This is a genomic window from Methylobacterium sp. 1A (genome assembly GCF_058072805.1).
This window is the reverse complement of record NZ_JBYQVE010000002.1, coordinates 878,273-991,030: the sequence shown is the minus strand read 5'-3', so window position 1 is coordinate 991,030 and position 112,758 is coordinate 878,273. Positions and strand designations below refer to the sequence as shown.

The 112,758-nt window shown below is 68.9% G+C and carries 102 protein-coding genes, 1 tRNA gene, 1 other RNA gene, 1 pseudogene and 1 riboswitch (2 of these 106 only partly in view); of the genes and pseudogenes, 53 read left to right on the top strand and 52 right to left on the bottom strand.

The genetic code is table 11. From position 1 onward, the window contains the following. From ACX9MN_RS24945 to crcB, 3 genes are all read left to right on the top strand, one after another. Positions 1-511: the 3' portion of an ABC transporter ATP-binding protein gene (locus ACX9MN_RS24945; protein WP_056524459.1), read on the top strand. The gene continues 470 nt to the left of window position 1, outside the view; 511 of the gene's 981 nt are visible here — the last part of the coding sequence; its start codon lies beyond the left edge, outside the window; its stop codon occupies positions 509-511. After that, a complete protein-coding gene (locus ACX9MN_RS24940; protein ID WP_489725727.1) occupies positions 508-1,488 on the top strand; it encodes an ABC transporter ATP-binding protein in 981 nt (326 codons plus the stop codon). The genes ACX9MN_RS24945 and ACX9MN_RS24940 overlap by 4 nt, the downstream gene beginning before the upstream one ends. Before the next feature lie 76 nt (positions 1,489-1,564). Continuing rightward, a riboswitch (Fluoride riboswitch) is annotated at positions 1,565-1,626 on the top strand. A 79-nt stretch (positions 1,627-1,705) separates the two neighbouring features. After that, entirely contained in the window at positions 1,706-2,137 is a 432-nt protein-coding gene (gene crcB, locus ACX9MN_RS24935) for a fluoride efflux transporter CrcB (protein WP_489725726.1), read from the top strand. Between the two features lie 37 nt (positions 2,138-2,174). Here the strand turns inward: crcB and ACX9MN_RS24930 are convergent, their stop codons facing one another. Beyond that, on the bottom strand, positions 2,175-2,618 hold the full coding sequence (locus tag ACX9MN_RS24930) for an MEKHLA domain-containing protein (RefSeq protein ID WP_020091337.1): 444 nt from the start codon (positions 2,616-2,618) through the stop codon (positions 2,175-2,177). Positions 2,619-2,624: 6 nt separating this feature from the next. Continuing rightward, a complete protein-coding gene (locus ACX9MN_RS24925; RefSeq protein WP_427508575.1) occupies positions 2,625-3,785 on the bottom strand; it encodes an SMP-30/gluconolactonase/LRE family protein in 1,161 nt (386 codons plus the stop codon). Positions 3,786-4,092: 307 nt separating this feature from the next. On the opposite strand from ACX9MN_RS24925, the gene ACX9MN_RS24920 reads away from it, so the two are divergent. Further along, positions 4,093-4,821 (top strand): ParA family protein, encoded by a 729-nt coding sequence (locus ACX9MN_RS24920; RefSeq protein WP_056524449.1) that lies wholly within the window; start codon positions 4,093-4,095, stop codon positions 4,819-4,821. A 16-nt stretch (positions 4,822-4,837) separates the two neighbouring features. Here ACX9MN_RS24920 and ACX9MN_RS24915 read toward each other — a convergent pair whose 3' ends face one another. Then, complete coding sequence (locus tag ACX9MN_RS24915) at positions 4,838-6,223, bottom strand: M20/M25/M40 family metallo-hydrolase (protein ID WP_042672005.1); 1,386 nt, start codon at positions 6,221-6,223, stop codon at positions 4,838-4,840. 273 nt (positions 6,224-6,496) lie between these two features. On the opposite strand from ACX9MN_RS24915, the gene ACX9MN_RS24910 reads away from it, so the two are divergent. The 5 genes from ACX9MN_RS24910 (at position 6,497) to ACX9MN_RS24890 (ending at position 11,161) form a co-directional block, all read left to right on the top strand. Further along, entirely contained in the window at positions 6,497-7,021 is a 525-nt protein-coding gene (locus ACX9MN_RS24910) for a (2Fe-2S)-binding protein (RefSeq protein WP_026604649.1), read from the top strand. Then, on the top strand, positions 7,018-8,025 hold the full coding sequence (locus ACX9MN_RS24905; RefSeq protein WP_489725725.1) for an FAD binding domain-containing protein: 1,008 nt from the start codon (positions 7,018-7,020) through the stop codon (positions 8,023-8,025). The genes ACX9MN_RS24910 and ACX9MN_RS24905 overlap by 4 nt, the downstream gene beginning before the upstream one ends. Positions 8,026-8,033: 8 nt before the next feature. Next, on the top strand, positions 8,034-10,286 hold the full coding sequence (locus ACX9MN_RS24900) for a xanthine dehydrogenase family protein molybdopterin-binding subunit (RefSeq protein WP_489725724.1): 2,253 nt from the start codon (positions 8,034-8,036) through the stop codon (positions 10,284-10,286). Positions 10,287-10,492: 206 nt separating this feature from the next. Further along, positions 10,493-10,930: an EamA family transporter gene (locus ACX9MN_RS24895; RefSeq protein ID WP_091675525.1), complete on the top strand. Its 438-nt coding sequence runs from the start codon at positions 10,493-10,495 to the stop codon at positions 10,928-10,930. A 75-nt stretch (positions 10,931-11,005) separates the two neighbouring features. After that, on the top strand, positions 11,006-11,161 hold the full coding sequence (locus ACX9MN_RS24890) for a hypothetical protein (RefSeq protein ID WP_020091329.1): 156 nt from the start codon (positions 11,006-11,008) through the stop codon (positions 11,159-11,161). Between the two features lie 25 nt (positions 11,162-11,186). Here the strand turns inward: ACX9MN_RS24890 and ACX9MN_RS24885 are convergent, their stop codons facing one another. The 3 genes from ACX9MN_RS24885 to ACX9MN_RS24875 form a co-directional block, all read right to left on the bottom strand. Further along, a complete protein-coding gene (locus ACX9MN_RS24885) occupies positions 11,187-11,867 on the bottom strand; it encodes a glutathione S-transferase family protein (RefSeq protein WP_447700540.1) in 681 nt (226 codons plus the stop codon). 73 nt (positions 11,868-11,940) lie between these two features. Continuing rightward, positions 11,941-13,425, bottom strand: a complete 1,485-nt coding sequence (locus ACX9MN_RS24880; protein WP_091927864.1) for a M48 family metalloprotease — start codon at positions 13,423-13,425, stop codon at positions 11,941-11,943. Between the two features lie 5 nt (positions 13,426-13,430). Then, positions 13,431-14,315, bottom strand: a complete 885-nt coding sequence (locus ACX9MN_RS24875; RefSeq protein WP_489725723.1) for a thermonuclease family protein — start codon at positions 14,313-14,315, stop codon at positions 13,431-13,433. A gap of 574 nt (positions 14,316-14,889) precedes the next feature. Between ACX9MN_RS24875 and ACX9MN_RS24870 the strand changes: the two genes are divergently transcribed. From ACX9MN_RS24870 to ACX9MN_RS24855, 4 genes are all read left to right on the top strand, one after another. Beyond that, complete coding sequence (locus ACX9MN_RS24870) at positions 14,890-15,297, top strand: helix-turn-helix domain-containing protein (protein WP_012321411.1); 408 nt, start codon at positions 14,890-14,892, stop codon at positions 15,295-15,297. Positions 15,298-15,474: 177 nt separating this feature from the next. Continuing rightward, positions 15,475-16,653 (top strand): methionine adenosyltransferase, encoded by a 1,179-nt coding sequence (metK, locus tag ACX9MN_RS24865; RefSeq protein ID WP_020091324.1) that lies wholly within the window; start codon positions 15,475-15,477, stop codon positions 16,651-16,653. A 315-nt stretch (positions 16,654-16,968) separates the two neighbouring features. Beyond that, positions 16,969-17,706, top strand: a complete 738-nt coding sequence (gene trmB / locus ACX9MN_RS24860) for a tRNA (guanine(46)-N(7))-methyltransferase TrmB (RefSeq protein WP_091675531.1) — start codon at positions 16,969-16,971, stop codon at positions 17,704-17,706. 172 nt (positions 17,707-17,878) lie between these two features. Further along, positions 17,879-19,594, top strand: coding sequence for a sensor histidine kinase (locus ACX9MN_RS24855; RefSeq protein WP_489725722.1), 1,716 nt, complete (start codon positions 17,879-17,881; stop codon positions 19,592-19,594). Positions 19,595-19,619: 25 nt separating this feature from the next. Here ACX9MN_RS24855 and ACX9MN_RS24850 read toward each other — a convergent pair whose 3' ends face one another. Then, positions 19,620-20,474 carry a hypothetical protein gene (locus tag ACX9MN_RS24850; RefSeq protein WP_489725721.1) on the bottom strand — a complete coding sequence of 285 codons (855 nt, stop codon included), beginning with the start codon at positions 20,472-20,474 and terminating at the stop codon, positions 19,620-19,622. Between the two features lie 299 nt (positions 20,475-20,773). Here ACX9MN_RS24850 and ACX9MN_RS24845 point away from each other — a divergent pair, with 299 nt between their 5' ends. The 4 genes from ACX9MN_RS24845 (at position 20,774) to ACX9MN_RS24830 (ending at position 24,462) form a co-directional block, all read left to right on the top strand. After that, complete coding sequence (locus ACX9MN_RS24845) at positions 20,774-21,373, top strand: superoxide dismutase (RefSeq protein ID WP_020091320.1); 600 nt, start codon at positions 20,774-20,776, stop codon at positions 21,371-21,373. A 200-nt stretch (positions 21,374-21,573) separates the two neighbouring features. Then, on the top strand, positions 21,574-23,100 hold the full coding sequence (gene murJ, locus ACX9MN_RS24840) for a murein biosynthesis integral membrane protein MurJ (protein WP_489725720.1): 1,527 nt from the start codon (positions 21,574-21,576) through the stop codon (positions 23,098-23,100). Positions 23,101-23,171: 71 nt separating this feature from the next. Continuing rightward, positions 23,172-23,849, top strand: a complete 678-nt coding sequence (locus ACX9MN_RS24835) for a haloacid dehalogenase type II (RefSeq protein ID WP_020091318.1) — start codon at positions 23,172-23,174, stop codon at positions 23,847-23,849. 259 nt (positions 23,850-24,108) lie between these two features. Continuing rightward, positions 24,109-24,462 carry a hypothetical protein gene (locus tag ACX9MN_RS24830; protein WP_489725719.1) on the top strand — a complete coding sequence of 118 codons (354 nt, stop codon included), beginning with the start codon at positions 24,109-24,111 and terminating at the stop codon, positions 24,460-24,462. 54 nt (positions 24,463-24,516) lie between these two features. Here ACX9MN_RS24830 and ACX9MN_RS24825 read toward each other — a convergent pair whose 3' ends face one another. The 3 genes from ACX9MN_RS24825 to tlpA all read right to left on the bottom strand — a co-directional run bounded on the left by ACX9MN_RS24825 (position 24,517) and on the right by tlpA (position 28,350). Continuing rightward, a complete protein-coding gene (locus tag ACX9MN_RS24825; RefSeq protein ID WP_489726356.1) occupies positions 24,517-26,274 on the bottom strand; it encodes a carbamoyltransferase family protein in 1,758 nt (585 codons plus the stop codon). Positions 26,275-26,451: 177 nt separating this feature from the next. Then, entirely contained in the window at positions 26,452-27,654 is a 1,203-nt protein-coding gene (nhaA, locus tag ACX9MN_RS24820) for a Na+/H+ antiporter NhaA (RefSeq protein WP_489725718.1), read from the bottom strand. A gap of 54 nt (positions 27,655-27,708) precedes the next feature. Then, a complete protein-coding gene (gene tlpA, locus ACX9MN_RS24815; protein ID WP_489725717.1) occupies positions 27,709-28,350 on the bottom strand; it encodes a thiol:disulfide interchange protein TlpA in 642 nt (213 codons plus the stop codon). 42 nt (positions 28,351-28,392) lie between these two features. Between tlpA and argH the strand changes: the two genes are divergently transcribed. The 3 genes from argH to ACX9MN_RS24800 all read left to right on the top strand — a co-directional run bounded on the left by argH (position 28,393) and on the right by ACX9MN_RS24800 (position 31,144). Further along, positions 28,393-29,772, top strand: coding sequence for an argininosuccinate lyase (argH, locus tag ACX9MN_RS24810; RefSeq protein ID WP_489725716.1), 1,380 nt, complete (start codon positions 28,393-28,395; stop codon positions 29,770-29,772). Between the two features lie 253 nt (positions 29,773-30,025). After that, a complete protein-coding gene (locus tag ACX9MN_RS24805; RefSeq protein WP_020091312.1) occupies positions 30,026-30,307 on the top strand; it encodes a hypothetical protein in 282 nt (93 codons plus the stop codon). A 108-nt stretch (positions 30,308-30,415) separates the two neighbouring features. Next, the gene (locus ACX9MN_RS24800) at positions 30,416-31,144 is read left to right on the top strand and encodes a hypothetical protein (protein WP_056524404.1); all 729 of its coding nucleotides are present in this window, start codon (positions 30,416-30,418) and stop codon (positions 31,142-31,144) included. Positions 31,145-31,152: 8 nt separating this feature from the next. On the opposite strand, the gene ACX9MN_RS24795 is transcribed toward ACX9MN_RS24800, so the two are convergent. Together ACX9MN_RS24795 and ACX9MN_RS24790 are read right to left on the bottom strand one after the other, a co-directional pair. Continuing rightward, on the bottom strand, positions 31,153-31,434 hold the full coding sequence (locus tag ACX9MN_RS24795; protein ID WP_042673333.1) for a hypothetical protein: 282 nt from the start codon (positions 31,432-31,434) through the stop codon (positions 31,153-31,155). A gap of 407 nt (positions 31,435-31,841) precedes the next feature. After that, complete coding sequence (locus tag ACX9MN_RS24790) at positions 31,842-32,519, bottom strand: HAD family hydrolase (RefSeq protein ID WP_042673332.1); 678 nt, start codon at positions 32,517-32,519, stop codon at positions 31,842-31,844. Between the two features lie 187 nt (positions 32,520-32,706). Here ACX9MN_RS24790 and ACX9MN_RS24785 point away from each other — a divergent pair, with 187 nt between their 5' ends. Next, a complete protein-coding gene (locus ACX9MN_RS24785) occupies positions 32,707-33,027 on the top strand; it encodes a hypothetical protein (protein WP_020091308.1) in 321 nt (106 codons plus the stop codon). A 29-nt stretch (positions 33,028-33,056) separates the two neighbouring features. On the opposite strand, the gene ACX9MN_RS24780 is transcribed toward ACX9MN_RS24785, so the two are convergent. From ACX9MN_RS24780 to ACX9MN_RS24770, 3 genes are all read right to left on the bottom strand, one after another. Then, positions 33,057-33,551 (bottom strand): PAS domain-containing protein, encoded by a 495-nt coding sequence (locus ACX9MN_RS24780; RefSeq protein ID WP_020091307.1) that lies wholly within the window; start codon positions 33,549-33,551, stop codon positions 33,057-33,059. 320 nt (positions 33,552-33,871) lie between these two features. Next, a complete protein-coding gene (locus ACX9MN_RS24775) occupies positions 33,872-34,039 on the bottom strand; it encodes a hypothetical protein (RefSeq protein ID WP_165923204.1) in 168 nt (55 codons plus the stop codon). Between the two features lie 9 nt (positions 34,040-34,048). Beyond that, entirely contained in the window at positions 34,049-35,575 is a 1,527-nt protein-coding gene (locus ACX9MN_RS24770; RefSeq protein WP_489725715.1) for an FAD-dependent monooxygenase, read from the bottom strand. 55 nt (positions 35,576-35,630) lie between these two features. On the opposite strand from ACX9MN_RS24770, the gene ACX9MN_RS24765 reads away from it, so the two are divergent. Further along, positions 35,631-36,284 (top strand): TetR/AcrR family transcriptional regulator, encoded by a 654-nt coding sequence (locus ACX9MN_RS24765; protein ID WP_042672642.1) that lies wholly within the window; start codon positions 35,631-35,633, stop codon positions 36,282-36,284. Positions 36,285-36,310: 26 nt separating this feature from the next. On the opposite strand, the gene mepA is transcribed toward ACX9MN_RS24765, so the two are convergent. Continuing rightward, positions 36,311-37,231 (bottom strand): penicillin-insensitive murein endopeptidase, encoded by a 921-nt coding sequence (gene mepA / locus ACX9MN_RS24760; RefSeq protein ID WP_489725714.1) that lies wholly within the window; start codon positions 37,229-37,231, stop codon positions 36,311-36,313. 120 nt (positions 37,232-37,351) lie between these two features. Between mepA and ACX9MN_RS24755 the strand changes: the two genes are divergently transcribed. Further along, positions 37,352-37,762, top strand: a complete 411-nt coding sequence (locus ACX9MN_RS24755) for a PRC-barrel domain-containing protein (RefSeq protein ID WP_489725713.1) — start codon at positions 37,352-37,354, stop codon at positions 37,760-37,762. A gap of 25 nt (positions 37,763-37,787) precedes the next feature. Here ACX9MN_RS24755 and ACX9MN_RS24750 read toward each other — a convergent pair whose 3' ends face one another. The 4 genes from ACX9MN_RS24750 to fumC form a co-directional block, all read right to left on the bottom strand. After that, the gene (locus tag ACX9MN_RS24750) at positions 37,788-38,414 is read right to left on the bottom strand and encodes a ParB-like protein (RefSeq protein WP_020091301.1); all 627 of its coding nucleotides are present in this window, start codon (positions 38,412-38,414) and stop codon (positions 37,788-37,790) included. An 82-nt stretch (positions 38,415-38,496) separates the two neighbouring features. Then, positions 38,497-38,721 carry a ribbon-helix-helix domain-containing protein gene (locus tag ACX9MN_RS24745; protein ID WP_482958959.1) on the bottom strand — a complete coding sequence of 75 codons (225 nt, stop codon included), beginning with the start codon at positions 38,719-38,721 and terminating at the stop codon, positions 38,497-38,499. A gap of 137 nt (positions 38,722-38,858) precedes the next feature. Beyond that, positions 38,859-39,056 (bottom strand): DUF4169 family protein, encoded by a 198-nt coding sequence (locus ACX9MN_RS24740; RefSeq protein ID WP_020091299.1) that lies wholly within the window; start codon positions 39,054-39,056, stop codon positions 38,859-38,861. Between the two features lie 62 nt (positions 39,057-39,118). Then, on the bottom strand, positions 39,119-40,528 hold the full coding sequence (gene fumC, locus ACX9MN_RS24735) for a class II fumarate hydratase (protein WP_020091298.1): 1,410 nt from the start codon (positions 40,526-40,528) through the stop codon (positions 39,119-39,121). A gap of 122 nt (positions 40,529-40,650) precedes the next feature. Between fumC and ACX9MN_RS24730 the strand changes: the two genes are divergently transcribed. After that, positions 40,651-42,045 (top strand): cytochrome P450, encoded by a 1,395-nt coding sequence (locus ACX9MN_RS24730; protein WP_489725712.1) that lies wholly within the window; start codon positions 40,651-40,653, stop codon positions 42,043-42,045. On the opposite strand, the gene ACX9MN_RS24725 is transcribed toward ACX9MN_RS24730, so the two are convergent. From ACX9MN_RS24725 to ssrA, 4 genes are all read right to left on the bottom strand, one after another. Next, the gene (locus tag ACX9MN_RS24725) at positions 42,042-42,176 is read right to left on the bottom strand and encodes a hypothetical protein (RefSeq protein ID WP_280142566.1); all 135 of its coding nucleotides are present in this window, start codon (positions 42,174-42,176) and stop codon (positions 42,042-42,044) included. The two genes, ACX9MN_RS24730 and ACX9MN_RS24725, sit on opposite strands and share 4 nt — an antisense overlap. Before the next feature lie 4 nt (positions 42,177-42,180). After that, positions 42,181-42,441 carry a hypothetical protein gene (locus tag ACX9MN_RS24720; RefSeq protein ID WP_020091295.1) on the bottom strand — a complete coding sequence of 87 codons (261 nt, stop codon included), beginning with the start codon at positions 42,439-42,441 and terminating at the stop codon, positions 42,181-42,183. A 40-nt stretch (positions 42,442-42,481) separates the two neighbouring features. Then, positions 42,482-43,108 (bottom strand): SspB family protein, encoded by a 627-nt coding sequence (locus ACX9MN_RS24715; protein ID WP_020091294.1) that lies wholly within the window; start codon positions 43,106-43,108, stop codon positions 42,482-42,484. A 64-nt stretch (positions 43,109-43,172) separates the two neighbouring features. Next, positions 43,173-43,554, bottom strand: a transfer-messenger RNA (tmRNA) gene (ssrA, locus tag ACX9MN_RS24710). On the opposite strand from ssrA, the gene ACX9MN_RS24705 reads away from it, so the two are divergent. The 7 genes from ACX9MN_RS24705 (at position 43,546) to ACX9MN_RS24675 (ending at position 50,565) form a co-directional block, all read left to right on the top strand. Beyond that, on the top strand, positions 43,546-44,403 hold the full coding sequence (locus ACX9MN_RS24705; protein WP_170855058.1) for a CPBP family intramembrane glutamic endopeptidase: 858 nt from the start codon (positions 43,546-43,548) through the stop codon (positions 44,401-44,403). The genes ssrA and ACX9MN_RS24705 overlap by 9 nt on opposite strands. A gap of 157 nt (positions 44,404-44,560) precedes the next feature. Continuing rightward, on the top strand, positions 44,561-45,355 hold the full coding sequence (locus tag ACX9MN_RS24700; protein WP_489725711.1) for a thymidylate synthase: 795 nt from the start codon (positions 44,561-44,563) through the stop codon (positions 45,353-45,355). Then, positions 45,352-45,840 (top strand): dihydrofolate reductase, encoded by a 489-nt coding sequence (locus ACX9MN_RS24695; RefSeq protein WP_489725710.1) that lies wholly within the window; start codon positions 45,352-45,354, stop codon positions 45,838-45,840. The genes ACX9MN_RS24700 and ACX9MN_RS24695 overlap by 4 nt, the downstream gene beginning before the upstream one ends. 282 nt (positions 45,841-46,122) lie before the next feature. Beyond that, positions 46,123-47,316, top strand: coding sequence for an FtsH protease activity modulator HflK (gene hflK, locus ACX9MN_RS24690; protein ID WP_042672660.1), 1,194 nt, complete (start codon positions 46,123-46,125; stop codon positions 47,314-47,316). Continuing rightward, a complete protein-coding gene (gene hflC, locus ACX9MN_RS24685) occupies positions 47,313-48,290 on the top strand; it encodes a protease modulator HflC (RefSeq protein WP_489725709.1) in 978 nt (325 codons plus the stop codon). The genes hflK and hflC overlap by 4 nt, the downstream gene beginning before the upstream one ends. 113 nt (positions 48,291-48,403) lie before the next feature. Continuing rightward, positions 48,404-49,951 (top strand): DegQ family serine endoprotease, encoded by a 1,548-nt coding sequence (locus tag ACX9MN_RS24680; protein WP_489726355.1) that lies wholly within the window; start codon positions 48,404-48,406, stop codon positions 49,949-49,951. A gap of 140 nt (positions 49,952-50,091) precedes the next feature. Next, on the top strand, positions 50,092-50,565 hold the full coding sequence (locus ACX9MN_RS24675; RefSeq protein ID WP_489725708.1) for a CCDC90 family protein: 474 nt from the start codon (positions 50,092-50,094) through the stop codon (positions 50,563-50,565). A gap of 3 nt (positions 50,566-50,568) precedes the next feature. Here ACX9MN_RS24675 and serB read toward each other — a convergent pair whose 3' ends face one another. After that, positions 50,569-51,462 (bottom strand): phosphoserine phosphatase SerB, encoded by an 894-nt coding sequence (serB, locus tag ACX9MN_RS24670; RefSeq protein WP_482958964.1) that lies wholly within the window; start codon positions 51,460-51,462, stop codon positions 50,569-50,571. 14 nt (positions 51,463-51,476) lie between these two features. On the opposite strand from serB, the gene miaA reads away from it, so the two are divergent. Continuing rightward, complete coding sequence (gene miaA / locus ACX9MN_RS24665; RefSeq protein WP_489725707.1) at positions 51,477-52,403, top strand: tRNA (adenosine(37)-N6)-dimethylallyltransferase MiaA; 927 nt, start codon at positions 51,477-51,479, stop codon at positions 52,401-52,403. 127 nt (positions 52,404-52,530) lie between these two features. Here miaA and ACX9MN_RS24660 read toward each other — a convergent pair whose 3' ends face one another. Beyond that, positions 52,531-53,400, bottom strand: coding sequence for an NAD(P)-dependent oxidoreductase (locus ACX9MN_RS24660; RefSeq protein ID WP_020091284.1), 870 nt, complete (start codon positions 53,398-53,400; stop codon positions 52,531-52,533). Positions 53,401-53,689: 289 nt separating this feature from the next. On the opposite strand from ACX9MN_RS24660, the gene ACX9MN_RS24655 reads away from it, so the two are divergent. The 5 genes from ACX9MN_RS24655 (at position 53,690) to ACX9MN_RS24635 (ending at position 60,467) form a co-directional block, all read left to right on the top strand. Beyond that, a complete protein-coding gene (locus ACX9MN_RS24655) occupies positions 53,690-55,750 on the top strand; it encodes a carbon starvation CstA family protein (protein WP_489725706.1) in 2,061 nt (686 codons plus the stop codon). An 8-nt stretch (positions 55,751-55,758) separates the two neighbouring features. Next, positions 55,759-55,980: a YbdD/YjiX family protein gene (locus ACX9MN_RS24650; RefSeq protein ID WP_020091282.1), complete on the top strand. Its 222-nt coding sequence runs from the start codon at positions 55,759-55,761 to the stop codon at positions 55,978-55,980. Positions 55,981-56,144: 164 nt separating this feature from the next. Further along, on the top strand, positions 56,145-56,345 hold the full coding sequence (locus tag ACX9MN_RS24645; RefSeq protein WP_091675589.1) for a DUF3606 domain-containing protein: 201 nt from the start codon (positions 56,145-56,147) through the stop codon (positions 56,343-56,345). Between the two features lie 106 nt (positions 56,346-56,451). Beyond that, positions 56,452-56,886, top strand: a complete 435-nt coding sequence (locus ACX9MN_RS24640; protein ID WP_020091280.1) for a tellurite resistance TerB family protein — start codon at positions 56,452-56,454, stop codon at positions 56,884-56,886. Between the two features lie 284 nt (positions 56,887-57,170). After that, a complete protein-coding gene (locus ACX9MN_RS24635) occupies positions 57,171-60,467 on the top strand; it encodes an efflux RND transporter permease subunit (RefSeq protein ID WP_489725705.1) in 3,297 nt (1,098 codons plus the stop codon). A 97-nt stretch (positions 60,468-60,564) separates the two neighbouring features. Here ACX9MN_RS24635 and cynS read toward each other — a convergent pair whose 3' ends face one another. After that, positions 60,565-61,053: a cyanase gene (gene cynS, locus ACX9MN_RS24630; RefSeq protein ID WP_029358676.1), complete on the bottom strand. Its 489-nt coding sequence runs from the start codon at positions 61,051-61,053 to the stop codon at positions 60,565-60,567. Between the two features lie 306 nt (positions 61,054-61,359). Between cynS and ACX9MN_RS24625 the strand changes: the two genes are divergently transcribed. The 5 genes from ACX9MN_RS24625 to ACX9MN_RS24605 all read left to right on the top strand — a co-directional run bounded on the left by ACX9MN_RS24625 (position 61,360) and on the right by ACX9MN_RS24605 (position 67,332). Then, entirely contained in the window at positions 61,360-63,252 is a 1,893-nt protein-coding gene (locus tag ACX9MN_RS24625) for a sigma-54 interaction domain-containing protein (RefSeq protein WP_489725704.1), read from the top strand. An 86-nt stretch (positions 63,253-63,338) separates the two neighbouring features. Next, positions 63,339-64,619 carry an EAL domain-containing protein gene (locus ACX9MN_RS24620; protein ID WP_489725703.1) on the top strand — a complete coding sequence of 427 codons (1,281 nt, stop codon included), beginning with the start codon at positions 63,339-63,341 and terminating at the stop codon, positions 64,617-64,619. A 177-nt stretch (positions 64,620-64,796) separates the two neighbouring features. Further along, complete coding sequence (tsaE, locus tag ACX9MN_RS24615) at positions 64,797-66,359, top strand: tRNA (adenosine(37)-N6)-threonylcarbamoyltransferase complex ATPase subunit type 1 TsaE (RefSeq protein WP_489725702.1); 1,563 nt, start codon at positions 64,797-64,799, stop codon at positions 66,357-66,359. 19 nt (positions 66,360-66,378) lie between these two features. Continuing rightward, positions 66,379-67,131 carry a nucleotidyltransferase family protein gene (locus tag ACX9MN_RS24610; RefSeq protein ID WP_489725701.1) on the top strand — a complete coding sequence of 251 codons (753 nt, stop codon included), beginning with the start codon at positions 66,379-66,381 and terminating at the stop codon, positions 67,129-67,131. 124 nt (positions 67,132-67,255) lie between these two features. Beyond that, positions 67,256-67,332, top strand: a tRNA-Arg gene (locus tag ACX9MN_RS24605). Positions 67,333-67,882: 550 nt separating this feature from the next. Here the strand turns inward: ACX9MN_RS24605 and ACX9MN_RS24600 are convergent. Together ACX9MN_RS24600 and ACX9MN_RS24595 are read right to left on the bottom strand one after the other, a co-directional pair. Beyond that, positions 67,883-68,875, bottom strand: a pseudogene (locus ACX9MN_RS24600) (recombinase family protein); the annotation flags it as partial. 45 nt (positions 68,876-68,920) lie between these two features. After that, positions 68,921-69,184: a hypothetical protein gene (locus ACX9MN_RS24595; protein WP_489725700.1), complete on the bottom strand. Its 264-nt coding sequence runs from the start codon at positions 69,182-69,184 to the stop codon at positions 68,921-68,923. A 514-nt stretch (positions 69,185-69,698) separates the two neighbouring features. Between ACX9MN_RS24595 and ACX9MN_RS24590 the strand changes: the two genes are divergently transcribed. Together ACX9MN_RS24590 and ACX9MN_RS24585 are read left to right on the top strand one after the other, a co-directional pair. Next, positions 69,699-70,022 carry a hypothetical protein gene (locus ACX9MN_RS24590; RefSeq protein ID WP_489725699.1) on the top strand — a complete coding sequence of 108 codons (324 nt, stop codon included), beginning with the start codon at positions 69,699-69,701 and terminating at the stop codon, positions 70,020-70,022. Positions 70,023-70,036: 14 nt separating this feature from the next. Then, complete coding sequence (locus ACX9MN_RS24585; RefSeq protein WP_489725698.1) at positions 70,037-70,246, top strand: hypothetical protein; 210 nt, start codon at positions 70,037-70,039, stop codon at positions 70,244-70,246. A gap of 243 nt (positions 70,247-70,489) precedes the next feature. On the opposite strand, the gene ACX9MN_RS24580 is transcribed toward ACX9MN_RS24585, so the two are convergent. From ACX9MN_RS24580 to ACX9MN_RS24490, 19 genes are all read right to left on the bottom strand, one after another. Beyond that, a complete protein-coding gene (locus ACX9MN_RS24580; protein WP_489725697.1) occupies positions 70,490-70,786 on the bottom strand; it encodes a type II toxin-antitoxin system RelE/ParE family toxin in 297 nt (98 codons plus the stop codon). After that, the gene (locus ACX9MN_RS24575) at positions 70,776-71,021 is read right to left on the bottom strand and encodes a type II toxin-antitoxin system ParD family antitoxin (RefSeq protein ID WP_447703381.1); all 246 of its coding nucleotides are present in this window, start codon (positions 71,019-71,021) and stop codon (positions 70,776-70,778) included. Before ACX9MN_RS24575 ends, ACX9MN_RS24580 begins: the two co-directional genes overlap by 11 nt. A 535-nt stretch (positions 71,022-71,556) precedes the next feature. Continuing rightward, the gene (locus ACX9MN_RS24570) at positions 71,557-75,069 is read right to left on the bottom strand and encodes a DEAD/DEAH box helicase (protein ID WP_489725696.1); all 3,513 of its coding nucleotides are present in this window, start codon (positions 75,067-75,069) and stop codon (positions 71,557-71,559) included. Continuing rightward, positions 75,053-75,832, bottom strand: a complete 780-nt coding sequence (locus tag ACX9MN_RS24565) for a Hachiman antiphage defense system protein HamA (protein WP_489725695.1) — start codon at positions 75,830-75,832, stop codon at positions 75,053-75,055. The genes ACX9MN_RS24570 and ACX9MN_RS24565 overlap by 17 nt, the downstream gene beginning before the upstream one ends. Positions 75,833-75,844: 12 nt before the next feature. Next, complete coding sequence (locus ACX9MN_RS24560; protein WP_489725694.1) at positions 75,845-76,687, bottom strand: restriction endonuclease; 843 nt, start codon at positions 76,685-76,687, stop codon at positions 75,845-75,847. 187 nt (positions 76,688-76,874) lie between these two features. Beyond that, positions 76,875-78,236, bottom strand: a complete 1,362-nt coding sequence (locus tag ACX9MN_RS24555) for a type IV secretory system conjugative DNA transfer family protein (RefSeq protein ID WP_489725693.1) — start codon at positions 78,234-78,236, stop codon at positions 76,875-76,877. Further along, a complete protein-coding gene (locus tag ACX9MN_RS24550) occupies positions 78,233-78,463 on the bottom strand; it encodes a hypothetical protein (protein WP_489725692.1) in 231 nt (76 codons plus the stop codon). Before ACX9MN_RS24550 ends, ACX9MN_RS24555 begins: the two co-directional genes overlap by 4 nt. Then, a complete protein-coding gene (locus tag ACX9MN_RS24545) occupies positions 78,460-78,993 on the bottom strand; it encodes a hypothetical protein (RefSeq protein ID WP_489725691.1) in 534 nt (177 codons plus the stop codon). Before ACX9MN_RS24545 ends, ACX9MN_RS24550 begins: the two co-directional genes overlap by 4 nt. A gap of 20 nt (positions 78,994-79,013) precedes the next feature. Then, on the bottom strand, positions 79,014-80,288 hold the full coding sequence (locus tag ACX9MN_RS24540; protein ID WP_489725690.1) for a relaxase/mobilization nuclease domain-containing protein: 1,275 nt from the start codon (positions 80,286-80,288) through the stop codon (positions 79,014-79,016). Continuing rightward, positions 80,285-80,629, bottom strand: a complete 345-nt coding sequence (locus tag ACX9MN_RS24535; RefSeq protein WP_489725689.1) for a hypothetical protein — start codon at positions 80,627-80,629, stop codon at positions 80,285-80,287. The genes ACX9MN_RS24540 and ACX9MN_RS24535 overlap by 4 nt, the downstream gene beginning before the upstream one ends. A 74-nt stretch (positions 80,630-80,703) precedes the next feature. Next, a complete protein-coding gene (istB, locus tag ACX9MN_RS24530; RefSeq protein WP_489725688.1) occupies positions 80,704-81,567 on the bottom strand; it encodes an IS21-like element helper ATPase IstB in 864 nt (287 codons plus the stop codon). Next, positions 81,564-82,826, bottom strand: coding sequence for an IS21 family transposase (gene istA, locus ACX9MN_RS24525; protein ID WP_489725687.1), 1,263 nt, complete (start codon positions 82,824-82,826; stop codon positions 81,564-81,566). The genes istB and istA overlap by 4 nt, the downstream gene beginning before the upstream one ends. An 867-nt stretch (positions 82,827-83,693) precedes the next feature. Next, positions 83,694-84,638: a glycoside hydrolase family 16 protein gene (locus ACX9MN_RS24520; protein ID WP_489725686.1), complete on the bottom strand. Its 945-nt coding sequence runs from the start codon at positions 84,636-84,638 to the stop codon at positions 83,694-83,696. Between the two features lie 132 nt (positions 84,639-84,770). Continuing rightward, on the bottom strand, positions 84,771-87,401 hold the full coding sequence (locus ACX9MN_RS24515; protein ID WP_489725685.1) for an FAD-dependent oxidoreductase: 2,631 nt from the start codon (positions 87,399-87,401) through the stop codon (positions 84,771-84,773). Positions 87,402-87,953: 552 nt separating this feature from the next. Continuing rightward, positions 87,954-89,066, bottom strand: a complete 1,113-nt coding sequence (locus ACX9MN_RS24510; RefSeq protein ID WP_489725684.1) for a glycosyltransferase — start codon at positions 89,064-89,066, stop codon at positions 87,954-87,956. A 71-nt stretch (positions 89,067-89,137) separates the two neighbouring features. After that, positions 89,138-90,802, bottom strand: coding sequence for a Wzz/FepE/Etk N-terminal domain-containing protein (locus ACX9MN_RS24505; RefSeq protein WP_091927908.1), 1,665 nt, complete (start codon positions 90,800-90,802; stop codon positions 89,138-89,140). Position 90,803: 1 nt separating this feature from the next. Continuing rightward, positions 90,804-92,834 carry a glycosyltransferase gene (locus tag ACX9MN_RS24500; RefSeq protein WP_489725683.1) on the bottom strand — a complete coding sequence of 677 codons (2,031 nt, stop codon included), beginning with the start codon at positions 92,832-92,834 and terminating at the stop codon, positions 90,804-90,806. 269 nt (positions 92,835-93,103) lie between these two features. Continuing rightward, entirely contained in the window at positions 93,104-94,423 is a 1,320-nt protein-coding gene (locus ACX9MN_RS24495; protein WP_331298031.1) for a rhodanese-like domain-containing protein, read from the bottom strand. Then, the gene (locus ACX9MN_RS24490) at positions 94,420-95,265 is read right to left on the bottom strand and encodes a hydrolase (protein ID WP_244535039.1); all 846 of its coding nucleotides are present in this window, start codon (positions 95,263-95,265) and stop codon (positions 94,420-94,422) included. Before ACX9MN_RS24490 ends, ACX9MN_RS24495 begins: the two co-directional genes overlap by 4 nt. A 625-nt stretch (positions 95,266-95,890) precedes the next feature. Here ACX9MN_RS24490 and ACX9MN_RS24485 point away from each other — a divergent pair. The 6 genes from ACX9MN_RS24485 (at position 95,891) to ACX9MN_RS24460 (ending at position 104,978) form a co-directional block, all read left to right on the top strand. Then, a complete protein-coding gene (locus tag ACX9MN_RS24485) occupies positions 95,891-96,913 on the top strand; it encodes a glycosyltransferase family 2 protein (protein ID WP_489725682.1) in 1,023 nt (340 codons plus the stop codon). A gap of 182 nt (positions 96,914-97,095) precedes the next feature. Then, positions 97,096-98,157, top strand: a complete 1,062-nt coding sequence (locus ACX9MN_RS24480) for a glycosyltransferase family 4 protein (protein WP_489725681.1) — start codon at positions 97,096-97,098, stop codon at positions 98,155-98,157. Between the two features lie 244 nt (positions 98,158-98,401). After that, positions 98,402-99,817, top strand: a complete 1,416-nt coding sequence (locus tag ACX9MN_RS24475) for a lipopolysaccharide biosynthesis protein (protein WP_489725680.1) — start codon at positions 98,402-98,404, stop codon at positions 99,815-99,817. 279 nt (positions 99,818-100,096) lie between these two features. Next, positions 100,097-101,455: a polysaccharide biosynthesis/export family protein gene (locus tag ACX9MN_RS24470; RefSeq protein WP_489725679.1), complete on the top strand. Its 1,359-nt coding sequence runs from the start codon at positions 100,097-100,099 to the stop codon at positions 101,453-101,455. Between the two features lie 150 nt (positions 101,456-101,605). Beyond that, a complete protein-coding gene (locus tag ACX9MN_RS24465; protein ID WP_489725678.1) occupies positions 101,606-103,069 on the top strand; it encodes an O-antigen ligase family protein in 1,464 nt (487 codons plus the stop codon). A 565-nt stretch (positions 103,070-103,634) separates the two neighbouring features. Further along, positions 103,635-104,978 carry an NAD(P)-binding protein gene (locus tag ACX9MN_RS24460; protein WP_489726354.1) on the top strand — a complete coding sequence of 448 codons (1,344 nt, stop codon included), beginning with the start codon at positions 103,635-103,637 and terminating at the stop codon, positions 104,976-104,978. 12 nt (positions 104,979-104,990) lie between these two features. Here the strand turns inward: ACX9MN_RS24460 and ACX9MN_RS24455 are convergent. Beyond that, positions 104,991-105,934 (bottom strand): IS630 family transposase gene (locus ACX9MN_RS24455; protein WP_489725677.1). Its coding sequence is split into 2 segments (ribosomal slippage): positions 104,991-105,598 and positions 105,598-105,934, totalling 945 coding nucleotides; the frame shifts between segments, so codons are not numbered across the junction. 214 nt (positions 105,935-106,148) lie between these two features. Beyond that, on the bottom strand, positions 106,149-107,294 hold the full coding sequence (locus ACX9MN_RS24450) for a glycosyltransferase (RefSeq protein WP_020091237.1): 1,146 nt from the start codon (positions 107,292-107,294) through the stop codon (positions 106,149-106,151). A 1,191-nt stretch (positions 107,295-108,485) separates the two neighbouring features. Here ACX9MN_RS24450 and ACX9MN_RS24445 point away from each other — a divergent pair. The 3 genes from ACX9MN_RS24445 (at position 108,486) to ACX9MN_RS24435 (ending at position 111,272) form a co-directional block, all read left to right on the top strand. Then, complete coding sequence (locus tag ACX9MN_RS24445; RefSeq protein ID WP_489725676.1) at positions 108,486-109,244, top strand: sugar transferase; 759 nt, start codon at positions 108,486-108,488, stop codon at positions 109,242-109,244. Positions 109,245-109,400: 156 nt separating this feature from the next. Next, complete coding sequence (locus ACX9MN_RS24440) at positions 109,401-109,625, top strand: hypothetical protein (RefSeq protein WP_091979601.1); 225 nt, start codon at positions 109,401-109,403, stop codon at positions 109,623-109,625. 1,134 nt (positions 109,626-110,759) lie between these two features. Beyond that, the gene (locus ACX9MN_RS24435) at positions 110,760-111,272 is read left to right on the top strand and encodes a hypothetical protein (protein WP_026604632.1); all 513 of its coding nucleotides are present in this window, start codon (positions 110,760-110,762) and stop codon (positions 111,270-111,272) included. Positions 111,273-111,520: 248 nt separating this feature from the next. On the opposite strand, the gene ACX9MN_RS24430 is transcribed toward ACX9MN_RS24435, so the two are convergent. Together ACX9MN_RS24430 and ACX9MN_RS24425 are read right to left on the bottom strand one after the other, a co-directional pair. Continuing rightward, positions 111,521-111,979, bottom strand: a complete 459-nt coding sequence (locus ACX9MN_RS24430; RefSeq protein WP_489725675.1) for a hypothetical protein — start codon at positions 111,977-111,979, stop codon at positions 111,521-111,523. A gap of 738 nt (positions 111,980-112,717) precedes the next feature. Then, positions 112,718-112,758, bottom strand: the 3' end of a protein-coding gene (locus tag ACX9MN_RS24425; protein ID WP_489725674.1) for a dienelactone hydrolase family protein. The gene runs 967 nt beyond the window's last position; only the last 41 of its 1,008 coding nucleotides appear in the window; its start codon lies beyond the right edge, outside the window — the gene reads right to left on this strand; it ends in the stop codon at positions 112,718-112,720.

Below are 112,758 nucleotides of genomic sequence, written 5' to 3'. Positions count from 1 at the left end.
CGGCGGCATGCGCCAGCGGGTGGTGATCGCGCTCGCGCTCGCGGCCGAGCCGGAGCTGATCATCGCCGACGAGCCGACCACGGCGCTCGACGTCTCGGTCCAGGCCCAGATCATCACGCTGCTGAAGCGCCTGTGCCGCGAGCACGGCACCGCGGTGATGCTGGTCACCCACGATATGGGCGTCATCGCCGAGGCCGCCGACCGGGTGGCGGTGATGTATGCCGGGCGGGTGGCCGAGATCGGCCCGGTCGCCTCGGTGATCGCCAAGCCGCACCACCCCTACGCGGTCGGCCTGATGGGGGCGATCCCGACCCTGTCGCAGGAGGCCGACCGGCTGAGCCAGATCCCGGGCTCGATGCCGCGGCTCACCGCCATCCCGAAGGGCTGCGCCTTCAACCCGCGCTGCCCGAAGGTCTTCGCCCGCTGCCGGGTCGAGCGGCCCGAGCCGATCCCGGTCGACGCGAGCCGGGTGGCCTGTCACCTGTACGATGCAGCGGAGCGCGCAGCGTGAGCGCCTACGTCGAAGTCACCGACCTGCGCCGCCGGTTCGACGTCTCGAAGCCCTGGCTCAACCGGGTGATCGAGCGCGAGCCGCGCAAGTTCCTCACGGCGGTCGACCGGGTCGGCTTCGCGATCGAGAAGGGCGAGACCTTCGCGATCGTCGGCGAGTCCGGCTCCGGCAAGTCGACGGTGGCCCGCATGGTGGTCGGCCTGCTGCCGCCCTCCGCCGGCGAGGTGACGATCACCGGCGTCTCGATGACCGACCCGCGCCAGGCCGCCGCCCGACGGCGCCTGCGGGCGCGCATCCAGATGATCTTCCAAGACCCCTACGCGTCCATGAACCCGCGCTGGCGGGTCGGAAAGATCATCGCCGAGCCGATCCGGGCCTTCAACCTGATCCACGGCGAGGGAGCGATCCGCGCCCGGGTCAGCGAGCTGCTCGGCCTCGTCGGGCTCCACCCGGACGACGCGCGGAAATACCCGCACGAATTCTCCGGCGGCCAGCGCCAGCGCGTGGCGATCGCCCGGGCGCTGGCGAGCCAGGCCGAGTTCCTCGTGGGCGACGAGCCGACCTCGGCGCTCGACGTCTCGGTGCAGGCGCAGATCCTCAACCTGATGCGCGACCTGCAGGACAGGCTGGGGCTCACCTACCTGTTCATCTCCCACAACCTCGCCGTGGTCCGCCACATGGCGACCCGGGTGGGGGTGATGTATCTCGGCCGCCTCGTCGAGGTCGCCTCCGCCAGGGACCTGTTCGCCGCGCCGCGCCATCCCTACACGCGGATGCTCCTCGACGCGGTGCCCGACCTCGCCCATGTCGGCCGCGCCCGGGTGCCAGTCTCCGGCGAGATCCCGAACCCGATCGACCCGCCGCCGGGCTGCACCTTCCACCCGCGCTGCCCGCTGGCGAACGACCGCTGCCGCACCGAGGTACCGGCGCTCCGCGACGGTGTCGCCTGCCACGCCGTGCAGGAAGGGCGGGCCTGAGAGGCGGTCTCGAGGGACGGTCTCGAGGGGCGGGCCCGGACGGCCGTTGCGCTCGGCCCGGGCAGGCGCTATGCCCCGTCCCGATGGGGATGGAGTTCCCCGAAACTGCCCGTCAGGGCTGATGACTCCTACCGCGAAACCGGCGGTGGGAGTGCGTCTTGCAAGCACCCGCCGCCACGGCGGGTTTCCCATGCCCGCCCGACGAACTGGAGCGCGCATGTCCTTCACCACCTGCATTCTGGTCATGATCGGCGGTGCCCTTGGCACCCTGGCCCGCTACATCGTCTCGGTGCTGGCGCTGCCCATCAGCCGCGATCTGCCCTGGGGCACGATCCTCATCAACGTGACGGGCTCGTTCATCATCGGCCTGTTCGGCACGCTGACCCTGGCGCATGGCCGCTTCCCGGTCTCCGAGAACGTCCGCCTGTTCGTGATGATCGGGCTGTGCGGCGGCTACACGACCTTCTCGTCGTTCAGCCTCCAAACCCTCGACCTCATGCGGAACGGCGCGGTGGTCCGGGCCATGGTCAACGTGTTCGCCTCGGTGGTGCTCTGCGTCCTCGCGGTCGCGCTGGGCCACGTCGTGGCGGCCCACTGGAACGGCGGCGCCGTGCAGATCGCCCAGGTCAGCATCGAGGAGGACGGCTGACCGGGCGGCGGCCGCGCGCATCGGCGCGGCCCGGCCCTCACGCGTCGCGCCACTGGGCGAAGGTCGCGGCCTGCCCCACCGTCGCGCCGTCGCGGTCGAGCTGCCAGACCACCGCCTCGTCGATCCAGAAGCGCCGGCCGTCCTTGGCGATCCGCAGGCCGCGATAGCCGCGGCTGAAGCCGTCCCGGGTGACCGCGTCGAGGAGCCGCTGCCGCTCGGCCCGCTCGGGAGCCTCGGCCGAGAGCCGCGAGGGCAGGCCGACGAGCTCGTCCCACGCGTAGCCGAAGCAGGCCTGCGCGGTCCGGTTGGCGTAGACGAAGCGCGGATCCGCGCCCCCGTCATGGGCGAGCACCGCGAACGGGGCCGCCGCGTAGAGCCAGTCCGCGTCCGCATCCGCCGGCACCAGAGGCTCGCCGAGGCGCCGCGCGTAGCTGCCGGTGAGCAGGGCGAAGAAGTCCGGGTCGTGCGAGAGGTCCGTCATGATCCGCTACAGGACTGGGTCGGCGTCGATGCGCATGCGCAGGATCGCGTAGGGCGGCTGCTGCAGGTCCCGCCCGCGGTTGAATTCCGGCCGCCGGTTGACCTGGGCCGCCGAGATATAGAGCCACCGGTCCGGGGTGATCCAGAACGTGTCGGCCCAGACCAGCCGGTCGTCGGCGGCCAGCACCTCGACGGTGCCGTCCGGCAGGCGCCGGCCGACCGCGTTGTGCTCCTGCAGGCTGAGATAGACCCGGTCCTGGGAATCGGTGGTCAGTCCCCCGGTCATGCCCTTCTCGCCGAGATCCTCGACGGCGGCGGCCACGGCCGCGTCCGCGACGCCCGGATCGCGCAGGGCCGCGGTCTCGACCGCGTAGAGCCGCCGGCTCATCAGCGGCGCGTAGTAGAGGCGGCGGCCGTCCGGGCTGATCGCGATGCCGTTGGCGCCGCCCTTCGGGCTCTTCTCGGGCGCGTCGCCCTTCCGCTCCATCACGGGGCGGCGCTCCACGAACTTGACCAGGCCCTCCTCGGACCGCGTGCTGACGTGGTCCGCGAGGCGCCGCACCACCCGCCCGCTGTCGAGGTCGACCGCCAGGATCGCGCCCGCGCCGGACTGGCCCTGGTCGGTGACGTAGGCCAGAGCCCGCCCGTCGCGCACGTCGACCCGCAGGTCGTTCAGGGAGGAATCCGGGCCGATGCCCGCGTCGAGGGGGATCGTCCGGCGGACGCTGTTCCGGCCGATATCGATCGCCAGGATCTTCGCGCCGCCCGGCACCGGCCGCCCCTTGCCCGCGGGCAGGCCGGCATCGAGGATCCAGAGGGTGTCGTCGCGGTCGAAGACGCCGTTGGGGACGTGGAACAGCGACGCCTGCGGCGCCCCCGGATCCGGGCGGTTGGTCGCCGCGTCCGGGTAGGGCTTCACCGACCCGTCGGGCAGCACCTCGCCGAGGGTGATCGGCTCCGCGCCGGTGAAGCGCGGCATCATCACGAAGATCCGGCCGCCCCGGGCGATGGCGAGCCCCGTGGGGGTCGAGGGCGCGTCCGCCGCGATGGCGAGCTCCAGCGTCCCCACGGGCCGGCTCGTCGGGGGCGACGGCGTCGCGGCGCGCGCCGCGGGGGCGGCAAGGGCCAGGAGACCGGTTCCGAGCAGGCGGCGGCGGTCGAGGCGCATGGGGATCCTGTCGCGGAGCTTGTCGGGGCGAGGGTCTTGGCGCGCCGCTCAACCTGTGGGGATGCCGGCCCAACGCGCGGGCCCGGCGCGCGATCCCGCGATGCGGTATCGCGGCGGCCTCGCGGCGGAATTCCGGGACCGGTCCGCGGGCCCGGTGATCGAAAGCGCCCCGGGGCGGTCCACAGGTGCCGGGGCGCGACGCTGGCTCCGGCCCACGCCGTCACGCTAAGCACGGTCGTGCCGGGCGTTCGATTCGGCGCCGCCCGGGCCGCGGCCCGGCTGGCAGATGTGGAGAGGTGGGACACGCATGGATCCCGAAGGATCCGAACCGGCGCCGGAGACCGCGCCCCGGCCCGCCGCCGGGCCGCTGCGGGTCCTCGCCCTGGCGGTGCAGAAGGGCGGGACGGGCAAGACCACCCTGGCGGCCTCCCTGGCGGTCGCCGCCGCGGAAGCGGGCGAGCAGGTGACCGCCCTCGATCTCGACCCGCAGAGCTCGCTGGCCGGCTGGGGGGCCCTGCGCAAGGCCGACGGCAGGAGCGACCGCGCGCGCGACGCCGTCGCGGTCGACCGGGTCCAGCCCTGGGAGATGGGCCAGCTCTCGGAGATCCTCGGCATCCTCGCCGAGCAGGGCACGACCCTCGCCGTCCTCGACACCGCCGGCAGCGCGTCCGGCCTCGCCCCGGCCCTGAAGGACGCCGATTTCGTCCTGATGCCGGTCCGCCCCTCCCGGCTCGACATCGTGGCCGCCCGGCCGACGCTCCAGGCGCTGGTCGGACTCGGCCTGCGGGAGCGGCTGGCCCTGGTGCTGAACCAGTGCCCGCCGCCGCCCTCGCCGCGCACCAGCGCCTACGCGGCGCAGCTGCGCGCCCTGGGCGTCCTGGCCGAGCCCGGGATCATCCACCGGGTCGACCACCAGGACGCTCTGGCGACCGGGCTCGGCGTCACGGAATTCGCCCCCGGCAGCCAGGCCGCCGAGGAGGTCCGGGCGCTCTGGGCCTGGGTCGACGGGAAGATGCGGGCGGCGCCCGCCCGCTGAGATCGGCCTTCCGGGATCAGCCCTGGCCGAGGGCCGCGAGGATCCGCGCCCAGGAGCGCGTGCCCTTGTGGAAGCTCGTCAGGTCGTACTTCTCGTTCGGCGAGTGGATTCGGTCGTCGTCGAGGCCGAAGCCGATCAGCAGGGTGTCGCGCCCCAGGATCCGCTTGAAGTCGCCGACGATCGGGATCGAGCCGCCCGCGCCCACGGTCACCGCCGGCACGCCCCACTCGTCCTGCAGCGCCGCCTTGGCGGCGCCGAGCTGCGGCATGTCGAAGGGCAGGCTGATCGCCCGCGAGCCCTTGTAGGTGATGACCTCGACCTGGCAGTCGGCCGGCACCCGCGCGCGCACGAAGGCCTCGAAGCTCTCGGCGAGCCGCTTCGGGTCCTGGTCGTCCACGAGGCGGAACGAGACCTTGGCGGAGGCGGTGGAGGCGATCACCGTCTTGGTGCCCTCGCCCGTATAGCCGCCGATGATGCCGTTGGCGTCGCAGGAGGGGCGGGACTGCACCAGCTCGATCGGCATCCGCCCGCGCTCGCCCGCGGGCTCCTTGAGGCCGATCGGCCCGAGCAGCGTCTCCGGCGTCAGGCCGAGGCCGCGCCACTGCTCCAGCACCTCCGGCGGGCGCTCGTGCACGCCCTCGTAGAAGCCCGGGATCGTCACGCGCCCGTCCGCGTCGTGCAGGTCGGCGATGATCTTCGACAGAACGTGGATCGGGTTGCGCGCCGCGCCGCCGAAGAAGCCGGAATGCAGGTCGCGGTCGGCGCAGGTGACCTTCACCTCGAAATAGGCGAGCCCGCGCAGCGACGACGTGATGGCCGGGGTCTTCCGGTCCCACATGCCGGTGTCGCAGACCAGCACCACGTCGCAGCCGAGTCTCTCGCGGTTGGCCGCGACCCATTCGGGCAGCCCCTGCGAGCCGCTCTCCTCGGCGCCCTCGATCAGGATCGTGACACCGCAAGGCAACTCGCCGTGCATGGCGATATAGGCCCGGCATGCCTCCACGAAGGTCATCACCTGACCCTTGTCGTCGGAGGCGCCGCGCCCGACGATCGTCTTGCCGCCCTGGCCGTCGTCAGCGATGTGCGGCTCGAAGGGCGGCGTCTTCCACAGGTCGAGGGGATCGACCGGCTGCACGTCGTAATGGCCGTAGAACAGGACGTGCGGCGCGCCCGGCTTCGGCCGGTGGGCCAGGACCACCGGGTGGAGCGAGGTCTCCTCCACCGAGGTCTCGAAGCCCAGCGCGGTCAGGTCCTGGGCGAGCCAGGCGGCGGCCTCGCGGCAATGCCCGGCATAGGCGGGATCGGTGGAGATCGACGGGATCCGCAGGAAGGCGAACAGCCGCTCCAGGGCGTTCTCCAGGTCCGTGTCGATGTCGTTGAGGATCGCGTCGAGCGCGGCCATCGGTGGCTCCGGGGTGCGGCGTGGACTCTGCGGGAAGGAGGGTTAGCCGAGGCGGGGTGGGGCCGGCAATGTCGGACGGTGCGGCGGCCGATATGCGCGCCGCAGGCGCGCCACCCTCGCTCACGGGTTGAGACGGCGCGCTCCGGAACAGGCGCAGATTGGAATGGTTATCGACCGGAAGCCCAGGCCGCGGCCCGCGCGTCGCTGCCGGTCGCTGCCCCGGACCGATCCGCTCCCGCCCGGCCCCGGCCGGCCCAGACCGTGGACGACATCATGCGCCTCGAGACCCAGCCGCCGGTGTCGGCGGACACGCCGATCGGCATCACGCTGACGATCAACGGGCAGCGGCGCGAACTGCAGGTCGCGCCGTGGACCACGCTCCTCGACCTCCTGCGCGAGCGGCTCGACCTCACCGGCACCAAGAAGGGCTGCGACCACGGCCAGTGCGGGGCCTGCACGGTGCTGGTGAACGGCACCCGGGTGAATTCCTGCCTGACCCTGGCGGTGATGAAGGACGGGGCCGAGATCACCACGGTCGAGGGGCTGGCCGCCCTCGGCGACCGGGCGGGCAGCAACGCCCTCCACCCGATCCAGGAGGCATTCATCGAGCACGACGCCTTCCAGTGCGGCTACTGCACGCCGGGCCAGCTCTGCTCGTCGGTCGGCCTGATGAACGAGGGCCACGCCCACACCCGGGACGAGATCCGCGAGGCGATGAGCGGCAATATCTGCCGCTGCGGCGCCTACACCAACATCGTCGACGCCATCGAGGACGTCATGCAGGGAGGCGCCCGATGAACCGCTTCGACTACGTCCGCGCCGGCACGGTGGCGGAGGCGGTGCAGGCCTTCGGGGCCGGGGCCCGCTTCATCGCCGGCGGCACCAACCTGATCGACCTGATGAAGTACGAGGTCGAGAAGCCGGGCCGGCTGATCGACATCACCCGCCTGCCCCTCGACCGGATCGAGGACAGCGGGGACGGCCTGCGGATCGGGGCGCTCGTGACCAACGCCAAGGCGGCCTACGACGATCGGGTCGCGGCCCGGTACCCGCTCCTGCGCAACGCCATCCTGGCCGGCGCCTCGGCGCAGCTGCGCAACGCCGCCTCCACGGGCGGCAACCTGCTCCAGCGGACCCGCTGCTACTATTTCTACGACGTGGCCACGCCCTGCAACAAGCGCGCGCCCGGCTCCGGCTGCCCGGCGATCGGCGGGATGAACCGCATCCACGCGATCTTCGGGACGAGCGCGCACTGCATCGCCACCCACCCCTCCGACATGTGCATCGCGCTGGCCGCCCTGGAGGCGACCGTGCGGGTGAGCGGGCCGCAGGGCGACCGGTCGATCCCGTTCTCCGAGTTCCACCGCCTGCCGGGGGACTCGCCCGAGCGGGACACGAACCTCGCCCCGGGCGAGATCATCGTGTCGGTCGACCTGCCGGAGAGCCGCTTCCCGCAGCACTACACCTACCTGAAGCTGCGCGACCGCCTGTCCTACGCCTTCGCGCTGGTCTCGGTGGCGGCGGCCCTGGAGCTCGACGGGGACACGGTGAAGACCGCGCGGCTGGCGCTCGGCGGCGTCGCCCACAAGCCCTGGCGCAACCGCGCGGCCGAGGCCCTGCTGGAGGGCCGGCCCGCGACCCGCGAGAGCTTCCAGGCGGCGGCCGACCTGATCGTCGCGGAGGCCAAGCCCCAGTCGGAGAACGGCTTCAAGATCGATCTCGCCCGGCGCGCCATCGTGCGCGGCCTCGAGCAGGCCGCCGCCGGCACGCCCCAGTCGCTCAGCGACAAGCGCATCCAGTAGGTTCTGCCATGACCCAGACCTTCAGCTCCACCGGCCGCGACACCTTCGTCGGCAGCCCGCGCAGCCGCATCGACGGGCCCGCCAAGGTCACCGGGCTCGCCAAGTACGCGGGCGAGTTCGCCGCGCCCGACCTCGCCTACGGCGTGGTCGTGTCGAGCTCGATCGCCAAGGGCCGGATCACCGCCATCGACGCCGCCGAGGCCGAGGCGGTACCGGGCGTCCTCAAGGTCCTCACCCACGAGAACCGGCCGCGCACCGCGTGGCGGGACAAGAACTTCCAGGACCAGGTGGCGCCCCCCGGCTCGCCGTTCCGCGCCCTCTACGACGACCTGATCGTGTTCAGCGGCCAGCCGGTCGCCCTGGTGGTGGCGGAGGATTTCGAGACCGCGCGCTACGCCGCGTCCCTCGTCCGCGTGAGCTACGCGATGGAGGAGCCCGGGACCGACCTGGAAGCCCTGCGCGGCACCGCCTACGACCCGCCCTACAAGCGCACGGGCATCAAGCCGCCGCCGGAGCCCTGGGGCGACGCCGACAAGGCCTTCGGCAGCGCGCCGGTCCGCGTCCAGGGTGCCTACAGCCTCGCCGACGAGCACCACAACCCGATGGAGCCGCACGCCTCCACGGTGGTGGTCGAGCAGGACGGCACCTACACGGTCTACGACAAGATCCAGGGCGTCTCGAACAGCCACCAGTATCTCACCAACGTCTTCGGCCTGAAGCCCGATCAGGTCCGGGTGCTCAACCCCTATCTCGGCGGCGGCTTCGGCTCGGGCCTGCGCCCGCAGTACCAGCTGTTCCTGGCGATGCTGGCCGCCCAGGAGCTGAAGCGCTCCGTGCGCGTGACCCTGACCCGCGACCAGCTGTGGAGCTTCACCTACCGGTCGGAGGCGCTGCAGACGATCGCGCTCGGCGCCGAGCCAGACGGGAGGCTGACGGCCCTGCGCCACGACGCCGTCCAGGGCACCTCGCAGTACGAGGATTACCAGGAGGTCGTCGTCAACTGGTCGGGCGTCCTTTACCGGTGCGACAACGTCGCCCTCGGCTACCGCTTGGTGAAGCTCGACACGCCGACGCCCGGCGACATGCGCGCGCCCGGCGCGGTGACCGGCGTCTTCGCCATCGAGACCGCGATGGACGAACTCGCCTACGCGACCGGGCTCGACCCGATCGAGCTGCGGCTGAAGAACTACGCCGAGTCCGACGCCACCGCCGAGGGCAAGCCCTTCGGCTCGAAGGAGCTGAAGAGCTGCTTCCGGCAGGGGGCCGAGCGGTTCGGCTGGGCGAAGCGCAGCCCTGAGCCCCGCTCCATGCGCGAGGGCCGGGAGCTGGTCGGCTGGGGCGTGGCCACCGGCATCTGGGAATCGATGATGATGCAGTCGAGCGCCATCGCGACCCTGACGCCGGACGGCCGCCTGACGGTCGGCAACTCCACCGGCGACATCGGCACCGGCACCTACACGATCCTGACGCAGATCGCGGCCGACACGCTGGGCCTGCCGATGGACGCGGTCACCACCAAGCTCGGCGACACCCGCCTGCCGGAGGCCCCGGTCGCCGGCGGCTCGTGGACGGCCGCCTCCTCGGGTACCGCCGTGATGAAGGCCTGCCGCAACGTCGGCGCGCAGGTGTTCAAGCTCGCCCGCGCCATGGAGAACTCGCCGCTGGCCAACGTCGACTTCGATCGCGCCGTGTTCGCGGACGGCCGCATCGCGGTCGCGGGCGATCCGGGTCGCAGCGTGTCGCTCGTCGAGGTGCTCCAGGCGGCGGGCGTCGACAAGGTCGAGGCCGTCGAGGAGGCCGGGCCCGACAAGGACTTCAACCAGAAATACGAGGCCTACACCCACTCGGCGATCTTCGCCGAGGTGAAGGTCGACGAGGAGCTGGGTCAGGTCCGGGTCACCCGCATCGTCTCGGCGATCGCGGCCGGCAAGGTGCTGAACCCGAAGACGGCGCGCAGCCAGATCCTCGGCGGCGTGGTGATGGGGACCGGCTCGGCGCTCGAGGAGGAGTCGATGCTCGACCACCGCATCGGCCGGTTCATGAACCACAATCTCGGCGAGTACCACGTGCCGGTCCACGCCGACATCTACGACATCGACGTGATCTTCGTGGAGGAGGAGGACAAGGCGAACCCGCTGGGCGTGAAGGGGCTCGGCGAGATCGGCATCGTCGGCACCGCGGCCGCCATCGCCAACGCGGTCTTCCACGCCACCGGCAGGCGGGTGCGCGACCTGCCGATCACCGTCGACAAGCTCCTGTGAACAGCGGATGTTTCACGGGAAACATTGACGGTTCGGCAAGGAGTCGCGCGCGTGTCACGCTGGGCCGCGTCGTCAGCGCGAGCGCAGCGAAGCGACCCAGGGCGGCGCGACATCGTCGAGCGTGGCGCTGCCTGGGTTGCTTCGCTGCGCTCGCAAGGACGAGGATGCGTCCGGGCCCTGCGAATAGGGACGGCGTGGAAATTTCCGTGAGCCCCCTGCTGGAATCCTGGCGCTTCTGGGCGCTCGCCGCGGCCGGCTTCGCGGCGCTGACCGCGATCCTCGCCAAGGTCGGGGTCGCGGGCGTGCCGTCGGACGTCGCGACCTTCGTGCGCACCGCGGTGATCCTGGTCTTCGCCGGCGCGATCGTGGTCGCCTCCGGGCAGGCCGGCGGCCTCGCGCAGATCTCCGGTCGGAGCCTCGTCTTCCTCGTCCTGTCGGGGCTCGCCACCGGGGCGTCGTGGCTCTGCTACTTCCGCGCGCTGTCGCTGGGCGACGCTGCCCGGGTCGCGCCGATCGACAAGCTCAGCGTCGTGCTGGTGGCGATCCTTGGCGCCACCCTGCTCGGCGAGACCCTCAGCCTCGCCGCCTGGGCCGGCGTCGCGCTGATCGCGGCGGGCGCGGCCCTCGTCGCCTCCGGACTGTGAGATCGTGCGCGCTGGCGCACCGATCCCTTAACGCGATGCGCGCATCCTGCGGTTGCCTCGCGAAAGGGGACCGTCATGGAATGGGTTTATCGCGGCTTCGAGACCTCGATGCTCGGTCTCGCTCTCTGTCTCGGACTCGGCGCCTGCCTCACGCTCGGCACCGCGCGCGTGCCGGCCGGAACGCTCTCCGTCACCCTGCCGATGCTCACGGTGACCGCCCCCGCGCCCTGAGGCGCGGGACCGGTCCGGCGGGGCGTCAGGCGGCGCCCTTCACGGCGCGGAACATGAAGCCCCGCGCCTCGGCGTCCATCTCTGCCTTGAAGGCGTGGCGGCCCTTCAGCGCCTCGGCGGCCTGGGCGGCCGGCCGCGCATTGAGCGCGTCGAGGTGGCGCTTGACGTTGGGCAGGTCCCCGAAGGCGCCCTCGCCGAGGACGAAGGGCACCATCCGGGCCCAGCCCCAGACCGCCATGTCGACGATCGTGTAGGTGTCGCCCAGCACGTAGGGGCGGTCGGCGAGGCGCTGGTCCAGGATGCCCCAGTGCCGGCGCGCCTCGAAGGCGTAGCGCTCGGTGGCGTAGGCGCCCCCGTCCTGCGCGAAGTGGCGGAAATGCACGCACTGGCCGGAGAACGGCCCGATACCGGTCGCCACGAACATCAGCCAGGACAGCATCTCGCCGCGGACCGGCTCGCCCTCCGGCAGGAACCGGCCGGTCTTGCCCGCCAGGTACATCAGGATCGCGTTCGAATCGAACACGGTGACGTCGCCGTCGACGATCGCCGGCACCTTCCCGTTCGGATTGACGGCCGTGTAGGCCGGATCGAACTGCTCGCCCCTGCGGGTGTCGACCGGCACCGGCTCGTAGGGCAGCCCCATCTCCTCGAGGCAGAGGGCGACCTTCATGGGGTTGGGGCTGAGATTGTAGAAGAATCGAATCACGGCGCTCTCCCTGAACGACCCGGGCAGGATGTCCGGGCCCCGCGCCCGCACAAGGCGCGGCCGCGCAGGGCGGCTATTCCGCGACGATCTTGTAGCCGCGTCCCGGCACCAGCGCGGCGCCCCGCTCCAGCCCGTTGAGGACGAGGAACCGGTCGAGCGCCCGGTCGGGCACCGCCATGCGGCGGGCGAGGTCCTCGGCGCTGGTCGAGGTCGCCTGGACCACCTGCAGCCGCAGGGGGCGCAGGACCGCCTCGTCGGGCGACACGGCGACGAGGGTCGCGGTCCAGCGGCGGAAGGCCGGGTCGGGATCGGTGGCGCCCTTGGCGGCCATGATCATCCGGTAGGTCGAGTCGCCGATCCGGATGGCCGCGAGGCGGAAGGTCCACTCCTTCCCCCGCGACAGCGCGAAGGCCGCAGGGTGGCCCGCGACGTCCCGGGTCTCGAAGCCGGCCGGGTCGAGGGCGTCGTTCCAGCTCGCCTTGAGCACCGCCTCGAGGGGCTGGCCGTCCTTGGCCTCGATCTGGTCGAACAGCAGGCGCCGGGCGCCGTCCGGGGTGGTCCCGAGCACTGCCGAGCGGGTGTTCTCCAGGGTGAAGCCCTCCGGCACCTCGAAGGCGATGCCGAGGCCGGGATGGATGAAGCGGTGCCCGCGCACCGCGCCGTCGCGCGGGTTGTCGCCGTAGGCGAGCCCGTCCACCGCCGCGAGGTAGGCGGCGCGGTCGTCGGTGCCGATGCCCGGCGCGCCGATGCGGCGGGCCGCGCGGGTCACCTGGGTGATGCGCTCGGCCGTGCCCGGATGGGTCGCCAGCATGTCGGGCGCGGCGGCGCTGCCGGCCTTCAGCCCCGTGGAGCGGTTGAGCGCGGCGAGGAAGCGCCCGGCCGCGAACGGGTCGTAGCCGGCCTTGGCCAGGGTGCGCACGCCGGTGGCGTCCGCCTCCAGCTCCTGCTCGCGGGAGAACCGGGCGAGGGCGAAGCGCGACTGGCTCTGCAACTGCGCGCCGGTATCGGGGTCGTTCAGCACGTCGGCCACGACGCGGCTGACGAGCGCCGAGCGCAGCTCGAGCTCGCTGCGGGCCGTGGCGTGGTTGAGGGTCACGTGGGCCATCTCGTGCGCCAGCACGGCGGCCACCTCGGAGGTGTCGCTCGCCAGGGCGACGAGGCCGCGGGTGACGTAGAGCCGCCCGTTCGGCAGCGCGAAGGCGTTGACCACCGGCGAGTCGAGGAGCGTCACCGTGTAGGCCTGGTCGGGCCGGTCGCTGGCCTTCACGAGGCGGTCGGTCACCTCGGTCAGCATCCGCGTGACGTTGGGGGCCCGGGCCTCGCCCCCGAAGGAGGCCACGAGCTTGAGGTGGTCGGCATCGGCGGCGCGCTCGCGGCCGGTGGTGCGCGGCGCCTCCGCGGGAACCCGCACCACGGCCGGCCGCACGGTCGCCTCGGTCTGGTCGGCCACGCAGGCGCCGAGCAGCAGGGCGAGGCCGCCCAACGCCGCCGCGCCGAGGGTGCGCCGCCCCGCCGCGCGGGTCCGCCCCGCGCCGATGTGCCCCGTGATCCCGCCCATCGCGATCAGCGCCGCAATCCTCGTTCCCCCTCCGGATCGGCCTCCGGCCGGTCCGTCTCCTCGAGCGTCTCGAGCCCGTCGAGGGCGACCTCCAGGGTCGGGCCGCGCCGGACCTCCAGGAGGCCGCGCACACGCACGCGCCGGCCCTCGAGCGAGGCCGCACTCAAACCACGGGCGCGCACCATTCGCCAAGTGCGTTTCGATACTGTCACCGTGAGGCCGTCCGTGCCGCGGGCCGCGAAATCGAGATAGGTGCGCGCGCCGCGCTCGCCGACATGGCGGATTCGGCCCTCCGCGACGACGAAATGTCCGGCCTTCGCCCGGAGCGCCGGACCGTCCTGCGCCGCCGGGAGCGCGACGCCCCAGAGACCGAGCCCGCGCGCGCGGGCGGCCGCCTCCACGAGGCGCAGGCCGGGCCGGCAGAGCGAATCGGCCTCGTTCGCGTCCGCGTATGCCAGCCCGGCCCCGATGAGGCCGCCCGCCAGATCCGCGCCCGCCAGATGCGCGCTCTCCGCGATGTCGCCCTCCGCGACCAGGAGGTCGGCCCGCGCGCGGTCCCACCGGTCGGGCTGCCCGCGGGGAACCACCGTGACCCGGGCGCCCCGCCGGGCCTCGAGCCAGGCCCGCGCGGCGGACGCGGCCTCCGGCGTGTCCGGCCAGCGCAGCGAGTCTAGCACCGCGCGGAGGCCCGAGACCATACGGATCTCCCCGCGGGGCCCGATTTCCGCCACCACCTCGTCGCGCGCCGGCCCGGTCGCGCACGCCGACGGCCCGGCGCGCGACGCGACGCGTGCCGGACAGGGCACCGCCGCGGCGAGCGCCGCCGCCATCAAGGTCGCCATCGAGGTCGCCAGCGGGCGTCCCCGCACGACCGCCGCGCCCCCGCGCATCGGTTCCCCCCGCGATCGCGGGCTCCGGCACCGCGCCGCCCCACCGGTCGCGGTTGGCCTCGGCCGGCGAGAATGCTATGGAGCGCCGGTCGTCTCCGTAGCTCAGCTGGACAGAGCACAGGTTTCCTAGAAGGTTCAATTGGGCGTCGCGCCGGGAAACCGCGCGACGGATCCGCTCAAAGTCGGGGAAAGCTTCCGGCATCGACGCGCCGCCGTCCGATGCTCTGCCGATCCCGAGCCAAGCCCGCGCGGCGCCCCGGCGTTCTGCGGGAAGGTGTAGAGACTAGACGGGCGGCACCTACCGGTTGGATGCAGTCCAGCCCACGGTGAAGGGATAGTCCAGGCCACGAACGCGGACCTTCGGGGCGCGGCGGCGAAAGCCGAAGTGGTATGAAACCTGGGGTCGCAGGTTCGAGCCCTGCCGGGGACACCAAGTTGTCTATTCTTGCAGATCTCCCGGCCGCAGAGCCGTGAGCAAATCGTCCACCACGTCGAACGCCTGCCGGTGACAAGTACCGAGGGGCGCGCTAAGCTTTGCCGCCAGGATTCATGGCAGGGGGTGGACGAGCACTTCATGGCGGGCCAGAAGACCGATCAGCGCGACGTCTATGTCGGGCAACGCATCGCCGAGCAGCGCCGCAAGGCATCGCTCACACAGCGCCGCGTCGCGCAGAGCTTCGGTATGTCTGCAGCTCAGCTCCAGAAGTACGAGAAGGGAACCAACCGGATCAGCGCCGTCCATCTCGACATCTTCTCGCGCATGACCGGCGTGCCGATGGATTACTTCTTCAAAGGGATGCCCCGGAACGATGACTTCATCGCGCCGGGCTTCAGCGAGCGCGAGCAGTCGACTCTGTCGGAAGCCGGGCTGAAGGGGCTGGCGGAAGTCGTCGGCCGCCACATCACCGAGAACTTCTCCGAGGAGGCGCGCCGCGACGTGGCCGACGCCATCCGGGCCCTCGAGAGCAAGCTCGGCGGCTGAGGGCAGGGGCGGGCCCCGGGGCGTCGCGCGATCGTTTTTCCGGTCGCTTCGTCCGGTATAGCGGATCCGTTCGTTCCTCCATCTTGACCGGCCCCCGGCCGGGTGCGAGAACCCCGGCCCCATGAAGGGTCAAACGCCGCGATCGCGACGGCGTACCTCTGCAGCCGAGGCCGTCCGATGCCGCGTTCCAACTACCTGTTCACCAGCGAGTCCGTGTCCGAGGGACACCCCGACAAGGTCTGCGACAGGATCTCGGACACCGTGGTCGACGCCTACCTCGCGGCGATGCCGGAGGCGCGGCTCGGCGTCGAGACACTCGCCACGACCAACCGCATCGTCATCGCCGGCGAGGTGCGCGGACCCGATTCGGTGACCTTCAAGGACCTCGAGGCTCTGACCCGCGAGGCCGTGAAGGACATCGGCTACGAGCAGTCCGGCTTCCACTGGAAGAACAACGACGTCGCGATCCACCTGCACGCCCAGTCGGCCGACATCGCCCAGGGCGTGGACGCGGCCGGCAACAAGGACGAGGGCGCGGGCGACCAGGGCATCATGTTCGGCTACGCCGCCGACGAGACGCCCGAGCTGATGCCGGCGCCGATCTTCTACGCCCACAAGATCCTCAAGGACCTCGCCGACGCCCGCAAGGCGAAGCAGGGCGACGCCGCCAAGCTCGGCCCCGACGCCAAGAGCCAGGTCACGGTCCGCTACGAGAACGGCCGCCCGGTCGAGGTGACCCAGATCGTGCTGTCGACCCAGCACCTCGACGAGTCCCTCGATTCCGCGGACGTCCGCGCCATCGTCGAGCCCTACATCCTGAAGGCGCTGCCGCAGGGCTGGGTCAACGAGGGCACGGTCTGGCACGTGAACCCGACCGGCAAGTTCGTGATCGGCGGCCCGGACGGCGACGCCGGCCTCACCGGCCGCAAGATCATCGTCGACACCTACGGCGGCGCGGCCCCGCACGGCGGCGGCGCGTTCTCCGGCAAGGACCCGACGAAGGTCGACCGCTCGGCGGCCTACGCAGCGCGCTACCTCGCCAAGAACGTGGTGGCCGCGGGCCTCGCCAGCCGCGCCACGATCCAGCTCGCCTACGCCATCGGCGTGTCGAAGCCGCTCTCGATCTACGTGGACCTGCACGGCACCGGCACGGTCGACGAGGCCAAGCTCGAGGCCGTGCTGATGGACGCCATGGACCTGTCGCCCCGCGGCATCCGCACGGCGCTCAGCCTGAACAAGCCGATCTACGCGCGCACCTCGGCCTACGGCCATTTCGGCCGCGCCCCCGAGGCCGACGGCGGCTTCTCGTGGGAGCGCACCGACCTCGCCGGCAAGCTGAAGTCGGCGCTGGCCTGAGGGCGGCTTCCGCTCGGCCCCGGGCCGACGCGCGGGCCGGAGATCGGCGGCGCGCCGGGGTGACGTGAATGCGGTGCGGGCGGTGCTTTGAGCGCCGCCCGGTCCCGGATGCTCCGCGGCCCCGCGGCCCGCGTTCCCGATCGGGCGCTGGCGGCGCGGTGCGTTCGGCGCTGCGGCGACCGCGCGGGTGCCGCGCCACCCGATCGTGCCGCGTCGCGGCGTGCCGGGCGCGGTGTCCCGGACGGCATCCCACCGACGCGCCCCGTCTCCGGTCGTGACCCGGGACGCGTCCCATCTCCGAGGTAGACTGAGCCGGTGGACACCGACGCCCCTGGACGCTCCGACCACCCGGTCGAGGAGCCGGAGCGCGCCTTCTTCGGGCGCCGCAAGGGCAAGCGCCTGCGCGGGCAGCAGGAGCGCCGGCTCGCCGAGCTGCTGCCGAGCCTGCGGGTCGACCTGCCGCCGGGCGACGCGATCCTCGATCCGCGCGCGCTGTTCCCCGCCATGCCGGCGCCGCCGGAGGCGCTGTGGCTGGAGATCGGCTTCGGCGGCGGCGAGCACCTCGCCGCCCAGGCGGCCGCGCATCCGGCCGTCGGCATCATCGGCGCCGAGCCCTTCGTCAACGGCGTGGTCAAGCTGCTGGCGGCGATCGAGGCGCGTGCGCTGCGCAACGTCCGCATCCGCGACGAGGACGTGACCGCCCTGCTGGCGCGCCTGCCGGATGCCTGCCTCGACCGGGTCTACCTGCTCTATCCCGATCCCTGGCCCAAGCGGCGGCAGCGCAAGCGCCGGTTCGTCTCCGACGCGTCGCTCGCCGAGATCGGCCGGGTCCTGAAGGACGGCGGCCTGTTCCGCTTCGCCAGCGACATCGACGACTATGCCGGCTGGACGCTCGTCCGGGCCGCGCGGTGCCCGGTCCTCGCCTGGACGGCGCGGGACGCGCGGGACTGGACGCGGCCGTTCCCGGGCTGGCCCGGCACGCGCTACGAGGCCAAGGCGCTGGCAGCGGGCCGCCGGCCCACCTATCTGGAATTCGCCCGCCACCCCCGCTGAGAGCCCCCGCGGTCGGGTCGCGCGGGTGCCCGGTCGCCGCAGGCGGAGCGGAACGCCTTGCCACAGTCACGCTCGGGCGCCATCCTCAGGGTCCGCCGCGGTCCGTGATCGTGGCGGGAGGGGGCTCATCTCCGGCGGGAGCGCGCCACGGCGCGTTCGAGGATTCTTCCGAGTGAATGAGAGGGTGGGTCAGGACCCGGCGGCGGAGGACCCGTTGCGCGCCGGCTTCGACGAGGCCGCGATCGGCCTCGCCGTGCTGTCGGTGGACGAGGCGGGGATCGTCGCCGCCAACCGGGCCTTGCACGATCTCGCCGGCTGGCCGCCCGGCACCCTGCCCGGGCGCGCGGCCGCCGAACTCCTGGGCGAGGGGCCGGAGGGGCTCCGGGACGGTCTCCAGGTCTGGCGCCGGGCGGATGGCACGCCCCTCGACGTGCGGGTCCGGCGCGCGGGCCGGACCCTGGCGGTCGAGACGGTCGACGTGGACGCGGCGGCCCATTCCGAGGCGAACCGCGAGGCCCTCGCGGCCGCCGGACTCGGGGAATGGCGCTGGGACCGCGCGACCGGCCTCCTCACCCTGTCGCGCCGCGCCGCCCGCATCCTCGGGCGCCCGCCGGGCCGTTCCGTCTCGTGGGAGGAGCTGAAGACCGGCCTGTCGCCGGCGGAGCTCGCGCGCCTGAGCGCGCTGATCGCCGAGGCCGACGGGACCGACGAGCCCTACCAGTTCGACACGGCCACGACGGTGGCCGGGCGGACCGTGATCCTGCGGGTGCGGGGGCAGGCCGTGCCGGGCCCCGACGGCGCGCCGATCGGCATGGTCGGCGTCCTCCAGGACATCACCACGCGGGTCGAGGCCCGGGACGAGATCCTGTCCCGCGACCAGCGCCTGCGGGTCGCCACCACGGTCGCCCGGCTCGGCATCTTCGAGTGGCACATGCTCGAGGACCAGGCGATCTGGGAGAACGAGCACATGTACGAGATCTTCGGGCACGCGCCCGAGGACGGGACGATCGGCAAGACCGAGTTTCTCAACGACATCCTCCACCCGGACGACCGCCCCGCGGTCCGGCGGGCGATCTCCAAGGCGCTGCGGGAGGACGGGGACCTGCACATCAGCGGCCGGATCCGCCGGAAGTCCGACGGCGTGTGGCGCACCATCGACATGGCCGGCCGGTTCGAGCGCGACGCCCCCGGCCGCCTGCCGCGCCGCCTGATCGGCGTCGTCGCGGACGTGACCGACCGTCGGGTCGCGGAGGAGCGCCAGAGCCTGCTGATCCGCGAGCTGCACCACCGGGTGAAGAACACACTGGCGACCGTCCAGGCCATCGTGGGCTCCACCGCGCGGACGGCGTCCAGCATCGAGAGCTTCTACGAGGCCTTCGTCGGGCGGATCAAATCCCTGGCGCACACGCACTCGGTGCTCACCGAGGACACGTGGCAGACGGCGTCGATCGCCAATCTGCTGCGCAACGAGCTGAAGCCCTACGCGGAGGTGGCCCCGGACGGCGCCGCCGAGGGGCGCATCAGCCTCGACGGGCCGGCGATCGACCTGCCCTCCGAGATCGCGGTGCCGATCGGCATGGCGATCCACGAGCTCACCACCAACGCGGCGAAGTACGGGGCCCTGTCGAACCGCACCGGCCGGGTGGCGGTGGAATGGTCCCTGGAGCCCGGCGGCCCGGCCGGGATCCTGCGGTTCTCGTGGCGCGAGACCGGCGGGCCGCCGGTCGCGCCGCCGAGCCGCCAGGGCTTCGGCTCGCGCCTGCTGCAGCGCGTCCTGATCACCCAGGTCCAGGCCGAGGTGACCACCGACTACGCCCCCGGGGGCTTCTCCCTGACCATGCGGGCTCCGATCCCGCCGCGCAACGACAGCCTCAACCCGCTGGTGTGACGCCGCTGCCGCCCTCGGGGCGGGTTCAGGCCGCGCCGCGGGTCCCGGACTCGCCCCCGCCGTCCACGAAGGCCTTCAGCTCGTCGAGGGACGCGAAGGTGAAGCGACCCTGCGGCGTCTCCGCCTCGATCGAGCCGTCCTCGAACATCACGTAGGTGTTGCCGCCGGAGGCGTAGCGCCCCACCACGGTGCGCGGGGCGGCCGGTGGGGCCGGCTCCGGCTCGGGGGGCGTGTCGAGGCTCGGGCGCAGGGCCGGCGCCTCGTCCGCGGCTGCCTTCTCGGGCTCTTCCCGCAGCGGCGGCTCGGGGGCGGCGAACAGGTCGTCCTCGGGCGCGATCGCGCGCTCGGTCGGCGCGTCCGGCTCGGGGCGGCGGTCCACCTCCGGGACGAGGACGGGCGGGACCGCGTGCGCCGGCTCGGCCGGAACCGGCTTCGGCGCTTCGACCGCGCCGGGTTCCGAGAAGGGGGCACGGGCCTCGTCGGCCCGGAGCTCCAGGCTCGGCTCGATCCGGGGCCGCTCGGGATCGAAGGACGGCTCGACCACCGACGGCACGATGAAGGCGGGCGCCGCCGGCAGGACCGGCGGCAGCCGAGTCCGGCCCTCGTCGACGGGGGCCGGTGCCGATGCCAGTGCCGGCGCCGCGGCGGGGGCCGGCCGCGCGCCGGCCGCCGGGACGCGCCCGAGCGCGCGCTCCACCCGCCGGAAACCGAGCGCCACGACGCCGAGGCCGAGCAGCACCGCGCCCGACGAGGCCGCGACCGATCCCGCGATCACCATCGCGAGCCCGCTCTCCAGACGCACGTACGGGAAGCCCTGGATCACGGCGGCGCAGCCCCCGATGATCATGGCGGCGGCGAGCGCGAACAGCGCAGCGATCATGGTACTCTCTGACACGGGCCGGCTGACGGCCGGCGCTCAAGGCGTGCCGCACAGTAAGGCCTAGCCGTCATATTGCAAAACTCGGGACCGAGATGCGGGGGAAACCGGAATAGTCCGGATCTGCGCCGGCTATCTCCGGGCCGGCCGAGCCGCCGCGTGCCGGCGATCTGCGGAACTTCCCGCGCCGCCGTGGCGGAACGGCGTTGCCGTCCCGCGGCCACCGACTTACCTAGCGGGCTCTCGACTCGGGAGCCCCCGCCGGGGACGAGGCCGCCCCCTGCTTAGCGGAGATAGACGCGATGACCTTCACCCTGCCGGAACTGCCCTACGCCTACGACGCGCTGGGGCCGTACATGTCGAAGGAGACCCTCGAGTTCCACCACGACAAGCACCACAAGGCCTACGTCGACACGGGCAACAAGCTGCTTGAGGGCACGGATCTCCAGGGCAAGAGCGTCGAGGAGATCGTCAAGGCCGCCTACAACACGAATCAGCCGCTCTTCAACAACGCCGGCCAGCACTACAACCACATCCACTTCTGGCAGTGGATGAAGCCGAACGGTGGCGGCGCGATCCCGGGCGCGCTGGCCAAGAAGATCGACGAGGATCTCGGCGGCGCCGAGAAGTTCAAGGCGGACTTCATCCAGGCGGGCGTCGGCCAGTTCGGCTCGGGCTGGGCGTGGCTCGCCGTCAAGGACGGCAAGCTCGCGATCATGAAGACCCCGAACGGCGAGAACCCGCTGGTCCACGGCGCCAAGCCGATCCTCGGCGTCGACGTGTGGGAGCACTCCTACTACATCGACTACCGCAACCGCCGTCCCGACTACCTGAAGGCGTTCATCGAGAACCTGGTGAACTGGGAGCACGTGGAGAAGATGTACGCCGAGGCGACCCGCTGAGGCGTATCGCCGGTGCCGCGGATCCTGTGTCCGCGGCACCCTTGAGGTGGCGCACGAAACCGGCTCTTGATGCGCGCGACGCCGGCTGACCCGGTGCAGATGGGGCCGGCCATTTCCTCTCGATCGACACGCGCGACGCTTCGACCGTGCTCCCGCCCGCCCCCGTTGCGGGGGGAGGTGGTGGGCGAGCGCCCCAACCCATGATCCGCTCGATCTTGTCGGTCGGCGGCTGGACCCTGGTCTCCCGCGTCACCGGCTTCGCCCGCGACGTGGTCATGGCCGCCGTGATGGGCGCCGGGCCGCTGGCGGACGCCTTCGTGGTCGCCTTCCGGCTCCCGAACCATTTCCGCGCGATCTTCGGCGAGGGCGCGTTCAACACCGCCTTCGTGCCGGCCTATGCCGGGCTCGCGGAATCCGGCGTGCCCGGGGAAGCCCATCGCTTCGCCGACCGCGTCTTCACCCTGATGCTGATCGTGCAGCTCGTGCTGCTCAATCTCGCCCTGCCGGCCATGCCCTGGGTGGTCCACGCCCTGGCGCCGGGCTTCGCGGAGGACGGCGAGCGCTTCCAGCTCGCCGTGGCGCTGACCCGCATCACCTTCCCGTACCTGCTGTTCATGACGCTGGTGACGCTGCTGTCGGGCATCCTGAACGCCCACCGGCACTTCGCCGTGGCGGCGGGCGCCCCGGTCCTGCTCAACCTCGCCATGCTGGCGGCCCTGGGGTTGAGCTTCCTGTTCCCGAACGCGGCCTACGCCGCCGCCTGGGGCGTCGCGGTCTCGGGCGTGCTCCAGTTCGGGCTGCTGTGGTGGGGCTGCCGCCGCGTCCGCGTGATGCCGGACCTCGCGGTGCCGCGCCTCGATCCCGCGCTCAAGCGCTTCTTCGTCGTGCTCGGGCCCGCGGTGATCGGCTCGGCCGGCTTCCAGATCGCGGCCTTCGCCGACACGATCATCGCGAGCTGGCTGCCCACCGGGGCGGTCTCGGCGCTCTACTACGCCGACCGGCTCTACCAGCTGCCCTTCGGGGTCATCGCCATCGCGGCCGGCACCGTGCTGCTGCCCGAGATGAGCCGCCGGATCGCGGCCGGCGACGTCGCCGGCGCCCACGCGGCCCAGAACCGGGCCGCGGGCTTCTCCCTGGCCCTCTCGGCGCCGTTCACCGTGGCGTTCCTGACCATCCCGGGCCTGATCATGGCGGCCCTGTTCCAGCGCGGCGCCTTCAGCGCCGAGGACGCGGCGCGGGCGGCCTCGGTGCTGGCGGCCTACGGCCTCGCGCTGCCGGCCGTCGTGCTGGTGCGCAGCGCCGTGGCGAGCTTCTACGCCCGCCAGGACACGAAGACGCCGCTCTGGGCCTCCCTGACCGCGATCGGCGTCAACGTCGCCCTGAAGCTGTGGCTCACCGGCCCCTACGGCGTCACCGGCCTCGCGCTCGCCACCGCGGTCGCCCAGTGGGTGAACCTGCTGCTGCTGCTCGTCCTGGCCAAGCGTCGGGACTGGACGGCGCCGGGGCGCACGCTCGGCCTCACCGTCGCGGGGGTGGCGCTGGCCTGCCTGGGGCTCGCGGCGGTCGCCGTCTACGGGCAGGGGTTCGTCCAGGCGCTGGTGCCGGCCCTGCCGCACGGGCGCGACCTCGTCGTCCTGGCGGTGCTGGGGCTCGTCGGGGCCCTGGTCTACGGCGGCCTGCTGGCGGGCCTGCTGCACCTGTTCGGCCTGCGCCTGCGCCGGGCCTGAGTGACCCGGCCGGGCTCGCCGCCGCGCGGGTCCGGCCCCAGATCGGGCGAGAGCACCCAGTGAGGACCGCCATGACCGACGCACCGAATCCCCTCGCGGGCGTGAAGGCCGCGGTGTTCGACGCCTACGGAACGCTGTTCGACGTGAACGCCGCGGTCCAGCGCTACGCCGAGGCGGTGGGTCCGGACGCCGCCCACCTCTCCGAGGTCTGGCGCAACAAGCAGCTCGAGTACAGCTGGACCCTGTCGCTGATGGGCCAGTACGCCGCCTTCTGGGACCTCACCGTGCGGGCCCTCGACTACGCCCTGGCGGTCCACCCGAACGTCGATCCCGGCCTGCGCGAGCGGCTCCTCGACGCCTACCGGGACCTCGAGGCCTACCCGGAGGTCCCGGGCGTGCTGGCGGCCCTGCGCAAGCGCGGCATCCGCACCGCCGTCCTCACCAACGGCAACGCCGCCATGGTCGACCGGGCGGTCGCCTCCGCGGGGCTGGCCGACCACCTCGACGCGGTCCTCTCGGTGGACGACGCGCAGGTGTTCAAGACCCATCCCGACGCCTACCGGATCGCCCTGACCCGGCTGGCGGTGGGGCAGGGCGACGTGCTGTTCTGCTCGTCGAACCGCTGGGACGTGGCGGGGGCGGGGGCCTTCGGGTTCCGGACCGCCTGGGTCAACCGCAGGGGCCTGCCCGACGAGTACGCGGATCTGGCGCCCACGACGGTGGTGGGATCTCTCGACGGGCTGCTCTGAAGGGGGATCTGCGGCAGCCGCGTCCGGCGCGGGAAGTGCCCATTCCGTCCTTGCGAGCGCAGCGAAGCAATCCAGGGACACGGCTGCATCCGGGCAAAGCGCGCTGCCCTGGGTTGCTTCGCTGCGCGCGCGAGGACGGCAGCGCCTCGCCTCGGGCCGGAGCGACTGCGGGCCGCCTTATCCGGCACACAATTCAATTGGCCCACTTCGCGGATTCTTAATCCTCCCGGTGTTGGATCATCCTCAACACGAACGGGAGATGTTTCGCGTGTCCTTGAACGGTTCCTTCACGACGATCCGCGCTGGGGCCGCAGCCCTCGCGGTCACCCTGGTGCTCGGGGCGGTCGCCCCGGCCACCGCCCGCGACCAGACCGGCGCCATCGTCGGCGGCCTCGCGGCCGGCGTCGTCGGCGGCATGGTCGGCAGCGCCCTCGTCAACGGCGCGAACCCGCCGCCGCCGCCGCCGGAGTACCGCCCGCGCCGGGTCGTGGTCGAGGAGCCCGAGACCATCGTGGTGCGCGAGCGCCGCGGCCCGATCTGCCACTACGAGCGCCGCAAGGAGTGGCTCGGCGACGGCGAGTTCACCTACCGCCGCGTCGAGGTCTGCGAGTAAACCGCGTCCGCGGTTATCGGATCGGCGCCGCGTCCCCCGGGGGCGCGGCGCGTCTCATTTCACGACCAGCCAGTCCTCGACCACGAGGGCGTCGAGGCCGGTGGTGTAGAACATCAGGATCGCGTCCTCCGCGCCGTGGAGGATCGGCTTTCCCATCACGTTAAAGCTCGTGTTGAGCAGGATCGGCACGCCGGTGATCGCCGCGAAGGCGCCGATCAGGGCCGCGTAGGCCGGGTTGCGCGCCGCCGTGACGCTCTGGAGCCGGCCGGTGCCGTCTTCGTGCACCACCGCTGGTACCCGGGCGCGGACCGCCTCGCGCCAGACCAGGGTCCGCTCCATGTAGGGGCTGTCGGCGTAATCCTCGAACCAGTCCGGCCCGGCCTCCGCCAGGATCGACGGCGCGAACGGCCGGAACGCCTCCCGGTACTTCACCTTGGCGTTGAGCGCGTCCTTGGCGCCTTCCGGCCGCGGATCGGCCAGGATCGACCGGTTGCCGAGCGCCCGGGGCCCGAACTCCGCCCGGCCCTGCACCCAGCCGACGAGGCCGCCCTCGGCCAGGATCCGCGCCGCCGCGCGGGTCGCCTCCGCGTGGCCGACGCGCCGGGCCCGGGGCTCCTGCTCGGCGAGCCGCTCCATCGCGCCGGTCGGGACCCGCGATCCCAGATAGGGCGAGAGCGGGCGCTGCGCCGGCGGCGGCCCGGCCCAGTCCGGATGGTCCTCCGCGTAGGCGAGCCACGCCGCGCCGACCGCGTTGCCGTCGTCCGCCGGGGCCGAGGGGACGTGCAGCCGGGTGAAGCCGGACCGGCCGAGCACCCGGCCGTTGTAGGAGGAGTTCAGCCCGCAGCCGCCGGCGATCACGAGGTTCTCGGACGGCGCCAGCGCGTGGGCCTCCGCCACCAGCGCGTCCATGAGCGTCCCGAACAGGTCCTGGCCGCAGCGGGCGAGGTCGGGCCAGCCGTTCTCCAGGGCGTCGGCGGGGCGGCGGGCGCGGATCTCCGCGGCGACCGCCCGGATCGTCTCCGCGTCGGCGTAGCGCAGGCGGTGACCCTCGACCGTGCAGAGCCGGCCGAGCAGGGCGGCGAGGTCCGGGTCGGGCCGGCCGTAGGGGGCGAGCCCCATGATCTTCCACTCCTCGCCCTTCACCTGATCGAAGCCGGCGAGGTCGGTGATCAGCCCGTACAGGAAGCCCAGCGAGCCGCGCCCGCGGTGGCGGCGCAGCTCCGTGATCCGGCCGCCCTCCAGGCGGTAGATCGCCGCCGCACCGGTCTCGCCCATGCCGTCGACCACCAGGGCGGTGGCCGTCTCGAAGGGGCTGCCCCAGAGGCCGTAGGCGGCGTGGCACAGGTGGTGCGGGTAGCGCCGCTGCCCGGCGATCGTCGCCCGGGGCGCCGCGCCGCTGATCCGCGCCTCCTGGTTCAGGGCCAGCAGGGTGCCGTGGCCGGCCCGCTCCTGGGCGCCGTGGAGGTCGGCGATGAACACCCGCTCGGCCTGCTCGGGCACGAAGGAGCGGTTGAGCGCCGTGGTGTGGGTGGCGAGCGCCATCAGGTCGAAGGCCCCGGCACCGGCCTGGCCGCGCAGGAAGTCGGTGAATTGCGGGCCCCAGGTCGAGGCGACGACGAGTTCCGAGCCCGGCGGGACGTGCGCCTTCAGCAGCGCGGCCATCTGCGACGGGGCGTCCGGCTCGCAGTTCGGCGCGCGCTTGTACTGCAGGGCGCGCTCCGCCGCCTCGGCGAAGAGCAGGGTGCCGTCGGGCCCGACCAGGGCGAGGGCCGGGTCGTGGAAGGTGGTGGCGAGGCCGAGATAGAAGCGCATGCCCACGGGGGGTAGCGCATTTTCGCGCCGGACGGAGCCCGGCACGTGGAAGAGGTGCCGTCCTTGCGCCGCCGTCATTGCGAGCGGAGCGAAGCAATCTAGACGGCGCCACGCTTCCCGATGTTCCGCTGCACTGGGTTGCTTCGCTGCGCTCGCAATGACGAAGCGCGCCGCCCCCTAGTGTGGGGCGACGCGGCGCTTCGCGACGAGGAGGATCGCCGCGCCGGCGAGTCCCGACAGGGCCGAGCCCGCGAGCACGCCGAGCTTCACGGCGGTCTCGTGCTGCGGGTCCGGGAAGGCGAGGCCGCCGATGAACAGGCTCATGGTGAAGCCGATGCCGCACAGGACCGCGACCCCGTAGACCTGCCCCCAGCCGGCCCCGGCCGGGCGCTTGGCCCATCCCAGCGCCACGGCCAGCCGCAGGCTCGCGAACACGCCGGCCTGCTTGCCGAGGAACAGGCCCGCCGCGATGCCGAGCGTCACCGGCTGGAGCAGGGCCTCGGGGGTGAGGCCGGAGAGGTCGACGCCGGCATTGGCGAAGCCGAAGACCGGGACCACCCCGTAGGTGATCCAGGGGGCGAGGGCGTGCTCCAGCCGGTGCAGGGGCGAGTGCGCGTCCTCCGGCCGGCCCGGGCTGACCCGGATCGGGATCGTGAGCGCGAGCAGCACGCCCGCGATCGTCGCGTGGATCCCGGAGCGCAGCACGAGGACCCACAGCACCACGCCGAGGAGCCCGTAGGCCGGGAGCCACCCGATCCCCGCCCGGTTGAGGCCGTAGAGGGCGGCCAGCACCGCGGCGGCGAGCGCCAGCATGGTGAGGTCGAGGCCGGAGCTGTAGAACAGCGCGATCACCACCACGGCGCCGAGGTCGTCGACGATGGCGACCGCGCTGAGGAAGATCTTGAGGGAGACCGGCACCCGCGACCCGAGGAGCGCGAGGACGCCCAGCGCGAAGGCGATGTCGGTGGCGGCCGGGATCGCCCAGCCCCGCAGGGTGCCGGCCCCGAGATTGGTGAGCGCGTAGAATGCGGCCGGGACCGCCATGCCGCCGAGCGCGGCGAATCCCGGCAGGACCCGGTCGGGCCAGGTCCGCAGCCGCCCGTCGAGGGCCTCGCGCTTGATCTCCAGGCCGACCAGCAGGAAGAACCCGGCCATCAGGCCGTCGTTGATCCAGTGCTGCACGCTCATCGGGCCGAGTTCGGCGTGGAGGGCGTGCGCGTAGGTGTCCGCGAGCGGCCCGTTGGCGACGACCAGCGCCAGGGCCGCCGCCGCCATCAGGATCAGCCCGCCCGCCGCCTCGCCGGCGAGCAGCGTGCGGATGATCGAGAGGGGGCGGGGCCTCCGCCTCGGAGGGGCGCGGTCAGGTGCGGGCGAGGTCATCGCGACACGCCTTGCCGCGCATCGGAGACGCGCGCAACCGCCCGGCCGCGACCGTTACGACGTCCGCCCCAGGGCCGCGCGGATCAGCGCCAGCCCGTCCGCGCTCGACCACGCGGCCGGCCCCTTCATCACCCCGATCGTGCAGCCCTGCGCGTCGACCAGCATCGTGGTCGGCAGGCCGGGCGACTGCGTGTCGCGCTGGAGGATCGGCAGCACGCGGCCGCCGGGATCGGCGTAGAAGGCGAGGTCGTGGATGCCCGCCTGCTTCAGCCATTCCGACGGCTTCTCGAGGTTGCGCGTGTCGACGTTGATCGCGACGACCTGGAAATCGGGGCCGCCGAGCTGCGCCTGGAGCCGGTCGAGGGCCGGCATCTCGGCCTTGCAGGGCGCGCACCACGTCGCCCAGAGATTGACGAGGAGCAGCCGGCCCCTGAGGTCGGCGAGGCCGGTCTCGGCGCCGTCCGGCCCCTTGAACCGGATGTCCGGCGCGGGCCGGGCCTGCTGCGGGGCCTGCATGGCGGCGACCTCGCCCTTCGCGGCCGCATCGACCCGGGCGAGCGCCGGCTTGGCGGCGGCGCAGGGCTGAAGGGCGCCGCCCGTGTTGCCGGGCAGGAGACCGCTCCCGTATAGGGCGAGGCCGAGGACGGCGAGCGCGGCGACGCCCGCGCCGGCCAGGATGGGCGTGCGGCCGGGCATCAGGCTCGGGCCTCGGGACGGTCAGGGCGCGGAAGGATCGACATGAGCAACCGGATGTGGGGCGGCCGCTTCGCGAGCGGCCCGGCGGAGATCATGGAGGAGATCAACGCCTCCATCGGATTCGACAAGCGCCTCGCGCCCCAGGATATCCGCGGCTCGCTGGCGCATGTGGCGATGCTGGGCCAAGCCGGCATCCTGCCGGCGGAGGATGTGGCCGCGATCGAGGCCGGGCTCAAGTCCGTGCGCGACGAGATCGAGGGCGGCACCTTCGCGTTCAAGCGCGAGCTCGAGGACATCCACATGTCCGTGGAGAGCCGGCTCACCGAGATCGTCGGCCCGGCCGCCGGGCGCCTGCACACGGCGCGCTCGCGCAACGACCAGGTCGCCACCGACATGAAGCTCTGGGTGCGCGACACCCTCGATTCCCTCGACCAGCAGGCCGCCGACCTGCAGCGCGCCCTCAGCCAGGCGGCGCTGAAGCACGCCGGCACCGTGATGCCGGGCTTCACCCATCTCCAGTCGGCCCAGCCGGTGACCTTCGGCCACCACTGCCTCGCCTACGTCGAGATGCTGGCCCGCGACCGGGGCCGGTTCCGCGACGCCCGGGCGCGGCTCAACGAGTGCCCGCTCGGCGCCGCGGCGCTCGCCGGCACCTCCTTCCCGATCGACCGGCACGCCACGGCGGCGGCCCTCGGCTTCGACCGGCCGACCGCCAACTCCCTCGACTCGGTCGCCGACCGCGACTTCGCCCTGGAGGCGCTGGCGGCGGCCTCGATCTGCGCCGTGCACCTGTCGCGCTTCGCCGAGGAGCTGGTGGTCTGGACCTCGGCCCAGTTCAACTTCGTGCGGCTGTCGGACGGGTTCACGACCGGCTCGTCGATCATGCCGCAGAAGCGCAACCCCGACGCCGCCGAGCTGGTACGGGCCAAGAGCGGCCGGATCATCGGCGCGCTCACCGGCCTGCTCATCGTCATGAAGGGCCTGCCGCTCGCCTACTCGAAGGACATGCAGGAGGACAAGGAGGGCACCTTCGACGCCCTCCAGGCGCTGTCCCTGTGCCTCGCCGCCATGACCGGCATGGTGAAGGACCTGGAGCCCAACGCCGAAGTGCTCGGCCGCGCCGCCGGCTCCGGCTACGCCACCGCCACCGACCTCGCCGACTGGCTGGTGCGCGAGCTCGGGCTGCCGTTCCGTCAGGCGCACCACGTCACCGGCCGCCTCGTCGGCGCGGCCTCCGCCAAGGGCGTCGGCCTCGAAGAGCTGTCGCTACCCGAGATGCAGGAGGCGGAGCCGCGGATCACCGAGGCGGTCTACGCGGTGCTAGGCGTCCAGAATTCGGTGGCGAGCCGCACCAGCTACGGCGGCACCGCGCCCGACAACGTCCGGCGCCAGGCGCAGGCCTGGATCGAGCGGCTGGGCTGAGCCGTCGCGGCCGACGGCGACCGGCGCCGGCTGGCGCTTCGCGCCGCTAGCTCCTGAGGGTTGCCGGGGGGCTGCGGCCCGCCGCTCCGACCGTGGGGTGGCCTCCCGGTCGCCTCAGATCGGGGAATGGGCCCCCGCTCATCCACAGGACCGTTCAAAATTGTGCATTGCAACCCTCGGCCCACCCGCGCGTTCACCGTCTGGCTAAGTCCGCTCAGCTACAAGCTTCGCCGTCTGGATCGGAGTTCGCAGGATGCCTGTCGAGAGTTGGCTGAACACGGAGGAGGTGCCGGATTTCGCGGCGCACGCCACGGCGATGATCGACGCCGCCCTGACCGGTTCGGGCCTGACGCGCGAGTCCTACTGGGCCGCCGTGCGCAAGGGCTACAACACCCCCTACAACGATCCGCCCCGCCAGCGCGCCGCGCCGGCCCGGCCGAACGCCATCGCGGTGCCCGCCGGCCCGGCGGTCGAGCCGCTGCCGGTCCCGGCCGGCGTCATCGCGGCCCGGGCGACGGAAGCCCGCGCCGTCTGATTGTCGACGGATCCCGCCCCGCCATCTTGCCGACGTTTTACGCAAGCTTCACTAATCCCGAACCCCGGTCCGGCTCCTGACGGAGCCGCCCGTCGTCAGGAAGTGAAGATGGTCCGCGTCCCCCGCTCGCTCCCGGTCGGAGCTCTCGCCCTGCTCGCCTCCGGGCTGGTTACCGGCCTCGTCGGAGGTGTTCTCGGCGGGACCTGCCTGGTCGCGACGGCGGCCCACGCCCAGGACGCGGCGGCGGCCCCGGACGCCGGCGGTGGCGACGCGGCCCCGTCGCGGCGCGGGCGGCGGCACGGCCGCGAGCGGAGCAAGCGCGCCGAGAAGAAGACCGCGACCCCGCCGGGGATGCAGCAGGCCACCCCGGTGGCGATCTTCGGCGACTGGAACGTGTTCGTGAACGGCGACGGCCGCAACAAGCTCTGCTACGCGATCGCGCAGCCGCAGACGCGCTCGCCCAAGACCCTGAAGCGCGACACCGCCTACCTGTTCGTGAGCGTGCGCAAGGGCGAGAACATCCAGAACGAGGTGGCGGTGATGCTGGGCTTCCCGTCGAAGCCCGCGGCCTCCCAGGTCAAGCCCGGCTCCGCGGCCGCGCCGACCGACCCGAGCCTCAACCTCGGCGCCAGCCGCTACGGCCTCGTGGTCAAGGACGGCAATGCCTGGCTGCAGAACCCCGCCGAGGAGGCGCGGGTCGTCTCCGAGATGAGCGCCCGCAACCCGAAGATCATCATCAAGGCCACGTCGATGCGCGGGAACCCGACGAGCGACGAGTACGCGCTCGGCGGATTCGCGGAGGCCATGAAGCGCACCCGGGACGAGTGCAGCAAGTAGCGGGCGGGTCAGGCCCGCCGCAGCGCGGGCCGGTGCGACCGGTCGGGGGACCGGGCGCTCATGCGCGCGCGGGCCGCGCGGGCGGCCTGCTCGGCCGTGCGGAACACGGCGCCGTCGAGCCCGTCGAAATCGCGCGCGGACGAGAAGAACCGGACGCCGCGCCCCTCGGGGACGGCGATCCCGGCGGTGACCTCACCGATCTCGATCACCCGGGCGGGTTCGCTGGGGCCGAGGGCCGGGTCCGCGAGGTCGGGGCGGTCTTCGGGTTTGTACTCTGCGAGGCTGTGCATCGGATCGGGAACTCCCTGGGCCGGCCGGTCGCCGTGCCGGATCGCGTTGGATGCTGCGGAGGATCGACGGGGCTCAGCGTCGACAGCGCTGGCGGGCGGCGGGGCAGCAGGGGGCGATCGGGAGCGGGTATCGAAGGGACGATGTGCGAGTGACCATCGGACGTCCTCCAGACTGAAGGACCGCGCGGCACGGGGCCGGCGCAGTGCTTTAGCGTTTGATCACGCGGCGCAAGCTACGCTTCTCAAAGGACCGCGGCCTGTCCTGTCGCGCACCCGAGGTGCGCGGCCGGGCCGGCACCCCTGAAGATGGGCGCGGCACGGCGCACCGTCAACGGAACGGACTTCCGATTTCGAGGGCCGGCCTGGCAGGAAGCCGGTCCCGGGCACGCGTCCGGGAGGCGGATCGTTCAGGCCGCGGCGATCACCGCGGCGAGGTCGGAGAAGTCCGAGAAGATCCGGGCCGCGCCGGCCTCCGCGAGCCCGGCGCCCGCCGGGTCGTGACCCCAGTGGCCGCCGCCGGTGAAGCCCGCGACCCGCATGCCGGCGCTCCGGGCCGCCGTGACCCCGGGAACGCTGTCCTCGATCACGAGGCAGGCCGCCGGAGCGACGCCCATCCGCTCGGCGGCGAACAGGAACAGGTCGGGGAAGGGCTTGCCCCGCGCCACCTGCGCCGAGGAGAAGACGCGGTCGCCGAACAGGGGGAGCAGCCCGGTCAGCGTCAGGGAGTGGCGCAGCCGCACCGGGTCGCTGCTCGACGCGACGCAGACCGGCAGGCCCACGGCGGCGACCGCCTCGGCGACGCCGCGCATCGCCCGCAGCTCCGCGTCGAACAGCGCCAGGGTCTCGGCCTTCACCGCCTCGACGAAGCCGGCCGGGGCGGTGACGCCGTAGTCGCTCGCGATATGTGCCATGATCGAGGGCATCGCGGTGCCGGTGAAGCGCGCCCGCACGGTGGCGAAGTCGATGTCCACGCCGATCCGGTTGAGCCCGGCCGTCAGGCAGGCGAGGCTCAGGGGCTCGCTGTCTACGAGGACGCCGTCGCAATCGAAGATCACGAGGCCGAGATTCGTCGCGCGCGCGTCCAAGGTCGACCGTTCCCGCACGGCCCGCCGCCGCCGGGCGACCCTGTGGCACGGGCCCGAGGGCCCCGCAACCGCGCGGATCGACGCTCGCCCCGGGCGCTTGCACCTTGCGGCGCGGCCCCATACTCCCGGGGCGGGCGCGCCGATCCGGCACCCACGGCCCGTAAGGCAAGGCTCAGAAGGCCCCGCGATGTTCCGCTTCCTGGCCCGCGTCCTGGGCTTCCTGCTGATGGCCGGCGGCTTCGTCGCGCTGGTCTACGACGGCGCCCGCTCCATCGCCAACAACGGGCTGCGGGTGACGCCGCTCTCCGACGTGATCGCCACCCTGTTCAAGGACAAGGCCAGCGCCCTGCAGGGCAGCGTGGAGGGGGCGGCGCCCTGGCTCTGGCACATCCTGGGCCTGCCGCTCACCCTGGCGCCGGCCTCCCTGATCGGCCTCGGCCTCGGCGCGGTCCTGCTCTGGCTCGGCCAGCCGGGCCGCGAGCCGATCGGGTTCCTGACGAAGCCCTGATCCGACGAAGCCCTGATCCTCCGGGCGGCCTAGCGGGCCGCGAGCTTGGCCTCGGCCTCGGCGAGGGCGGCCTTCAGACGCTCGATCTCGGCGGTCAGCGCGTAGTGCTCGCTGACGTCGAGCTGCGAGGCGAAGAAGTAGACCACCCGTCCCGCCTCGTCCCGCACAGGGCCGACGTAGAGGGCGTTCTGGAAGGTCGAGCCGTCCCTGCGGTAGTTGAGGAGGTCGACCCGGATGTCCTCCTCCCGCCGGACGGCCGCGCGGAGGCGGTCGACGGCCGCCGCCTCGGTGTCGGGCCCCTGCAGGAAGCGGCAATTGCGGCCGACCACCTCCATCCGGGTGTAGCCGGTCAGCTTCAGGAAGGCGTCGTTCACGAAGACGATCGGGTTATCGTGCTGGGCCGGATCGGTGATGATCATCGGCATCCGGGTCGCCCGCACGGCGGCCGCGAAGGGATCGCCCCGGTGCGCCTCCGCCTTGAGGTCGTCCGGCACGTGGCTCGTGGCGGTCCCGCCCGTCTCCATCCGGATCAGCCCCTCACAGCGTCGCGCAGGGCAGCCGTCCGACCCGCGTCGTTGGGGCACCAAGCCGGAATTTGCCCGCGCGGTCCAGTCTCTCGCGGCGCGGTTCGCGGAGGGCGGGCGCCGAACGTCGTCCGGCGGTCCCCGCCTTCCCGTATCGGGCGGCGCCCGAGACCGGGAGGCGGCCGCTGGCGCACCGCTTCGCGGGGGCCTGCCACCAGCAGGCCCCGGCCAAGAAGCTGGCCAAGAACCGGGCCGAGAACCCGGTCGAGAACCCGGCCGGCTGTTGCGGCCCGGCGGGAACCGGCGGCGGCACCCGAGCCTCACGGGCTCCGGCTGTCGGGCCGCGTCTGCGGGCCCGGCGCCGGGGCGCCGGCGGCGCCGCCCCGCAGGGGCGGCGTGCTGTTCGGGCTGCGCAGCACGATCAGGACGCTGCCGAGGACCGAGAGGGCGAGGGCGGTCGCGAGGAGGATGAAGAGCCAGCGGGGCATCCGGGGCGGTTAGCACATCGTAGCCGGCGCGCCGAGCGGCCCGGCTGGTGACGGGCCGAACCAGCGGCCCACCGCCTCCCGCAGGCCGTCGAGGGCGGTTGCCGCGCCCGTCCAGGCGACGCAGCCGTCGGGGCGGACCAGCGTCGAGGGCCCGTCCGGGACCGCCACGCAGGTCACCCGGCCCGTCGCCGCGGCGACCATCCGGGAGGCCGCGCCGTCGGCGCTGCCGTCGACGAGGAGGCCCCGGCCGTCCTGCATCGCGCCGTAGAGCGTCGCGCCGCCGGCGCCGAGCGGCCCGTCGCCGGCCATCCGGCCGACCGCGTCCTCGGGCGAGCCGAGATCGTACCGGGCGCTCAGGCCGCGCATCAGGCCGCCGAGGATCCGGCTGACCTCGTCGCTCTCCAGGAGCCGCGCTATCAGGTCGCGCAGCGCGCCCGATTGCGGATCGGGCCGCAGGATCGCCGCCTGGGCGCGGGTGTTGGCCGTGACGGCCTCGGCCACCGGGCGCCGCTCGGCCGTGTAGGTATCGAGCAGGGTCTCGGGCATCTCCCCGCGCAGCACGGCGGCGAGCTTCCAGCCGAGATTGGCGGCGTCGCCCAGGCCGAGGCTCAGGCCCTGGCCGCCGAAGGGCGCGTGGACATGCGCCGCGTCGCCGGCGAGCAGCACGCGGCCCCGGCGGTAGGTGTCGACGAGGCGCGTGTTGTCGCCCCACCGGTTCGCGACCGCGATCCGGGCGACGCGGACATCCGTGCCGCTGACCCGGCGCAGCGCGGTCTCGATCTCGTCGCGCGTGACGGGCGCCTGCCGGTCGGCCGGCGGGCCGCTGAAATCCAGCATGAACAGGCGGCGCGGGAACGGCCCGTAGCCGTAGACGCCCCCCGGCCCGCGGTGCCAGCCGACCGGCAGCGTTCCGGCGGGATCGTCGAGATCGGCGATCGCCTGGTACATGGTGAGCGTCGGCGGCGTGCCGGGGAAGGCGAAGCCGGCCATCTTGCGAACCGCGCTGCGGCCGCCGTCGCAGCCGACGAGATAGGCGCAGCGGACGCGCGCGTCGCCCGTCGGCGCGGTCCAGGCCACCTCGACCCCGTCGGCCGACTCCGTGAAGCCCGTGAGCGTGCAGCCGCGGCGCAGGTCGATCCCGAGCGCCGCGGCGCGGTCGAGCAGCATGGCTTCGAGGCTCTGCTGATCGACCGCGCGCATGCGCCGGTCCGGCTCCGCCTGCGGGCCGCGGCGGATGAACAGGAAGCCGAAATGGCCGCTGAACTGCGCCCCGCGCGGGCCGCCGCCGACCTGACCCGGCAGGCGGTCCATCGCCGCGAGGCTCCGCGCCTCGGCGGCCTCGATCGCCGCGCCCATCCCCCGCCGCTGCAGCGCCTCGACGCCCAGGGGGCCGAGCCCCAGCGCCTTGATGGTGGTGCTCGGCTCGGTGAGGCGCTCCAGCACCCGGACGCGCGCGCCCCCGAGGGTCAGCTCGATGGCGGTGAGGAGCCCGACCGGACCGGCTCCAACCACGACGACGTCGACAGGCTCATCCATGGACTTAATCCATTTCTATACTCAGTCCATGTATGGATGTGGTATGGAGCGGCGCATGTCAACGCCTCCCGACCGCCGGTCCCGCAAGCGCCTCGCCACCCGGCAGGCCATCTCCGACGCCGCCACGCGGCTGTTCCTGGAGCGCGGCTTCGACGCCGTGACGGTGGATGAGATCGCGGCGGCGGCGGATGTCGGCCGGATGACCGTGTTCAACCATTTCCCCCGCAAGGAGGACATGTTCTACGACCGCGACGAGGAGGGGCGCGCACTCCTGCGCGAGACCCTGCGGCAGCGCGATCCCCGGGTCGCGCCGGTCGAGACGCTCCGCCAGCTGGCGCACCGGCTGGTGACGGGCCGGAACCCGGTCGTGGAATTCTCGGCGCGCAGCGGCGCCTTCGTCGCGACGGCGGCCGGGAGCGAGACGCTCAAGGCCCGGGCCCGGGCGATCCGGGACGAACTCGCGGGCGTGGTGCGGGTCGCGCTCGCCGAATCCGTCGGGCGCGGGCCTGAGGATCCCGACGCCGACCTGGCGGCCGGCCTGCTGCTGGCGACCTGGAGCGTGGCCTTCCTCCGGGCGCACCGGACCTTCCGGGCGACGCGGCGGACGGAGGCGGCGAATGCCGCCTTCCTGGCGGTCATCGACCGGGGGACGGCCGGCCTCGCGGCGGCGCTGGCCGGCACGCCCTACGCGGAGGCGGCCGCGCCCTGAGCGGCGACCATCCCCGGGGGCCCGGCCTACGGCGCCTTCAGCACCGCCCGGCAGGCGGCGGGCAGCGCCGCCATAGTCATGGCGGGCTTGGCCTTCGGCGGCGTCTTCGGGGGCTTCGGGTGGAGCACCGCGTCCGAGAACCAGTAGCTGAGGTCGTCGCAGCCGTCGCCCGGCGGCGGCGCGCCCTGGGGCTGGCAATCCTCCTGGCCGGCCGGGCAGGAAAGCCGGATATGGTAGTGGTAATTGTGCCCGTACATCGGGCGGACCTTGGACATCCAGCGGCTGCCCGCGGCGTCGCGGCAGAGGGCCTTCTTGATCGCCGCGTTGACGAAGATGCGCTCCACCTCCGGCTGCTCGGCGGTGATCTTGATCAGCTGCAGGTGCGTGGGCGTCCAGACCTGGGGATCGATGTCGAGGCGGTCGCGGCGGACCATGTCGGTGGCCGAGGTCTCCTCGCGCTCCGCCCGGCTCATGCGGTGGTCGGGCATCGGCGTCAGCCAGACGTCGGCGTCGATGCCGATCTGGTGCGAGGCGTGGCCGGTGATCATCGGGCCGCCGCGGGGCTGGGCCATGTCGCCCACGAGGAGGCCGGGCCAGCCGACCCGGGCGGCCTTCTGCGACAGCCGCTCGATGAAGTCGACGAGGTAGGGCGTGCCCCACATCCGGTTGCGGGACGGGCGCATGACCTGCCAGTTCGGCCCGTCGAGCGGCAGCGCCTCGCCGCCGGCGAAGCAGCCCTTGGCGTAGAAGCCGTAGATGTGGGCCGGACCGGAGGACGCCTTGGTGACCCGCCCGAACAGCGCCTTGGCGGGCGTCGAGGGCGCGTCCGGATGCTCCAGGGGCGGCAGCGGCTTCGGATTGACGCTGCCGCGATCCTGGCCCTGCGCGGCGGCGGGCAGGAGCAGGGCGGCGAGCGCGAGGCTCTGGGCGAAACGCGGCATCGGCATGCGGGGGCTGTTCGTCCGGCTGGAGAGGGCGGGCGCGGGCGCCCGCCGGAACGTGGCCCAGGGGCGGGGCGTTTTTCGGGCAGACGGCGCGCGTCGCGCGGAAACGGTCGGGAGGCGGCGATGACGGGAACGGGAACGGACACCGGTCAGCCCGGCACGGCGAACCCGGCCGGCCGGGAGCCCCGCCGCCTGATCGCCAGCGATCGGGTCATCGGGACGGATGTCCGCCGGCCCGACGGGACACGGGTCGGACGGATCGAGCGGCTGATGCTCGACAAGGTCTCGGGTCGGGTCGCCTACGCGGTGATGAGCTTCGGCGGGTTCCTGGGCCTCGGCGAGGACTTCTACACGCTGCCCTGGTCGGTGCTGCGGTTCGAGCCGCAGCAGGACGCCTACGTGGTCGACATCACCGAGGCGCAGCTGCGCGCCGCCCCGGCCCGCACCCCCGAGGGCACCGATCCGGCCGCGGACGGCGCCTGGGAGGAGCAGATCCACCGCTACTACGACGCGGCGCCCTACTGGGGCATCTAGGCGTCGCCGCGACCGTCTGCGGGTCTCAGCGGACGTGGCGCGTGACCGGCCCGCACCAGCCGGGCAGGTAGTCGGCGTCCTTGGACTTGGCCAGCGACATCGCCCGCTCCAGGGCCGAGGAGAAGTCGTTCTCGATCCGCTTCTCCTTGATGTTCCGCCGCAGGAAGTCGGCCCAGAGAAACTCGCTGAACGGCGTCGTGTCCTTCGCGAAGCCGCCGGCCCGGCGCAGCTCGCCGGCGAGGCTGCGATAGGGGTCGTCCACCAGGGCGTCGACGGATTTCGGGATGTCGTCGAAGTGCTGGCGCACGCCGTCGGCGTCGTAGGGATGGGTCCAGGATTTGTGGTCGCAGACCGTCCAGAACGCGTCCTTGTCGAGGTAGTGCAGGTCGGCCACCACGGTGACGAGCACGTTCTCGACGCCCTCCTCGTGCAGGGCGCGGGAGAGGTGGTGGTGATCGATGATGTAGTGGCGCTTCTTCGGCCCGAGCAGCGTCGGGATCATGTGGGCGCCGAGGAATTCCTTCTTCTTCTCGCCGTCGTACTCCCGCCAGCGCCGCCGCTTCTCCGCAACTTCCCGGTAGCCCACGGTCATCTGCGTCGGGCGCAGCTCCGCGATCGGGATGGTCTTGAGCAGCGGCTCTCTACTGGCCATGGGGTCTCCTTCGTGCGTGGATTTGTCACGCGATCGTCAGACACCTATTCAGGATCGGGTGAGCGGCCAGGGCGCGCGGCGCTCACGTTTCCGGGATCGCGCGGACGGCCTCCAGCACGAACACGCGGATCGCCGAGGACAGGTTCTGGCCGTCGCGGCCGGCGTCGATGTGCCCGATGAGGGCCTGGACCGACTGGCCCCGCGCCTCCGCGATCGCCCGCAGGGCCGCCCAAAACGGGTCCTCCAGGGACACGCTGGTCCGGTGGCCGGCGATCATCACGGAGCGCTTGGTGATGCCCGGGCTCATGGCGAGGCGGCTGCGCGTCCCGTCCTCGCGAGCGGAGCGAAGCGATCCAGGGCAGCGCGACCCTGGTCGGCGTGGCGCGACTGGATCGCTTCGCTCCGCTCACAAGGACGGTGGGGCTGCTGCATCCGGATTTGCTCTCAATCCGCCGGATCGGGCTCGCCCCGCTCCAGGCGGTGGCCCTCGTGCCGCTCGGTCTCCAGGGCCTTGCGGCGCTGCTGGAGGGTCCTGGCCTTCTTCGGCCGCCCGAAGGCGATCCGGTTGGCCTCGGCCTTCGTGTCGGCCTCGGCGCGGGCCTTCGCCTTGCGGACCTGACGCAGGTTGATGATCTCGGCCATGGATCGCCTCCCGGCAATGGCGGCCGGCGCAGGACACCCGCGCCGGCCAAATACCCAAGAAACTAATCGGCGCTGGGGGCCAGCATGGTCTCCGGCCGGACCACGCGCTCGAACTCCGCCTCGGTCACGTAGCCGAGGCGCAGGGCCTCCTCCTTGAGGGTCGTGCCGTTCTTGTGCGCGGTCTTGGCGATCTCGGCGGCCTTGTCGTAGCCGATCGAGGGGGCGAGCGCGGTGACCAGCATGAGCGACCGGCTCATCAGGTCGGCGATCTTGTCCTCGTTGGCCTTGATGCCGACGACGCAATTGTCGGTGAAGCTCACCGCCGCGTCGGCGAGCAGGCGGATCGACTGCAGCACCGCGTTGGCGATCACCGGCTTGAACACGTTGAGCTCGAAATTGCCCTGGGAGCCAGCGAAGCTCACCGTGGTGCCGTTGCCGATCACCTGGGCGCAGACCATCGTCAGGGCCTCGCACTGGGTCGGGTTGACCTTGCCGGGCATGATCGACGAGCCGGGCTCGTTCTCGGGGAGCGACAGCTCGCCGAGGCCGGAGCGCGGGCCCGAGCCGAGGAAGCGGATGTCCTGGGCGATCTTGAACAGGCCGGCGGCGAGCGCCGAGAGGGCGCCCTGCGTGAACACCAGGGCGTCGTGGGTGGCGAGCGCCTCGAACTTGTTCTCGGCCGACGTGAAGGGCAGGCCGGTCAGCTCGGCGACCTTGGCGGCGAAGCGCTCGGCGAATTCCGGATGGGCGTTGAGGCCGGTGCCGACCGCCGTGCCGCCCTGGGCGAGCGCCAGCACCCCCGGCAGGGTCGCGGCGACCCGCGAGCCGCCGAGGGCGACCTGCGCGACGTAGCCGGAGAATTCCTGGCCGAGGGAGACCGGCGTCGCGTCCTGCAGGTGGGTGCGCCCGATCTTGACGATCGCGTCGAAGGCCTTGGCCTTGGCGTCGAGGGCGGCGTGGAGGTGGGAGAGCGCCGGCAGCAGGCGGCCCTGGATCTCGCGGGCCACCGCGATGTGCATGGCTGTGGGGAAGGTGTCGTTGGAGGACTGGCCGCGGTTGCAATGGTCGTTCGGGTGGACCGGCGACTTGCCGCCGCGCTGGCCGCCCAGGCGCTCGTTGGCGAGGCTAGCGATCACCTCGTTGGCGTTCATGTTCGACTGGGTGCCCGAGCCGGTCTGGTAGATGACGAGCGGGAACTCGTCGTCGTAGCGGCCCTCCACGACCTCGGCGGCCGAGGCCGCGATGGCGTCGGCGAGCTTCGGGTCGAGGGCGCCGAGATCCTTGTTCACCAGGGCGGCGGCCTGCTTCACCACCCCGAGGGCGTGGACGAGCGGCGCCGGCATCCGGTCGGTGCCGATCTTGAAGTTCTGGATCGAGCGCTGCGTCTGCGCGCCCCAGTAGCGATGCGCCGGGACCTCGATCGGACCGAAGGTGTCGGACTCGGTGCGGGTGGCGGTCTCGGTGGGCGACATCGTGGCCTCTACGTCTGGTGCAGTGCGGTGCCTACTTAAATGAGGCGCGGGTGAATCGCGATGCCGGTTTTCCCCGGCGCGCCGACAAGGGCGGGGCTCTGTTCCCGCCGGACAAGGAGCCGATGAGCGCCACGATCGATCTCTCCGAACCGATGGCCGGCACTCGGTTCCGCCCCGTCGTGCCGCCGCCGCTGAAGGAGCCGCTCGGCTTGTTCGAGTTCCTGCGGGCGGCGCGCAAGAACCCGATCACCACCTGGATGGACGCGCATTTCAAGCTGCCGGTCGTGGCGGCCGAGGGCGCGATGGGCCGGATCACCCTGGTGAGTGACCCGGCGCTGATCCGCTACCTGCTCATCGAGAACCCCGACGGCTACCGCAAGGACGACCTCCAGCGCCGCGTGCTGGCCCCGGGGCTCGGCAACGGCCTGCTCAGCGCCGAGGGCGACGAGTGGCGGCTCCAGCGCCGGACGCTGGCGCCGATCTTCAACGCCCGCACGGTCCAGGGCTTCTCCGACGCGATGAACGCCGCCGGGGCGCGGCTCGGCCGCCGCCTCGTCCGCCGCGACGGCAAGCGGGTCGACGTCGCCCTGGAGATGACCCGCGTCACCCTCGACGTGCTGGAGCGGACGATCTTCACGCAAGGGCTGCCGAGCGATCCCGACGCGCTGGGCCGCGCGATCACGCGCTTCCTCGAGGCCGTCGGGCCGATCGACCCCCTCGACGTGTTCGGCGTGCCCGATTTCGTGCCGCGGATCGGCCGGTTGCGGGCGCGCCCGGCGGGGCGCTTCTTCGCCGAGGTGGTCGACGAACTGATCGCCCGGCGCAAGGCGCTGATGGGGCGGGGCGAGGCGCCGCGGGACCTGCTGACGCTCCTGCTCGCCGCGCAGGATCCCGAGACCGGCAACGGGCTCTCGGACCTCGCCGTGAAGGCCAACATCGTCACCTTCATCGCCGCCGGCCACGAGACCACGGCCAATTCCCTGACCTGGGCGCTCTACTGCCTGTCGCAGGATCCCGCCGCGCAGGCGCGGGTCGAGGCCGAGGTCGACGCGGCCGGGCCGGGGGATTTCGCCGTCGAGCGCCTGCCCTTCACCCGGGCGGTGATCGAGGAGGCGATGCGGCTGTTCCCGCCGGTCCCGTTTCTCAGCCGGCAGGCGGTCCGCGACGACCGGCTCGGCCGGATCAAGGTGCCGCGGGGCTCGCTGGTGATGGTGGCGCCCTGGGTGCTCCACCGCCACCAACTGCTCTGGGACGACCCGGAGGCCTTCGTGCCGGAGCGGTTCCTGCCCGAGAACCGGGACGCGATCCCGCGCTTCGCCTACCTGCCGTTCGGGGCGGGGCCGCGGGTCTGCATCGGCCAGAGCTTCTCGATCCAGGAGGCGGTGATCGTGCTGGCCCACGTGGTCCGGGCGGTGCGCTTCCGGCTGCCGGCGGATCACCCGCCGGTCACGCCGCTCCACCGGGTGACGCTCCGGCCGGAGCACGGCTTGCGCATGGAGGCGGCGGCGCGGGACTAGTCGCCCCGCCGCGCCTCGAGCCTGCGCGTGTTGCGGTCGTAGATCCGGCTCGCGATCCAGACACCGACGAAGATCGTCGCCGACATGGCGAGGGCCAGCGCGAGGATCTGGTTGGCATAAGCTTGGGTCATGCGATCAATCCTCCGGACGCAGGAATCTGATCATGAGCTGACCCATGAGATGTAGGACGATCGCCGCGATCAGCAAAGTCCAGCCGCCATCGGCGACCAGATCGAGATGCCGCTGCGCGAGGGGATTGATGACCGCGATGCCGATCGTCGCGATGGCCGACGAGTTCAGCAGGGTCGCGGCTAGCTTGAGACCCTCGTTGAAGCGCTTGGCGCGATGCTTCCGCTCACTCGCCGACAGCATCGGCTGCGCGACCGTGTCGTCCACCGCTTGAACCCCCCGGCCGTCGAGTCGGCCAGAGGCGATCTCAGCTCTTCTTGCGGAAGGCGTCCAGGCTCACGACCTCGGCGCTGCCCTCCTCGCCCTCCTTCTTGGCGGCGGGGCGGGGGGCCTTGTCGTCGGTCTTGCCGGCGTCCTTCTCGCCCGGGGCGGCGGGCGCGGGCAGCCCCTTCGGCGCGCCCGCGCCGATCGTCGCGAGACCGGCGCTCTTGGGCCGCACCTCGCCGGGTTCCGATCCGGCGCCGCGGGGACCGGGCTTGGCCGGGGCGGCGTTGGCCTCCTCGGGGGTCTCTCCGGCCTCGCTGAGGTCGAACTTCAGGCCGAACTGCACGGAGGGGTCGAAGAAGCCCGACAGGGCGTCGAACGGCACCAGCAGGCGCTCCGGCACGCCCGAGAAGGACAGGCCGACCTCGAAGGCGTGCTCGGTGACGTTGAGGTCCCAGAACTGGTGCTGCAGGACGATCGTCATGTCCTGCGGATACTTCTCGCGCAGGGCCTGCGACATCCGCACGCCGGGGGCCTCCGTCCGGAACGAGACGTAGAAATGGTGCTCGCCCATCAGCCCCTCGCGGGCCGCGTCGGTCAGCACCTTGCGCACCACGCCGCGCAGGGCGTCCTGTACCAGGAGGTCGTAGCGGATCAGGTCGTCTGCCATCTGCGGTCGCGCTCTCGCCCGGTCTGCCCGGCGCCCCGCCGCGGATGGCCGGACCGAGGACTGAAGTGGAGGCTTCTGTTGCCAGGCGCCTCCGAACCCCGCCTATGCGGAGCTACCCGCTAGGACTTCAGGTCGATATTGGGGACCGCTTACGCGGCCACCGCCACCGGAGCAAAGTTGTCGTTGGCAACTATTGCAAAGGCCCGATAACGGCGGAACCATGCCGAGCGAAAGCTCAACCTTTACGCCCTCGTCGATCCTATTTCGCCCCCGCCGAAGCCCCGGTTCCGATCACGCCCCTTGCGGCAGCATGTCCTGGGCTCGGGTGGAGGCGCCGGGTACCGCCCCCGGGTCCGATAGGTTTATTGCGAAGAACGTTTATCGCCATAGCCGGCCTCGCGACCGGCTCCCGAGATATAGAGGGGATCGGTCCGGTTTTGAAGCCCGATCGTGTCGCGCCGCCGCCTCATTTGGAGCCTCCGGGGGAGGCTGTTGCCGGAAGTGCGCAGTCGCGCGCCGCCGTCCCCGACGCGCGGGGCCCGCTCGAGCGCGCCTGGGGCGCGACGTGGCGGCTCGGCGCCCTGGTCGCCCTCGTGGTCGTCTATCTCGGCGCGGCGAGCCTCCTGTCCCTCGCCACGGTGCGCGTCGGCTTCGACCTCTGGAGCGGGATCGACCCGTTCCTGCCCCCCGAGCGGCGCCCGTTCCTGGGCGCGGTGGAACTCGCCCACCGGGCCTTCGCGATCGACGCCCTGCGCCAGGTCTACCTCGCCGCCCTGGTGCTCGGCGGCGCGTGGTGGCACGACCGGGCCGGTTGGCGCCGCCGCCTCGCCCTCGACCGCGAGCGGCCGAACGGCATGCGGCCGGTCGCGCTGCTGGGCCTCCTGCTGGTCTGGCCGGTGCTGCACATCGCCTGGGTCACCGGCACGGCGGAGCTGTTCGGCGCGAGCTTCGGCCAGCACGTGCGGCTGTCGCCGTTCATGAGCCAGGCGGCGGTCGCGGCCTGGCTCGCCTATCTGGCGATCCTGGCGCCGGTGGCCGAGGAGCTGCTGCTGCGCGGCGAGGCCTTCGCCCGCGCCCGGGCGGCCGTCGGACCCGCGGGGGCGATCCTGGTCACCGCGCTCATCTTCGCCGCCGCTCACATCTCGTCCTGGGGGCTCGCCCGGCCGGTCTCGCTGCTGCCCCTCGCCCTGGCGCTGGGCTGGCTGCGCTGGCGCACTGGCCGGCTCTGGCCCGGCATCGCCCTGCACGGCTGGTCGAACCTCGCCCTGGTGACCTACCTGCTCTGGCCGGTCTGAGGGCCGGTCTGAGGGCCGGTCTGGGGCCTGTCCGAGGCCGGCTTGGCCGACAGGGCGCCGCGCGCAGGCCTGCGCCGGAGCGGCTCCCGCGCGACGGCGGTGGACATATGGCGGCGGCGCGCTTGCCGGCCGGCGCGCCGGCGCGCAGGAATGGGCGATGGACGCTTATCACGACCTGCTCCGGCGCATCCTCGACGCGGGCGTCGCCAAGGACGACCGCACCGGCACCGGCACGCTCTCGGTGTTCGGCCACCAGATGCGCTTCGACCTGTCGGCGGGCTTCCCGCTCGTCACCACGAAGCGGCTGCACCTGCGCTCGATCATCCACGAGCTGCTCTGGTTCCTGGCGGGCGACACCAACGTGGCGGCGCTGAAGGCGAACGGCGTGACGATCTGGGACGAGTGGGCGGACGAGCGCGGCGATCTCGGCCCGGTCTACGGCAAGCAGTGGCGCTCCTGGGAGAGGCCCGGCGGCGGCACGGTCGACCAGATCGCCTGGGTGCTCGACGAGATCCGGCGCAACCCCGATTCCCGCCGCCTGATCGTGTCGGCCTGGAACCCGGCCGACCTCGACCGGATGGCCCTCGCCCCCTGCCACTGCCTGTTCCAGTTCTACGTCAGCGAGGGGCGGCTCTCCTGCCAGCTCTACCAACGCTCGGCGGACGCCTTCCTGGGCGTGCCGTTCAACATCGCGAGCTACGCCCTCCTGACCCACATGATCGCCCAGGTGGCCGGCCTCGGGGTCGGCGACTTCGTCCACACCTTCGGCGACGCGCACCTCTACAGGAACCACCTGGAGCAGACCCGCACCCTCCTGGCCCGGGAGCCGCGCCCGCTGCCGCACCTGCGGCTCAACCCGGAGGTGCGCGACCTCTTCGCCTTCCGGTTCGAGGACATCGCCATCGAGAACTACGACCCGCATCCCGCCATCGCGGCCCCGGTGGCGGTATGAGCCCGATCGTTTCCCTGGTCGCCGCCGTCGCCCGCAACGGCGTGATCGGCCGCGACAACGGGCTCGCCTGGCATCTCTCCAGCGATCTCAAGCGCTTCAAGGCCCTGACCATGGGCAAGCCGATGCTGATGGGCCGGCGCACCTGGGATTCGATCGGCCGGCCCCTGCCGGGGCGCCGCACCCTGGTGCTGACCCGGGACACGGGCTTCCGCGCCGAGGGGGTCGAGACCGTCTACGACTGGGACTCCGCGCTGGCCGCCGCCGGGGCGGAGCTGATGGTGGTCGGCGGCGCCGAGATCTACGCGCTCGCGCTCCCGCACGCCGACCGGCTCCACCTCACCGAGGTCGAGGCCGAGCCCGCCGGCGACGTGCGATTCCCCGCCTTCAACCGCGCCCGCTTCCGGGAGACGTTCCGCGAGGCGCACCCGGCGGGCCCGCGGGACGAGCACGCCTTCGCCTTCGTCGACTGGGAGCGCGCACGCTGAGGCGCGCCGCCGCATTTGCGTTCCGCGCCGCGCATGCCCACCTGCCAGCCTTGACAGCACGGGGCGTGCGCCCGCAGGTGCCTGTCGGGTGCGCGCGCTCACGCCGGGCCTGCACATCCTGCGGGAAGATGCGCTTGCGGGCCCTCGAGGCCTCCAGCCGGGAGCGGTCGCGGTGCGATCGGTCCGGATGGTCGGGACTAGGCGGGCGAGCGTGGCCGTTCAGGCAGGGGGCGCCGGTCGGGACGTGGGCCGGGCGCGGACAGGCAGGAGACGACGGCTAGGATGCCTTGGAGCAATCAGAGCGGCGGCGGGGGGCCCTGGGGCCGGCCCGGCGGTAACGGCGGTGGTCCCTGGGGTGGCGGCAGCGGCGGCGGCGGTGGCAAGACGCCGCCGAACCTCGAGGACCTGCTCCGGCGCGGGCAGGACCGCCTGCGCGGTCTGATCCCGGGCGGCGGTGGCGGTTCGGGCGGCGGTTACGGCGGCGGCGGCTCGACCGGCGTCGGCGGCGGCCGCAGCGCGGCGGTGATCGCCGTCCTGGCCGTCGCCATCTGGCTCGCGACCGGCTTCTACACCGTCTACCCCCGTCAGGTCGGCATCGAGACCATCTTCGGCCGCTACGTCGGCACCAAGGGCGAGGGCCTGCGCTACAACTTCCCCTATCCGATCGGCGGGGTGGTGAAGCCGGATGTCGGCTCCCAGAACTCGATCCAGATCGGCTTCCGCGCCGGCCCGAACGGGCAGGGCCGCAACCGCGACGTGCCGGACGAGAGCCTGATGCTCACCGGCGACGAGAACATCGTCGATCTCGACTTCGAGGTGCAGTGGCGGGTCAACCCGCTGAAGGCCTCCGACTTCGTGTTCAACCTCCAGAATCCGGAGGGCACCATCAAGGCGATCTCCGAGAGCGCGATGCGCGAGGTGATCGGCCGCCGCAACATCCAGGCGATCCTCACCAACGAGCAGTCGAGCATCGCCCAGGAGGTGAAGGAGATGGTCCAGAAGGCGCTCGACGAGTACGGCGCCGGCGTGCGCATCGAGGTGGTGCAGCTCGTCTCGGTCAACCCGCCGCCGGAAGTGCGCCCCGCCTTCATCGACGTGAACGCGGCCCAGCAGGACGCCGACACGGCGCAGAACGAGGCCAAGACCTACGCCAGCCGCGAGGTGCCGCAGGCCCGCGGTAAGGCGTCCCAGATCGTCCAGCAGGCCGAGGCCTACCGGACGAAGGCGACCGCCGACGCCACCGGCCAGGCCGCGCGCTTCAGCGAGGTCTACGCCTCCTACAAGGCCGCCCCGGCGATCAGCCGAGAGCGGATCTTCCTGGAGACGATGGAGAAGGTCCTGGGCTCCGTGAACAAGGTGATCATCGACCAGAACGGGACGCAGTCCGGCGGTGCCACCGCGGCCGGCGTGCTGCCGGTGCTGCCGCTCTCCGAGTTCGGCGCCCGCGCCCAGACCCAGACGGGAGCTGCCCGATGAAACAGGCTCTCCGCACCGGCCTGATCGTGGTCGCGGCCATCGTCGCGATCGGCCTCTACGCCTCGATCTTCACCGTCGGCCAGATGCAGCAGGCGCTCGTCCTGCAGTTCGGCCGCGTCCGGGCCGTCCTCAACGCCACCGGCGAGGACAAGCCCGGCCTGTACTTCAAGATCCCGTTCATGGAGAACGTGGTCGTCTTCGACAAGCGCGTGCTCGACCTCGACCTGCCGGTCCAGACGGTGCTCACCGCCGACCGGCAGAACCTGGAGGTGGACGCCTTCGCCCGCTACCGGATCGTCGATCCGCTGCGCTTCTACCAGGCGGTGGGCAATATCGGGCTGGCCAACCAGCGGCTCGCGAGCTTCACCAATTCCGGCCTGCGCAACGTGCTCGCCCGCTCGACCCGCGACGCGATCGTGAAGACCGATCGCGGGCAGCTGATGCACCAGATCCAGGAGGACGTGAACCGGCAGGCCAAGGCGCTCGGCATCGAGATCGTCGACCTGCGCATGACCCGCGTCGACCTGCCCGCGCAGAACTCGGCCGCCGTCTACCGGCGGATGAAGACCGAGCGCGAGCGCGAGGCCGCCGACATCCGCGCCAACGGTGACCAGATCGCCGCCACGATCCGCGCCAAGGCCGACCGCGAGGTCACGGTCATCCTGGCCGAGGCGACGCAGAAATCCGAGCAGCTGCGTGGACAGGGTGACGCGGACAAGAACCGTATCCTCGCGGAAGCGTTCGGGAAGGACGCGGATTTCTTCAGCTTCTACCGCTCGATGCAGGCCTACGAGAGCGGGCTGAAGGGATCCGATACCCGCCTGGTGATCAGCCCGAACACGGACTTCTTCCGCTTCTTCAGCGATCCGCAGGGCCGGGCACCCGCCCCGGCCGCCCGCGGGCCGCGCGGGCCGGCCGATCCGAGCGCCACCACGGGCTCGACGACCGGCTCCACGGCGGGGACGGCGCGCTGAGGGGGCCCGTTGGCGCCCCGGCGCCCGGGGATTACCGTGCAGGACAACCCGCGGGCGATCGGCCATCGGTCGGGGCCCGCGGGACCGGAAACGCGTTCATGAAGAGGTCGACCATGCACCCCGTCGCGAGCGCCCCCGAGGCGCCGTTCGACCGCGCCCCGGCGCGGCCCCGCTCCCGCGCCCGCGCGGTGATGGCCTCGATCCTGATCGGCGCCTCGGTCACCGTCTCCGTGGCCGCGGCCGCCCTGCCGGTGCCGGCCTTCGCCAAGGGGCCGGCCTCCCTCGCCGATCTCGCCGAGCAGGTCACCGACGCGGTGGTGAACATCTCCGCGTCCACCACCGTCGAGGCCCGCGCCGGCCGTGCCGGGCCGCAGGTGCCCCCGGGCACCCCGTTCGAGGACCTGTTCGAGGAGTTCTTCAACCGGCGCGGCGGCCGCGGCGGCGGCGGTGACGGCGACGGGCCGCGTCAGCAGCGCAAGTCGAACTCCCTCGGCTCCGGCTTCATCATCGATTCCGCCGGCCTCGTGGTGACGAACAACCACGTCATCGGCGACGCCAACGACATCCAGGTCATCCTGCACGACGGCACGAAGCTGAAGGCCGAGATCGTCGGCAAGGATTCGAAGATCGACCTCGCCGTCCTGCGGGTGAAGCCCCCGGCCGACCGCACGCTGAAGGCCGTGCCGTTCGGCGATTCCGACAAGATGCGGCCCGGCGACTGGGTCATCGCCATCGGCAACCCGTTCGGGCTCGGCGGCTCGGTCTCGGCCGGCATCGTCTCGGCGCGGGGCCGGAACATCGAGTCCGGACCCTACGACAACTACATCCAGACCGACGCGGCCATCAACAAGGGCAATTCCGGCGGCCCGCTGTTCAACATGGACGGCGAGGTGATCGGCATCAACACGGCGATCCTGTCGCCGACCGGCGGCTCGGTGGGCATCGGCTTCGCGGTCCCGTCGGGCACGGCCAAGCCCGTGATCGACCAGCTCCGCGACTTCGGCGAGGTCCGCCGCGGCTGGCTCGGCGTGCGCATCCAGAACGTCGACGACACCACCGCCGAGGCGCTCAACCTCAAGGGCGGCGCGCGGGGCGCCCTGGTGGCCGGCGTCGACGAGAAGGGACCGGCCAAGACCGCCGGGATCGAGGTCGGCGACGTGATCCTGAAGTTCAACGGCGCGCCGGTGAAAGCGTCGGGCGACCTCCCGCGCATCGTCGCCTCGACCCCGGTCGGCCAGAAGGTCGACGTGGTCGTCATGCGCAAAGGCGAGGAGGTGACGAAGCCCGTCACCCTCGGCCGCCTGGAGGACGGCGACAAGCCGCAGCTCGCCAACCTGCGCCAGCCGGAGCCTGAGAGCGCGACCCGGCAGGCGCTGGGCCTCAACCTCTCCGGCATGACCGACGAGCTGCGCAAGAAGTACTCCATCAAGGACACCGTGAAGGGCGTGGTCGTCACCCGGGTCGACCCGAACTCGACCGCCGCCGACAAGCGGATCCAGCCCGGCGAGGTGATCGTCGAGGTCGGCCAGGAGTCGGTCAGCACCCCCGCGGAGGTGACCAAGCGGATCGACGCCCTCAAGAAGGACGGGCGCAAGTCGGTGCTGCTGCTGGTGGCGGGCGCCACCGGCGACGTGCGCTTCGTGGCCGTCGGCCTCGACTGAGCGGTCTCATGGCGTCGCCGAGGGCCGTCGCTCCGCGGGGAGCGGCGGCCCTCGCGCGTTCAGGGGGCCCACATTGACGCTGCGCCGCGGCACGGCACACTGGGGCCGCGAGTCGGTGCGGCTCGGACGGGTTCGGACCCATGACGGCCGTTGCGTTCGACACCCTGAAGTTCGCCCGCGCCCTGCGGGAGAAGGCGAAGCTGTCGCCCGAGCAGGCGGAGGGCCTGGCCGACGCGCTGGTGGACGTCTTCGACGGGAATCTTGCAACCAAAGCCGACATTCGCGACGTGCAGGCCGAACTGCAGATCGTCCGCGGCGATATCGAAGCCCTCAAGATACAGACCCGCGGCGACATCGAGGCACTGCGACTCACGACCCAGGCGGATTCTGACAGTCTTCGTCAGTCGACCAAGTCGGATATCGAAGCCCTCCGCCTCTCCACAAAAGCCGACATCGACGGTCTCCGCCTCGAGACCAAGGCCGACATCGAGGCCGTGAAGGGCGCGATCGCCTCCGCGAAGGTCGAGACGGTGCGCTGGCTCGTCGGCGCGATCGGCTTTCAGACGCTCGCCGTGCTCGGCGCGGTCATCACCCTGACCCGCACCCTCCACTGAGCCTCACCCCACGAACTCCGCCGCCGCGTAGCCCTGCAGGTACAGGAGCGCGGTGAGGTCGCCGTGCTCGACCCGGACCCGCGCCGCGGCCGCGACCGCGGGCTTGGCCCGGAACGCCACCCCGAGGCCGGCCTCGCCCAGCATGTCGAGGTCGTTGGCGCCGTCGCCGACCGCGAGGGTCTCGGCGGCGCCGAGGCCCAGCTGCCCGCGCAGCGCGATCAGCGTCGCGCGCTTCTCGGCCTTCCCGACGATCGGGTCCTCCACCAGGCCGGTGAGCCGCCCGTCCGCCACGCCCAGCACGTTGGACCGGTGCTCGTCGAAGCCGATCATCGCGGCGATCGGGCCGGTGAACAGGGTGAAGCCCCCGGAGACCAGGCAGGTATGGGCGCCGTGCGCCCGCATCGTCCGCACCAGCGTGCCGCCGCCCGGGGTCAGGGTCAGGTGCTCGGCGATCAGCCCGTCGACCGCGCCGACCGGGATGTCCTTCAGGAGCGCGACGCGCTCGCGCAGGGCCGGCTCGAAGGCGATCTCGCCCCGCATCGCCCGCTCGGTGATCGCCGCCACGTGGTCCTTGAGGCCGAGCGTCCCGGCGAGCTCGTCGATGCATTCCTGCTCGATCATGGTGGAATCCATGTCGGCCAGGAACAGGCGCTTGCGCCTGTGGGTGTCGGCGGGCAGCACCGCGAGGTCGATCGGCTCGCCGGCCAGCGCCGTGCGCAGCCTGTCGGTGAGGGACGCCGCGGCCGCGGGCTCGCCCGGCACCAGCAGCTCGGCCGCCACCTCGCCGTGCAGGATCCGGGGCTGGTGCTCCGTCCGCAGCACGGCGCGCGTCTCGGCCAGCACCGCGTCGGTGATGGACGGCCGATCCGGGTTTGCTATCAGGACCGCGACCAGCATCGTGGAGTTTCGCCTTGCCGCCAGACCGGGGGGAAGCCGGGGGGCGCCCGGCCGCGGTCCTCATCGCAGGGCCCACCGCGTCGGGCAAGTCGGCGCTGGCCGCCCGGTTGGCGGAGCGTCACGGCGGCGTGGTGATCAACACCGATTCCATGCAGGTCTACGCGGACCTGCGCCGCCTGACCGCCCGGCCCGACCCGGACGAGGAGGCGCGCGTGCCTCACCGGCTCTACGGCCACGTCGACGGCGCCGTGAACTACTCCGCGGGGCACTTCTCGCGGGACGCGGCGGCGCTGCTGGCGACGCTCGGCGGGCGCCTGCCGGTCTTCGTCGGCGGCACCGGCCTGTACTTCCGGGCGCTGGAGCAGGGCTTCTCGGAGCTGCCGCCGGTGCCCGAGGCGGTGCGCGCGCGGGTGCGGGAGGAGGCCGAGGGCCGCCCGACCGAGGCGCTGCACGCCGAGCTCGGCCGGCACGATCCCGAGGGGGCCGCCCGCCTGCGGCCGAGCGACCGGATGCGGGTGATGCGCGCCCTGGAGATTTTTCTCGCGACGGGCCGGCCGATCGCCAGCTTCTACGGCGACCCGGTGCCCGGGCCGCTCGCCGGCCGGAACCTCCAGAGAATCTTCCTGGCACCCGACCGGGCGGTGCTGCGCGCCCGGATCGACGCCCGCTTCCGGACCATGATCGCCGAGGGGGCGCTGGACGAGGTCGCCCGCCTGCGCGCGCGCGATCTCGACCCGATGCTGCCGGTGATGCGCGCCCACGGGGTGCCGGGCCTGATCGCCCACCTCGACGGGGCGATGAGCCTCGAAGCGGCGATCGTCCGGGGGCAGGCGGACACGCGCGCCTACGCCAAGCGCCAGGTCACGTGGTTCCGCCACCAGATGGGGGAGGCGTGGCGCTGGGTGGATCCGGAATCCGCGGGGGTCGAGGAACTGTTCTGAGGCGAGCGTCCGACCCGCCGGGGGAGACCGACGCGCGCCGCCGCGATCCAGGCGGCCCCCTCTCGCGCGTGAGAGGGAGCCTGTCGCGTCTTGCCCGGTCCTCGGCTCCGGGCGAAGGCCGGAGGCGTCAGCGCTCCAGCCGCGCCACGAGGCTCGACGTGTCCCAGCGGTTGCCGCCCATGGCCTGCACCTCGGCGTAGAACTGGTCGACGAGGGCCGAGACCGGGAGCTTGGCGCCGTTGCGGCGGGCCTCGTCGAGCAGGATGCCGAGATCCTTGCGCATCCAGTCGACCGCGAAGCCGAAGTCGAACTTGCCCGCGTTCATGGTCTTGCCGCGGTTCTCCATCTGCCAGGAGCCGGCGGCGCCCTTGGAGATCACGTCGAGCACCGCCTCGACGTCGAGGCCGGCGCGCTTGGCGAAGTGGACGCCCTCCGACAGGCCCTGAACGAGGCCGGCGATGCAGATCTGGTTGACCATCTTGGTGAGCTGGCCGGCGCCGGCCGGGCCCATCAGCCGGCAGGCGCGCGCGAAGGACCCGATCGCGCCCTCGACCTTGGCGTAGGTCGCCGCGTCGCCGCCGCACATCACGGTGAGCACGCCGTTCTCGGCGCCCGCCTGGCCGCCGGAGACCGGCGCGTCGATGAAGCCGAGCCCCTTGGCCTCGGCCGCCGCGGCGAGCTCCCGGGCGACCTCGGCGGAGGCCGTGGTGTGATCGACGAACACCGCGCCGGGCTTCATGCCGGCGAGCGCCCCGTCGTCGCCCAGCACGACGCTGCGCAGGTCGTCGTCGTTGCCCACGCAGGCGAACACGATCTCGGCGCCCTCGGCGGCCTGCCGAGGCGTGGGCGCGTGGGCGCCGCCGTAGGTCTTCACCCAGGCCTCGGCCTTCGGGGTGGTGCGGTTGTAGACGGTGACGTCGTGGCCACCCTTCTTGGCGAGGTGTCCGGCCATCGGGCCGCCCATCACGCCGAGACCCAGGAATGCGACCTTCGCCATTGTCGTGCGCTCCTCGCGGGCCCGACCGCGCCGGCGCCCTTCCATCTCCGACGGCGGGCGGCGACGGAGCTCGGCAGCCGGGCCGTGAAGGGGGTCGGGGCCGTGCCGGGGGACCCGATGTGACAGATTGGGCGTCGTGCCGCCGCCGACGCTGCATCACAGCTCGGATCGCTTGCGTCAACGGCGGACCAATAGGATAACCCGCCCGTGTAGCCCGGGACCACGAAGTCCCAGCCGGAGCCCCCCGCGCGTGGCCCCGCGCGCGAGGCGTTCGGTCAGGGAGTGGGACATGGGTACGGCGATCGGCAGGCACGGGCCCTGGGCCCTCGTGGGGGCGCTCGGCGCCGCGGCGCTGGCGATCGTGGCGAGCGAGCGCGGCGAGACGATCAACGCCCTCTGGATCGTGGTCGCGGCGGTCTGCGTCTACCTCATCGCCTACCGCTACTATTCCCAGTTCATCGCCGACAAGGTGATGCGGCTCGACCCGAAGCGCGCGACCCCCGCGGTGCGCCACAACGACGGGCTCGACTACGTGCCCACCAACCGCGGCGTCCTGTTCGGCCACCACTTCGCGGCGATCGCGGGCGCGGGCCCGCTGGTCGGCCCGGTGCTCGCCGCCCAGATGGGCTACCTGCCCGGCATGCTGTGGATCCTGGCCGGCGTGGTCCTCGCGGGCGCCGTGCAGGACTTCATGGTCCTGTTCGTGTCGATGCGCCGGGACGGCCGCTCGCTCGGCGAGCTGATCCGGGCCGAGCTCGGAACCGTGCCGGGCATCATCGCCCTGTTCGGCACCTTCCTGATCATGGTGATCCTGCTCGCCGTGCTGGCGCTGATCGTCGTCAAGGCGCTCGCCGAGAGCCCCTGGGGCACCTTCACGGTGATGTCGACGATCCCGATCGCCATGCTGATGGGCGTCTATTCCCGCTACATCCGCCCGGGCAAGATCGGCGAGGTCTCGATCCTCGGCTTCGTCCTGCTGATGCTGGCCATCGTCGCCGGCGGCTCGGTGGCGGCGAGCCCGGTCTGGGGGCCGGCCTTCACCTTCACGGGCCCGCAGCTCTGCTGGATGCTGATCGGCTACGGCTTCGTGGCGTCGATCCTGCCGGTCTGGCTGCTGCTGGCCCCGCGCGACTACCTGTCGACCTTCCTCAAGATCGGCACCATCGTGGGCCTCGCGCTCGGCATCGCCTTCGTGGCGCCGCACATGCAGATGCCGGCGGTCACCAAGTTCGTGGACGGCACCGGCCCAGTCTGGGCGGGCAGCCTGTTCCCGTTCCTGTTCATCACCATCGCCTGCGGCGCGGTCTCGGGCTTCCACGCCCTGATCTCGTCGGGCACCACCCCGAAGCTGATCGCCAGCGAGTCCGACGCCCGCTTCATCGGCTACGGCGGCATGCTGATGGAATCCTTCGTGGCGATCATGGCGCTGGTCTCGGCCTGCGTGATCGACCCGGGCGTCTACTTCACCATGAACTCGCCCGCGGCCCTCGTCGGCACGACGCCCGAGACCGCCGCCGCCGCGGTGACCAAGCTCGGCTTCGCCACGACGCCGGAGGTCATCACCCAGACCGCCGCCGACGTCGGCGAGCACACGATCATCTCGCGGGCCGGCGGCGCGCCGACCCTCGCGGTCGGCATGGCCCACATCATCTCGTCCGCCATCGGCGGCAAGGCGATGATGGCCTTCTGGTACCATTTCGCGATCCTGTTCGAGGCGCTGTTCATCCTCACGGCCGTGGACGCGGGCACCCGCGCCTGCCGGTTCATGGTGCAGGACCTCGTGGCGCTCGCGGTGCCGTCGTTCAAGAACACCACGTCGTGGGGTCCGAGCATCGCGGCGACCGCCATCTCGGTGGGGGCCTGGGGCTACTTCCTGTACCAGGGCGTGACCGACCCGCTCGGCGGCATCAACACCCTGTGGCCGCTCTTCGGCATCTCGAACCAGATGCTGGCCGCGGTGGCGCTGACGCTCTGCACGGTGGTGATCTTCAAGATGAAGCGCGAGCGCTACGCGTTCGTGACCATCATCCCGACCGCGTGGCTGTGCATCTGCACCCTCACGGCCGGCTGGCAGAAGATCTTCTCGGCCGACCCGAAGATCGGCTTCCTGGCGCACGCCGAGCGCTACGCGGCCGCCGCCGCCGAGGGCAAGATCCTGGCGCCTGCCAAGAACGCCGACCAGATGAGCCAGATCATCCTCAACGACCGGATCGACGCGGTGCTGGCGGCGCTGTTCATCGGTCTCGTCGTCGCCATCGCGGGCTTCGGCATCGCCGCCTGCGTGAAGGCGTGGCGCGCGGACCGCTGGACCGCGCTGGAGACCGAGCCGCACATGGTCCCGGCGGAGTAGGAGGTCCCATGCTGCCGTCGTCGAACCTGCGGGACCGGATCCGGACGCTGTCCAAGTGCGTCTGCGACGGCGCCCGCCTGATGGTCGGGCAGGGGGACTACGCGGCCTATGCCGAGCATGTCCGCCGCACCCATCCCGACCAGGCGCCGATGAGCGAGGTGGAGTTCTTCCGCAACCGGGAGAACGCCCGCTTCGGGGTCGGCAACACCGCGGGCTTCCGCTGCTGCTGACAGGCGGCCGGTGAGCTTGGTCGTCCTTGCTTCGCTGTGCGCGCGATGACGGCGGCGCGTCTTCGCCGCGGACCGGGCCCCGCTCGCTGCGCGGACCCGATCGGGCCCGGCCGGCGTTCTCCACGCCGGGGGGCCGCCCGGCCCTCGCGCGACGCGGAGAGCCGATGACCGACCAGAGCGTGCAGGATCCGATCGAGCCCCGGGCCGTCAACACCGCCCATGCCTGGGAGCGGGCCTACTGGGCGCGCCGGTTCATGGTCCCGGTGGAGCAGGTCGAGGCCGCCGTGGCGGCGGTCGGCGACGATCCGGCCCGCGTGGCCGCCCATCTCGGGCGGGACTGGCCGGGCCACGAGCCCGCCACCTGATCCCGCCGCGCCAGGACTAGTCCTCCGCGATCCCGGGCTTAAGCTCGGCCGCATCTTGACTCCGCCGCCACAATATCCGCCATCTCAGGCCCGACGGGAGGTCGGCATGAGCATTTTCCAGGACGCCATCCTTCGGTTCGGCCGCACGATCATGTCGTACGCGGGCGACGCGGTCTTCCTGCAGGCCGCGGTCTCGTCCGCCGCCAACGTCATCGTGGCCGATGGCGACGTGGGCGAGGAGGAGATCGAGTCGGCGATCACCGGCATCCGCGCCAACCCGATCCTCGAGAAATCCTACGACACGCTGCGCGTCGAGCAGGAGCTCTACGAGGCGATCACCCGGGCCAAGACCCGGGCCGGGCGGCTGGAGAACCTGCGCCATGTCGGCGCCATCGCGGATCGGCCGATCGAGCAGCGCCAGGACGTGTTCCTGATCGGCGCGGACGTGGCCGATATCGACGGCATCAGCGAGGTCGAGCACAAGGCGCTCGACGAGATCGCCGGGGCGCTGCAGGTCGACAAGTCCGCCCTGCTGCGCTGATCCGGCCGGCCCGTCGCCCGGCAGACCCCGGGACGGCGCGCCGGGACCGCTCTCCCCGTCCGGCACCCGCATCCCGAGGTGACGCGGCCCGGCCCGCCGTGCCGGGTGTTCGCGGACGCCGGCGCGGGCGCGATGCGGGCCGCGACGCGGCCGCCATCCCGAACCTGCGGCGACGCGGCCCGTCCCTTGCCTGACCGGACGTGATAGCGAAACAGTCCGGGTTTAGCCGGTAAGCCGGTATACAACGCGGAGTTGCCGGCCCGGGGCCGGACGGCGGAGACCGCATGGGCCTCGTCCTCTACGCGCTCAAGTTCCGGATCACGACCTACGTGCTCGCGGTCCTGATGATGCTCGGCGGCGTCGGGGCGATCGTCGTCGCGCCGAAGGACGTGCTGCCGGTCGTCGACATCCCGGTCGTCGTGGTGGTCTGGACCTATACCGGCCTCTCGGCGCCGGAGATGGAACAGCGCATCACGACCTACGCCGAGTACGGCATCTCCAACAACGTCAACAACATCCGCCGCATGGAGTCGACGACGCTCCAGGGCACGGCGGTGCAGCGGATCTACTTCGAGCCCACCGTCAGCCTCAATCTCGCCATTGCCCAGGTGGTGTCCTCGACCAACTCGATCCGTGCCGTGATGCCCCCCGGCACGCAGCCGCCGGTGATCGTGCGCTACTCCGCCTCCTCGGTGCCGGTGATCCAGCTCGCCCTGACCTCGGCCAAGGAGAGCCTCAACCAAGTCTACGACTACGCCCAGTACCGGATCCGCCAGACCCTGGCGCAGGTCCCGGGCTCGACCCTGCCGTCGCCCTTCGGCGGCGCGCCCCGGCAGATCATGGTCGACCTCGACCTCAACGCCCTCCAGGCGCTCGGCCTGACGCCGCTCGACGTCACCAACGCCATGACGGCCCAGAACCTGACCGTGCCGTCCGGCCTCGCCAAGATCGGCGAGCAGCAGTACCCGGTCCAGCTCAACGGCACCCCGCCGTCGATCGAGACCCTGAACCTCGCGCCGATCAAGGTGGTGGCCGGCCAGCCCGTGCTGGTGCGCGACGTCGCCTATGTCCGCGACGGCGGCCCGCCGCAGGTCAACGTGGTCAGCGCCGACGGCCAGCAGGCCGTGCTGATGCAGATCATCAAGAACGGCAACGCCTCGACCCTGAGCGTGGTCAACAACGTCAAGGCGGCGATGCCGACGATTCGCGCCGCCGCGCCCGAGGGGCTGGCGATCAAGCCGCTGTTCGACCAGTCGGTCTACGTCTCGAACGCCATCGAGGGGGTGCTCCACGAGGCGCTGACCGCGGCGGCCCTGACCGGCCTCGCCATCCTGCTGTTCCTCGGCTCCTGGCGCTCGACGATCATCGTGCTGATCTCGATCCCGCTCTGCGTCATGACCTCGCTCGCCGTGCTGGCGGCGCTCGGCGAGACCATCAACGTGATGACGCTGGGCGGCCTGGCGCTCGCGGTCGGCATCCTGGTGGACGACGCCACGGTGGCGATCGAGAACACCTACCGGCTGTTCGAGGAGGGCGAGGAGTTCCGCGAGAGCGTGGTCCACGGCGCCGCCGGCATCGCCAAGCCGGCGCTGATCTCGACGCTCGCGATCTGCGCGGCCTTCACGGCCGTGTTCGCGCTCACCGACACGCCGAAATACCTGTTCACCCCGCAGGCGCTCGCGGTCGTGTTCGCGATGCTGACCTCCTACCTGCTGTCGCGGACCCTGGTGCCGCTCCTGATCGACGTGATCGTGGCGCCGGAATACCGCCAGAAGCACGCCAAGGACCGGGACGCGCACCATGACGCGCACCCGGCGCAGCACGCGGCGCCCCGGCGGGGCCGGATCGCCCGGGCCGTCGGCCTCGTGGGCGCCCCCGCGCTGCGGCTCGCCGGCCGGATCCACGGCGCGTTCGAGCGCGGCTTCGCGCGGTTCCACCGGGGCTATGTCGGGCTGCTCCACGCGGTGCTGCGCCACCGCATCGTCACCCTGGGCGCCGTCGGCGGCGTGCTCGGCATGACCGGCGTGCTGTTCGTGTTCGTCGGCCAGGACTACTTCCCGCAGATCGAGGCGAGCCAGATGACCATGCATCTGCGCACCCGCGTCGGCATGCGCATCGAGACCGCCCGGCAGGTCTTCGCCGAGGTCGAGGACACCGTCCGCGAGGTGATCCCGGCGGGTGAGGTCGACCAGATCCTCCAGAACATCGGCCTGCCGTCGAACAACTACAACTTCGCGTTCTCGGACGGCTCGTTCGTCTCCTACAATGACGGGCAGATGCTGATCAGCCTGAAGGAGGGGCACGGCCCGGTTGCGGGCTACATGAAGCGCCTGCGGGAGGTGCTGATGAAGCGCTTCCCCGACGTGGTCGTCTACTTCCAGCCCGCCGACATGATCACCCAGATCCTGAACTTCGGCGTCCTCACGCCGATCGACGTGCAGGTCTCCGGCCGGCACAAGGAGAAGGACCTGGAGGTCGCCCAGCGCATCGTGCAGCGGCTGAAGCACACGAAGGGTCTCGTCGACGTTCACCTGCAGCAGATCGTCAACGAGCCGCAATTCTACGTCGACGTCGACCGGCGCCTCGCCTCCGAACTCGGGCTGACCGAGCAGCAGGTGGCGCAGAACATGAACATCTCGCTGTCCGGCAGCTACCAGGTCACGCCGAACTTCTGGCCCGACCCGAAGACCGGCATCCCCTACCAGCTCTGGGTGCAGACGCCCGAGTACCGCAACAGCTCGCTCACCGACCTGCGCAACACGCCGATGCTCGTGCGCGCCGCCGCGACCTCCGGCTCCGGTCCCGGGGTGCTGACCCTGCTGTCGAGCCTCGCGGACATCCGCCGGACGCCGACGCAGACCATGATCAGCCACGTCAACATCCAGCCGACCTTCGACATCTTCGCCTCGGTGCAGGACCGGGACCTCGGCTCGGTCGCGCGCGAGATCGACAGGATCGTCGAGGACGAGCAGAAGAACCTCGAGGCGCCGGACAAGATCGTCGTCCGCGGCCAGATCGAGAACATGCGCTCGGCCTTCTTCCGCCTGGAGATCGGCCTCGGCATCGCGCTGATCGCCGTCTACCTGCTGATGGCGGTGAACTACCAGAGCTGGGGCGACCCGTTCGTGGTGATCGCCGCCCTGCCGATGGCCTTCTGCGGCATCACCTTCGCGCTGTTCGTGACCGGCACGCCGTTCTCGATCCCGTCGATCTTCGGGGCGATCATGTCGGTGGGCATCGCCTCGGCGAACTCGATCCTGCTCGTCACCTTCGCCAAGGAGCACCGGGAGGAGACCGGGTGCAGCGCCCTGGAGGCGGCGATCACGGCCGGCGAGACCCGGCTGCGGCCGGTGCTGATGACCGCCTCGGCGATGTTTCTGGGGCTCATCCCGATGGCGCTCGGGACCGGCGAGGGCGGCGAGCAGAACGCCGCGCTCGCCCGCGCCGTGATGGGCGGCATCGCCTTCGCGACGCCCGCGACCCTGCTGCTGGTGCCGTTCCTCTACGTGCTGATGCGCGGCGGCCCGGCGCGGCCGGTGCAGGATTACCTGGAGCCGGAGGGCCGCCCGGCGGCGGCGTGAGGGACGGCGGCGCGTCGCGCGCCGCGGCCGGTGTCGCTGGCCCGATCCGGATGCCTGACCGTCGGATCCCGGTCGGGGGGATGCCCTTGCGGGTCGCTCACCCCTCCTTGAAGCCGTATTCCGGCGTGTCGTCGTCGTTGCCGTAGTACTTGTACGGCAGGAACTTGCCCGACATGGTGAGCTTCACGCGGTCGCCCTTGTTGTTGGCCTCCCGGGCCATGTCCATGTTGAAGTCGATCGCCGACATGATGCCGTCGCCGAACTCCTCCTGGATCAACTCCTTGAAGGTCGTGCCGTAGACCATCACCAGCTCGTAGAACCGGTAGATCAGCGGGTCGGTGGGCGGCATGGACGGGATCGAGCCGCGATAGGGCGGCTCGTTGAGCATCCGCTCCTCGGCGGCGGTGAGGCCGAAGAGCTCGGCCGCCCGCTTGGCCTGGGCCTTCGGGAGCTTCATCTGGCCCATGCAGGCCGCGGTGATCAGGAACGGCGACAGGCCGCCGATCTCCGCGTGGATGTGCTTCCAGCTCCACCCCTTCTCGCGCTTGATGTCGAGAAGCTTCTCGGTGAGGTCTTCGCGCTTCATCGTCGGCTCCCGGATCTCGATCTGCGATGGGTCCGGTGAGGCCGCGCGCTCCGCGGCCCCACCCACCCGGTGCGGGTGCGCGTCCGGACCGCGACCGGTGAGGGGGGACGGTCGCGTCCGGACGCGGACATCCGCCGGGCGTCGTCGCGGCGCGCCTTCGGGAGCGGTGCCGGCCGACGGGCGGACAGCCTCACTCGGCAAAGGGTGTGCCAGAAGGGATGCCGGAGAAATCGCTCGGTCTTCCAGAGGTTTGGGTCGCCGGAAGTCCCTCACGACATCTCGTCGGAAACGAGATATCGTGAGCCAATGACGATATCTCGTGAGTCCGGTGCCGCCGGAAGCTTCGGGCCGGTCTTCGAGGCGAGCCCGGATCCCATGCTGGTCCTCGCGCCGGAGGAGGACCGGGTCGCGGACGCCAACCCGGCGGCGGCGCGCCTTCTCGGCTACGGCCGCCCGGCGCTGCGCGGCGCACGGGCGAGCGCCCTGTTCCCGGGCCAGCTCCCGGCGCTCACGGTCTTCACCGAGGCCGCGCTGGCCAGGGGGCACTGGTGGACGCGCACATTGGCGCCGCGCGACGCGGCCGGGCGCGACCTGCGGGTCGAGACCGCGGCCTTCCCGCTCCCGGGCGACGCGATGCGCCTCCTCGTCACCCTGGCGGACCCGGACACGCTCCACCGCCGCCAGGTCGACGGCGAGGCCGAGGCGCACATGCGCGCCGGCCTCTCGGAGTGGCAGCGCGTGGAGCGCATCTTCCGCGACATCGAGCGGGGCAACCAGCTGATCCTGCGCGCGGCCGGGGAGGGGATCTACGGCGTCAACGCGGAGGGTGTGACCACCTTCGTCAACCCGGCCGCCGCGCGCATGCTCGGCTGCGAGGCCGCCGACCTCGTCGGCCGGGACATGCACGCCGCCGTGCACCACACCCGCCCGGACGGGAGCCACTACCCCCACCGCGACTGCCCGATCTACGCGGCGTTCCGGGACGGGACCGTGCACCAAGTCGATCACGAGGTCTTCTGGCGCGCCGACGGGACCGCCTTCCCGGTCGAGTACACCTCGACGCCGATCCGCGACCGGGGGCGCCTGCTCGGCGCCGTCATCGTGTTCCGCGACATCAGCCAGCGCCGTGAGGCCGAGGCCCGCCTGACGAGCGCACTCGCCGAGGTCGATTCCCTCCGGGAGCGCCTGGAGCTGGAGAACGCCTACCTGAAGGAGGAGATCCGAGCCGAGCGCCAGCACCAGGGCATCATCGGCCGCTCGCCCGCCATCGCGGCGACGCTCCGGCAGGTCGACCGCGTCGCCGCCACCGACGCCACCGTGCTGATCACTGGCGAATCCGGCACCGGCAAGGAGCTGATCGCCCGGGCGATCCACGAGGGCAGCCGCCGCAGTGCCCGCCCGATGATCCGCGTCAACTGCGCGGCGATCCCCCGCGAGCTGTTCGAGAGCGAGTTCTTCGGCCACGCCAAGGGCAGCTTCACGGGGGCGCTGCGCGACCGGGTCGGCCGGTTCGAACTCGCCGACGGCGGCACGCTGTTCCTCGACGAGGTCGGGGAGATCCCCCTCGATCTCCAGGGCAAGCTGCTGCGCGTCCTGCAGGAGCGCTCGTTCGAGCGGGTCGGTGAGGCGCGCACCCGGGCGGTGGACGTGCGCGTGGTCGCGGCCACCAACCGGGACCTGCGCGCCGAGATCCGGGCGGGCCGCTTCCGGGAGGACCTCTACTTCCGCCTCAACGTCTTCCCGATCCAGGCGCGGCCCCTGCGCGAGCGGCCCGAGGACATCCCACCGATCGCCCAGCACCTGCTCCGGGTCGCCGCGCGCCGCCTCACCGTCCCGGAGCCGCGCCTCACGGAGGGCGATGTCCGCCGCCTCTGCCGCTATTCCTGGCCCGGCAATGTCCGGGAACTGGAGAACGTGATCGAGCGGGCGGTGATCCTCTCCGCCCGGGGGCGCCTCCGCCTCGACCTGCCCGACAGTGAGGCGACCGGACCTGCGGACGCGGCCAGCCCGGCCGCGCCGCCCGGCGGGCGGCCCGCCACCGAGGCCGAGCGCCGGGCGCGCGACCGCGCCGAGATCGTCGCGGCCCTGGCGCTGGCGGGCGGCCGGATCTCCGGGCCGGGCGGCGCGGCCGCGCTCCTCGGCCTTCGGCCGACGACGCTGGCCTCGCGGATCAAGGCACACGGGATCCCGCGCGGCTGATCCGGCGGGCCCTTGATCCGATCTTAAGGCCGCTGTGCCTACGCTCGCGCCGGGCTTTCCCCGCGAAGGCGCAGCGTCCCCGACCGATGCACGACCTCTCCGACCCCGTCACTCTCCCGGCCGGCACCGTCCTGTTCGAGGAGGGGGCGATCGGGCACTGCGCCTACCTGATCCTGAGCGGGCGCATCGCGATCTTCCGGCGGCGCGACGGCGGTGAGGCCGTGCTCGCCCGGCGCGGCCCCGGCGAGATCTTCGGCGAGATGGCCATCTTCGACGCCCTCCCGCGCTCCGCCGGCGCGCGCGCCGAGGCGGATAGCGTGCTCGTCCCGGTGGACGCGGCGCAGATCCGCCAGCGGCTCGCCGGCGCCGATCCGATCCTGCGCCTCTGCCTCGAGGGGCTCATCGCCCGGTTCCGCGAGACCCTGCCCCGCCTCGGGCCGGCTTCCGCCGAGGGGCTTCAGGCGCCGCCGTCGCCCTCCGCCCGCGCCGATTTCGACGCGACGGTCGCGTCGCTCGCGCAGGAGCGCGCCCTGCGGCGCGCCCTGGCCCGGGACGAGTTCGCGCTGTTCCTGCAGCCGATCGTGCGGCTCGCCACCGGGCGCCTCGCCGGCTTCGAGGCCCTGATCCGCTGGCACGATCCCGAGCGCGGGCTCGTGCCCCCCGCCGCCTTCATTCCGGCCGCCGAGGCGAACGGCCTGATCCTGGCGATCACCGCCTGGGTGATCGACGCGATCGGCCGGATCGTGCCCCGCATCCTGCAGGCCGGCCTGCGCGCGCCCGCCTCCGTCGAGCCCTCCCTGTTCGTGAGCTTCAACGTCACGGCCCAGGATCTCGCCCGCGCGGACATACCGGGCCTCGTCGACGCGATGCTGCGCCGGACCAGCCTCGCGCCCGGCGCCCTCAAGATCGAGGTCACCGAGAGCGCGCTGATGCAGGATCCGGCCGGGGCCGCGGCCGCCCTCGCGCGCTGTCGCGCCGCCGGCCTCGGCATCGCGGTGGACGATTTCGGCACCGGCTACTCCTCGCTCAGCCATCTCAGCACCCTGCCGATCACCACGCTCAAGGTGGACCGGGCCTTCGTCCGGGCGATGCTGGCGGAGCCGCGCGATCGCCGGATCGTCCAGACCATCCTGCGGCTCGCCGAGGAGATCGGGGTGACGGCGGTCGCGGAGGGCATCGAGGGCCGCGCCGAGGCGGAGGCCCTCGCGGCGATGGGCTGCGCCCTGGGCCAGGGCTACCATTTCGGCCGCCCGATGCCGGAGGCCGACGCCCTCGCGGCGGCGGCGGCCTGGAACGCCGAGGCGTGGCGTGTCGGGCTCTCCGGGGAGGCTGATCCGGGGCGGCACGGGTTCCACGCCCGGGCCTGACGGATTCCCGGGCCCGGCGCGGTCTTTCGCCACCCCCGCGAGCGTGGTTTCGATGCACCGGGCGGGCGGGAAGCGCGCGGCTCCGGGCGGAAACGCTTGCATCCGGTGCGTGTTTTCGGACCATGCGTCTTCGGGTCTCGGAGGCGGGCTTTGGGCGGAGACGAGCGGGACGGGCAGATGGCCGAAGGGGCTGCGGGGGCATCCGCGCATCCGGCGCCCTGGGAATTCGTGCTGCCGGAGGAGACGGCCACCGAGGATCTCGGCCTGTTCCTGTCCGAGTTCCTGATGCCCGGGGACGTCGTGGCTCTGTCCGGCGGCCTGGGTGGTGGCAAGACCACGCTCGCCCGCGCGGTCATCCGTGAGCTCGCCGGCGACGCGCGCCTGGAGGTGCCGAGCCCGACCTTCACGCTGATCCAGCCCTACGCGGCCCGCGACGGCCGGCCGATCGTCCACGCCGACCTGTACCGGCTGCGCGACCCCGACGAGTTGGTGGAACTCGGCTTCGACGAGATGGCCGAGGGCGCGATCACCCTGGTGGAGTGGCCCGACCGGATGCCGCCCCGCGCCGGCCCGGTGCTGACCGTGGACCTGTCCCTGCGGGCGGAGTTCGGCCCCGAGGCGCGGCTCGCGCGGATCGACGGCACCGGCGGCATGCGCGCCCGCCTCGACCGGGCCCGCGCGGTGCGCCGCCTCCTCGACCGCAGCGGCTGGGACATCGCCGAGCGGACCTTGATGCAGGGGGACGCCTCCTCCCGCGCCTACGAGCGCCTGACCAAGCCCGACGGCACCAGCGCCGTGCTGATGATCGCGCCGCCGCGACCCGACGGGCCGCCGGTGCGGGACGGCAAGCCCTACAGCGCGATCGTGCACCTCGCCGAGAGCGTCCACGCCTTCGTGGCCCTCGACCGCGGCCTGCGGGCACTCGGCTTCTCGGCCCCGAAGATCTACGGCGAGGACCTGACCGAGGGCCTGCTCATCCTGGAGGATCTCGGCAGCGAGCCGGTGATCGAGGGCGGCGCCCCGCGGCCCGAGCGCTACGCCGAGGCGGTGCGCGTGCTGGCCAAGCTCCACGCCAACCCGCTGCCCCCGGTCCTGCCCGTGGCCGAGGGGATCGAGCACAGGCTGCCGCCCTACGACATGGAGGCGCTGCTGTTCGAGGCGGAGCTGATGCCCGAATGGTACGCCCCGGCGATCCGGAACGTCAGCCTGTCGGCGGAGGCGCGGGCGGCCTTCGTCGACCTGTGGCGGGCGGTGCTCCAGGGGGCGATTCCCGATCGGCCGACCTGGACCCTGCGCGACTACCATTCCCCGAACCTGATCTGGCTGCCCGAGCGCGACGGGCTGGAGCGGGTCGGGCTGATCGATTTCCAGGACGCCGTCATGGGCCACCCGGCCTACGACGTCGCCTCGCTGCTGCAGGATGCCCGGGTCGATTCCAGCGCGGAGTTCGAGCTGCGGCTCCTCGGCCTCTACGCCCGCGAGCGCCGCGGCCGGGACCCGACCTTCGACGTCGGCGCCTTCGCCACCGCCTACGCGCTGCTGGCGGCCCAGCGGGCCACCAAGATCCTCGGCATCTTCGCGCGCCTCGACCGGCGCGACGGCAAGCCCGGCTACCTCGCCCACCTGCCGCGGATCGAGGGCTACCTCGCCCGCAACCTCGCCCATCCGGCGCTCGCCGGTCTGCGGGCCTGGCACGCGGACCATCTGCCGGGCCTCGTCGCCCCGGCGCCCGACCCCTGACCACCGGATTCCCGACCGCATGAGCGATCCCAGCCCCGCCGTCAGCCGCGCCTTCGTCCTGGCCGCGGGCCTGGGCAAGCGCATGCGGCCGGTGACCGCCACCGTGCCGAAACCCCTGGTAGAGGTGTCCGGCAAGGCCCTGCTCGACCATGCCCTCGACCGGGTCGCCGAGGCCGGGATCAGGAGCGCAATCGTCAACGTCCACTACCTCGCCGACCTGATCGAGGGGCACCTCGCGCGCCGGGCCGAGGGGGCGGCCCCGGGACCGGCCACGACCGTCTCCGACGAGCGCGCGGCGCTGCTGGAGACGGGCGGCGGCATCCGCAAGGCGCTGCCGCTCCTGGGCGACGCGCCGTTCGTGGTGCTGAACTCGGATTCGTTCTGGCTCGAGGGGCCGGCCTCCAACCTGCGCCGGCTGATCGAGACCTGGGACGGGGACCGCATGGACGGCCTGCTGCTGGTGGCGCCGACCGCCACCAGCCTCGGCTACGAGGGCGCCGGGGATTTCGTGATGGATCCGGACGGCCGCCTAGAGCGCCGCGGCGAGCGCGCGGTGGCGCCGTTCATCTACGCGGGGGTGGCGATTCTCACGCCGGGCCTCTTCGCCGACACGCCGGAGGGCGCGTTCTCGCTCAACCTGCTGTTCGACCGGGCGATCGCGGCGGGGCGGCTGTTCGGGATGCGGCTCGACGGCCAGTGGCTGCATGTCGGCACGCCGGAGGCGATCCGGGCCGCGGAGGAGCGCGTCCGCGCGAGCGCTCGGGCCCCGTAGAGAGCCGGATCCGGGGCACGATGCGCGGAGCGCGAAGTCCTTGTCCGAAGTGTCTTGCCAAGCCGGATCTGAGCCTCTAGAAGCCCCTTCACACCGGCGGGCCGAGAGCCCGCCGCCGTGTCAGGCGCCCGTAGCTCAGCTGGATAGAGCACCAGACTACGAATCTGGGGGTCAGAGGTTCGAATCCTTTCGGGCGCGCCATTCCTATTTCGCCGCTAAAAACATCCGCTAAGACCTTGAATGGCAAGGTCAAATTTGCGGTTCTAAATCCTTCCCCGCGCTTGTAGCGAAGCCGGTCGGCGAAGGTGAGTTTGAGCACCGCGCGGCGGTCCTCGATCCGGCCTGTACTCCATAGATTCCAAGGACTTGCGATGAACGCCAAGGCGGTTCTAAGTCGCAGGTCGAAGCTGCCTTTCGGAGCCGCGCCGGAGGCGATCTTTTCGCTTAGGAGCAGCTTCTCGTTCTCCAGGCGTTGCAGCTTTTCCTCGAGCGCTCGCACCACCGCCGGGACGCTCGTCTCGACGATGCGGTCCACCAACTGATCGACCTGCTTGTCGATCTGGGCGAGGCCAGCCTGGAGCGCCTTCGTCTCAGCCGCCACGTTCTTCTGTTTGCGCGCCCATAGCTCCTTCATCATCGCCGTGGCGGCCTGGAAGAGCTGTGGGCGAGGCTGGGCGCTTTTCAGGATCGCCTCGAACTCACCCTCGATCACATCGCGACGGATCGCCTTGCCATAGCTGGCACAGGCTTTCCGGGGGCATTGGTAATAGGGATGGCGCTTGCGCTGGCTGCTGCCGCTCGTGGACCAGCAAGCCGTAAGCGGGCCGTCGCAGTCGTCGCAGATCACGAAGCCGCGCAGCGGGAAATCGACGCTCAGGTCGGTACGGTAGGTCGAGCGCAGGCCGTTGAGGCGGTCCTGGATGCGCTGATGCGTCTCCAGGCTTATGAGCGCTTCGTGGTGGCCCTTGCGGCGAGCAATGTCCCACTTGAGCGCTTCGACGTAGCCCGCATAGATCGGATTGCGGAGCATATCACCCACGCGCTGATGAGGAACCTTGCCATTCTTGGGTTTGGGGTAGGAGGGATGCTCCTCCAGGTAGCGGACGACATCGGCTTGGGATTCAAACCGGCCTGACGCGTAGCCTTCGAGCGCTTCGACAACGATGGAGGCTGCGGGCTCGTCACGGACCAGCACCTTACCGTTCAAGCCGGGGACGCGGCCGAAGCGGTAGCCGCTCGGCGCACAGAACACCGCGAAGCCATTCTGGAGCCTCGACTTCATGCGGTTGAGCGTTTGCTCGGCGTTGTTGACGCGATGATAGTCGGCGAAAGCGACCGTCACGTTCTCCATCAGGCGCGATGAGGAACGTCCATCCAAAACGCCTGCAGGCGTCTCCAACAGCGCGCCGGTCTTGGCGACCGCGCGGCGAAGGTCGGCATGGAGGTAGAAATCGCGCGTGAAGCGGTCGAGGTGATCGAAGAGAATGCGGTAGCTGTTTTTCTTATCGCCAGCCACAAAGGCGATCATATCGCGAAGGCCGGGGCGCTGGCTTTCGCTGCCCGTCAGCTTGTCGCGGAACACTTCCACAATCTGATAGCCGCATCGGGCGGCATACTCGCGAAGGCGCGTCTCTTGCGAGGCAAGGCCATCGCCCTCACGGTCCTGCTTCTTGCTGGAAATCCGGCAGTAGATCACGGCAAGAGTTTGCTGGCTCGTTGCCCTTCTTGTTGTTCGTGTTGTCATGTGCCGGTCTCCTTTAAGCTGAATGTGGTCTCCTGTGTCGGTTCGTTATTCTATCTGACCCGAATCATCTTCTTCACTGGCTGTCAGGCTGGCGACAATTTGCCCCCAGGTTTCTGGAGGAACGTCGAGTTCGACGAAGCAACGCACAATGTTCCATAGCGTGCGTAGCAGGTCGGCTTCCTGTGCTTCGCCTAAGTCAATGCCGTCGAGATAGGGACGATAAGCGTCCAGGTCGAAATCGGCCATCGAGACCGATGTCGCTTCCTTGGTGATCCGCTCAGAAAAGCGGTGTTCGTCGTCCATTGTCATGGCCGTCCTCCTTCTTTGTTGCTGGGCGGGAAGAAGTAGATCGTACGCCACAAGAAGGTTTATTGCAAGAATATATTCCTATACTGCTTTGAGGATCTTAGGGGTCACCTTTACGAAATAGGCAAAGCTTCGCTGTATGGCTGCGAGATCATTTTCGCAACCCTTATGTTAGTCGGGTTATCTTACTTCACAGCAACCGCTGTCTTGTGACTATACAACGAGGCTGCTGACTAAAAAGTGCATCGTCCTCCAGGGCATTCCCAGCCTGGTACATCAGAGTATGGTCGCTACGGTGACGGAGACAAGCCTAAGCCGCGAGCGCTCATGATCCGACGCTAAGCTTGATCGCTTGCGAGTGCCGGTCAGCGGTTCCCGCGCTCCATCCTGACCGGACGCCTACGTCCCTACAGCGCTGGGGGGCGCGGGCCTCCGGCGTCCTACCGTCGGAGAAATGGGGATTCACAGCGCGGCTTTTCGCGGTAGAATCTGCATCCGATCACTAGGAGCGGCCAGAATGACCGCGAGACCGGATCACCAGTCCGCCGCAGAAACCTGGCGCGGAAGCTGGATCAATTTCTATCAGTACCGAGGCGGGCAATCGCATCTCGGAGTCATAATCTCCGCCACGCGCGAGGAAGCCGACAAGGTGCGGGCGGTCTGGTTCGAGGGTGTGGCAGAACGAGCCAAACTCGGCCTAGTAATGGCCGTATGGGTTCCGACCAGAAAACCTTACGAGATCATCGGCAAATTCGAGCGTCGGATTGCCGACGATCACCCAAGCGTCGCAAAAGCAAAGAACTGCATTTTCTCTATCGCAATTCCTCACGAGGTGCTGTGATGGAGAGGCGCAAGATGACGGACGCCGAACTGTTTGAGACCTTCGCAGACCTGCGCATTCTGGCGATCAATATTCTCGGATTTCACTTTCTGGTGCAGGACGAAATGGCATCCGAGATAGGCCGTATCATGGCGCAATCACAGGTCTATTCTGGCGCGTATGATTTGGCGCAAGCGGTTTGCCGGATAGCCGACGCCCTACAGGCCCGCATCGATGAGGGGTGAGTCTGATGGCCGTTTCAGCTCCTTATTGCTATTCATTCGCGTTCGTAAAGCACCGGATTGCGGCGCACCGCAGGGCAGCAGCGGAACCAGAGCGCGGGCACATGGCGGCGGTTCATGCGCAGTGGGCCGATCTATGGGAGACCCAGCTCCGCGCATTCTACGAGCGTCGGCCCTTCGGAAATTTGCGCATTCTCGACTGGTATCGGCCTGCGCCATTCTGATTGCGAACCAGGCAGCGCGGAGTCAGATATGACTTTCCGTATCCATCCGCTGATGCAGGACGCGGATAACGTCGATCCCGCCATCCGTCCGCCGGTAAAATATGAAATGCGATCCAAGGCGATATTTTAGATATCCGGCTCGAACCTCGACAGGACGGCCGGACTTCGCGCCGCTGGCCAGCTCGGTTGCCGCATTGACGATGTCTTGGTGATAGCAGTCCGCCTGATCCGCCGACCATTGTCTAAACGTGTACCGCCAGATTTCTTCCAGGTCCGAACGGGCGAGGGGTGTGAACCGGGCGCGGGCGCTATTGGCCATGCTTCGCCCGCATCTCCGTTAAAAAAGCGGGGCTGTCGAGTTCTTGGGCTGGGCCGGATTCTTCGCCAGCGATAAGGGCAGCTTGAAGCGCGGCGACCTTGGCTTCCCGCTCTTCCAGTAAGCGAAGGCCTGCGCGCACCACGTCACTGGCAGAACCGTAGCGGCCGCCCTCAACCTGCCGGTCGATGAACTGGGCGAAGTGGTCTCCGAGCGAGATCGATGTGTTGCGGGCCATGGCCTACCTCCAGTTTCCAGCTTATACCAAAAATTGGTACAGCGCCAGAAATTTGCAGGCGGGCGGGTCGGTGAACCCCTAAAAGCCGGAAGGGAGCGGATATCGCGACGTGCAAGATGTGCGGTGTAGTACACCGCAATCTTGGCAAGGGGACCGCTGCGCGCCCCCGTTGCATCCCCCAGCGATGGCGCTCTTCGGCATCGAGCCTCATCCCGCCAGCAAAACGTTCGCCGTTTCGATCCGCGCTTAGGGAAGGGCGTTCCAGCCCCTCCCCAAGACCCCACCCAGACCAAGCGCTTCGCCGCTGGACCACGACCAGGGGAGACTTCGTTCTCCCTTGGACCCCATGACCAAAGGCGTGTGCCGCCCTTGGAACCCTGCACCAGGTTGATCGCACCTGGAGGCGACCGAAAGCCTTCCAGTCCCAGGACCGGATCGTTGAGGCTAAGCTGCGAGTGCGCGCTTTGAACTCGGCGCCGATGCGTAGTTGTATGATGCTTCCGGCAATAAGACTTTGACTGGGCGCGCAGTACCACTAGGCAGCCATGAGGTCACTGGGGCCAAGGTAGATAATATCTATCACCTTAGGATCATCGGACACCGCGCATCTAACCAATCCCGACCTATAAGGATTTAGTCTAGCAAGAAGCACGCCAATCACGACACCATCTGCCGATAGGATATATGAATTTTGGTCTCTATCGTAGATTTGCACCGGGGTGCCGGGCTGCGGGGGCCCGCCGTACCAACGCACCGTTTCCTGACTTCTACCTTCTGTCCAAACCCTATTCTCACGCGGAATGAAGCCTTGAAAAAAATCAAGCCACATTGCTCTGCTTTCGGCCGTTGGCCAGTCCGCGCGAGCACTTGCTTCTGCAACTACGTCGGACCTGAGCCACTGCCGCAACTCTTGCATGCTTTGAAATGTTGCTTCGGTGTCGGTGATAGCCTTGATAGCAGCAAGCCGAGAACTGAAACCTGCTTGCATAAGGATCGAAGCAGATTGATTCAACGTTCCTGTTTCGACTGCTGAGACAGCTAAGCCAAGCTCAAAATCGTCGACAGAAAAATCGCCAATTTTATCTCCGTTTGCAATTGCGCGGACCCTTATGGCTTCCATCGCCCAAGGTAGCCGATAAACAAGTCCACCTTCGATAAACTGCAATGTTTCCGTCTCATGACCGGAAGCCATTCCAGCAAGTGACTGCCCAAGCAACCAAGCTCGCAAGATATCTCGCCAGTTTGCTGGATAGGGATCAGGGATGAAGGGATAAAACTGAAATACACTTTCAGCGATGCCAACAATCGACTGAGTCGCGCCTTCGGCATCACCCTGAAGAATCGCCGAGTTTGCCTGAACGAGTAGTGCGTTCGCCTGCTCCGCAATAGCATCAAGTGCGTGCCCTGCCGATAAGCCGACACCAGCGAGGAAATAGCCACGTCGCTGTGCTGCGGTCGAATGACTCCAAATAATGCGGCTCCGCGCGACAAGGCCCGCTTTGAGGACAGTCTGAATTTGCTCTTCCTGACGCAGGAGACGACGATGCCACAAGGAGGATTGCAATATAGTGTCGAGGGCAGCCTCTATTCCATCATCGGGTATATCAGCATCACCGATGAGGCTGAGAACCGCAGTATCAAGGGTGGCTATGTACTTGTTCCAATCAGCCAAAGCTGTTTCACGAACACCAGGATCCTCGTTTGGAAGCTCTGGAAAACTCCACGCTGTCGCATTATTCAAAACGTAATCAGCAAGCTCTTGAAGGCCGACGCCAGCGCTTTTGCCCATTCGAGCTAGCAAGACAGCCACTAACTGAACGAGGCCGCTCTCCATGTTGCGGGCGCCAAGATCGTTTATTAGGCGTTCCCAGTTCTGTCTCTTGTTGACAACATCATCAAACATCGGAAAAAGTACCATTCCCTCGACATCTATATATGCTCGGCCGGCTCGACCAATGACATTCTTAAACTCGGAAGTTTCAATACGTTCGCGCGAACGATGAAGTGAGTGCATGACCACGGTAGTCGCTGACAAATTGAGTCCCTGCGCCAGCGTAGGGGAAGATATTGTGACTTTAAGAACGTTATCTCTGAGTAGGCGCTCAACTTCTTTTCGATACGCGGTCGGCAAGGCTCCATGATGTAGAGCAACACCCAAGCGAAGGCATTTAATTATTGGACTATTGGTGCCAAGCCACTCTTCGCCGAGTGCGATGGCTGTATTTAGTACCGATGGATCTGCCTGTAGAAGGGATCGTAAAGCGCCCCGCTCATGTAGGTCGACGATAACATTTGCGAATGGTTCTACGCTGCGCCGCATAGGGCAGAAAACTAAAACGCTATGCCCGTCTTCAACTAGCCGCCAAGCGGTCGCGAGACACAGCTCGCGCTGGTCCTTGGGAAACAACGTGGTCCGTTTCCGTTTCGGACGAACCCAATTCGGAGGTGCAAAGCCGGTCAGAAAACGTTGTACCCAAGGTCGCTCATCCCCAACTCGCAAATTAAGACGCGCCGAAGTGCCCGACCAAATTACTTCGCCGAAACGCAGACGAGTCGGCCGCCAGTCATGCTTAACCACACCACCGGGCTGGTCCCGACGTAGCCAATTTGAGAAATCGTCGAGCTGGTCTCCGTCAGGCAAGATCGCGGAGAGGCAAACAATACGGCGCTCGTGGGCATCACTACGCCGCAACAATCTCTGTATCTGCACTTCATAGCGAACTTCACGTTCGCTGAGGCCGATCATATGGCCTTCATCGAAAACCAATAACCCCACGTTGTCTAGTAAAGAAGGGTCATTCCGTAAAGCGAAATCAAGTTTTTCGGGAGTTGCGACGACTATGTCACGTTCGCGAATGGCGTTTTCGTCGAAATCGCTGACACCAATGCTTCCATACAGAGCAGATATTGTTTTGCCAAGTGGGCCGAATGTTCTTTGCAGGGTCGTCTCAATTTGCGCAGAGAGTGCCCGCAACGGGGTGACAACGACAACGCGCCGCCCACCAGCGAGGCACCGCAAAACACAAAGTTCAGCAATGCGGGTCTTCCCTGCGCTAGTCGGTAAGGAAACTACAAGATCATCAGATTGATCGACGGCGCGGACCGCCGCATCGATCTGGGACGGCCAGAGGTCTACTTCTGCTTTTGGCCGACGATACATAAGTGCGATGAACAGTTCACGCATTGTTTGCCAGTCGGCAGCTTCGCCGCCGACTGGGTCAGTAGGTATCCGCTCATGGAAAGTGCTTGACCATAAATCTGACAAGAGGTGAGTCGCTATGCGATGTGCCCACCACTGTGGCAGCAAGTTAAATTCTCCGCAAATCGAAAGCCCAGTTTGTAAACGTTCTAGAGATTGATTGAGTAATTGCCGATCTCCTCTCTCGAGAGCAAGAAGGTATAGGGAGATAGACGCCATAAAGGCGTCCGTTAGCGCAGTGTCGAGGCCGTCGAAGAGAAAGTCCCTGCTACGATCTGCATCATCAGTCGCACTTGCCGCTTGCTCAAGACCCGCCTCGATGATGGCTGTCACTCGAGCGTCACTTCCAGCGCCTGAGGCTCGGTAATCGTGGACGAGCGATTGTAATGCGCGGAGGTTTCTACGCATTAACAAGGCAAGAACTCTCTCGGGCGGCGAAAAATTTTCATCGCCCGCGACTATTGAAAGCAATGAATAGGCGCGGGCGGATAAATGAGCTAAGTGATAGCTTGCTGCTGTCATTACAAAATGAAAATCGCGGTCTACCTCCTGGCGATTTCCTTTGGCGATAACAGCCTCAAGTGCTGTCGCGGCTTGTTCAAAAGCTACGCGGGCTTGTGCCGGGTCGCCACCCATTTCCCGCAAGCGAAGACCTAGGCCCAGTAAAGCATAGCCATAAGAATGAAGATCGTAGCTAAGTTGAGGTGCGAAGCTTGGCGCATCGGGCGGAAGCTGACCGTCACGCCAGATAATCGCTCGGGCTTGACCGCGAGCAATGAGACTGCCGCGAAACCCTGCGGTTGCTGCCTCAGCGATATCTGCGGCAATGGCTTCAGGGGTTGTTGGCATTTGCGATCACTCTATCGTAAATGGATCCGATGAAGGATGCGTGAGTTTCGACGTGTAGGCCGACCCCCCACTGATTTATGGTTCCTGGATATGCTTGCAGTGCCGAAGTCAGCAGGCCGTCTGGAGCATTGCCAGAAAAAGTGAAGAGTAGGTGCTGAACGGACTGAATTGGAACTCCATGTTTCAGTAACGCGTCGTCAATTGCATCTGCTAACTCTAATTTATCTAATTCGAGAAGGCGTGCTGATATAAATGATAGTGCATGCGCCGAGGGTAACCCGCCATCTTTATCTAGACCAATTCGAGCCTCATTGAGTACCTGACCGCGCAAGGTCGCTCGGCTTTTAGCTTCTGTCTTGAGAAAGCGAAGCCTTTGACTTTGTTGGTCTAGCATTACACCAATCACATCATCGCCGCGCATGGCCATATTGCGGTGATCTTTCCAACGGAGCCTTTTGACTGGAGCTTGGTATCCGCCACTATGAGCATCAATCCACTCAGTGGCAAATATCTCGCCGAGATCGCCGGACCTAATGGCCTTAGTTGTTGGAAGCTTGTTTTGAATAAGCGTTGCCGCCGCTGGCTTTCCTAATCGAGCTAAAGCACGAGCGAGGTGTTCTTCGGCGGCATAGTGCGCCGGTACTATTGCGGCAGTTGCTTGAATACCGGCGGCTAGGTTCGCAGCTTGGCTTGTCATCACTCGGCGGTAATGAGTTCCTACGCGGCCATCTGCGGAACTGCACCAATCATTGAACTGCACCATGCGACCGTTTGCCTATTTGTTGGGAAAGATGTCGCGGACACGAACGAATGGCGAGCCGGTTTCTGCTGCTCGTCTCACCTTGCATTCCAGGACTTTGATCAAAGATATTTTCCGTTCGAGCATATCATAAAGGTCAAGGCCATCCATGCATATGACTCGTTTTCCTCTTCCGAACGCGAAAAGGCCGTCCTCAGTGAACCCACTATTGCTCACGAATAACCCACGGGTCCAAGCTGATTTCTGTTCAATCTTTCCGTGGAAAGTGTGAAGTTCGCCTGCTCCTGTCGGGCTGGCAATCCACTTGGCTTCGAGCAAATAAGTTTCGCTGCCGAGTTGGAAACTTCCGTCAATTTGTTCTCCTCGAAGACGGAACGGATCGTGTGCCTCCAGTCTAAACAGATTGAACAATTCTTTCAGGAACGTCTCGAAAGCGTAGCCACGCGCCTGCGGCTGCAGGGATGAGAGCGCAAGCAAGTCTTTTTTAATATTTTCAACTTTCCGATGATCAAAGGCTGGGTTCACGGAGCTTTCGGGGCGAGGAGCCGGGCCATTTCCGAGTCTGAGCAGCAAGTTGTTGAAACGTTCTTGTGCTTCCGGTGCAGGGTCGGTGCCCCCGAGCTGGCGAACGCATTCTGTTCTGTGCTCCCATAAGGCAGTAAGTAATTTAATTGCCGTAGCATCATCGCAAATTTGTAAGAAATGCCGAAGCCGTTTACCTTTAGAGCTTCCGCCAACTTGATATCTTTGGTGATTAATCTCAACGCCTATCTCTGAGGCGAAAAACTCTGCAAAGCTTTTATCTGAAAAATCGAGCACGAAGCCGGGGCCCCGGATAAAGCTGACGAGGTCGTCCACTGCGCGGAGGTCTATGGACCGCAACGTGCTAATGATGTCCTCCTGTAGCTCAAAATCGTTGGTTGATATAGATATTTACTATCAATCTATGCTTGAAATGTAAATATCACTCACAGATATTGGCTTGGTATCGAAGCAAACATGGCGATACTCAACCCTTTTGACGGAAAACGAGCAAATATGTATCCTATAATCTTTGGCGAGGGTCTCTCAACAAGCGACCCGCATCCCCGCGCTCCCAAAAATTGGGTAATTGCACTCGAAAAAACCCCCAGTCCCGTATGTCTAGTAATGCACCGTCGTCGCCGACCGCTTTCCTCACGTCCTCTACCTGTAGCAGCGGTCGCGCCTGCTCGACTAGGTTGTCTCCGGACCCATTCACCTGATTGTTGTTGACACTGAAACCCTGCACCATGACGGAGGTTTTGCCGGAGCGGTGCTCAATCTCTCTGAGCGTGTCGCCGTCTGGCAGGCCCCGATAAAGGGTGTGTGCCACAGCCTTCTTCCAGATTCGGGCGGTCTCACGCCCATAGCGCGTTTCAATCTGTGCAGCAGCGTTCTGGAACACGCCGAGGAAGTTGATGCCGCCCTGGCGGTAGAGGGTCAGTACCTCATAGAAATTCGAGACGTAGAGCTGCCCCCATTCTTCGCCGACCACGAGCGCCCGCAGCGGGCCTTGCGCATCAGCGAACCGTTCAATCACGGCTGCCGTCATCGCGCCCACGAAGGTGCGGCTGGTCTCGGATCTTGCTGAGCCGATCAGGAAGATGGCGGTGCGCTCGCGCTTCATGTCGGCGGGATCGAATGAGTTTCGGCTCGTGAGTTTGCGAGCCGCCATGCCCGGCTGGAAGCCTTGGAGCCGCTCGACGATCAGCGATGCGTAAGCGTTCCACTGGTCGGGCGAGGCGGTGAGACCAGCTACGAGGCGGCACATACCGGCTTCGTCCTGCATGCGGCGGTCCGCTGCCCATAGGAGCAGATCGTCGGCGATCTCGTCTCGTGGACGCCCCCAAAAATCCCACAGGCCACCGGGCGAGCAGGACCAGCGCTCGGACGGATAGAGGGCGGTGATCTTATTGTAGAGCGTGAAGAAGCTCCGGACTCCCTGGCTCACCCAACGGTTTTTCGAGTCCGGGTCTTGCGGCAACAGGAAGCTCGCAGCGTCATAGGCTGCTTCACCAACGATGCCGCGCAGGGCAGGGTTGGCTGCCGTTTCCAGGAGTCGCGTGTTGATGTTGTAGCTCTCGGATGGGTAGCCGTGGTGGTTGCCTGCGTTGATGAAGAGGACGCGATAGCCCTGGCGCTTGAGTGTCACCCACGACACCCAGGCCAGCTCACCATCCTTCGGATCGGTGATGATTTTGGTGAGATGGTCGGTACGGGGCGAGACGAGGTTCACGCCCAGAAAACGGGTGAGCTTGCCCTTTCCGGCCTGGGCATCAATCGCCACCGGCTCGGTCCCGTCATAGACGAGCGGATAGCCGTTGATGAAGCCGAGTTCGATGCCCCGGCGGATATTTCGGTAGGTGCGAATGGCCGGGACGCTCATAGCAGCCCCGACCGGATCAGCGCTTCGATGTCGTTGAGTTTTGCGTTCCCGAGCTGGCCGCTCGGGTTCGCATCGAGCATCTGACGAGCGCGGGCGGCCGCAACGGCCTCCGCCCGCGCTCGTGCGATGCGCGCTTGCTCTGCATCCTCCCAGGCGAGCCGCTGGGCCGCCTGGGATTCGAGGCTGAATAGGAACTGATGAATCTCGACGAGATTGCGCAGGCTCATTTGCGCAGCTCCTCTTCATCGTCCCAGGTTGCGAAGCGAAACGGCTCGCGCTCAGTCTGGCGCTTGTGTTCGGCGTACTCGGAAGGAAGGGGCTCGATGGTATGAGTTTGGCGGACCGGCTGCGGAGGGAGAAGCGCCTGCATCGCAGCTTCCGACTGAGCTGCTTCGGCCTTCGCCTTCTCCAGGTGATAGGTGACGACCACCGACCCCAAGGCGTATCCGCCAATCGGCAGGTAGATCACCCAATCGGCCCTGATCGGCACGCCGAACAGGCCTGACGCGAAGAAGGCGAACGAAGGGACAAGACAAGCCCCGATCAATCCGCGCCGGACGAACGCGCGGGCATCCTCGGGCGTGAGCGTTTCACCGCAGAATTGAATCGGCTTGTTCCAGGCGGTGAAGCACACGACCGTCAGAACAAATGAGGCGAAGGCCAGGAGCGCAAATACAAAAGCACCCGCAATCATCGCGCCGGTAACGACCACGGCAATGGCCATCGCTGCCCCGCTATTGTCATTGTTGTTCGCCATGAACGCCTCCTATTAAGGAGCTATCGCTCCAGGCCCAGCCCGATGGACATCTCGCGCTTGCGGGCTGGCCCAGGATCAAGACCGCGCGAGAATTTGAAGAAGCGTCCAAGCTCTCGCCGCAATTCCAACAGCTCTTCAGCTTGGCGCTTGCGTAAGGATTTGAATTCGCCCTGGAGGCGGGCGCGTTCTTCACGCTGCCGATCAATTAGCTGCTGACGCTCTTGTGCCTGCCGCTCGCGGCTTGCTATCGCTTCGGCTTCATTCTGCGAGCGGACTTTTTGATATTGGCCGGTGATCCGGTGCCACAGGCCGCGCAGGCCTTTGGGCAATCTCGCCGCTCGCGCCTTCGTCTCGTTGTCCCAGGTGCGTGTCTGATCCTGGTCGAGCTTCGTGCGCCCATCGCGGTGGCGATGGGTCATCTCCATCTTGGCGTGAGCGAGAGTGGCGGCGGATTTTTGGAACTTGATTCGCGACTCCGCGACGTGCCGCTTGATCGCCGGTGTCATCCGCTCGGCCAGCGCCTTGCGGGACGCCTCGACGGAGGGAAGCGCATCGCCATCCCCGAGCCGCGCCTTCATATCCTTGGTTTTGAGACCGAGGACGCGCGGGAGCGAATGCACTTCGCCGTCATGGTCGATGATGACGTGGCCGCGACGGTCGCCGCGCGCGAGGAAACAACCATGCTCTTCCAGTGCGCGGGAGAAGGCCGCGCCGCTGTCGGAGGCTTGCCAGCAGGATTGAACGGCGGCTTTCAGCCAGCGCGGGTCTTGCCCCTGGCGCTTGGCCTGCTGCCATTCGGCCAAGGTGAAGTTGCGCGGATCGCGCATTCCCTCGCGCGCGATACCGCGCGGCATGTCCCAGCCATGTTCGAGGTACAGATCGCGCGAGAGGCCGACGAGCTTCTTTTTGAAGAAGGACATCGGCCGGGCCGTCATGGTGGCCGCGTCGATGCGGCTCCAAACAGCATGGGCGTGGCGGCGGCCCTCCTTCTCGTGAAAGACAATCGCGCGCGGCTGCCCATTCAATCCGAGACGGCGTTCCGCGTCGTCAATCGCCTTCTCGAACTCGGCCTCAGTGACGGCCGCGTTTTCCGGCGGGTTCAGTGACAGCGAGAAAAGATACTGGCGGCACTTCGTCCCGCGCGAGACCGCCTCGGCTTCCTTGAATGCGCCGCGCAGATTGTCGGATGCGAACTCGCGCAGTTCGTGGACGCGCACATGCTCGTTGTCGTCCATCCGCATGAGGTGGACGGCCAAGTCCTGACCGCCCCCGCGCTGCGAGCCCTTCAAGATCATGGCTGCGCCTCCGGCTTCAGGCCGAGCGCGACCAGCAGCAGGCGGCGAATCTCGTGGAGGTCGGCAAGAGCCTGGACCAGGGCGGCTTCGGTGTCTTCCGTCGCGGGGAGCGAGCCGGTATTTGCCGCATGGGCGAGCTGGTTGAGGTTGCTGAAAACCCGCGAGCGGCCGAGCAGGGCGATAAGCTGGGCCAGCACCTTCCGGTCGGCAATCGAGATGCCGCTCTTTCGAACCCTGGCCGGGACCGGCTCGCCCAGAACCTTGGCGCGGATGTAGGTGCCGAGCGGAGCGCCCGCGGCCTCACAAGCCAGGCGGGCGCGCTCGGCCTCCGAAAGCCGCAAGCTGAAGGGTGCCTGTCAACGCCGAGTGCAGCGTCCTCAGATCCGCCGAAGGAAAAATCCTCACTTCAGCTTGATCAGCTGGGGCCAACCTCAGGATCGCGTCGCAGGGGCGGTCGACCTCGTCGCTTCGGGGCCGGTGGCGGTGTGATGAGCGCCTTCGAGCGCACGTGCTCAGGCACCAGATCAGCATGCTGACGCAGCCGGTAGCTCGCCCCTTCGATCTGCACCACGACAGCATGATGCAGCAGACGGTCGAGGAGCGCAGTGGCCACGACGGGATCGCCGAACACCTCGCCCCATTCGGCAAAGCCGCGGTTCGAGGTCAGGATCATGGCGCCGCGCTCGTAGCGTGCGTTGACGAGCTGGAAGAACAGGTTGCCCCCGCCAGGCACCACGGGCAGGTACCCTATCTCGTCCACGATCAGCAGGGCGAAGGCCGAGAGGAAGCGGATGCGCTCGCGCAACGTCCCCTCCCGCTCCGCCTTGGCCAGCGAGGCGATGATGTCGGCCAACGTCGCAAAGTAGACGCTGCGCCCCGCCTTGATCGCCTCCACACCCAACGCCACAGCCAAGTGGCTCTTTCCTGTGCCGGGTGGCCCCAGCAGGTGCACCGCCTCGCGGCGGTCGAGGAAGTCCAAACCCGCCAGCGCCAGGATGCGGTTGCGGTCGAGCGAGGGTTGGAAGGCGAAGTCGAAGCCGGCGAGCGTCTTCACGCTCGTGATGCGCGCGGTCATCAGCGCCATCTTCACCCGCCGGTTCTGGCGCAGCGTCAGCTCCTCGGACAGCAATACGTCGATGGCGTCGACCGCACCGATCTGTCCCTGCTCGATCCGGCGCAGGGTCTGGTCGAGAACTTCGAGCGCCCGGGCCATCTTCAGCCCGACGAGGTTGCGCCGGATCCGCTCCAGCGTCGAGGCGGGATCGAGCCCGTCCGTCATGGCTGGCCTCCCGCGGCGAGGCGGCGACCGACCGCCGCGTAGATCTCCAGTGAACGCCGCGCGACCTGCTCTCCGGCGCGGCCGATGATGAGGCTGCCCTCACGTGCCGGCCCCTGCGCACGCGGAGGAAGGCCCGACCCGCGACGGTGACCCGAGGCGACCTGGGTGCGCCGACGGCCCTCGATCACGGGGTGCACGGCGACCAAGCGCCCGGCATCGAAGATCTGGATCTCCTCGGCGAACTGGTGGACCTCGACGAGACGGCGCGTCCGGTCCGGCACGCTGTAGAAGTTGCCGCCCACGCTCACGAGACCCTCGTGCGTGACGCGCCGCTCCAGACGCAGCACCGCCCGGAACGGCACGAGCGGGAGCGGCTGCAGGCTAGGCCGCTCCTCGGCAAAGGCTTCCGCGACGACGCGCTGCGTGGTGCCATGCAGGCGCACGTTGGCGACCGTGGCGAGCCAGCCGCCGAGCTGGGCGTTCAGATCCTCGAGATCGCGGAAGCGACGGGCGAGGAAGAAGTCCTCGCGCACGTAGCGGAACGGCCGCTCCACCTTTCCTTTGGTCTTGGCCCGGTAGGGCCGGCAGGCGCGCGGCAGGAAGCCATAGTGGGCGGCCAGCGCCACGAGCGAGCGGTTGTAGACGATGTGGCCGTCCTCGCTCTCGCCGGTCACCGCGGTCTTCATGCGGTCGTAGAGGATCTCGCCGGGCACGCCGCCCAAGGCCGCGAAGGCGGCGATGTGGCAGCGCAGGACCGTCTGCAGGTCCTGGTGCAGGACGAAGCGTGCCCAGATGTGGCGAGAGTGGCCCAGCACCATCGAGAACAGCCAGACGATGCGGGTCACACCCGGCTCGTCGGCAAACGTGACCTCGAAGCGGGCGAAGTCGACCTGAGCTTGCTGGCCGGGCGGGGTCTCGAAGCGGACCTCGAAGGGAGCGGGTAGCGCCGGTCGAACGGTGCGCAGGTAATCGGTCACCGCGGTGTAGCCGCCCGTGTAGCCGCGCTCCCTGATCTCCCGCCACAGCCGGGAGCCAGTCAGCGCGGGATAGGCGGCGACGCGTTCGCGCAGATAGGCGATGAAGGGATCGAGCTGATGCTCGCGAGGTGGGCGCGGCTTGTAGGCGGGTGGCTCGAGGCCGCGGGCGATGTACTTGCGGACCGTCTTGCGGTCGAGGTTGAGCTGCCGGGCGATGGCAGTGACGGACAGGCCCTGGCGGTGCAGGTCCAGGATCATGACGAGTTCCCCGAGCTGGACCATCGCCAATGCTCCTCGTGCGCTCACGAGGGTTGATCATCGGCGAGGTGACGACGCCCGGCTGCCCGGATCTGCGCGCCCGCCTCAGCGGAGGCACGCGTAACTGGGGATTATTCAGTCGGCGCCTCCGCCCATCATTCATCCGGCGTCGACAGCTGCCGGTGCCTTGGCCTTTCTGCTTCGGCGGGTTTTAGCGTGAGGCGGGGCTGCCGCTTCGTCCTGGAAGTTGCTGCCTAAGGACACGGCGGCACCTGCAAGTCATGGGACTTGCGGTGCTCTAGGAAAGCGTTCCACTGAGCCAGCGTGTCGAACAATTCGTTCGAAACGTCGGCGGGCGGGCGCGCCATTCAAATCACGTGCTTAGCGGATGCCGGGGCAATGCCCTTCCCGCTGACGACTATCGGACGACCAACCCACGAAGTCTCTGAACTCGCGACGAGAGCGTGTTTGGTCCCGGCTTTTGGTGGAGCGGGTCGAGCCTGAAGTGCTCTGATTCTGCGGCCCAGGCTTTGCTGATAGCCTCGTAGCTCGACCGACAGCACGGTCGAATGCCGCTCCTTCGGCCCAGTACGCTGATCGAGGACGGACGTGCGCGTCTTCCACTTCGCCACGGCTTTCAGGTCGATGCCGTAGCGCTCGGCCAGCGTTCGATCAGGCGCAGCTTCAGCACGACCTGCTCCCCGCTCGTCTTCTGACCGCGCCGCATGTCCGACGCCTTCGGCCCCAACTGACCCTCTCAATCAGCCCGGTCCAAAGCCAGCCGGTCAGGTCAGATTCGGAGCGACGCGCTTGGTGTGCCGTCCGCGATGAGAACAGGTCGCGGGCGCGAGCCTCGCCGCCCTCACGGATTCGTCGGCGCGGCGTCCGAGGCTACGCGTACACGCGAAAGTAATCGACGCACATATGGGTGAGCTTCTGCGCTTCGGTCAGTTGAGGGGCCGGAACATCCGTCCGCAACGCCAATGTGAGGAGCGGCCAGAAGACGTCGCCGGCTTGTTCCATCTCCGACGCGCGGGTGAGTGTCCAGATATTGAGCTGGTTCGTTTTAGGATTGATGATTGGCTTGCGCTCGAAATAAGGAATGCATTGACCGTCCTGAATCAGCACGCCGTACCGGCAGTACTGTTCGGTCATGTCGACGGGCGTGGGAACGCCGGTGCCTTCGTTGTGCTCGCCGGGCTGCCCCCATTCGTGCAGGTACGCGCCGTAGAGCTTCGGCTCGAAACCCTTATGCTCGACGATATCGACCTCTATGCTCCGTTTGGCATTGGTGATGCCATCCCGGTTGAGAAGCCAGAACGCCGGCCACGTGAGCGGATGCCGCGGAAATCTCATCCGCGCTTCGAGATAGCCTTGGCGCCAGCCGACCGATACGACACCGCTGCGGCTGCCGGTCTGCAAATTTCCGGAAATCCACTGATAGTCGGATGTGTTGTTTCCATAGTAATTCACGACGCTCATCTTGCGTCCGATGTATTTCGCGGAAATCTGGAGGGCCGTGCCGCCCGTGGCCTCCGCATCCGCGACGATCTCGTAGGGTTTGAAGCCTTCCGCCCCGGCAAGGGGAGCGAAGGCGGAACGGCCGTAGAAACCGGACGGCCCTGTCGTGGCCTTCGGTCCGCCATTCCAGATCCGTCCGTTGATCTCCGCGAAGGGCTCATCGAAGACGAGCGTGCGGCCCTGCGTCGGATCCACGGAGGCGTCGATCGCCGCGCTCGAGCGGCTGGTCGGCAGCAGGGACGCGGCCGCGCAGATCGGTAGATCCCGGAAGCACGATTTCAGCAGATCGCGGCGTACCCAGCGAGGTTTCGTCATGGCTCAGGCTCCGAGTTCCGGCGTGGCAAGTGAGAGAGAACTTCGCGGCACGAACCTCCCTTTCGCGGCGACGCCATGAGCTGGGACGTGCCGGTGCCCGGCGGCGCGCCGCTGTGGTGAGGCTGACGGCTTTCAGGACCGGTTTCGCTCCCGTGTTTCCGCTCGCAGGATGTCCAGCGCCATGGCGCGGGCCCTGGCCATTCCGTAGCGGTGTCGATACCCGGCCTGCCGCAGACGATCGTTGGGGAACCGCATCCTCCAGAGAGGATTGCGCAAGGGCAGCGTCCGGTTGCGCAGGAAATCGTGGAGCCAGTCGACGAGGGCCGGCATCGGGATGACCCGGAAGCGGGGATCGCGGCTTATCGCGAACGCCCGCCGCATGAAGTCGCCGATCCGCGCATCGCGCGCCTCGTGATCGGAGAGATTGAAGACCTGGACCTCGCCCGCCGGCCAAGCCCCGGTCAGGGACCGCGTCATCGTCCAGATCGCCGCGTCCGTGACGTCCCGGACGTAGACGTGATGGGAGGGCCGATGCGCTGCGAAGAGGCGCTTCGAGAGGCTCCAGTCGCGCAAGCCGATGAGATTATGGAGATCGACGACCACCGTCGGGCGCAGGATCACGTAGGGAAGGGTCGAGGCGATCCGCCTGATGGCCTCTTCGCCGGCGAGCTTCGTTCGACCGTAGGCGCGAACGTAGTCCAGGGCCCAGTATTCGGATTTGACGTCGACGCTGCTGGTGAGAACCGGCGCCGTCTCCGTCATGGTGCGCGCGCGGCCGCTGCCATACACGGAGACGGTGCTCATGTAGCAGAAGGCCCGGACGCCGTCCCGCTCGGCGGCTTCGGCCAGTCGCCGCGTCGCCTCGACATTGATGGCCTGCATCCGATCCTGCTTCCCGAGCTCGGCGGCGAGATGCATGACGGCCGCGCAGCCGTGGATGAGGCCGGCGTAATCCTGATCCGCCGTGAAGTCGAAGGTCCGCCACTCGACCCGACCCGTGCGCGGCTGCGCCTCGGTCAGGGGCTGGGACGTGACGGCCCTGACCGCGTAGCCGCGTTCCTGCAAGTCCTCCACCAGGATGCGGCCGATCCGCCCCGTTGCCCCCGTCACGAGGACGCGGAGATCGCCCGGGACGGGCGGAGACGTTCGGAGGTCGGAGACCACGGTGTCGCGCTGCTCCCGGACCTTCAGCAGGTCGGCGAGGCGGATCGCCAGAGCGACGATCATCTGCGTGGGATTGCAGTGGCCTCCTGTCGGGAACACCGAACTTCCCGTGACGAACAGGCCGTCGATCCCGTGAACCTGGCCGCGCGCATCGACGACGCCCCTGGTGGCATCGTCGGACATGCGGGTGGTGCCGGTCGGGTGGGCGACATCGACGAAGCTGAGCGGGATCGGCGCCTCTTCGCGCACCCAGTCTGCCAGCTCCGGCACGGGCAGGCCCAGGCGGGCGAACTCGGAGACGACGAGCCGCGCCGTCTCGCGCATCGTGCGGCCTTCATCTTCGTGACTGCGCCAGTCGATCAGGGGCAGCCGGCTGCCCAGGTGATCCCGCTGATCGGAGAGCATGACCCGGCTCTCGGGATCCGGCCGCTGCTCGACCATGCATTCGAGGCTCAGCTCGGACAGCTTCCGCGGAAAGCCGTTGCGCGCGATGAAATGGTCCCGGCAGCCGCGCAGGAGCAGCGGCAGGTTCGACGTCAGCGTCAGGATGTCCTTCGCCCGCGGCTTGCCGACCAGGATCCTCCGGATCGCGTCGCCCGGGTCGTCGGGGGCGAGCGTCTCCCCGAGCCAGACCGCGCTGTTCAGGAGCTGACGGCTTCGCTGGACGTCCGGGCTCAGGCGGAGCCCGCCCCGGAACAGCCGATCCTCGATGGTGTAGCGGCCGAACCGCCGCTGCAGCGCGCGCGATCGGTGAGGGTCGAAATGCGCGACCGGCCCGCGCAGGTGATCCATCAGGTAGCGACCCACGCGGTCGAACCTGTTGCCGAGGCCGCCCGGGACCTGATGATCGGAGGCGAGGAGGAGCCGCGCATTCTCGATCCCGCCGGCACACAGGACGACATGGCGGGCCGGCAGCTTGACGATCGCGCCGTCGGGCGCCGCGACTTGGACGCCCTGTACCCTGTCGCCCGTCCCGTTCACGTCGATCGCGACGACGGTCGCGCCGCTGATCAACGTGACGTTCGGGCCCAACTTCTCGTCCAGTTTCCGCCCGAAGCGCGTGTACTCGAACGGATAGGATTCGGCGTCGTCGCGGCTGAACTGCCAGAAGAAGGGCAGGAGCATCCGAGGATCCGGCTCGGACCAGGCCGGCTGCGAACCGAACAGGTCCCAGAAGCGCGCGTCGCTGAAATGGTTGCCGTAGGCGAGCCCGAGATACTTGGCCGTCCGCTCGAGATAAGGATCGAGTGCGTCGCGCTGGAACGGCCACCCACTCTCCGGGACCCAGGCACGCTGCTCGAAGTCGATCGTATCGAAAGGGGCGCACCGGCCGCCCCACGTGTGCGAGCTACCACCCACGATCCGGTTCCGGACGGCCCACTGGGTCGCGCGCGGCCGGCCGACATTCACGATGGCGTCCAGCGCGTCCGCGCTCTCCATCCGGTCGAGGCCGCCGCTCTCCAGCAGCACGACCCTCAGGCCGCCGCCGGACAGCTCGCGCGCCAAGGTGCTCCCGGCCGGGCCCGTCCCGACAATGCAGACATCGCAAGCCGCATCCAGAAGACCCTCGATTTCACGTGCGGCACGCAGTTGGATCACGGTGGGCGGCTCCCGGGCTCATTCCATCGAGACTACCGTCGCGCACTTATTGCTGAAGCGCGGACGTGGACGATCGACGCGTTGAGGAGGCATGAATATGCTCAGTGTCCACTTGCCATGACGCCGGATCGTCAGTGATTCTTCGGGCACGACGCGGATATGGACCAGCGATAGATCCGTCGACGAGCGGGCGCGACGGTTGCGCGCGGTCGTGAGGACGGCGATCCATGACGCTCCGCGGCGCGGTCCGGACGTTGTCGGCCGGTGGTGCGGCTCTCCCGTGCGACGCGCGCCTATCGCTCCGTACCGGCCGGCCGGCGCATCGCGGCTGCGAACCCTGACGCGCTCGGCGGGCCGCCGCGTCGATGCTGCTTCCGCGGCGCCCGCGACGACTTAGAGCCGTGCCCGATCGCGTTGCAATCGGGCACGGCTCTAGACCTTTGTCTTGACGCGCTCTCTTACGCCGAACCGGTATCCACTTCGGCGGAGAGCGCTCTAGGGTCGAGGTGGAGGATGGGCCGGGCCGCTGCGCGACCGGGGGCTGGCCGAGGTTCAGCATGCCGATTGCCGGATCGCGTCGGCGTGAATGTGCACGATCCTCTCGGCACTGTACTGGTCGATGTGATGCTTCCTGAATTCCGAAAACGATCTCTCCAGGATTATATTGTCACAGTAATACTCCATGGATTCTATGAGCGCCTCCTCGTCGTCGGGTGGGATCAGGCGCCCGAGACGTCGGTCGACCAGGATGTCGCTGGGGCCGAATTCGCAGTCGGTGGATATGACGGGCAGTCCGCACCGGAGGGCTTCGCAGATCGCCAGCGACCAGCCCTCCCATCGAGACGTCGCGACGAAGACATCACTCGCGAAGAGCGCCCGTTGCGGGTTGTCCGGGTAGTGGACGAGCCGGACGACCTCGGACAGGCCGAGCGCCTGAATCTGGTCCGCCAGCGCCGCTTTGTCGGATCCGTGGCCGACCAAGTTGAGCCGCACGTTCCTGCGCCGCTCGTACAATCGCGCGAACGCGCGCACCAGAAGGTCCTGACCCTTCTGGAAGGCGTAGCGTCCGACATTCACGAAGGTGATGACGGCGGGGTCGGGCCGGATGTCGGCGTCCGACGCTTCGAAGTGCCTGACCGGGTTGGGAACCCAGTACATTGGCCGTCTGCAGTTGAAATCGGCCTCGAACGCCCGGAGCTGCCGCGGCGACGTGCCGAAAACGGAAGCGATCCGCGGGAGGATGTAATGCTTCAGGAGGAAGAACTTGACCTTCGATTTCAGGCTGGCGGATTCGCGCCGCGGGTTGCCGTGCAGGTGCATCGTGATCCGCTGCGGGATGCCCAACCGGGCGAGCCAGAAGATGACGGTCGGCTCGATCTGCGGGACGATGACCAGATCGTAGCGGCCTCCCTTGCTGACATCCCTGAAGATCCGCAGGAGGTGCAGGCGCGATGTGACCGGCCGGAAGACGCTTCTGTAAGGCCGCGGTTCCGCCGGGTAGTTCGCGTGCTGCGTGACTCGCAGCACGTCGACGGCGAACTCGGTGCCGCACTTCTGCGCGAGTTCCCCGCCGATCGTGTCGACCACTCGCTCGATGCCGGCGAAGACGGAAGACCCCGGCTGTAGATAGAGGATCTGGACCTTCTCACGATCTCCGGCCGCCATCCCAACCAACTCCTTCCGTTCGAAGTTCCGGCGATCCGGGCGCGGGCCCGTCGACGATGCCGGAGTCCGACTCACGCGCGATTGAGGACGGCGCCGATCACGTTCGCGCCGGCACCGATCAGGCCGTTCACCGCGTCCGACAGCTCGTCGACGGTCGTCCGCCCGGCCTCGGCGACGATCACCACGACATCCGCTCGACGGGCCGCGACCCGGGACTCGGCCGAGACGGAGAGCGGCGGCAGGTCGAGGATGACGTAGCCCCCCCGGCGCATCTGGTCGATGACGCTCTGGAAGACCGAGGAGCTGAGGGAGATGCCGGTGCCGACCGCCGTGTACGGCGACCGCGACGGCAGGACCGAGACGCCCCCGAAATCCACGAACTTGGCGAGGGCCAGATGGCTCGGATTGATGATCAGGTCGGCGAGACTCGCGCCGACCCCGGCCTTGGAGTCCGGCGTCAGGAAGAAGGTTCCGGCGCCGTGGATATTCGTGTCGATCAGCCGGGCGGTCCGGCCACCTTCCTGCAGCAGGCGCGCCAAGCTCAGGCCGATCAGGGTCGTGCCGGTGCGCGGGGTGCAGCCGACCAGGGCGATGACACAGTCGGAATCGTGGCCGCGCGCGGAGAGGGCCAGCTGGATCGACGTCCGAAGGTCTCGGACGCCCGTGGAGAATTTGACGTTGAGGAACCACGGCGCGTTGACGTTGCGCAGATCCACGGTCTCGCGGCGCCCCTCGGCCGTCTTGCGCAGGACCTCGGGCATCACGGCGAGGCAGGGGATGCCGGCCCTCTGGACGAGATCCTGCGGTGTCCGGATCCGGCGGTCGAAGGCCTGCAGCAGCGCCACGGCCAGGAAGCCGCCGACGAGGCCGATCATCGCGCCGAGGCCGAGGATCAGGGTCTTCCGCGGGGCCGAGGGTTTGAGGGGCTGCAGCGCCGCGCCAATCACCCGCGCGTCGGCATCGGGCGTCGGCGCGTCCGGCAGTGTGCCCTCGGTGACGGCTGCCGCGGCGGACCGCGCCTGGGAGGCGAGGGCATTGACGCGACCCTGGAGGAACTCGGCGCCGTTCTTGGCCGCATCGGCCTTGGCAGCGATGGATTGCAGGAGATAGGCCGAGACGGCCGCGTTCGCGACGCGCCGCGCCAGGTTCGGGTCTCTGGACGTGTACGAGACCTCGACAACGTACGACTGTCCGACCCGCCTGACGGTAAATCGCTCGGCGAAGTTCTCGAACTTCCTCTGCTGCAGGATGGCTGCCGTCGACGGCGGGGCGGTCCGCAGCCCCGACAATTCGGACGCGCCCGGGCCCGGCTCCTTCGGGCTCTCGGCTTCCGGAGGACCGAATTCCGGATTGTTCGCCAACTGGAGACTGTTGAACACGTTCGCCAGCAGCCGTTCCGAGCGGAGGACCTGGAGCTCACTCTCGGCCCGGCCCACATCGAGGCTCGGCATCAGGGCGCCATCGGAGGAGCCCGAGCCCACCGGGCGCCGCGGCTCGAGCAGCAGCACAGCGGTCGCCGTGTAGAAGGGGGTCGCGGTCACCGTGTAGAGCGCCGCGCAGCCGATGCAGAAGACCACCCAGACGGCCACCGCCAGTTTGTGCCGGCGGGCCGCCTTGAGGGCCGCCGAGATGACGGCCAGCGGGCCGTCCTGCACGCCGATGGAGGTCGTCTCCGGAAAATGGGAGACCGATTGGGACTGGTCCGGCGGGATCCGGTTGGTGTTGTGGATGTTCATCTCACGCTTTCCGTCGGATCTTCAGGGCCCGCTCGGGCTCCAGCCGTCCCAGGAGCACGTCCGCGGCGCCGCGCAGATTGCCGCGCAGCCGGCCGCGCCGGTCGATGAACGGCTCGGGGGCCGCGAAGCGCGTCACGTTGCTGAGAACGTTGCGGGTAATCTGCCCGAAGACTTGAGACAGGGTCATCGTGCCCTTGCGCAGCATGTATAGCGGGTTGACAATCTGCGAATAGCCGAGCCGATCGCCGGAGATGCGGCCGCCTTTCACGCCCATATGGACGCCGCGGGCCTCCATGCATTTGACGAGCCGGCCGCCTCGGGCCGCCAGGGCCGCGCCGAAATCGCGGTCCTCGAGCCAGCCGTACAGGACGAGCCGCTCGTCGAAGCGCAGCGTGCCGATGGCCGAGCGACGGAACGCCATGTTGCAGCCGTACGGGCTGAAGGCCTCGATGGGCGCCGCCGGCTCGACCGGAGCCAGCGCGGCGAGCATCCGGTCGACCTCGGTGAAGCGCAGTCCGGGCCCCTTGATGCCGTCCGCGACGACGTCGCCCGTCAGGCCGACGATGTCCGGCTCGTCTTCGAAGCGCTGCGCGGCTGCCGCGAGCCAGCCGGCCTCGGGGACGAAGTCATCGTCGAAGAAGACCACGATATCGATCGCCTCGGGCAGCGCGGCGAGGGCGGCATTTCTCTGAGTGGCGAGGCCGGGACGCCCCGTGACCACCGTCACGCCGGGCCACGCGGCCGCCTCGCCGGCATCGTCCGGGGTGACGCAGGAGATCAGGATGGCGGCGGGCTTCAGGGTCTGCCGATCCAGGATCCGCCGCAGCGTGCCGGTCACCACCTCGGGACGGCCCAGCGTCGCGATGGCGACGGCGATGCTGGGCGGAGATGGCGGTGCCGCGGATCGCGCGGCAGGGCGCGCGGCGGGGCGCGCGGTCGGCCGCACCTTCGGCGCCCGCATGAGATCGAGGTAGCCCTGCGCCGAAGCCTCCCACGAGAAGAGGGCGGCCTGATCGCGACCGCGGCCGATCAGGTCCGATCGCAGGTCCGGGCTCGCGGCCAGGGCGCGGATCTGGTCGAGCCAGCGTTCCGGCCGGTCCGGCGGAGCGAGCAGGGCCGCCGACCCGCAGATCTCCGGCAAACTCGCGCGGTCGGTCGAGACGACGGGGCAGCCGCGTGCCATCGCCTCCAGCGCCGGAAGCCCGAACCCCTCCGTGAGGGAGGGGAAGGCCAGGCACAGGGCGCGCTCCATCAGGTAGGCGAGGTCGTGGTCGGTGACGAAGCCGAGGTGGCGGACATTCTCGCCGCGCCGCAGGTCCTCGGCGGCGTAGATGGTCGCCTGGCCGCCCGCCACCACGAGGTCGAGCCCAAGTTCGCCCAAGGCGGGCGCCAGTTTGAGCAGCAGATCGAGGTTCTTGTGGCGGGCGCGGGACCCGAGGGCCAGCACGAAGGGGCGCTCCAGGCCGTCGGCGTCCCGGTCCAGGGCCGCCGGCGCCCGGACGGCCTGTCGCGGATCCCAGGCGTGCACGTGCTCGTGCCCGTTCGGGAGCACGACGATGTCGGAGGCTCTCACCGAGAGATGGTTGGCGATCTGTCCGGCCGAGAAGCTGGAGACGGTGGCGATCCGCGCGGCACGGCGCGCCAGAAGCGGCTGGAGCGTCCTGTAGAAGGTCCGGAACGACGCGCTGTAGCTCTCCGGCGCGTTGAACACGTTCGCGTCGTGGATGCAGACGACCTGATCGGCCTTCAACGCGGGGGCGGTGTTGCAGAGGTTGAGCAATCGGCCGGGCCAGGCGCGCGGCAGGACGAATTGCTCCCAGGCATGCCCACCCGCCGGTCCGACGGTGCGGAGCGGCGTGCCTGCGAGACGGGGATCCTCCGCGTCCGGCACGGACAGCAAGGGGGCGCTCTCGCCACGAGCGGTCAGGGCCGCGCTCAGCGCCCGGGTGACGTTCATCGCGTAGCGCTGAACCCCGGTCATCGGCTGGGTGAGGAACCGACCGTTGATTCCGAACGATCCGACTGCCGTCATGCTGTCGCTCTACTCCTGTCGGAGCCCCGATTCGCGGATCGAATACGAGAACAAGAGTGTTCCACCTTTCGCGTGAGCGGCGCGGTCGGACCCGCGATCCCAGGAACCGGGATCGCGCATGACCCCGCGCGTGCGCAGAATTCGCGTACGTAATAGAGGCAAAAATCCTGGACGCTAATTATTTTATAGGCAGCATTCTGATTCTCGACAGGAAAATCCAAGTTCAGTAGCCGAGGCCCGAACGCTGCATTCGACGACACGGAGAGACCTCAGTTCGCGCCAGAGGCCTGCCGGCGCCACAGGGGCGGCTCCGCGCGCGCCTCGGGCGCGGGCTCGCGGCGGCGGACGAGACGGGACGTGGCCTCCCTTCGAAGGGCGCGACCGGCGTAGACGGCCTCGATCACGGGAAGCAGGAACCGGCCGGCCCGCGGGAAGAAGCGGAGAAGCGCGCCCTCGCGCCAGAGACTGTCGCGGATCTGCTGCGCGGGTCGGGCCGGCCGCGGTGTGGCGTACTGCGCGCTCAGCTCGACGCGTCCGAAATCGCGGGATCTGCCGCCGAGACTCAAGGTCGAGACGGTCCGGTCATCCGGCCAGATGATTGCCTTCTTCAGGGCCGCCCACGCCCGCGCCGCGTCGTCCGGGATCGCCGCGACGCTCTCGGAGCGAAGATCGTCGATGTGGGCCAGGACGCCGGTGAAGAGGTCCGGCCGCGTCGATGCGATCCGCGCCTCCCAGCCGTCGTCCTGAAGATTGGCCCGCGGCGGCGATCCCGGGACGGCCTGGGCGAAGGTGCGGACGCTCGGCAGGTCCGGTTCCAGGCAGGCCTCGATCAGGTGCCAGAAGCGCAGCACCGACGTGCGCGCGTCCCAGGGCTTGTACCAGTCGCTCTCGACACTCAGGCCGAACGTGCGGCGGAAATGCGGTGTGGCGAGGCGCTTGTAGTTGCAGCGGGCGAGCTGGAGCCCTGACCACGTCCGCTCCGGCAGGCCCTCCTGAAGCATGCGGACCGTGCTGCCGTAGAGCCCGGTATCGACCAGCACGCAGTGGCGCGCCGGGCCGGCGCAGGCCTCGAGATGCGCGCGGAAACGGGCATCCTGTTGGGCGACCGCGGCGTGAAGGCGGGCCACGCCGGGCTGGTTGCCGGACAGCAGCGCGGTGAAAGCCCCCTCCTCGAAGGGCTCATCCCAGGACGCCGGAAGGGCCAGATCGTCGCGTTGCGCCAGCGCCGCCGCGATCTCCGCCATCGACCGGCCGCTGAACTCCCGACCGAGTTCGGAGAGCATGCCGGGGCTCGGCGGATCGAAGGCGGTGCGGGCGGCCACGAGGCGCGAGACCATCAGGGCCGCGCGCGGGAGGTTCTGTGGCAGGCCGGTTCGCTGGAGGAAGCGCTCGTAGACGAGTTGCAGGCGCAGGCCACCCCGGGCGCAGAACAGGAGGACGGTCCTGTCCGGCGCGAGGAAGCGTTCCGCGAGCCAGAGGCGCAGGCAGAACTCGGCGAGGATCGGGCCCAGCACGCGCTGGCCGAACGCGACCGCGTCGTCGCCCGCGTCGTCGCCCGCGGGGCCGCGTGCGGCGTCGGTCGCGCTCACGGCCCGATCCTCCTGGCCCCGCTGCGGGCGGCACCGATCCAGTGCCGGTGCATCACGCGAGCGCGGACGGCATCGAGGCGGCGACGCAGCACCACGTGGCGCGGCCGGAGCAGTTGTGCCGTCCTCAGGCCCGCGGCGGCGGCCATCGTCACGTCCGCCAGCGTGTCGTCGCCGAGGTGGAGGATCTCGGCCGGGGGCACTTTCTCGCTTCGGAGAACGACATCGAAGAGCGCCCGTGTCCGCTTGGTCGCGTCGTGGTCGGCACTGGTGTAGATGCGCGCGATGGGATGGTCGGGAGCCAGCGCGTTCAGCAGCTGCGCGATGGTCTCGCCGCGGTGGTACGTATCGCTCACCGCGATGATCCTGCCTCCGGCCCGCGCCCGGCCCCTCAGCCACGTCATCAGCCGGGTGTTCGCGCGCAACTGAGCGCGTTCGACCGTGATCTCGGCCCGATACAGGATATCCGCGGCCCGATCATCGAGGCCGAGGACGCGCGTCATGGCCGCGAGCATGTCGGCGAAGCGCACGTCGCCCGAGGGATTGGCCAAGTCGAGCGCCCGGTAGGCCGCTCGCTGCACCTCCAGGCGCGCGGCGTAGATCGCGCCCGGACGGCGCACCACGCCGTGCTCCGCCGCGAGCAGCTGCGACGCGACGGCCGCGATCTCGTGGAAGCGGCAGCGCTCGGACCGGTGATCGCGCAGGAGCAGCGTGTCGAAGACGTCGCAGGATACGATACGGGCTGCCGTCTCGGGTAGGTGCATGATGGCTAGATCTCTCCCGATCGATGGCGATCGAACCTGATGTCTGCCCGCCGGGCCGCGTCCGGCGGATCCCTTCTGCAATGACGGTGCCGTGACGGCACCACGCTGCGCGCGATGTCCATCCTCCAACGAGTATAGCAACAATCTGTCCCGTCCGACATCAATGAAGGCGCGCTGCTACGGCCATAAGCATTGACGAGGCGACCGCGCACCCCCCGAAAAGGCGGGTTGATCGGCCCGACCGAGGGAGAATTTCCGGGAAAGGGGGCCTTAGTGGAGCTTGGGGGTGCCCAACAAGACCGCCGTTCGGAGTAGGTCCGGGGGATCAAAGGTACGACCGCCCGCGCTGGGAGGGCGGCCGGCGCCGTCGGCCGCGACGGATCGACCGACAGGCTCGACTTGCCTGGATGTCACCTCGATCTCGCGCCTCATCCGGGGTTCAACACGTTCCTGGAAGCCCGGCTCGGGCCGGAAAGGGATGGACCTCGATCGATTCTCGATCACGGAGAGTTGACTATTGTCATCGAGACAACGTGAAATGCTGAGCTCGTCAGCGATAAGTCCGGCAATTAGACTTGGGTTGTGGCTGCGTCTTCATGTATCGATTGTGGATCTCGGCGGGATGCCGTGCTAGCCAACATCCTGTTGAGCGCTCGAGACAGTGAGAGACGGGAGCGCGGAGCGACGAGCGAGAAAGACGTCTGTCGTGGTCAAGGATCCTAAGCTCGCAGTCATTATTACATGTTTCAACTACGAAAGTTTTGTCGATAAAGCGATTCAGAGTGTCGTCGACCAACACAACGACTCTTGTGAGATCGTCGTGATAGACGATGGATCGACGGATGACTCATGGTCGATTATCCAGCGGTCCGGCGTCGCGGCATTCCGGATCCCGAACGGCGGTCAGAGGGCGGCCTGCCTGTATGGATTGGCGAAGACTTCTGCCCCGTTTCTGCTCTTTCTCGACGCGGACGACGAGCTTCTGCCGGGTGCTCTCGACCGTATTCTCGCGGAACTAGATCCGACTGTCGCCAAACTTCAGTTCTGTCTGAGATGCGTCGACTCGACGGGGGCGATCCTGGCGGACCCATACCCCGCTCTCGGCGCGTTCCGCGGGCAGGACAGGACTGTCGGCGACATCCTGCGCTCAGGCGTCTACCAGACGCCGCCCACGTCCGGGAATGTCTTCCGCCGCGATGTCTGCGATCTGCTCCATCAATGCGCGTACGACCAAGCTGTCGATGGCGTGATCCTGTTGGCTGCCCCGTTCATGGGCGAGATCGTCAGCCTTTCCGAAAGTCTCGGGCTCTACCGTGTCCATGGCCGCAATGACTCGGGTCTGGGCCGCGTCCCGCAGGCGGCCACCGTCGAGCGGGATCTCCAGCGTTTCCAGTCACGTCTGAGGCATCTGCGCGGTCTTCTTCACGACTGGCGTCCCGGGGTCTCCCTCGTCGAGCCAGAGCAGACATACTATTTTCAGTTCCTCGAATTCTGCATGGCGATCCTCCGGGGTGTCCAGTACGGTGGCAGGCCGTTCCTGGGCCTGATCAGATCTGTCCTGATCGAGCCGCGTTCCCTGAAGTGGAAAATGGCGAATGCGCTCTTCGTAGTCGCGACGTTTCTCGCGCCCGTTCGCTGTGCGCAGGCGTTGCTCGCCTTCCGCTTCTCGCCCAAGCGCCGGCCGGTCCGACAGATCCTGCGCGCCACGATCGGTGCGGGGCATTGTTGAAAATCAGTAGTGCGCCGGATTTTTCTGTTGCGCCCGGTCGCGCTTTTACACCTAGATGGCTCCGGAATATGTGGCGGCTCTCCTGTTCGGCCAGGGTCGTATCTCCCGCCTAATCGGCGCCGCGGCTTGCATGGAGTCCAGCGCAGGCCGGGGCTCGGATCCGACACGAGCGCTCGTAAGTCATGCGTATTCTCCATCTGCTGAATCACACGCGCCGACTGAACGGCCATGTCCACGCGGCCGTCGATCTCGCGTGCCAACAGGCGCAGGCCGGACACCGGGTCGCGATTGCCAGTCAGGGTGGGGATTTCGATGCGCTGCTCCGGTCCAACGGCGTCGAGTCGATCTTCGCGAGCCACGCGCGCACGCCTGCCCGGATCCTGACGTCGTTCCTCGGATGTGGCGGTGTGCTCCGGCGTTGGCGTCCCGATGTCGTCCACGCCCATATGATGACCAGCGCCGTGCTGGCTTGGCCGACCTGCAAGCTGCTGCGCGTTCCCCTCGTGACGACCGTCCACAATGAGTTCGAGAAGGGTGCCGTCCTGATGGGCCTTGGGACCAGGGTCATCGCTGTGAGCGGCGCGGTCGCCGCGTCGATGCGGAAGCGCGGCATCGCGGCTTCCCGCATCGACGTCGTGCTCAACGGGACCATCGGCTCAGCCCGCATGCGCGGTCGGTCCGAGGAACCGCAGGCTCTGGATCATCCCGCCATCGTCTTCGTCGGAGGCCTGCATCCCCGGAAGGGATTGCCCGATCTGCTGCAGGCCTTCAACAAGGCGTTCCCCCACAATCGCGCCATGCGGCTCTACGTCGTCGGCGGCGGTCCTCACCGGGACGCCTACGAGCAGACCGCGCGCACGCTGGCCTGCGCGGATGCCATTACCTTCGCCGGGCCGCGGGACGATCCGTACCGCTGGATGCTGGGCGCCGACATCTTCGTGCTCCCGTCCCACGCCGATCCGGCACCGCTCGTGCTCTCCGAAGCCCGGGAGGCGGGCTGCGCGATCGTCGGCACCGACGTCGACGGGATTCCCGAGCTGCTCGACGGGGGAAGGGCGGGCATTCTGGTCCCGGCAAACGATCCGGACAAGCTTGCGCAGGCGCTGATCACGCTCACGACCGATCCGAGCGCCCTGGGCGCTTTGAGAGCGAAGAGTCAGATCAACCTGGATCACCTGCGGATCGCACGGGTGGCCGACGAGACCTTGACCGTCTATCGGCGCGCTGCCGGCCTCGCGGGGTGATGCGCGTCCCGGTGCGCGGAAGCCGGACACGGCTCCCACAACGCACCGCGGGCGCGGCTCGATCGCAAGCTGACCAAATTAGCTAGATTGATGCCGCCGCCGGATGCTGGTTCAGGACTGCCTTGCAGAGCGTGTCAGGATCGGAATCGCCATGTTGCTCAGATCCGGATCCATGTCGTGACCACGAGGCACGACGTCGTTCCGGGCCGGTGTGGCGCCGGTCAGTCCTCCGTGGGACACGTTCATGCTCGCCTCTAAGACGCTGCGCGGCGCCGGATGGAGTGTCGCCGCGCGGATCTCCGCGCGCGCGATCGATCTCGGCACGCTGCTCGTCCTCGCACGGATCCTGTCGCCCGCCGATTTCGGCCTGACGGCCATCGCCGCGTCCCTGATCTCGATCGTCGAGATGATCCTCGAGATCCCGCTGGTTCAGGCCCTGTTGCGTCTGCAGAAGATCGAGAAGTCGCATCTGGATACTGCATTCACGCTGGGCCTTCTTCGGGGCGGGGTCATAGCCGTTCTGATGATGGCCGCCGCTTGGCCGGTCGCCCACATCTACGACGACGTCCGACTGATCCCCATCACGCTCGCGCTCGCGTCGGCGCCGATCGCGCGAAGCCTCTACAGCCCGGCCATGGTACACTTGTTCCGCAAGATCGACTTCCGTGCGTCGTTTCTCGCGGATTTTTCCGGAAAAGTGGCCGCGGCCCTGATCTCGATCGGGTCTCTCTACTTGGGAGCCGGCTACTGGGCCCTGGTGATCAACCCGGCTGCATCCGCGATCCTGCCGACCATCCTGTCCTACGCACTGGCGCCTTACCGACCGGGGCTCTCCCTGGCGCGGCTGAGTGCCTTCTCGGCGTTCACAGGCTGGTTCACATCCTCACAGATCCTCGCTGCCTTCAGTTGGCAGTTCGATCGCATGTTCCTCGGTTACCACGTCGACAAGGCCGTACTCGGCCGCTACGGGGTGGCGAGCGATTTCTCCGTCCTCCCGACCCAGAGCGTCATCGGTCCGGCTATGCGGCCGGTCATGGCCGCGTTCGCGACGATGGCCGATGACCGCCTCCGCTTACGAGCCGCCTTCCTGAAGGCGGCTCGACTCACGATGATCATCGCGCTCCCGGCTGGCGTGGGCATCGCACTGACCGCCGACCAGATCGTGAGCGTCATCCTCGGTGCGCAATGGATTTCCGCGGCGCCCTATCTGCGATGGCTGTCGCTGGCCGTCATGTTCACCGCCTATTACCAACCTGTCTCAACGCTCTGCCTCGCGATGGACGAGCCGAACGTGATGCTCAAGATCACGCTCCTCGAATCGGTGGCGAAGGTCTTGAGCATGACACTGGGATTCTATCTCGGCGGCGTGATGATGATGATCTACGCGCGCCTTGCCACGGCCCTGTTTCACTTCCTGATCAGCGCGATCTACGCGCGGCGTCTCGTCGGTGCCGGTGTGGCGGGGCAGATCCGTAATCTCTGGCAGATTGCCCTCTCCTGCGCGGCGATGGCGGCCGCCGTCCTCGCGCTGCGGGCCGCCTTGAGCCGCCTGGATATCGGCTCGGCCGGGCTTCTCGCGGCCCTGATCCTCGGCGGCGCGGCGGCTTACGGCGTGAGCATGCTGCTGCTCGGCTTCCGCCTGCGGACCCTGCGTCCATGAGACCGGTCGCGCGAGGGCCAGCGGCGAAGAACGCAGAACTTTCAGCCGCCATCGGGCTGATCCACGAGATTGCGGAGGGTATAATTTTGGCCGCGCTCACTTCAACGGCTCGGATGAGCAGCGGCCGCAAGACAGACCTCGGGTCGTTAAATCTTGGCTAACTTGGCGGCGTCTGCTACCTTTCGATGTGGCCCTCGGGATTCTGTGCTACGGATACCGTAGGGCGATCGCAGCGCGCAGACTTATACTCAAGATTTGGCTCTGGTCGGGGAGAATTTGATGCGTCTGCGTCTAGTTGCGGCGGCGTGCGTCCTGCTGTTCGGCAGCCCGCACGCGAATGCGGCCGCCGACGAAGCCGGTCGATATCTGCTCGGCCCTCAGGATCATCTGACGATCCGCGTCTATGATTTGCGTCGCAACACCGGCGAAGCGTACTCGTGGACGGCACTGAACGGTCAGTTCGTCGTTGCAGCGGACGGAACCGTGTCCATGCCACTGATCGGCCAGATCAAGGCGGCGGGCGGCACGCCGATCGATCTCGCGAACGCCATCGGTGTCGCTCTGAAACAGGTCGCCGATCTCGCGGAGAAGCCCGCGGCATCGGTCGAAGTCGCGACCTACCGTCCCTTCTACATCATCGGTGCGGTCCAGCAGCCCGGCAAGTACGAGTATCAACCCGGCCTGACCGTACTACAGGCCGTCAGCACGGCTCAGGGACTGATGCGCGGCACCGACCCGCGCAGTATCCAGCGCGACGCGGTCACAACGCGCGGCGAGTTGCGAAATCTGGCCGCGGAGCGGGTCGCCTTGGCCGCCAAGCTGGCGCGTCTCGAAGCGGAGGTCGGCGGCGCGGAGACGATCGCGTTCGGCAGCGAGCTGAAAGGCACGGTGGACAGGATATACGCGGAGCAGGCCGTCCGCGGTGAGCAACTCCTGTTCGACACGCGTCGGAACGCGCTGAAGGCCGAGATAAAGTCGATTGAACAGTCGATCGCTAGCTTTCAAAATGAAATGAGCACGCTCGATAATAAGTCCAAAACGCTGGACCGCCAGATCGAGCTCAGTCGCGGTGAGCTCGGCCTGATCAACGATCTGGTCTCGAAGGGACTCACGATCGCGCCGCGCAAGCTGGCTGCGGAGCAGAGTCAGGCGTCGTTCGAGAGCAGCCGACTCGACGTGCAGGTCGCCATGCTGCGCGCTCAGCAGAGCCTCACGCGCGCCGAGCGCGACATCATCGACCTCAAGGCCCGGTTCCGCCGCGAAGCTCTGTCGGAGGCCGCGGATGCCCGTCAGAAGCTCGCCTCGATCGACGAGAAGGCGCGGACAGCCGAGCGGCTCGCGGCCGATGCCGAGTCTCAGATGGTCGGCAGCACCGACGACGCGGCAGAAGCCGTGAGCGCGCGCTACGAGATTACCCGGAAGCAGGGGGTGAAGGCGGGCACATGGCTCGCCTCCGAGGAGGCCGTCGTCGAGCCCGGCGACGTCGTGCGGGTGACGCTCGTGCGCCAGCCGGCCGACAAGGCCGGGGAGACGCGGCCGTCCCCGTCGCCGCGGCCCGGATCATCGGGCGCTCCGGTGAGCCGCGGTCCGGCCGCTTCGGATGCGCCACTGCGGCCAACCGAGAGTGCGAATCGCTGAGATGGTCGATGCGTGCGCGTCGCATCGATCCGGGCGGTGCCCAGACGACGCGATCGCCCGATCCCGGCCCGGCACGACCGCCGGGGGTGCCGGTGCGTCGCCTGAGTGCCACCGCCGCTCCGCCGTCGATCATGCCTGGATCAGCCTGACATGAGCTTCGAACCAATAGGCGCCATCGCGGTCGTCATCGGCCTGTTCTGTCTGCTGTTCGGCAGGGAATCGGTGGTGATCGCCTTCGTGGTGTTCTGCAATCTCGGCTCGGCCGCGGCACTCCTGCTGGGCGGCGCCAACGTGCAGCCGGCGCATCTCTTCCTCGTGTTCCTGATGATCGCGACACTGTTCCATCGCAGCATCTCGACACAGGTCCTGAGTTCGTTCCGCCTGCCTGAACCGGGTTTCTGGCTTCTCTGTCTCACTCTCTACGGGGTGGCGAGCAGCTACATCCTGCCGCGGCTCTTCGCGGGGCAGACCTATATCGTGCCGCTGGGAACGTCGTCACACCTGATCACGAGCGACGGCGTCGTTCCCCTGGGACCAGTATCCAGCAATTTCACGCAGCCGATCTATCTCATCGGTGATCTGGTCTGTTTCAGTATCATCACCGCTTTCGGATCCTCGAAGAACGGGATTGAGACGCTCGCGAAGGCGCTCATCCTCTACGCGGCTGCCAACATATGTTTCGGCATCATCGACGTCCTCACGGCGGCAACGGGCACGCAGGAGGCCCTGCAATTCATTCGCAACGCTCAGTACACGTTCCACGACGAGGAGAGTGTCGGCAGTATGCGGCGGATCATCGGGGCTTGGCCGGAGGCGTCGGCCTTCGCGGGAATGACACTGGGAGGTTGCGGGTTCACGGGCATGCTGTGGCTCTGTGGCCGCAAGCCCTTGGTGACGGGACCTCTGGCGTTGATCTCGCTGTTGTTCGTGATCCTGTCGACATCCTCGACCGGCCTCGTCGGCGCCGCGGTGCTGATCCCGATGCTCTACACGATCGCGTTGCTGCGATGCAGCACGCGTCGTCAGGACCGCTTCAGCGCCTGGCTGGTGGTCGCGGGTCCGTTGGTCGCCTGCGTCCTCGTGCTCCTGGCCTTCTCGGTCGGTGGCGTGGCTGAGCGCGTCTACGATTACGTCGATACGCTTGTCCTGAGCAAAGCCGAGACGAGTTCGGGTGTTCAGCGTTCGGCCTGGAACGCCTATGCGTGGCGGAACTTCATCGACTCGAACGGCCTGGGCGTCGGCCTCGGAACCAATCGCACATCGAGCTTTCCGCTCGCGGTGCTGTCGAATGTCGGGATTCCCGGAGCCGTCTTCTACGTGCTTTTCCTGGCGTCGGTGTTCGGATTTCGGCGCGGAGCGCCGCGGACCTACGCGAGCGACATCCGTGCTGCTGGCCGCGTCGCCTGCCTGTCCCTTCTCCCTGGCAGCCTCATCGCGGGCCCGACCGTCGATCAGGGCTTGATATTCTACATCTTCGCCGCCACCGCCTGCGCCTATCCCGCACGTCATCCAGTCGGGCGTATCGGTGTCTCCGCAACTCCGATCGAGCCGGCCGCGGTCGCGATACGGTCGCGGCTCGCCGAACCGGCTCAGAACGTATCACTCGGCACGTGAGGGCAGCCCCGGAGGCCGATGGCCGGACCGAGGGCTGGGCGTTGCTGCCGTCCGGCACCGGGAACTGCCGCTCCGTGTTCCGCTCCGGGAGCAAAACCACGGACCGCGCCGTCGCGCCGCGACGGCCGTGCAGGGAGCTCGGAAATGGCCCGGGGGCGCGGGGGACGCTCAAGGTATGCTGGGTGGATCCACTGCCTCGAAGCCATTGATCAAATGGCTCATGGGACATCTGTCGTTTTCGTTGTTGACTTTACCCTGCTGAAGGGCGGCCAATGCTGCCTCTGTCGGCCGCAAGGCGCGGACCGCTTGTCCGCTCGTTCGGAACGGGGACAGATCCATAGTGCGACCGTCAGGCGATGTTTCGGTCCGCGCGCCACGGTGTGTTTGCATATTCTGCTCAGTTAACGGTAGTCATGACTGGGTTCCGAACTGATCCTATGGTATCGATCCGCAATTTCCGATCTGATTCGAGTGTCGGCGATGATCATCGTGCTCGGCGCGGCCGACCATCATGCTCCGGCATCGTCCTCCATCGCCTGACGCCGTGGCCGATGCAAAGCGAATCATGACCGTTTCTTCAGCCTTCGATTGTCATGGGCACTCGGGAGACGAGATTTTCGATGCGATCGTATTAGGGGCTGGTATTACAGGCCTCGTATCGGCTTCAATTCTTCACGATCTCGGCTGTCGTAATATTGGCGTCATCGACGAATTTGAAAATATCGGCGGCAATCATATCGACCGGTCCATCAATGGATATACATTCGACATCGGAAGTCTAATATTTCAGGACGATTCACCGCTGCTGAAGTATTTTCCGGAGTTGCTGGAACATTACGTTCCGATCAAGCCGACGTGGGGAAAGCTGACACCCCAGGCTTTCGTCACCTCGTACCCGCTGTCGATCCGGGACGACATCGTCCGGGCCGGTCCATGGGGCATCTTCAGGATCGTGCTATCGGCCGCTTTCTCGCGCGTGGCGCGGCGCAGAATCGGGAATGCGCGGGAATTTGCTCGCTACTGGATCGGTGATTATCTGCTCAGAAGGTCCGGCCTCGAGAGCTACATGAAGCGGTTCTTCGGCGTTCCGGCCGACTGGGTCGATCTGGAATTCGCCGAGAAGCGGATGCTCTGGATCAAGGAGCACGCCAGCCCGCGCGTCTTGTTGCGCTATGTCCGCCGGCATCGCGCGCCGGGTCCGACCAACAGGCAGTTGGCGCGACCCCGCGAAGGCTTCAATGCCCTCTACGAAGTGGCCGCCCGGACCCTGCGGCAGCGCGGTTCGGTCTTTCATCTGGGCGAGGGGATCGAATCGATCACACGGCGCGGGACGCAATTCGATGTCCGCACCGGTGGCCGCCGTTTGACCGCCCAACGACTCATCTCGACGATCCCCATTGCGCGGGCGTTGGCCCTCTGCGGAGTCCGAGAAGATCCCGGTCTCGCCTCGGTAACGCTGATCAGCCTGTATTTCAGCTTCGACGGGAATCGCGGCTTCGACTGTTCGATCCTCTACAACTTCGCGCATGACGGCGCTTGGAAGCGGCTCACGATGTATTCCGATTTCTACGGTCGGGTGGAGGGGCGCGAGTATTTTGGAGTCGAGGTCATCGCTGGCCACGCGAACGATTCCGTGGCGATCGCCGAGCAGGATTTTCGGGCACATGTCGCCAAGAACGGGCTCTTCGCCGGTGATCTGGTTTGTGAGGGCAGCCAAGTGGTGCCCTGTGCCTATCCCATCTACACCGGGCAGGCCCATCAGCGGGTGTCGCGCGCGCTCGCCCAACTCGCCGACCTCGGGATCGAGTCGTTCGGACGACAGGGCGGTTTCGACTACCAGCCGACGGCCCGTGTCTCGACGCTCAACGCGGCGGCTCACCTGATGCCGACAAGGACATCGGACGCTTAGAGCGGTTTCGGTTTAATCGGGGTCGTATCCTGCCGCGACGAAGAAGTTTGCGGCCTCGTCGGGCGTAACGGTATCGACGAGCCGCCCGATTGTGGTCCAGAGCCCTTCGCGCGTGCGCGCCGCGGCCTTGCGCAGCCCCGCCTTCAACTTCGAGAACGCCATCTCGATCGGATTGAAGTCCGGCGAGTAGGGCGGGAGGAACAGGAGCCGCGCGCCCGCCGCCTCGATCGCCGCGCGCACGGCCGGGCCTTTGTGGCTGCCGAGATTGTCCATGATCACGATGTCCCCGGGTGCGAGTTCGGGCACCAGGACCTGATCGACGTAGACTTGGAAGGCGTCGCGGTTGATCGGCCCGTCGAGCACGAACGGCGCGGCGATCCCGGACAGGCGCAGGCCCGCCACCAGGGTCGTGGTCTTCCAATGACCGTGCGGGACGGGGGAGCGCAGCCGCTGGCCGCGGGGACAGCGCCCGCGGGTGCGGGCCATGTTGGTGGCGGTCCACGTCTCGTCGAGGAACACCAGCCGGTCCGGGTCGAGATCGGGCTGGCTCTCGAACCACGCTTCCCGGGCGGCCTTCACGTCCGGCCGATCCTGCTCTGCGGCGTGGGCCGTCTTTTTTTGTACGTCAGGTCGCGCGCGTCGAGGAAGGCCCACAACGTGCCGAGCCCGACGGTGAGGCCATGCTCGTCCTGCAACCGGGCGCGCATCTCCTCCAGGGTGATGTCGACCGTCTCGTCGATCAGCGTACGCAGGAACGTCTCGTACGGGTCGAGCTTGGAGCGGCGGGCACGCCCCTGCGGCCGGGCGGCCACCGTCCCAGTCGCGGCGAGCGCCGCCATCCAGCGGATCGCGGTTGCTTGGCCGACCCCGAAGCGGGCGGCCGCCTGACGGCGCGAGGTCGCCGCAGCCGCGGTCACCACCCGCTCGCGCAGGTCCAAGCTGTAGGGGCGGCCCATGCATCACTCCGGCTGTCGACCGGCCTGAGTGAATCAGCCTCCCAGCGCCGCGTGAACCCTACCAACCCGACTCAGCCCAAACCGAAAACGCTCTAGTCGAGTCGATTCGGCGGGCGGGCGCTGCGCGCCGCCCTCTGAGACCGGGGCCTCCCCCGCGTCGGTCGTGACCTCGGCGGTTCGGCGAGGAGGCCGGGGCCGCCGGCGCGGGGCCGTCTCACTGGACCAGATAGGCGCGGCTCGGCTCACGCGGAGGACGAGGGGCCGCCAAGCGCTCGCGCGCGAGGACCCCGTCGACGAAACGGCTGATCTCGTCCGCGAAGCGGCCGACACCGAAGTCGGCAGCGCGGCGGACGAGGCGCTCTGGCTCCACCCCGATCGCCCGACAGCGCTGGACGGCATCGATCAGCGCGTCGACGGACTGCTCGTGGAAGAAGGTGCCGGTCACGCCGTCGATGACCGTCTCGGTGACACCACCCTTGCCGAACGCGACGACCGGCCGGCCGCTCGCCATGGCCTCGACCGGGACGATGCCGAAATCCTCTTCTCCGGGGAAGATCAGGGCTTGGCACCGTGCGTAGTGGTGTTTCAGGACCTCGAAGGGCTGCGGACCGAGGATCTTGATGTGCGGACCGGCCATGCTGCGCAGTTCACGCAGCATCTCGCCGCCGCCGATCACCACGAGCGGCTGCCCCAACCGGTTGAAGGCCTGGATCGCCAGTTCCGGCCGCTTGTAGCGGACCATTTCGCCGACCATCAGATGGTAGTCACCGCGCTGGCCATCCGGAGCGATCTCGAAGGCCGCCGTGTCCACGGGCGGATGGATGACCTTGGCTTGGCGTCGATAGTAGGTCTCGATGCGTCGCGCGACCGTGTCCGAGTTGGCGATGAACTCGTGGACCCGGCCCGCCGAGACCGCGTCCCAGTTGCGCACGTAATGGGCCACCGGCGGCATCAGCAGGCGCGTGAGCAGCCCCGTCCGCTCGCGATAATCGTGGTACATGTTCCAGACGTACCGCATCGGTGAGTGACAGTAACAGATATGAAGCGCGTCGGATGGCGGGATGATCCCCTTCGCCGGACCCGATTCGCTGCTGATGATCAGATCGTATCCCCGCAGATCGAGCTGCTCGAGGGCCATCGGCATCAGGGGTAGATAGGATTTGTATCGGCTGGTCGCGAACGGCAATCGGCCGATGAACGAGGTCCTGACCCGGTGCGCCCTGATGGTCGGCGACATGGATTGCGGGGCGTAGGCGTGCGTGAAGATGTCGGCTTCCGGATAGAGGTCGCAGAGCGCCTCGACGACCTTCTCGCCGCCGCGCATCCCGATGAGCCAGTAATGGACGATCGCGACTCTCATCGCTCGGAACCTGCTTCCCCGATCGCCGCGCAGCTCTCACCGAGTCGCCCGGTGGATGTCCGATCGGTCGCTGGCAGGCAGCTGCTCCACAGGCAAGGGACCATGATTGCGCTATTCTCAGTCTTGATCGGAAACGTGCGCCTTCGGCTGGACCTGTGTGGTTCGAGCCTCGGGAGCCGCGGGGATTGATGACTTTCAGACGGGATCGACGGGTCTCACGCCATCCGCTGCGGATGGACGTTGCAGGCAGGCTTGGCCGACTTGGCGGGTATGCTCCGGGCCCGCATCAGGCTCCGCGCTCCCACCCGTCGGCCGAACAGGCGCAGACCACCCGGCGTGCCGCGCCACCCGGCACTCTGTTCTCTCTCGGCGCATGCATCATGAGTGGCCCCAATCCGTACTGGCTCCGGCATTGTGGCCGCTCCTGCACGTTGGATGCCGCTTAGCCATCCGCAGGATACTGAGTTCGCCCATCCGGGTCACGCTGCGGAACCCGCCGCCATAGGGATTAGTCCCGCGGCATCGCAATAGGGCCGCGCACGCACGGTCCGTCGCGGCGCGGCGGCCGATGCCACCGATCCGGCACGCGTCTCATCCCGCGACCGCGCCTGAGGTACTGTATCGGAAGTCCATCCATAGAGCGCGCCCCGCACGTTGTCATGATCGCCCTCGGCGCGAAATTGATTTCGTCGCGCCATTCAGCAACATCCCGGCGATCGCCGCCGCAGCGACCTCCCGGAATGCCTGCGGCGGGACGTCTGGACATTGCACCGCGATCCCATGCGCGCGCGTCCCGGTCCGGACGGGTGGCCCGCGCGCGCGGGAGAAGCACAGAGCTGCAAGTGGCTCAGCTCTCGACCATCAACCGTGGGAACGCGCGGCATTCCTCGGGCTGGACGAACGCAGTGCACAATGATGGGTGAGCATCCGGCCAAGGTCGGTGTCTCGTGACATTGCTTGGATTGCGGCATCGAGGCGGATTCGTGGCCGGGTCGAGAGGCAGGGGCCCGGTGCCACTGTGCTTCATCCTGCGGGATCGAAATCTATTCTTGCATTTTTGGGCGGAAAATATACTGGCATTTAGGGTACGGTTAAGCTTGAAACAGGCGCGATGATTTGATATCCCGTCGTTAACAATTGATTAACCGTTGCTGCGCCTGGCGGCCACCTGCCGTCACGAGGAGCCAGAACATGCTGCGCGACGTCGGCCCACCGCTTCAGCCTGCCTTGCGTGCGCCGCAGTACGGTGTCGAGCTTGCGGACCAAGTGGGCGATGCCGCGGAGGCTGTCGCGGAGGCCGTTCTGCCAACGGCGCCGTTCGTGGCGCGCGGTCTGCGGTTGGGTTGGGCGGCTAAGCGCGGGCTCGACATCACGGTGGCGGCCACGGCCCTCTTCCTCTTGCTGCCGTTGCTGATCCTGATCGCCGCTCTCGTGTATGCCGGTGATCGCAAGGCGCCGATCTTCCGCCACATGCGGGTGGGCCGGGACGGTCGCCGCTTCGGGTGCCTGAAGTTCCGCTCCATGGTGACGAATGGCGACGCTGTTCTGGCGGCGCATCTGGCCGCCAATCCTCTGGCCCGGGCCGAGTGGGCGGCGACGCACAAGCTCAGCGACGACCCGCGCGTCACCGCCGTCGGCTACGTGCTGCGCAAGAGCTCGCTCGACGAACTGCCGCAGCTCTGGAATGTGCTGCGCGGCGAGATGAGCTTGGTCGGTCCGCGCCCGATCGTGCCGGCCGAAGTCGCCCGCTACGGGCGGGCATTCCCCACCTGTTTCGCCGTGCCGCCGGGCGTGACGGGGCTGTGGCAGGTCTCGGGCCGCTCCGACACGACCTATGCCGAGCGCGTCGCGCTGGATCTGGACTATGCCACCCGGTGGACCTTGCACCGGGATCTCGCCATCATGCTGCGCACGGTTCCCGCGGTTCTGGCGCAGCGCGGGAGCCGATGAGGCGCGGGTGGTCCCCGAGCCGCCCCGCGCCGGGGCGCGGCGTGCTCTGGCCCTGCGCGACGGCGCAGCACGAACCGCGCTCCCAGATCCGGTTCGGGGCAGCACTTTGCTGGTGCGACAGATGAGGGCCGGATCGGATTGTGGCGGGTGCCAGCGATGACCGAACGAGACCCGTACCGCCACGAGGATCCGATCTGGTACGATCGGATCGAGGCGGATGAGCCGCCTGGCGTGATCCTCGATCTGCTGGCGCACGCGTTCGTGCCGATCATGGCGGCTCTCGGTGCGGTGAGAGCGCTGTACTGGCTACCGACTCGACTGTGGTGCCGGGCCGCGCGCTCGATCCTGCGCGATCGGACCACCGCTGCGAAGCGGCTCTGAGCCGAGCGCAGCATCGTCACAGTCGAGCATTCGCCGGGCTCGAGCGGCCTGTCGTGATACGTCATCCGCCGACGGACCCGCGACGCGGCCTCCAGCCGTCCGAGCTCCGGTGAGCGTGATGCCACGCTGAACGCGCATCTGAGCGTCCGTTCACCCCCCACCTCTCGGGCACGCAGGCTGGTTATGTCCGGAGCATACCGAACTCGGAGCCGCGGCGCCGGTTGTGGGAGCTTCATCAGGTCGAGATTGACAATATTAACGCTATGAAGTAGCGCTATTGACCATTCTGAAAATTGACAGACGTGATGGATCCCGAACGGGATCAGATGTCATTTGCCCATATCGAGTGGCGAGTGCTTGTATGAGGTTCTCGGAGGCAGGGGCTGCCATTCGGCGCTGGCACTTTGGCTGGCCGCCGCGCACGCGCAGGATGACCGCCAGCGAGCGCTCCCTCTCGGTCGGTGCCTGCCAAACGTGTGGGGCAAAGGTGGAGATCTCCAACGCATACTGCGTTCCCTGCGCCACAGAATACGCCGACTGCGATGTCGCATATTTTGATCGATGGTTGCTGGTCTTTATCTGGGTTGCTGCAGGTGTAACGCTGTTCGGCGTAGTCTATTTTATGTTGAGATTGTTCGGTGTTGTATCATAGAGATGTTGACGATCCTTCGTCGCTCGGCGTTCGCGTCATCGCCGACGTCGGATTGTGGAGCGGTCGGAAGGCTCACCGATCAGAGCGGAACGGCGCAAGCGGCATTCCCAGGATTCGGTGCGCGATGCCGCGCCATCGATTCGAGATCTGGGACGTATAGGTCCCTGGTCAGGAAAGGTGGCACGTTCCCGGTATCGGATGGCGATCGCGTCGATGCGCCGGCTGTCAGGTTCGTGCACGCTCCTGTCCCGGACCCAGGGACCTGGCTCGGTGATCACGGGCGGGCCGGCGCTCGAGCGTTGGTATACGGTCCGTCCAGCTCGATATCCCGGTGGATGAGAGATCTGAGTACCTCTATCGGGTGATGGACGGTGGCCATTGCTCGGTAGAATGGCTGTGGGATCCGCTGTTCAGGGCGCGATCACGGCTGACGATACAATCGAGCCGGGTCTGAACAGGTTGCGGGTGAGGGTGAGGGCAGGATGCGCGGCTTGGTTTCGACTGCGACGCTCTCCGGAGTGCTGGCGCTTGTCTTCAGCATGCCCGCATCGGCGGCCTCCGATATCACGGTCGCTGCCATCGCCACCGGTCGCCTCTATGTTGTCGGGACGACCGATCGCCCGCACACGGCCGTGATTTTGGACAACCGGTTCAAAACGGAGTCCGACGAGAACAGGAAGTTCCAGTACGAGTTGGTGTATCATCCTGCCAATTGTGTGGTTTCCGCCGCAATCGATGGGACGATACACGAAGCGGTTGTCAGCAATTGTGGGCAGCAGGTGGTACCCGGAACTTGGCTGGATCCGAAGCCCGCGATGACGAGGCCAACGCCTCTGGAGCGGGTGCTCTCACCGACGGTCGAGGTGCCCTCCACCGTCTTCTGCCCCTCGGTTCAGACAGAGCGCTCGCAGGATCCGGCACGCATCGAGCTTGCTGACCGCACGCCACCGGTCTTCACCGTCGTGACGGGGATGAATTTCTCGCCGCGCTACTGACGCTTGGCAGCAGGTGTGAAGAAGGCGGAGAGGATGGGTGCGGCGCATCGTCGGGATCCTCCCCGGAAGGAGTCCGCGAACGGACTTCTGCGCGGCGTCGGCTGACGGAGCGCACGGCGAAAGCGATGGCCACTTCGCCGGCTTGAGGGCCGTAGTCGGGACCGGCGTGGCGGGTGAGAACGCACCGAGGCGTGCCGGTCGATACAGACAACTCGCCGTTCACTCTCGAGCCGCGTCGAAGAGCGACGTCAGCATCCTGAGCATACGCTCTTCGCGGCGCCGCGTCCGCCCTTCAGGAGCGCCGCCATCGCCGCTTCGCGATTGTACTCCGACATGATCCTCTTGGTGGCGAGATCCTTATCGAAGCCGGGAATGTTGTCTTTCTGTGTGGCCGAGGCTTCTCCGACGCCGGCACCGTTCGACATGCGGGACAGGCCGGAATAGATCGGCGGCTTCGTCAAATTCTCCGGACGGAGACTTTTCCAGCTCATGCGGTTGCGCATCGAGGAATCGAGAACCGCCAGAGGGTTCACACCGTTCTGGCCAATCTGCGCGTCCGTGAGCTTCAGAGTGCCGGGAATGACGACGGGGAGCGGATCGATATCGGGCTCAGCACGCGGTGCCGCGGCGCCCACGAGCGGGCCCGTCGACGCGGTTGCCGCAGGCATCGCGGTCGGGGGCGGCAAGGCGCTGTAGGCAGTCGGCATCAGCGGCGCGTGGGAGCACGCGCCTAGAGTGAGCACCGCCACGAGCGTTCCGATTCGTCTGAAAGCCATGGTCGCCCTCGCGCTGCGCCGGGCCATTCTAGCCAAGCTTGCACATGACATACCAGTGTTGGGCGGGGCGAGTCCAACCCCTATAAACTGGCTACAGCAATCTCCGAAGTACGCAATGACCAAAAGTAGTATAGGGGCTCAGTGGCCATTCTTGCCGGCGGATCTCGGCGATGGGCTCCGTCTCTCGACAAGTGACTTTCGGCCCTGATATGAACAGCTCCGATTTCCGTGCACTTAAGACAAATCGAATTTCGATGATGTATCTAACGCAGTAGATTTGTCGATTGAAGCGCACAGCTACGCCCTCGGTTGTCCCTGTCCTTCATGCGAAGTTGGTTGCGGTGTTCGGGTCGGAAGGTGTCCGTGCCCGCGAGAGCGGGGTCGCGGGTCTCCGGGCAGTTAAAGATAGCCCCGATAGACTGTCCTCGCCGTCGAAGAGGCTGCGCCTACTGGCCCAGTTGGGCACGAGATCGGCACAGTTCGGCCGAGCACGTTCGATCTGTGAGCATTCATGATGCTGCCTGCAGGTAGGACGCCACGCGACACGCAGGTTGGGGGCGGCCCGGGCGGTGCGGGGCAAGCCGACGACGTCAATTGACCGAGTCGGCCGCCGCACGAGCGCGCGGCGGGCAGGCAGGGGCCGCGCAGATCCGCACCGCGCTCCGTCGGTCACCGTCCCCGGAACGCGGCGTCCAGCGCGTGCGAGACAC

Excerpts from the sequence above, each read along its gene's own strand:
- mepA (WP_489725714.1), bottom strand. The coding sequence starts at position 37,231 with ATGCCGATGCCGCGTTTCGCCCAGAGCCTCGCGCTCGCCGCCCTGCTC.
- ACX9MN_RS24475 (WP_489725680.1), top strand. The coding sequence starts at position 98,402 with ATGCTCGCCTCTAAGACGCTGCGCGGCGCCGGATGGAGTGTCGCCGCG.
- fumC (WP_020091298.1), bottom strand. The coding sequence starts at position 40,528 with ATGTCGCCCACCGAGACCGCCACCCGCACCGAGTCCGACACCTTCGGT.
- ACX9MN_RS24910 (WP_026604649.1), top strand. The coding sequence starts at position 6,497 with ATGCGCCTCGAGACCCAGCCGCCGGTGTCGGCGGACACGCCGATCGGC.
- ACX9MN_RS24470 (WP_489725679.1), top strand. The coding sequence starts at position 100,097 with ATGCGTCTGCGTCTAGTTGCGGCGGCGTGCGTCCTGCTGTTCGGCAGC.
- crcB (WP_489725726.1), top strand. The coding sequence starts at position 1,706 with ATGTCCTTCACCACCTGCATTCTGGTCATGATCGGCGGTGCCCTTGGC.
- ACX9MN_RS24795 (WP_042673333.1), bottom strand. The coding sequence starts at position 31,434 with ATGCACAGCCTCGCAGAGTACAAACCCGAAGACCGCCCCGACCTCGCG.
- ACX9MN_RS24805 (WP_020091312.1), top strand. The coding sequence starts at position 30,026 with ATGCCTGTCGAGAGTTGGCTGAACACGGAGGAGGTGCCGGATTTCGCG.
- argH (WP_489725716.1), top strand. The coding sequence starts at position 28,393 with ATGAGCAACCGGATGTGGGGCGGCCGCTTCGCGAGCGGCCCGGCGGAG.
- ACX9MN_RS24580 (WP_489725697.1), bottom strand. The coding sequence starts at position 70,786 with ATGGCCAATAGCGCCCGCGCCCGGTTCACACCCCTCGCCCGTTCGGAC.
- ACX9MN_RS24725 (WP_280142566.1), bottom strand. The coding sequence starts at position 42,176 with ATGACCCAAGCTTATGCCAACCAGATCCTCGCGCTGGCCCTCGCCATG.
- ACX9MN_RS24610 (WP_489725701.1), top strand. The coding sequence starts at position 66,379 with ATGAGCGATCCCAGCCCCGCCGTCAGCCGCGCCTTCGTCCTGGCCGCG.
- ACX9MN_RS24650 (WP_020091282.1), top strand. The coding sequence starts at position 55,759 with ATGCTGCCGTCGTCGAACCTGCGGGACCGGATCCGGACGCTGTCCAAG.
- tsaE (WP_489725702.1), top strand. The coding sequence starts at position 64,797 with ATGGCCGAAGGGGCTGCGGGGGCATCCGCGCATCCGGCGCCCTGGGAA.
- istB (WP_489725688.1), bottom strand. The coding sequence starts at position 81,567 with ATGACGGACGGGCTCGATCCCGCCTCGACGCTGGAGCGGATCCGGCGC.
- tlpA (WP_489725717.1), bottom strand. The coding sequence starts at position 28,350 with ATGCCCGGCCGCACGCCCATCCTGGCCGGCGCGGGCGTCGCCGCGCTC.
- ACX9MN_RS24905 (WP_489725725.1), top strand. The coding sequence starts at position 7,018 with ATGAACCGCTTCGACTACGTCCGCGCCGGCACGGTGGCGGAGGCGGTG.
- cynS (WP_029358676.1), bottom strand. The coding sequence starts at position 61,053 with ATGAAGCGCGAAGACCTCACCGAGAAGCTTCTCGACATCAAGCGCGAG.
- ACX9MN_RS24780 (WP_020091307.1), bottom strand. The coding sequence starts at position 33,551 with ATGGAGACGGGCGGGACCGCCACGAGCCACGTGCCGGACGACCTCAAG.
- metK (WP_020091324.1), top strand. The coding sequence starts at position 15,475 with ATGCCGCGTTCCAACTACCTGTTCACCAGCGAGTCCGTGTCCGAGGGA.
- ACX9MN_RS24800 (WP_056524404.1), top strand. The coding sequence starts at position 30,416 with ATGGTCCGCGTCCCCCGCTCGCTCCCGGTCGGAGCTCTCGCCCTGCTC.
- ACX9MN_RS24875 (WP_489725723.1), bottom strand. The coding sequence starts at position 14,315 with ATGCGCGGGGGCGCGGCGGTCGTGCGGGGACGCCCGCTGGCGACCTCG.
- ACX9MN_RS24550 (WP_489725692.1), bottom strand. The coding sequence starts at position 78,463 with ATGAGCCTGCGCAATCTCGTCGAGATTCATCAGTTCCTATTCAGCCTC.
- ACX9MN_RS24520 (WP_489725686.1), bottom strand. The coding sequence starts at position 84,638 with ATGACGAAACCTCGCTGGGTACGCCGCGATCTGCTGAAATCGTGCTTC.
- ACX9MN_RS24870 (WP_012321411.1), top strand. The coding sequence starts at position 14,890 with ATGGCGGGCCAGAAGACCGATCAGCGCGACGTCTATGTCGGGCAACGC.
- ACX9MN_RS24585 (WP_489725698.1), top strand. The coding sequence starts at position 70,037 with ATGACGGACGCCGAACTGTTTGAGACCTTCGCAGACCTGCGCATTCTG.
- ACX9MN_RS24460 (WP_489726354.1), top strand. The coding sequence starts at position 103,635 with ATGACCGTTTCTTCAGCCTTCGATTGTCATGGGCACTCGGGAGACGAG.
- ACX9MN_RS24890 (WP_020091329.1), top strand. The coding sequence starts at position 11,006 with ATGGAATGGGTTTATCGCGGCTTCGAGACCTCGATGCTCGGTCTCGCT.
- ACX9MN_RS24635 (WP_489725705.1), top strand. The coding sequence starts at position 57,171 with ATGGGCCTCGTCCTCTACGCGCTCAAGTTCCGGATCACGACCTACGTG.
- ACX9MN_RS24465 (WP_489725678.1), top strand. The coding sequence starts at position 101,606 with ATGAGCTTCGAACCAATAGGCGCCATCGCGGTCGTCATCGGCCTGTTC.
- nhaA (WP_489725718.1), bottom strand. The coding sequence starts at position 27,654 with ATGACCTCGCCCGCACCTGACCGCGCCCCTCCGAGGCGGAGGCCCCGC.
- hflC (WP_489725709.1), top strand. The coding sequence starts at position 47,313 with ATGAAACAGGCTCTCCGCACCGGCCTGATCGTGGTCGCGGCCATCGTC.
- ACX9MN_RS24750 (WP_020091301.1), bottom strand. The coding sequence starts at position 38,414 with ATGGCCAGTAGAGAGCCGCTGCTCAAGACCATCCCGATCGCGGAGCTG.
- ACX9MN_RS24450 (WP_020091237.1), bottom strand. The coding sequence starts at position 107,294 with ATGAGAGTCGCGATCGTCCATTACTGGCTCATCGGGATGCGCGGCGGC.
- hflK (WP_042672660.1), top strand. The coding sequence starts at position 46,123 with ATGCCTTGGAGCAATCAGAGCGGCGGCGGGGGGCCCTGGGGCCGGCCC.
- ACX9MN_RS24545 (WP_489725691.1), bottom strand. The coding sequence starts at position 78,993 with ATGGCGAACAACAATGACAATAGCGGGGCAGCGATGGCCATTGCCGTG.
- ACX9MN_RS24445 (WP_489725676.1), top strand. The coding sequence starts at position 108,486 with ATGCTGCGCGACGTCGGCCCACCGCTTCAGCCTGCCTTGCGTGCGCCG.
- ACX9MN_RS24830 (WP_489725719.1), top strand. The coding sequence starts at position 24,109 with ATGTTTCGCGTGTCCTTGAACGGTTCCTTCACGACGATCCGCGCTGGG.
- ACX9MN_RS24835 (WP_020091318.1), top strand. The coding sequence starts at position 23,172 with ATGACCGACGCACCGAATCCCCTCGCGGGCGTGAAGGCCGCGGTGTTC.
- ACX9MN_RS24915 (WP_042672005.1), bottom strand. The coding sequence starts at position 6,223 with ATGGCCGCGCTCGACGCGATCCTCAACGACATCGACACGGACCTGGAG.
- ACX9MN_RS24430 (WP_489725675.1), bottom strand. The coding sequence starts at position 111,979 with ATGCCGACTGCCTACAGCGCCTTGCCGCCCCCGACCGCGATGCCTGCG.
- ACX9MN_RS24700 (WP_489725711.1), top strand. The coding sequence starts at position 44,561 with ATGGACGCTTATCACGACCTGCTCCGGCGCATCCTCGACGCGGGCGTC.
- ACX9MN_RS24900 (WP_489725724.1), top strand. The coding sequence starts at position 8,034 with ATGACCCAGACCTTCAGCTCCACCGGCCGCGACACCTTCGTCGGCAGC.
- ACX9MN_RS24435 (WP_026604632.1), top strand. The coding sequence starts at position 110,760 with ATGCGCGGCTTGGTTTCGACTGCGACGCTCTCCGGAGTGCTGGCGCTT.
- ACX9MN_RS24925 (WP_427508575.1), bottom strand. The coding sequence starts at position 3,785 with ATGCGCCTCGACCGCCGCCGCCTGCTCGGAACCGGTCTCCTGGCCCTT.
- ACX9MN_RS24755 (WP_489725713.1), top strand. The coding sequence starts at position 37,352 with ATGACGGGAACGGGAACGGACACCGGTCAGCCCGGCACGGCGAACCCG.
- ACX9MN_RS24660 (WP_020091284.1), bottom strand. The coding sequence starts at position 53,400 with ATGGCGAAGGTCGCATTCCTGGGTCTCGGCGTGATGGGCGGCCCGATG.
- ACX9MN_RS24770 (WP_489725715.1), bottom strand. The coding sequence starts at position 35,575 with ATGGATGAGCCTGTCGACGTCGTCGTGGTTGGAGCCGGTCCGGTCGGG.
- ACX9MN_RS24920 (WP_056524449.1), top strand. The coding sequence starts at position 4,093 with ATGGATCCCGAAGGATCCGAACCGGCGCCGGAGACCGCGCCCCGGCCC.
- ACX9MN_RS24655 (WP_489725706.1), top strand. The coding sequence starts at position 53,690 with ATGGGTACGGCGATCGGCAGGCACGGGCCCTGGGCCCTCGTGGGGGCG.
- ACX9MN_RS24715 (WP_020091294.1), bottom strand. The coding sequence starts at position 43,108 with ATGGCAGACGACCTGATCCGCTACGACCTCCTGGTACAGGACGCCCTG.
- ACX9MN_RS24740 (WP_020091299.1), bottom strand. The coding sequence starts at position 39,056 with ATGGCCGAGATCATCAACCTGCGTCAGGTCCGCAAGGCGAAGGCCCGC.
- ACX9MN_RS24930 (WP_020091337.1), bottom strand. The coding sequence starts at position 2,618 with ATGACGGACCTCTCGCACGACCCGGACTTCTTCGCCCTGCTCACCGGC.
- ACX9MN_RS24730 (WP_489725712.1), top strand. The coding sequence starts at position 40,651 with ATGAGCGCCACGATCGATCTCTCCGAACCGATGGCCGGCACTCGGTTC.
- ACX9MN_RS24540 (WP_489725690.1), bottom strand. The coding sequence starts at position 80,288 with ATGATCTTGAAGGGCTCGCAGCGCGGGGGCGGTCAGGACTTGGCCGTC.
- ACX9MN_RS24850 (WP_489725721.1), bottom strand. The coding sequence starts at position 20,474 with ATGATCGCTGCGCTGTTCGCGCTCGCCGCCGCCATGATCATCGGGGGC.
- ACX9MN_RS24620 (WP_489725703.1), top strand. The coding sequence starts at position 63,339 with ATGCACGACCTCTCCGACCCCGTCACTCTCCCGGCCGGCACCGTCCTG.
- ACX9MN_RS24555 (WP_489725693.1), bottom strand. The coding sequence starts at position 78,236 with ATGAGCGTCCCGGCCATTCGCACCTACCGAAATATCCGCCGGGGCATC.
- istA (WP_489725687.1), bottom strand. The coding sequence starts at position 82,826 with ATGGTCCAGCTCGGGGAACTCGTCATGATCCTGGACCTGCACCGCCAG.
- ACX9MN_RS24500 (WP_489725683.1), bottom strand. The coding sequence starts at position 92,834 with ATGACGGCAGTCGGATCGTTCGGAATCAACGGTCGGTTCCTCACCCAG.
- ACX9MN_RS24570 (WP_489725696.1), bottom strand. The coding sequence starts at position 75,069 with ATGCCAACAACCCCTGAAGCCATTGCCGCAGATATCGCTGAGGCAGCA.
- ACX9MN_RS24625 (WP_489725704.1), top strand. The coding sequence starts at position 61,360 with ATGACGATATCTCGTGAGTCCGGTGCCGCCGGAAGCTTCGGGCCGGTC.
- ACX9MN_RS24505 (WP_091927908.1), bottom strand. The coding sequence starts at position 90,802 with ATGAACATCCACAACACCAACCGGATCCCGCCGGACCAGTCCCAATCG.
- ACX9MN_RS24510 (WP_489725684.1), bottom strand. The coding sequence starts at position 89,066 with ATGGCGGCCGGAGATCGTGAGAAGGTCCAGATCCTCTATCTACAGCCG.
- serB (WP_482958964.1), bottom strand. The coding sequence starts at position 51,462 with ATGCTGGTCGCGGTCCTGATAGCAAACCCGGATCGGCCGTCCATCACC.
- ACX9MN_RS24575 (WP_447703381.1), bottom strand. The coding sequence starts at position 71,021 with ATGGCCCGCAACACATCGATCTCGCTCGGAGACCACTTCGCCCAGTTC.
- ACX9MN_RS24565 (WP_489725695.1), bottom strand. The coding sequence starts at position 75,832 with ATGGTGCAGTTCAATGATTGGTGCAGTTCCGCAGATGGCCGCGTAGGA.
- ACX9MN_RS24785 (WP_020091308.1), top strand. The coding sequence starts at position 32,707 with ATGTTCCGCTTCCTGGCCCGCGTCCTGGGCTTCCTGCTGATGGCCGGC.
- ACX9MN_RS24595 (WP_489725700.1), bottom strand. The coding sequence starts at position 69,184 with ATGACAATGGACGACGAACACCGCTTTTCTGAGCGGATCACCAAGGAA.
- ACX9MN_RS24765 (WP_042672642.1), top strand. The coding sequence starts at position 35,631 with ATGTCAACGCCTCCCGACCGCCGGTCCCGCAAGCGCCTCGCCACCCGG.
- ACX9MN_RS24645 (WP_091675589.1), top strand. The coding sequence starts at position 56,145 with ATGACCGACCAGAGCGTGCAGGATCCGATCGAGCCCCGGGCCGTCAAC.
- ACX9MN_RS24880 (WP_091927864.1), bottom strand. The coding sequence starts at position 13,425 with ATGGGCGGGATCACGGGGCACATCGGCGCGGGGCGGACCCGCGCGGCG.
- ACX9MN_RS24480 (WP_489725681.1), top strand. The coding sequence starts at position 97,096 with ATGCGTATTCTCCATCTGCTGAATCACACGCGCCGACTGAACGGCCAT.
- ACX9MN_RS24825 (WP_489726356.1), bottom strand. The coding sequence starts at position 26,274 with ATGCGCTTCTATCTCGGCCTCGCCACCACCTTCCACGACCCGGCCCTC.
- ACX9MN_RS24640 (WP_020091280.1), top strand. The coding sequence starts at position 56,452 with ATGAGCATTTTCCAGGACGCCATCCTTCGGTTCGGCCGCACGATCATG.
- ACX9MN_RS24440 (WP_091979601.1), top strand. The coding sequence starts at position 109,401 with ATGACCGAACGAGACCCGTACCGCCACGAGGATCCGATCTGGTACGAT.
- ACX9MN_RS24590 (WP_489725699.1), top strand. The coding sequence starts at position 69,699 with ATGACCGCGAGACCGGATCACCAGTCCGCCGCAGAAACCTGGCGCGGA.
- ACX9MN_RS24675 (WP_489725708.1), top strand. The coding sequence starts at position 50,092 with ATGACGGCCGTTGCGTTCGACACCCTGAAGTTCGCCCGCGCCCTGCGG.
- ACX9MN_RS24680 (WP_489726355.1), top strand. The coding sequence starts at position 48,404 with ATGCACCCCGTCGCGAGCGCCCCCGAGGCGCCGTTCGACCGCGCCCCG.
- ACX9MN_RS24845 (WP_020091320.1), top strand. The coding sequence starts at position 20,774 with ATGACCTTCACCCTGCCGGAACTGCCCTACGCCTACGACGCGCTGGGG.
- ACX9MN_RS24695 (WP_489725710.1), top strand. The coding sequence starts at position 45,352 with ATGAGCCCGATCGTTTCCCTGGTCGCCGCCGTCGCCCGCAACGGCGTG.
- murJ (WP_489725720.1), top strand. The coding sequence starts at position 21,574 with ATGATCCGCTCGATCTTGTCGGTCGGCGGCTGGACCCTGGTCTCCCGC.
- ACX9MN_RS24745 (WP_482958959.1), bottom strand. The coding sequence starts at position 38,721 with ATGAGCCCGGGCATCACCAAGCGCTCCGTGATGATCGCCGGCCACCGG.
- ACX9MN_RS24775 (WP_165923204.1), bottom strand. The coding sequence starts at position 34,039 with ATGCCCCGCTGGCTCTTCATCCTCCTCGCGACCGCCCTCGCCCTCTCG.